We start from the raw sequence: 90,875 nt of genomic DNA, 5'->3' as shown, positions 1-90,875 counted from the left end.
CTCAGAAGTGAAACCTCTTAGCGCTGATGGTAGTGTGGGGTTACCCATGTGAGAGTAAGTCATCGCCAGCTTTTAAATCTAAAACACCCCGATCTCTAGAGAGCGGGGTGATTTTTTATGTGCGGTGCTTATCGGGAAGAAAGTTTAGATACATTCATCAAATTTTAAATAGATAATCAATATAAATAAGTAAATCAATGGTTAGCTTTGCTATATTTTAGGCAGTGGATTTCAGTTAAAATCATTAAAATAAAAAAGTAGAAACATTATGTATAAGAAAACAGCTGTGCCGACAATCTATGAAAATTCTGAAACCAATGCATTTGAAGCAAAAGTTATTTGGTCACCTTCAAAGTCTATTTGGGTAATGATGATGTATCTTTTTGGAATTTATGGTGTTTTATTTTTATCATCCATTGAAAACTTTCTAGTATTTTTAATTAGTTCTGCGATTACACTATGCCTTGGGCATTCATTAGGAATGCATCGTCGCTTGATTCATCAAAGCTATGAATGTCCTAAATGGCTGGAATATTTATTTGTTCATTTTGGTGTCATTGTCGGATTAGCTGGTCCTTTTGGTATGGTGAGGACACATGATACTCGTGATTGGGCACAGCGCCAACCTCAGTGTCATCCATATTTTTCTCATCAAAGCTCTTTTCTAAAAGATGGTTTTTGGCAAATACATTGCGATATCGTTTTAAAACATCCCCCTATATTTAAAGAAGAATCTATTCTCGATACTCAATTTTATCATTTTATGGAAAAAACGTGGATGTTACAGCAATTGCCTTTGGCACTTATTTTATATCTGATAGGCGGCGTAGAATGGGTTATTTGGGGAACTTGTTTGCGTGTTGCAATTTACGTCACAGGGCATTGGCTGATTGGATATTTTGCTCATAATTCAGGCCATCGTTCGTGGCATGTTAACGGTGCAGGCGTACAAGGCTATAACATTAAATTTTGTGGCTTAATCACTATGGGAGAGTGTTGGCATAATAATCACCATGCATTCCCTGGTTCAGCAAAACTAGGATTGGAAATAGGTCAATCTGATCCTGGTTGGTGGGTATTAATAATATTAAGTAAAATTGGATTAGTTAAAAATCTAAAACTAGTCGCTGATTTGGAAGAGCGGCAAGAGCTTGTACCTTATCATCAAAAAGCTGACGAACAATGCTAATCAAAAAAGCACTATCAAACACTTTTTTGATTTAAGCTCTATGCGTAAAATTCCCCATCTACATTATAGGTGGTGATTATCAATCCAATAAACTCATGACATCATCTTCAGACAATTTCACTTCATTTTCATGATCAATACTTAGAATAGATTTGGCAAGATCAGCTTTATTTTTCTGTAAGGCTAAAATCTTTTCTTCAATACTCTGGTTGGTAATCAACTTATAAACAAATACAGGTTTATCTTGACCAATACGCCATGCACGATCAGACGCTTGATCTTCAGCGGCTGGATTCCACCAAGGGTCATAATGAATCACTGTATCAGCAGCAGTGAGATTAAGCCCGACACCGCCTGCTTTTAAACTGATGAGGAAAACAGGAATATCGCCTGCTTGGAATGCCGTGATCACTTCATCACGTTTCTTGGTTTGTCCAGTAAGTTTTACATTTCGAATATTTAAGGCTTTTAAATGCTCTTCAATAAGTTGTAGCATCGTGGTGAATTGAGAGAAGATTAAAATCTTACGTCCTTCCTCAACCATATCTTGAACCATTTCCAATAAATGATCTAATTTTGCTGATTCAACATTTTGATTCTTGACTTGATCAAGTTGTAAAAGGCTTGGATGGCAGCAAACTTGTCGAAGCTTAAGTAATGCACTTAAAATTTGAATCTGACTACGATGGAAGCCTTTAGCTGCAATCAACTCACGAATATTCTTTTGCATTGTTGCACGAACAGCTTCGTAGAGCTTGGATTGCTGTTCATTCATATCAATATTGACTTCAATCGTGGTTTTTTCAGGAAGCTCTTTCGCCACCTCTGTTTTTAAACGACGCAACATAAACGGTTTAATACGAGAAATGAGTTTGGTTTTAACCTGAAGATCTGAATGTTTCTCGATAGGATTACGATATTTTTTATTAAACAATTCCTGACTATATAAAAAACCAGGCATCAAGAAATGGAACAATGACCATAATTCGCCCAAATGGTTTTCCATCGGTGTGCCAGTTAAGCATAGACGATGTTTTGCTTTGATTTGTCGTACAACTTGAGAGGCTTTGGCCCGAGGGTTTTTAATGTTTTGCGCTTCATCTAAAATCAATAAATGATATTGATAGGGCAGTAAAAATTCTTCATCACGGCCCAAAAGCGGGTAGGTGCTGAGCACAATATCTACATTTTTAATCTCTTGAAAATGTTCAACACGATCATGCCCTTGTAAGACCAAAACTTTTAATTCAGGGGTGAATTTCTCAGCTTCTTTACGCCAGTTATGCATTAAAGATGTTGGTGCAATAATCAAGGCAGGGCGTTGATTTAATCGGCCTGCCTGCTTTTCTAATAGAATATGTGCAAGTGTTTGTGCTGTTTTACCGAGTCCCATATCATCGGCAAGGATACCGCCATGTTCAGTTTCGCGTAAAAACTGTAGCCATGCTAAACCTTGTTGTTGATATGGGCGTAGTTCGCCTTGGAAACCTTGTGGTGTACAGATTTGATCTTGATAACTATTTTGAAGCTTTTCAGCAAATATTTTCAGGCGTTCGTTGGTCCGCCAAGGCATGCCCAAATGATGCTGTAAATCTAAGAATTGAGCGGCATCGTATTGATCTAATGTTGCAGATTCAGGATGTCGTAAAATTTCTTTTAAATAGATCAGAATGGGCTTAATTTCTTGATTTCTAAGTGCCAGTTGTGTTTGAGCTTCTTTTAAATGAACAATTAAGAAGCTGTCACTGTCCATTTTTTCAATATAGTCATCTTCTAAAAGATGTGGATTATGCTGTATTGCATAGCCAAGAAGATCAATCAGGTTATAGGTGTTGCCATTCATATCCTGAATCGTCGCACCGACATTAAACCAGTCTTGTTTTTTTTCAGATTCATTTAATGAGAGTTGCAGGTTTTGTGTTGCACTTAAATTGAACTGACTATCTAGGGTATGTTCAACTTTCCAGCCGAGGCCTTCGATTTTATTTTCAGGAACCAATTGCTCAACCCAAGCCATTGGATCTGCATAAACAATTGAGTTTTCACTGATGTCATCAAAAGCAGGGCGTTTGCTTTTTGGTAGCTTGCTAATCCTTTGCATGGATTTAACTGAATGAATTAATTCATCAATATGTTTCTTTTCAGCAACTAAATCGCGTTGTTGGCGAACTGCTTTTTCATCAATATTGATAATGAAACTTTCATCAGGGAAACCCGCTTTAATTCGTCCAGCTGAGTATTCAAATTCAATTTCAGCAATTGCATAATGATGCATATGACCAAGACGATCATATTGCGGATGTGTTCCAAAACGTAAAATAGGTGTGGGTTTGCCTTTTAATATTTCTATACTTTGTGCAAATGGTGCTTGAGGTAAATCTTCAAAAAATGCATAGGGTTGAATCACTTGCTCAAATTCAGCCATTAATTCCACAGGCATTTGTGGCATATTCAGCAATTCTTCGATCATTTCACTAGAATATAAAGACTCAAGTACACCGACTTGGTTTTTAAGAGTATCGAGATAACTTAATGGATGAGAATGAATAATATAAATTTGTTCAGCATGGTCAGGTGAAATTTCTAGATGATTTTCATCAAAAAATTGTGCTTTAAGTTTCTCTGTTTGTTGTTCTGTACGCGTTTGCCAGTTGAATTCAATTTTATAAGATTGATCAGACCATGTTAAAGGTAATCTTTGTACATCTAGTGCGTAACAAGCGCTACTTTGAATAGCCGTTCTTAGATGTTCTTGATAGATTCCTGAAATATCCCATGACGCTGGATAAAAATGAACATCGCTAAAATTTAGCTTAGCGAAAAAGTACAAATGACTAAAGATTTTCTTTTCTTCTTTGCTCACTTTAAGACGTTCATTTAATACATTGTCATAGCTGGTGTAGAGCGCGGTATCTCTAATTTTTCCATCTTTGTTACGACGAACTTTAAAAACACTGAGTTGTAATTTAGCGGTGTTATTTTTTGGTTGGAAAATATAAATAAGTTGGTGCTGTACTGGCATTTCAGTACGTTGAACTTGTGCCAATTGTTGTTTAAATTGAGCGAGCCAAGCTTTTGCCGTAGTGTGGGTAGAGCTATTTGTTGTGGTTTGAGCTTGGTCTAATGGGTTTAGTTTTTGACGTGCAGCTGGGTTGGAAAGTTGTTGATCATAAAAATAACGTGCAAGTGCAGCCGAATGCTTACAATCGTAACCAACAGGGCAACTACAGTCGGTATCCACAATTTTATTTGTTAAAGGATTATAGATAACAGCCGTTTCATAATAATCCGTTCCCTGAATTTGTGCTTCGATGACTAAATTATCCCGATCAGGGTAGACCTCTAAGGATTTTAGATCAATTTTTTTGACATAACTCAAGCTTCTTTGAATGGTTGCAGGGTTAAAACGTGATAAAAATTGATTCAATGTCGCCATTATTTATAGAGCTAAAAATTAAAAGGAAATTACTAACAGTGTAACGGATTTTTGATCATGAATCTGAAATTAATATATGAGTTTTGATCAAAAATGACATGTTCTTAAATACAAATTGATCGTTTCTGCAACTTTAAATTAAATAAAATCTGTCAGTATAAGTTTTTCAAAATAATGCTGGGAAGCAAATCAAGATGAAGCATAATCCAATTTACTATACAGATCAGCATTTTGCATTTGCAGATTCCATTCGAAAGTTTGTTCAAAAAGAATTAATGCCACATATCAATCAATGGGAAGAGGCAGAAACCTTTCCAAAAGAACTTTATAAAAAAGCCGCAGATATCGGCTTATTGGGGATAGGTTTTGACGAAAACTATGGGGGAATTCCAGAAACCGATGCTTTTCATGTGTTGTTGTCTTCGATTGAGTTAGCTAAAACAGGTTCAGGTGGTTTATGTGCTTCCTTATTGTCACACTCGATTGGCGCACCTCCGATCAATCATTTTGCTTCAGATGAGATTAAACAAACTGTACTGACTCAAATTTTAGCAGGGGAAAAAATTTCAGCGTTGGCGATTACTGAACCCACGGGTGGGTCTGATGTGGCAGCACTTAAAACCAAAGCTGTGCGGGATGGTCAAGACTATATTGTCAGTGGCGAAAAAACCTTTATTACATCGGGCATTCGTGCGGATTATTATACCGTTGCAGTACGTACAGATCCTGATGCCAAAGGCCCGAATGGTATCTCGATGTTATTGATGGATGCCCATAGTGACGGCATAAGCAAATCAAAACTCGACAAAATGGGATGGTGGGCTTCGGATACAGCTCATCTCCATTTTAATCAAGTTCGTGTTCCTGCAAGCAATTTGTTGGGGGCAGAAAATATGGGTTTCCTTGTGATTATGAATAACTTCAATATGGAGCGGTTTTTTCTTGCTGCCAGTAGTTATGGTTTTGCATTAGCCTGTTATGAAGAAGCATTGGAATGGGCACAAGAACGAAAAACCTTTGGTAAACGTTTAGTTGATCATCAAGTGGTTCGGCATAAATTAGTCGATATGGCGACTCGCTTAACCACAACACTTGCTTTGTTGGAGGATACTGCTTATCGCTTAGGGAAGCCTGAAATGCAGGGCAATGAGTTGATTGCGCAAATCTGTATGCTTAAAAATGTGGCCACTCAAACTATGCAATTTTGTGCCGATGCAGCTGTACAAACTTTAGGGGGCATGGGCTTTATGCGAGGCACTAAGTCTGAACGGATTTACCGTGATGTTAAAGTCAATATGATTGGTGGTGGGGCGGAAGAAATTATGAAAGACCTCGCGAGTCGTCAATTGGGCTATTAGAATATCGAGAATGGATTAAACTAGAACTGTACACAATAAATCGCAATAAAAATAAACAGGGAACAACAAGATATGGATCATTTAAATAACCCGATTTACTACACCGCTGAGCATCGTGCATTTGCAGACAGTGTGAAGAAATTTGTTGAAAAAGAGATTTCTCCTTTTGTGAATGAATGGGATGAGGCTGAAACTTTTCCTCGTGCGCTTTATCAAAAGGCTGCTGCAATTGGTCTATTGGGTTTAGGCTTTGATGATGAGCATGGGGGAATCTCAGATGCAGATGCATTTCATGTGTTCTTAGCCGCAGTCGAAACAGCCAAAGCAGGCTCTGGTGGCGTACATATTTCTTTGATGATTCATACCATTGGTACACCACCAATTCATCATTTTGCTCAGCCACATATTCGTGACAAGGTGATGCCACAAATTATTTCAGGCGAAAAAATTTCTGCACTTGCGATTACTGAACCAAGCGGCGGTTCTGATGTTGCTGCATTACAAACCAAAGCAATCCGCGAAGGTGATTTTTATCTGGTGAGTGGTGAAAAAACCTTTATTACTTCAGGTATGCGCGCAGATTATTATACGGTAGCGGTGAGAACCGATCCTGAAAATAAAGGTGCGAGTGGTATTTCGATGTTATTGGTCGATGCACACAGTGATGGCATCACTAAATCACCTTTAAAGAAAATGGGTTGGTGGGCATCAGATACTGCTCATTTGCATTTTGACCAAGTGAAAGTTCCTGTAGAAAATCTTCTTGGTGAAGAAAATGCAGGCTTTAAGGTCATTATGAAAAACTTCAATATGGAACGCTTTTGGTTGGCCTCTATGGCCTATGGTTATGCTGTGGTCTGTTATCAAGAGGCTTTAGAGTGGTCTAAAGCGCGGAAGACTTTTGGAAAACGCTTAGTTGATCATCAAGTGGTACGACATAAGTTGGTTGATATGGCGACGCGTTTAACCGCAACACGAGCATTATTGGAAGATACTGCTTATCGTATGGGGCAGGCTGAATTACAGGGCAGTGATTTAATTGCACAAATTTGTATGTCAAAAAATATCGCAACCCAAACCATGCAGTTCTGTGCAGATGCAGCAGTGCAAACCTTGGGTGGCATGGGCTTTATGCGAGGGACTAAATCTGAGCGTATTTATCGTGAGGTCAAAGTAAATATGATCGGTGGTGGTGCTGAAGAAATCATGAAAGATTTGATTAGTAAGCAGTTGGGGTTTTAATGACAAATTTTTAAGTGATAAAAACTTACAATGTTGGTTTTTGCTGAAAAAATAACCATGGTATGATATATACCAATGGTTATTATCAATTTAAGGAGTCCTTATGGAAGTAGCAAAGATTTTTCAATCAGGACGTAGCCAAGCTATTCGTTTACCTAAAGCATTTCGTTTTGAGGGTAAAGAAGTTGTGGTTAAACACTTTGGTAATGGTGTTTTGCTATTACCTTTAAATAATCCTTGGGAAATTATGCAAGAAGCTGTGTTTGAGTTTGAAGATGGTTTTTTGTTTGAGCGGGAAGATCAAGGCATTCAAAGTCGAGAAGAATTATTGTGATTTACTTACTTGATACCAATATCTGTATTTATATTATTAACAACAAACCAGCACATGTATTTGAAAAATTTAAACAATATCAATTAGGCCAGCTGTCAATTTCAAGTATTAGTGCTTCGGAGTTGGCTTTTGGGGTAGAAAAGTCAGGGTCTCTGCGAAATAAAAATGCTTTGGATAAATTTTTAGCTCCTTTAGATGTTCTTCCCTATGATGAAAGTGCAATTTGGCATTATGCAAAATTAAGACAATCATTACAGTCTAAAGGACAAATGATTGGTAGCTTAGATATGTTAATCGCAGCACATGCGCTAGCATTAGATACTGTTTTGGTGACAAATAATATGAAAGAATTTGAACGAATTGATGGATTAAAATTAGAAAATTGGGTTTGAACGTTAATTTTTGAAAGAATTATCTACTTATTAAGTAAGTTGAATCATCTGTTCACCTCAAATTCTTATATTACGTTTGTATTACTTATGAATCGCCATTTCCAAAACGATTTCAGTCAGTTCATCTAAGCTCATTTTACCATTGGGATTATACCAAGTGACGGTCCAAGCAATCGCACCGCCCAACAAACGGCGCCAAATAAAAGCATCATGCTGAATTTTGCCGAGGTCGCGTAATTTCTCAATCACATCCAACCAGATATCCTCATAATCATTTCGCAGTTTAAGAAGTTCATCTTGCCGTTGTTTTGACAACGCAAACCATTCATAAACTAAAACAGCCATGGCTGAACCGGTATCTCCAGTAATCGAAATTAACTCAGCTTTGATCAAGTGTTTTAACTGTTGTTCAGCATCATCCGATTTTTGGATTGCATCAAGCATACGGGCATGATTGTAAATAATGGTTTCATGCATGATATTGGCAAGAATATCATCCTTGCTTTTAAAATGATGAAACAAGCTACCCGATTGAATTCCAATGAAATTTGCTAACTCACGAACTGTAGTTTTGGCATAACCTTGCTTATGAAATAAATAAGCAGCACCAAGTAATAAACGACCTTTAGGGCTGTCATCAAAACATGCGATTGGTTGGATATCATCGATTGAGTGAGCAATCATCGGATCATTTTTTCCATAAAGTTAAGCAAATTATTCATTGTTTAAAACGTGTTTTAGCACATTTGCCAATTCAGGATAACATTTTGCCCTTTACAAACCAAGCGCTTGCTTGGTAGATTGGCGTATAAATTTTATTCAGAACAATGAAAACAAGATAGGTGTGAAAATGGAAGATCAACGTATTGTGAAAATTGGATGTGCTTCAGGTTTCTGGGGAGACACCAATACCGCAGCATTTCAGTTGGTACATTTGTCTGACATCAATTATTTGGTTTTTGATTACCTTTCAGAAATCACCATGTCTATCATGGCAAAAGCGATGATGACCAATCCAGAACATGGTTATGCTTTGGATTTTGTCAGTCGGGTGATGACACCGCTGCTTAAAAAAATCAGTGATAAAAAAATAAAAGTGATTAGCAACGCCGGTGGTGTCAATCCATTGGCATGTCGTGATGCCTTACAGAAAGTGCTTGAAGCACAAGGATTGGATTTAAAAATTGCAGTGGTATTAGGGGATGACCTAATGCCACAACAAGCCGAATTAAAAACACAAAATATTAAAGAGATGTTTAGTGGCGAAGATTTGCCTAGCCAATTAGCCAGTTGTAACGCATATCTAGGAGCTGTTCCAATTCGAGACGCACTTGATCAAGGTGCAGATATTGTCATCACTGGGCGAGTGGTGGATTCAGCTGTGGTGCTTGCACCTTTGTTGCATGAATATCAATGGTCCTTAGAGGATTATGACAAGCTGTCCCAAGGTTCTTTAGCAGGGCATATCATTGAGTGTGGTGCACAATGTACAGGTGGCAATTTCACGGATTGGCGCTTAGTACAAGGCTTTGACAATATGGGGTTTCCAATTGTTGAAGTGAAAGCAGATGCATCATTTATCGTGACTAAACCAAAAGGAACCGGTGGACTGGTTTCGGTTGCAACTGTTGCTGAACAAGTTGTCTATGAAATTGGTAATCCACAAGCGTATTTATTGCCCGATGTTACTGCAGATTTTAGCCAAGTGAAATTAGAACAGGTGGGTGAAGATCGAGTTTTAGTGATTGGCGCAAAAGGTAGAGCACCGACACAACAATATAAAGTCAGTGCAACCTATCCTGATGGTTATCGTGTCTTGGTGAGTTTCCTGATTGCAGGACGCGAAGCCCCTGAAAAAGCCCAAGTAATTGCAGATGCAATATTAACTAAGTGTGAGCGTGTTTTAGCATTACGTTCAGTTCCGCCATTCTTAGAAAAATCAGTTGAAATATTGGGTATTGAAAGTACCTATGGTGCAAATGCACAGCCAATCAATAGTCGAGAAGTGGTTGTCAAAATCGCTGTAAAGCACATGTTTAAAGAAGCATGTATGTTTTTTGCTTCTGAAATTGCCCAAGCATCTACTGGAATGGCACCTGCATTGGCTGGAATTGTTGGGGGGCGTCCCAAAGCTTCCCCTGTGATTAAGTTGTTCTCGTTTTTAGTGGATAAATCAAAACTAAGTGTTGTGATCGACATCAATGGTCAGCGTCAAAATATACAGATTCCATCAGGTTGCTCAGATCAATCTTTTGATGTTGTTGCAGTGGGTGAAGTTGCTCAATTTACGGGTCAGGAGATTGAAGTTCCTTTAGTTGAAATTGCCCATGCTCGGAGTGGCGATAAAGGAAATCACAGCAATATTGGAGTGATCGCACGTCAGCCTGAATATCTACCCTGGATTCGCGCCAATTTGACTGAGGAAAAGGTCAAAGAATATATGCAGCATGTTTTAGACCCTGAAAAGTCTAAAGTGATTCGTTATGAAATCACGGGATTTAATGCCTTAAATTTTATGCTGGAAAATGCCTTAGGTGGTGGAGGAATTGCCAGTTTACGTATTGATCCACAAGGCAAAGCTTTTGCTCAGCAGCTTTTAGATATGCCAGTCAAAATCCCAGCGAGTTTAAAGTCTTTCTAATCCTTGTTTACGAAAGTGGGGGGACTTCCTCGCCTTTAAAAAGGGAGCTTAGAGCGAGATTTAAGCAAGTTAAAAGACAACAATTTGGATATAAAAATGCATTATCACTCAATATTTAGATCGGATGCTTTTCAGGACCAAGTCATCATTGTGACCGGTGGTGGTTCGGGTATAGGACGCTGTACTGCTCATGAACTGGCTGCTTTAGGGGCTCAAGTGGTGATTACAGGGCGGAAAATTGAAAAGCTGGAAAATGTCAGCAAAGAAATCATCGAAGATGGTGGCAAAGTTCATTTTATCGTTTGTGATAATCGCGAAGAACACAACGTGAAAGAGATGATTGCTGAAGTGATTGAAAAATTTGGCAGACTCGATGGCCTTGTCAATAACGCTGGCGGTCAGTTTCCCTCAAATTTAGAAGGCATTTCTGCCAACGGTTTTGATGCTGTGGTACGCAACAACCTACATTCAACTTTCTACTTAATGAAAGAAGCCTATAACCAATGGATGGCAAAACATGGTGGCAGTATTGTCAATATGGCAGCTGATATGTGGGGTGGCATGCCGGGGATGGGACACTCTGGTGCAGCCCGTGCTGGGGTAGATAATTTAACCAAAACAGCAGCGGTGGAATGGGGACGTTCTGGGGTACGTATTAACTGTGTTGCACCTGGTTGGATTGTTTCTTCAGGAATGGACAATTACACCGGTGATTTTGCCAAATTTATTATTCCAAGTTTGGCGGGGAATGTACCCCTGAAACGAATGGGTACCGAATCTGAAATTTCTTCAGCGATCTGCTATTTGCTTTCAGAAGCAGCAGGTTTCATTTCTGGCATGACGATTCGTATTGATGGCGCTGCGTCCTTAGGCACTCGAATGTATCCATTGGCAGATGCTTCGAATAGCGAGTCGTTTAATGGCTTCCATCGTGCCTTTATTCCAGATGTATTAAAACAACAATTGAGTGATCAAACCAATAACCAGCAGACAGGAGAAAATTCATGACTGTTCTCCAATCCGAAATTGCAGTTGGCAGTGAGCAATTTGAACAGAACAAGCAGGCATTACTTGCTCAGATTGCCGAAGTGCGTGCAGTACAAAATAAGAATATTGAAAAATCTTATGCAGCCAAACCCAAATTTGACAAGAAAGGTAAAATTTTACCGCATGAACGTGTCCGTTTAGCTCTTGATGCTGATTCACCATTTGTAGAACTGTGTGGCTTGGTGGGTTATGCCATGCATGATGATAAAGATGGTTCAGATGCAGGTGGTGGGATTATTTCAGGGATCGGTTTTGTCAGCGGTGTTCGTTGTCTGATTTCAGCAAGTAACAGTGCAATCAAAGGCGGAACAATGTCACCGATGGGAGTACAAAAAACCTTACGTTTGCAGGCGATTGCTTTTGAACAAAAATTACCGATGCTGACTCTCACTGAAAGTGGGGGTGCCAACTTAAATTACGCTGCTGAAGTATTTACTTATGGTGGAATGACCTTTGCCAATCAGGCACGGCTGTCTGCCGCAGGTTTACCCCAAGTCTCCGTGGTACATGGTAATGCAACAGCGGGTGGAGCGTATCAACCGGGTTTATCTGATTATGTGATTGCAGTTCGTAAGCAAACTGAGATGTTACTCGCAGGGCCACCTTTACTTTTGGCGGCAACCGGAGAAGTGGCAACAGCAGAGGAACTCGGTGGTGCAGAGATGCATGCACAGGTTGCTGGAACAGCAGAATTTTTAGCCGAGAATGATGCCGATGGAATTCGTATTGCTCGTGAGGTTTTTGAGCATCTTAACTGGAAAGAGCAAACTCAAAAGTTAAATTTAAGCTATAAAGAGCCACGTTATCCTGCCGAGGAGCTGTTAGGGATCATTCCTGCAAGTCCGAAGCAGCCTTTTGACATGAAAGATGTGATTGCACGAATTGTTGATGACTCTGAATTCTTTGAAGTAAAACAAGAATATGATGCATTGACCGTGTGTGGCTGGGCAAAAATTGGTGGATTACATATCGGAATTATCACCAATAATGGACCGATTACCCCACAAGGCGCCACCAAAGCTGCACAGTTCATTCACCTCTGTGAACAGACCAAACGTCCATTACTGTTTTTACATAACACCACAGGCTTTATGGTCGGAACTGATGCTGAACAGAACGGCATTATTAAGCATGGTTCGAAATTGATTCAGGCCGTTGCCAATACCACTGTACCGAAAATTTCTATCGTTGTGGCAGGTTCCTATGGCGCGGGCAATTACGCGATGTGTGGACGTCCATTATCACCGCAATTTATTTTTGCATGGCCAAACTCGCATGTAGCGGTGATGGGTTCAGCTCAGGCTGGCAAGGTATTACGTATCGTAGCGGAAGGAAAGCAAAAAGCTTCAGGGATGGAGCCTAACGAGCAGATGCTAGATTTCTTAGAGCAAAGTACAGCAGCAAAATTAGAACAGCAGTCAACCGCCTTATTTAATACGGCCATGTTGCATGATGATGGAATTATCGACCCGCGTGATACACGCAAAGTCCTGATCTTCTTATTAGAAACAATTTATGAAGCAGAACATCGCAAACTAAATCCAATACGATTTGGTGTATCGAGGCTTTAAAAATCCTCGCCCTTTGCAAAGCTCATCATTCCTCATCTTTTAAAAGTGGGGTGTTCTCCGCTTTATTAAAGCGAGTTAAAGAAGATTAAATTTAAGGAAAAAAACAATGAAATTTACAACAGAGCATGAAGCACTACGCCGTACTACACGTCAGTTTGTTGAGACTGAACTCAATCCTTATATTCCGACATGGGAAGCTGAAGGGCGATTTCCTATTCATGATGTGTTTAAAAAACTGTCGGATTTAGGTTTGCTGGGGATTTGTAAGCCTGAAGAAAATGGCGGATTAGGTTTAGATTATTCTTATAACCTTGTGGTTGCAGAAGAATTAGGGCGAGCCGCCTGTGGTGGCGTACCTTTGGCGATTGGTGTGCAAACGGATATGGCAACGCCTGCTTTGGCTCGCTTTGGTAGTCAAGAATTACGGGATGAATTTTTAACACCTGCAATTGCGGGTGAATATGTCGCTTCGATTGCTGTATCGGAAGTACATGCAGGTTCAGACGTCGCAGCCATCAAAACCACCGCAAAAAAACAGGGTGATGATTATGTGATTAATGGCAGCAAAATGTGGATTACCAACTCCCTACAAGCTGACTTTTTTTGCTTATTGGCCAATACCTCTGATGATAAACCGCATGTCAATAAGTCCATGATTATTGTTCCTGCAAAATCCACAGGTATCTCCTTCTCTGAACCGCTTAATAAACTGGGAATGCGTTCAACCACAACAGCAGAAGTCTATTTTGACAATGTTCGTGTACCACAACGCTACTTGGTGGGTGCAGAAGGTATGGGCTTTATGATGCAAATGATGCAGTTCCAAGAAGAACGAATGTGGGCGGCTGCCAATGCAATTGGTGGTTTGGAAAATGTGATTCAACAAACCATTCAATATACCAAAGAACGAAGCACCTTTGGACAACCGCTGATTAACAACCAATATGTACATTTTCGTTTTGCGGAGTTGATGACTGAAGTAGAAGCTTTACGTGCCTTAACCTATCGTGCCTGTGAAATCCACATTGACGGTGGGAATGCAACAGAAATTGCCTCTATGGCAAAACTTAAAGCAGGTCGTTTGACGCGAGAAGTTGCAGACAGTTGCTTACAGTTCTGGGGTGGAAATGGTTTTATGTGGGATAACCCCGCTTCTCAGCTGTATCGTGATGGCCGTTTAGGTTCGATTGGTGGCGGTGCAGATGAAATTATGCTTGGAATTATTTGTAAGTTGATGGACATCCTTCCATCTAAACGTAAATAACAAGGAGAATAAATATGGCACTTTCGCAATCTCTAACAACACAACAGTTTGATCGCAGTATTGAGCTTGAGCAAGAAGGTAGCATTTTAACCCTATGGCTTAATCGACCTGAGAGTCGCAATGCCATGAGTTTGAATATGGTCAAAGCGATTCAACAGGTGTTTAAAACGATTCAAGATGATATCTCCATTCGTGCAGTCATTTTACGTGGCAAAGATGGACATTTTTGTGCAGGCGGTGACATTAAAGATATGGCCCAACTGCGTGGTGAGGCCACCAGTGTTGGTTCTAATCAGCCTTATGTTGATTTCAATCGTCAATTTGGACATATGCTGGAGCAAGTGGATCAAGCGCCACAAACCGTTGTTGCAGTTTTAGAAGGTGCAGTATTGGGTGGCGGTTTTGGTTTGGCCTGTGTTTCAGATATTGCAATCAGTCTTGCCGATGCCAAATTTGGTTTACCTGAAACAGGATTAGGGGTTATTCCCGCCCAGATTGCCCCATTTGTGGTAAAGCGAATTGGCTTAACTCAAGCGCGTCGTTTGGCTTTACTTGGTGCACGTTTTGAGGGGCATACCGCATTGAAGGTTGGTGTTGTACATGAAGTGGTTGAGAATGAAAAAGCACTGGAAGTTTTATTGATCGAAACCATTCAGCAGATTAAACGTACCGCTCCGCAAGCGTCTCGTGTGACTAAAGCTTTATTGCATCGTACTTTAAATGAAGCTTTGACGCCTTTATTGGATGATGCTGCGCAGCAATTTGCCAATGCTGTGGGTGGTGAAGAAGGTATAGAAGGGACAATGGCCTTTATCCAAAAGCGTCATCCAAATTGGTTTGATGCATAAGTCTGACAATGCGGATCACTGATCTTGATTGAGATCGGTGTGATTCAACCAAGATAATCAAGTGAATATAAAACCAAAAATAGGGAAAACGAGAATGGCATTTTCAAAAATATTGGTGGCGAATCGTGGTGAAATTGCTGTTCGCGTGATGAAAACAGCAAAAGCAATGGGCTATCAGACCGTGGCTGTCTATTCAGATGCAGATCGTCATGCGCGCCATGTACAGCTTGCAGATGAGGCTGTATATATTGGTGCTTCAAAAGTTTCAGCGTCCTATTTATCTATTCAAAATATTATCGACGCATGTAAAAAAACGGGGGCTGATGCTGTTCATCCCGGTTATGGTTTTCTTTCTGAAAATACCGATTTTGCAGCAGCCTGTGAGAAAAATGGAATTACCTTTATTGGCCCACCTGCACCTGCAATTGAATTGATGGGCAGTAAACGTCTGTCAAAAATTGCCATGATTCAGGCGGGTGTACCATGTGTGCCGGGCTATGAAGGTGATCAGCAAGATATAGAGTATTTAGAACAACAAGCCAATAAAATTGGTTATCCACTGATGGTCAAAGCTTCAGCAGGTGGTGGTGGGCGCGGTATGCGTCTGGTACAGCAATCTGCTGATATTGTTGAAGCCTTAAAAACAGCGCGTTCTGAAGCAGAAAATGCCTTTGGTTCAGGTGAGCTGATTCTTGAAAAAGCTGTGATTGCTCCACGCCATGTTGAGATACAGGTATTTGGCGATACCCACGGCAATTATGTGTATTTATTTGAGCGTGATTGTTCGATACAGCGCCGTCATCAAAAAGTGGTTGAGGAAGCTCCATGTCCAGTGATGACCGAAAGCTTACGCCAACAAATGGGTGAGGCTGCTGTTGCAGCAGCGAAATCATGTGATTATGTCGGTGCAGGAACGGTTGAGTTTCTATTGGATCAATCAGGTGAGTTTTATTTCCTCGAAATGAATACACGTTTGCAAGTCGAGCATCCAGTAACAGAGCTGATCACGGGTTTAGATCTGGTGGAATGGCAACTGCGTGTGGCCAATGGTGAAACCTTGCCCTTACAACAATCTGAATTGACCTTATCAGGGCATGCGATAGAAGTTCGCTTATATGCAGAAGACCCACGCCAAGACTTCTTGCCACAGACTGGTCAAATACAGCGCTGGCAAGCTGCTGATTTACCCAATGTTCGAATTGATCATGGTTTGTTGCAACAGGATGAAATTAGTCCGTTTTACGACCCAATGGTGGCAAAAGTCATTGCATATGGTCAAACCCGTCAGGATGCCATTCGGCTCTTGGCGCGTGCTGTAGATGATTGCGTATTGTTGGGGGTGAATAGTAATAAGCAGTTTTTAGTGAATTTGCTTAGACACCCTATTATTGTCAAAGGCGACACCAATACCGCTTTTATTCAGGAACATTTCCAAACAGATGCCAGCTTACATAAACAAGCTTTGGGCTTAGAACACCTAGCTGTTGCTGCGGCACTGTTGACCAATGCTTCTAGTCAAAGCAGTTGGAATACCGGAATTGCGTTATCTTTACCTTTAAAACTCAAGCATGATGATCAGTTATTACAGCTTTTGTTGAAACGTGATCAAAACCAAGTGAGCGTTGAAATTTGTGGGCAGACACTTGGGATCAGCATTATTGGACAGCAAGCAGAAAAATTGATTTATGAGGTGGATGGTGTACGCCGTTCGATTGACTATGTCTTAGATGGAAATCAGCTGTATTTAGATGCGATAAATGGCAATATCAGCATTGAAAATACCACCTATGCAGCACCTGAAACTTCCGATGTCGCAGGCGATGGTCACATTCGCGCACCAATGGATGGTGCGATTATCAATATCTTGGTAAATGCGGGTGATACGGTGACTAAAGGTCAAACTTTGTTGATTTTAGAAGCGATGAAGATTCAGCAACAGATTAAGTCTGATGTGGACGGTGTCGTGAATGAGATTGTTGGGCAAGTTGGACAACAGGTAAAGAAACGTCAGTTGGTATTGAATATTCAGGCTTGATTGATCGGATTAAACGTATTGTATAGAGACTTAAAAACTTCAATATTCTCGTGTATTGGAGTTTTTTTGATTGCTGAAAATAATAAAGCATGTACATGCTTGACAGCTTTTTAGTCTATTGTTATTTTTCGGCAATTCTTCTCAATATGCGATCCACATGCCGATTGATGATGGCTTTGTTTATCAGCCTCCTTTAGATCCACTTGACATTATTTTTGAAGATAATGACTTTGTTGCCATCAATAAACCCGCAGGGTTACTTTCAGTTCCGGGGCGTTTGCCTGAACATCACGACAGCGCTTATTTTCGAGTATTAGCAATATATCCAAATGCCAAGATTACCCATCGTTTGGATATGGCAACCTCGGGCATTCTATTGTTCGCCAAACATCGTGATGCAGAAGTTGCAGCAAGTAAAATGTTTCAAGCGAGAACTGTTAAAAAAAATTATATTGCTTTGGTGCAAGGGCAAATCAATAGCAATGGTCGTGTGGATGTGCCTTTGATTACCGATTGGGAAAATCGTCCACGCCAGATCGTGCATTTTGAGTTAGGCAAACCCGCACAAACTTTATTTGAATCTGTAAGCTATGATGCTGAAAAGGATGTAAGTCGGGTGCTACTTACACCGATTACAGGACGTTCTCATCAATTACGGGTGCATATGCAATATATTGGGCATCCGATTATGCGAGATAAGCTTTATCATCCTACGCCGTTTAACACCGATTTAGCGCGTATGGCATTGCATGCAAGCTATTTGTCTTTTATGCAGCCTTTTAATAATCTACTGGTTGAGATTGTATCTGAGCCTGAATTTTAGCATTTGGCTAAATCAAAAAAGCCTGCAAAATTGCAGGCTTTGATCATTGAGAGGGGGATTAAACTTGGTTGTTAACATCATCATGTTTTGTTTCACGAATGGCCAAGAATGCCAACAGTGAAAGAATGGATGCTGCTGTCAAGTAGTAACCCACCGCTTGTAAGCCATATTTGGTTGCAAGTTCAGTTGCGATCAGAGGTGCAAAAGATGCGCCCAAAATACCTGCCAAGTTAAAGGTTAATGCTGAGCCTGTATAACGTACAGAAATCGGGAAAATTTCAGACAAGACCGTACCAATTGGACCATATGTCATTCCCATCAATGCTAAACCTACACATAAGAACAAGAACACAATTACGGTACTGCCAGACTCAAGCATACTGGCAAATACTAAACCAAAAAGTGCAGAGGCAATACATACCCCAATAGAGGTTGCTTTACGCCCAAACTTCTCAGCAAATACAGCAGAAAGCGGAATAAAAGCAGCAAAACACAGTGTTGCGACCAGTTGCATCTCTAAGAATTCTGCACGTGAGTAACCCAGTTGTTTGGTTCCCCAGTTGAGTGCAAATACTGTTGTGAGATAGAACACCACGAATGTACACACCGCAGCAATTGTGCCGAGGAAGAGCATTTTATAATGTTTGGTCACAACTTCTTTAAATGGAACATTAACTTCTTTTTGTTTGTCTAATACTTTTTGGAACGCTGGGGTTTCATGCAATTTTAAGCGAATATATAAACCCACAATCACCAATGCAGCACTTGCAAGGAATGGAATACGCCAGCCCCATTGCATAAAGTCTGCTTCAGACATCAATGCGCCAAGACCAAGGAATGAACCCGTTGCCAAGATAAAACCGATCGGTGCGCCCAGTTGTGGGAACATCCCATACCAAGCACGTTTGCCTTCAGGTGCATTTTCGGTTGCAAGCAGGACTGCGCCAGACCATTCACCACCAAGACCTAAGCCTTGACCTAAACGACAAAGTGCAAGTAATAGTGGTGCAACGATACCAATCTGTGCATAGGTTGGAAGTAGACCAATACACACTGTTGAAACACCCATGGTCAATAAAGCCGCGACGAGGGTTGCTTTACGACCAATACGATCACCTAAGTGACCAAAGATTGCTGCGCCAATAGGGCGGGCAATAAATGCGATGGCAAATGTTGCGAGTGATTGAATTGTTGCCGTCATCGGATCTGTACTTGCTGGGAAGAACAGATGCGGAAAAATGAGGACTGCAGCAGTTGCATAGATATAAAAATCGAAGAATTCGATTGTTGTACCTACAAGACTTGCGAAAAGAACACGAGCCTTTGAATTTGTTTGAATTTCTGGAGTAGCAGTAGATAATGACGCCATGGTGAACCTTACACTTTTAAAAGTAAAACGAGTCTTTAAAGCGTAATCTTTTTAAAAAAGGCGTAATTTCTTAAAAAAACAACGAGATCAACCCAAATTCACTCCATCAGGGTCACTGAATTTTGAGTGTCTATGAATTAAATGACGTAAAGATAGATTGCAAGGAAATGTGATCCTGCACCGACCAAAACAAATATATGCCAAATAGCATGAGTGTATCTTACTCTTTTTAAGGCATAAAACAATGCGCCTATTGTATATGCTAAACCACCAATGACCAATAATTTTAATGCTTCTGGTTTTAAATACTGTTGCATATCATCCATTACAAGCACGGCAAGCCAACCCATGACCAAATAAGCAATCAGTGAAATTTTTTCAAAACGATGAATGAATATTAACTTGAATAGTGTTCCAATGGCTGCGATGACCCAAAGTGCAATCAATAAATAATGTGCTTTTGCTGTTGGGATGGCAATTGCCAAAAAGGGCGTATAGGTTCCCGCAATTAAATAATAAATCGCGGTATGATCCAGCTTTTTATACCATTGGCGTTTTTTTTCATCGACAGAAAAATGATAAATTGCTGAACTGGAAAACAGTAAAATCATGCTTAGACCATAGACAAGCAATCCAAAAAATTGCCATCCATGCAGATAGTTGCCTTTAATCAGCATCAAAACAGTCGCTAGAGCAGCCAAAATTGCACCGAATGCATGACTCAACGCATTAATACGTTCTTCTTGTGGTGCATAGATGTGAATCAATTTATCTGTCGACATTGGATCTTATTATCCTAAAAATACAACTGTATAGTAATGGAGTTTTACCTTTAAAGTAAGACGTCTTAAAATAGGTAACTTAATTAATACGAGTTTTGATTATGTCCAATGTGGCAAGCTTATCTGTTCAGGAACAACAATTTTTTGATAGCGTACAGCAAGCTATTGATAATCAAAGCTTAGATCGTTTGATTTTAAGTCAGTATAAAGGAGAATTGGTTGATTTAGAGAAAATGACCTTTCGCGTCATTCAGCTACAGAATGAAACGGTTCTAAGCTGTCTATATCGTTACAAAACCAATGATATTACTAAAAACTATCCACTTACCCATGCATTAACCACGATTCAGGGGCTGGCAGAGGATTGTAAACAAGCCAATTTATTTACCCATGAGGCTGAAACGCAGCTGAAGAAAAATAAAAAGAAAGCCTTGCTGACCGTCAGTAAAAATAAGCTGGATAAAACCGCTAAAAACCAACAACAAGGGCATGATCGTACAAAACATCGTTTTGTCGATCAAGAAAGTTATTTCCTCCAACCGCTCGGTATTACCGATGCCAATGCACAGATTATTCCAAGCATGGCACGTAAGTGGAAGCAGATTAACAAATTTGTTGAAATCTTTTCAGGTGCTTTAGTGCATATTCAACAGCCAGAGATTTTAGCGCACGATGGAAAAACCAAAGATCAGGCTTTAAAAATTGTCGATTTTGGTTCAGGAAAAGGCTATTTAACGTTTGCTTTATATGATTATTTGGCAAAACAACATCAAACCCCATTTGTAACAGGTGTTGAGCTGAATGACAAAATGGTGAAATTTTGCCAAGAGGTTGCGCAAAAGTCCGATTTTAATCAATTGGATTTTTTCCAAGGTGATGTGAGAACGTATCATCCATCCCATTTGGATATTATGATCGCCTTACATGCGTGTGATGTTGCAACAGATTTTGCGATACATACAGGTATCCGTTTAAACGCTCAAATGATTATGTGTGCACCTTGTTGCCATAAAGAATTACGCCCACAATTGAATAGTCCACAAGTGTTACAACCGATGTTGCAATTCGGTATTCATGCAGGACAACAAGCTGAAATGCTGACAGATACCATTCGAGCTCTGTTGCTGAAAGCGTATGGTTATGAAACCAAAGTCTTTGAATTTGTGGCATTGGAACATACCAGTAAAAACAAAATGATTTTGGCAACCAAGCGTAAAGATTTCACTGCACCTGATCAAACAGTCTTAGATCAAATTCGTGCTTTAAAAGAGATGTATGGGATTCAAAAGCAATCCTTAGAATTATTATTGAATGATCAGTGGGACCAGCAAGACATTGGCGCTAAGTGCTAGCGCGTTGTGAGGAGAGAAAGCAGGTTTAACTGCTTTCTCTCTTGGTACTATTTAGATAAATTATTTTATTGCTGATTCATTTCATCAAGCTCAGCTTCGCTTGTGCCCGTGGTTTTTCGAGAAATGGTATCTGGAAAATATTGCGGATCATCCATTTCTGGAATCAATTGCTCACCCATTTTATGAATCAAGATACTGGTTTTTAATGTTTCTGTTGGGGCTTTAATCAGTAGTTCTGTCAGAAAGTCTGTTGCTTTAGCTGCAAATTGAGCATCACTTTCTTTGCTACCACGTTCAGGCATTTGAACATTGTCTAAATTAAGCACAGGGACTTTACAGGTTAACGGTACTTGAAAACTTTGACTATTTTCAATAATTTTACCATCCTGTTTACAGCTCTGATATGCAGCACTTTGAGCTTTCATTTGGCGTTCAAATGCTGGCGCAACAATTTTAAAATCGTTGGCATTAAATTGTTCTTTGAGTATTTCCTTCATCTTTTCAGATGCAGTGGCTTGTTTTTCGCCACTTTCATCGCGGTTTTTTTTAGCTTCAGCTTCTGAGATACCTGCAATTGCGGCACTCATTTTTAAATTAAGCTGATCTTGATTTGAGTCTTGAGAAAATAATCCAATCATGCTTTTTGAGATAATGTTCACACGATCTAGCTCGGATGTTTTTGCATAAATACTTTGAGTCGTCAGTAAAATTGCGCTATAAATAAATACTTTAAATTTATGATTTAGAAACATAATTATTCTACAAGTTTAGTTAAGTTGGTGAAAGTGAACGCATTGTCACTGTGCATTACATTAGCATAATTGCAAGAATGAAGGATCAATTTCTCAACCATTAGGATTTAAATAATGAGCCAATTTGTCATTCAATCTGGGCCGTGGAGTCAGCTTCAACATGATGCAAAACTGATTCGAAGCATGGTTTTTATCGAAGAACAAAACATCAGTGAAGCAGATGAATGGGATGAGCAGGATGCCATTTCATTGCATTTTGTTGTATATGCTCAAGATCAACCCATTGCGACAGCGCGGTTATTGGAAAATAACAGTATTGGTCGAGTTGCTGTGTTGCAACAATATCGAGGTGAAGGGATCGGTAAACTGCTCATGCAACAGATTATTCAAGTGGCAAAACAGCAAAATAGAGCATTTCTTCAATTATCCGCTCAAGTTTATGCAACGCGCTTCTATGAAAACTTAGGCTTTCAGGTACAGGGTGAAGAATATTTAGATTGTGAGATTCCACATATCGATATGGGGTTAAGTTTAAAAAATGACTGAATTGAAATAAACCAAGATTGAAATAAACCAAGATTGAAATAAACCCACATTGAAATAAGCCAAGAGAATCGATTTACCTATGCTCAGTATAAAAACCCCGTTAATTCAATCTTTAGTTTTAAGCCAACTGAATCAATGTCAGGTGTGGTTAAAAATGGAAGCCTTACAACCGTCGGCGTCATTTAAACAACGAGGCATTAGCCATGCCTGTCAAAAATATTTTGAGCAGGGTGCTCAGCGTTTTATCAGTTCATCGGGTGGCAATGCAGGCTTAGCTGTTGCTTATACAGGTCGACAACTAGGTGTTCCGGTGACCGTCGTGGTTCCTGAAACCACAGCACAATGTGCGAGAGAATTAATTGCCCAGCAAGGTGCAGAGGTTATTGTACATGGCGCTTCATGGACCGAAGCCAATGCTTTAGCGCAGTCCTTATTAACACAGCATGATGTATTTATTCATCCTTTTGATCATCCATTGTTATGGGAAGGCATTATCCCGATGATTGATGAAGTCATTGCAGATGGCGTTACTCCAGATGCGGTGGTCTTATCTGTGGGTGGCGGAAGTTTACTTTCAGGTGTTGCAGCAGGATTAAAAAAACATGGTTTAGCCCATATTCCAATTTATGCGGTTGAAACCCAAGGTACAGCATCCTTACATGCTTCGATTGTTGCTAAACAACATGTTGAATTGGATCAAGTGAGTGGTATAGCAACAACACTTGCAGCAAAAAAAGTTTGTCAAAATGCATTTGAAGTGAGCCAAGAACTTGAAGTTCGTAGTTTGGTTGTTTCAGATCAAGACACTGTAGATGCTTGTTTAAAATTTGTGGATGATCATCGTATTTTGGTTGAGCCGGCATGTGGTGCAACGTTATCAGTGCTTTATGATCAGGCGATTCAATTTAAACCCGCTGATCAGGTCTTGGTGATTGTATGTGGTGGCGCAGGGATTACCCTAGAAACACTACAAGCATTCAATGGATAGAACGGACTGAATGGACAATCAATGATCATAATCTATTGATCCTTTAGCAAGTCTTTTCGATTTAGAGGATGGAGAGATGATTCAAGTTGTACTTTTTGATTTAGATCAAACCTTACTTGATCGCACCTCCTCCCTAAAGGCTTTTTTAAATTGGCAGGTAAATTTCTTCGAGCTGGTTACGATTCAACAGAAACCACAATTTATTCAGCGTTTTATTGAGTTGGATAACAATGGTTCTGTATGGAAAGATCAGGTATATGCTCAACTTATTCAAGAGTTTCAAATATCTAACTATTCGACACAAGCGCTATTAGAGAATTATATTCTAGACTTTAATAAATTTTGTCGGAGCTTTAGTGATGTTGATCTGGTTATCTATAGCTTGTTTAAGGCAAATTTTTCTCTTGGATTAATCTCTAATGGAAAGACACCTTTTCAGGAAGATAATTTCAAAGCCTTAGGTTTAAGTGAGTATTTTTCGAGTGTGATTGTTTCAGAAGCTGTTGGACTGCGAAAGCCTCATCCAGAAATTTTCCAATTGGCATGTCAGCAGCTCGGTGTTATTCCTCAGCACTGCATTTTTGTTGGCGATCATGAGATAGCAGACATTCGCGGTGCAAAAGCTTTGGGCATGAAAACGATCTTATTTGACCCTCAACAAAAAGTAATATCGACACAGGCCGATCATCGTGTAAAGTATTTTCAAGACATACTTAATATTTTAAAAATAAAATGAAAAGATTATATAAGCACGGTAGGGTAAAGTTTCAGGTTTTATTTTTATTTGGAGTTGTATCTCAATTCAGTGTATTTGCACAAGCCGAAACAGATAAACAACAACCGTTAGCCTATGAGTTGCAGGTAGAAACAAAGCCAAAAACTTATGATCCAGCGACACAGTCACGGATTCGGGTCTATCGAAAGGGTGCGACAAAAACTTTAATTCAACATTCATTTGATTGTGCAGGAAGAAAAGCTGGGATACGGGATTACTTAAGTGGAAATGGTGCATTATCTGCGCTAAAAGCGTATGCCAGAATCACCTTTAATATCGAAGAAGGGATGCCTCGTAGTGCGATTCAGAAAGAAGCTGAAAGCAATGCTATGCGAACTTACCAACTGATTTCTTATAAAGAGTTTATTTTAAATGCCGACCAACCTGTGAATTTATATGGTTTTGTATTTGGAGCGACTGATTCATCTCGGACAAAAGCACAAGTTTTTGATCAATGTGTGGATGCTGTTGCTTCGTTCAGACCACAGGCTGGACACGATTATGAAATTTTAGGTAAATATCAAAATAACCAATGCCAATTTCAAGTATTTGATCTAAAAACCAATCAAGAAGTGACTGTGTCTGACAAGCTTTATGCATGCCCTGAAAAGTCATGGAAATTTTGGAAAAGGGATCAGTAAATGAAAAGTGCAATACTTGGTATTTTTTTGATGATGGGTCTTATTGTACCCAATTTGACTTGGGCATCTTATCTGAACCATTGCCTATTAACGGTTAAAGTCTTAGAAGCGACTTCAACCATGACTATGGCAATCAATGGGCCACAAGGTGAGTTTGAAAAAAGTAAATTGACGATGTATATCAAAATATTAAAAGCTGAAAAGAATGGAAGAGCTGACAGTGGATGCCAATCACTGGTCAATCAACGCATGCGAATTACGATTGAACAGCCACCTTTGATCAGTTTAGTCAAAGGGCAAGTTGTACAAGTAGAAAGCATCACTAAGGATGCTTTTCCACAAGAAGGATATGTCACGCAATACAAGCTAAAAAACTAGTCTGTTGGGAATTTCGCTTTTAGCCTTTGTGTGCGTTACTCCAGTCTTCTATGGCTTTTTGTCCGCTTTCTAAGCCAACTTCATAGGTATATTGCAATTTGCGTTTATCTTTACATAAACGGCCTGCTAACTTTTTATTGTCAGGTGGGCAGATTTCAAAAATGCTTTGTTGAGTATTTTGGCGGATAAAATCGACAGTTTGGTTATAACGAGTACAGCGGTTTTTCAGACTATCTGCAAAGCCAGTATGTTGATTAAGCAAATATTTTGCCAAGAATTGATCTGTTTTACTGCTGGCTTTAAAGTAATTTTGTGTACGCGTACGAATCACCAAGAGATTTTGAATATTTGCTTGTTGCGCTGCCCATTGAACAGGGAGGGCATCTGCGACACCGCCATCAAAATAAGGCTCTCCAAAAATTTCTACAGCCTGTCGTGTCAGATAGGGAATAGAACTAGAAGCACGTAATCCATCGATAATATTGTCTTTCCCAGCACGTAAATATTCAGGATAACCTGTACGAGCATGAGTCAACACCATATAAAAGTCAGGATTTTGACTAAATAAAGCTTGTTGATCTAGAGGATTCTCTTTCTCGACAATATTCCACATCCATTGCATATCCAGTAAATCCCCACCTTTAAAAAAGCGAGCATAACGAATAAATTCAGGTCGAAGTGAGTGGTCTAAATAGAGTTCGATATTACGACCTTGTTGTCGAGCAAGGTAATTGGCGAGGTTTGTTGAACCAGAAGACACTCCCACAAAAAGATCAAAAGGGTTAAAATTTTGTTGTAGGAAAGCGTCAAGTACACCGCAGGTAAAAGCCCCACGCATACCGCCACCTTCTACGACAAGCGCATTACGTGAATCATTGATCATAGATTGTTTAGTTTGCATGTTCTGGCTGAGCTGAGTTGTGTGGCATGTTTTTCATTTCATCATTCGACATTTGCTGCGTGTCATGTGGAGGTGCTGTATCGGTATTCTCCGTCTGAGGCGTCGCTATCTGCTTATTTTGCTGACTCGGCATATAATCTGGTTCATTGGTTACAGCCATATAGAAGAATACAAGGAATAAACAGCTAAAGATTGTTGCGAAAATTACTGCTTTAGATTTCCACAACGGTTTCTTGGGAGAGTTAACATCGTTCATAGGAAAATTCCTAAAAGAATGAAATGTGTAGCTATTTTATAACATAAAGCAGTAGTAAAGTTGGCATTGCTATAGAAGACATAAATTAAATGAGGCTTATGTATATAAACACAACATGGATTGATCAGTATTGAATACATATCAGACATAACAAACAGGCTGAGATTAAAATTGAAATCAAGTATACAAACAAGATTATTTTGAGCTTGATTTTAGGTGTTTATGGAAATGAATAATGTTGATTTATTAGAAATATATGAATATTTAAACTACATTTTTAGTGAGATTATTTATTTAATTTTTCAACAATTAATCAAAAGATCTATTTGAATTTAAGTGTTTTTAGTAATGAAATTGTTTTTTTAAATAGAAAAATTTTAGAATTAATTTATAATAGAGGCAATTAAAACGAATAAATTATTAAAATGAACAGCTTAGTAAATAGCATTTATAAAATATTGGATCAGCTTGGACTAAACGCACAAAAACGAGCCTTGCATATCCAATTTAGCAATACAGACTTAAACAACCAAGTCTTCTTACAACGTATCGATGGACAACATGGTCTAAACCAAGGTGTGTCTGTTGAACTGATTTGCCTTGCCACTTCGGCTGTGATTCCACTTAAACAATTCATTGGTAGCCAAGTGGCGATTGATCAAGTCACAGATCATGGACAACTGTTTCGTAGCACAGGGGTGATTACTGAGGCCGCACAAGGGCAGAGTGATGGCGCACTGACGTTATATAAATTCAAACTCGAAGATGCCACTTCACTGTGGCATAAACGCCGTAACAGCCGAGTGTTTATGAATAAGTCGGTTGTGCAAGTCATAGAAGCCCTCTTTAAAGAATGGCAAGACAAAAGCCCACTCTTTGCATCGAGTCTAAGCCTCGATAAAAGTGGACTGAAAAAAGATTACGATATTCGACCATTCATTATGCAGAGTAACGAAAGCGACTATGTATTTTTAACCCGCTTGATGCGCAGTGAAGGGATCAACTGGTTGATTGATGAAGCGCAATTGATTGTAGCAAGCGCTGCGACCCAAATTCAGCCGCAAAAACTGCGCTTGGTGGATGACAATAGCGAATACAAAGCACTAGAACGAAGAAAGATCCGCTTCCATCGCAGCAGTGCCACAGAACAACAAGACAGCATCACCAGCTTTATCGGACAACGCAGCTTACAACCCACTGCTGTCCATGTACAACGCTGGCAAGCAGATGTGTTAGAGCAAGAAGAGGGTGCAGGCAGTGTTCAAAGTAAACACCAACACAGTCAAAATCAGAACAATGCCAGTCTTGGTTTAGAACAGGCTTGGCATATTAGTCCAGCATGGATTCAAGACCTAAATGGTGAAGACCAAGCAACCGCTTCAAATAACAATCAGATTGAAAAGATTAACCAAAACCTCAGTCATTACTACGATGCCCAATCCAAACAATTTATAGCCAATTCCACTGTACGCGATGCACAAGTGGGGTACTGGTTTGAGTTAAACGAACACCCAGAAATAGACCAACACAGTGGCTCAGACAAAGAGTTTCTGATCACGTCAAAGACATTCTATAACCAGAACAACTTACCCAAAGATCTGAATGAACAAATCAATCGCTTGCTCCAACAGAGCAATTGGGTCAATTCAAATGTAGACTCAAATAACCCAGAGCGCCAAGCCAATCAATTGGTACTACAACGCCGTAATATCACCACTGTTCCTGAATACCACCCACTACAACACCGTCCAAGTACCCATCCACAACGAGCCAAAGTGGTTGGGCCAAGTGGAGAAGAAATTCATGTGGATGAATGGGGACGTATTAAAGTTCGCTTCCTATTTACTCGCAATGAAGATCATAGTCATGATGGTGGTGCAGGGAGCAATGACAACGACACCGATTCCGCTTGGGTGGATGTACTGACCCCGTGGGCAGGTGAAGGCTATGGTGCACGGTTCTTACCGAGGATTGGTGAGATTGTGGTGATAGATTTCTTTGATGGCAATATTGACCGACCATTTGTGGTGGGACGTATCCATGAAGCGCAACGGAGTCCAACTAAATTTGATGACAAAGGCCAATTGCCTGATACCAAAAAATTAGCGGGGATCAAAAGTCGAGAAGTTAAAGGCAGTGGCTATGGCCAGCTTAGATTTGACGATACCACAGACCAAATCAGCAGCCAGCTACAAAGTAGTCACGGTGCGAGTCAACTTAACCTTGGTAATCTGAGTCATCCTAAAGAAACCGATACCAGTGAAGGACGAGGCCAAGGCTTTGAACTAAGAACAGACCAATGGGGAGCAGTGCGTGCAGGACAGGGGCTACTACTGAGTACCTATGCTCAAGATTCAGCTTCAGGCAATCACCTTGATGCAATAGCCGCGAAAAGTCAGTTAGAAAGCAGCCTAAATAATTCCAAAGCCTTAAGTGAAGTTGCTAAGAATCAGCAAACTGATCCACTGGATGTATTGGAAAATCTCAAGCAATTTCTTGATCAAATCGAAAAAGGTGAAAAAGACAAAGCTGATGCATTTAAACAAGCTTTGATGATTTTGGCTGCACCGAATTCAATCGCATTGGCAAGCAATGAAGACTTACATCTTTCTGCGGATAAACAAATCAGTTATACAGCAGGTGATAGTATCAACCTGAGTACGCAAAAGAATTTAGTTGCACATGCACAATCAAAGATTAGTCTTTTTGCGGCACAAGAAGGTGCAAGACTTTTTGCTGGGAAAGGTAAGGTTGAGATCCAAGCACAAGGTGATGGTGCGGATTTGATTGCACGTAAAGGTATTCAAATCATTTCGACTGAGGAGATGATTGAGCTAAAGAGTCTCAAAGAAATTATTATCACCTCTGGTGGCTCTCAATTAAAGATTAATGGTTCAGGTGTATTTGTGACCACGGCTGCTAAGTTCGAAGTGAAGGCAGGGCAACATAGTTTTATTGGTGGAGCAAAAGTCGATTATTCACTTCCATCATTCTATGAAAATATCTGTAAGCCTTGTTTATTGGATGCAGCAAAGTTTGGAATGGCATTTGTTGATAAATAAAATGAAAAGAAAAATTGTTCCATTTAAAAATATAAAAAGCTGTATCGAAGAAGATCAACATGATTTGAACATGTATTTAATCTTGGATGCGGCGCAAGTTTCAGATCAAACTTTGCACTTTATCAATACATGGCGAAATGACGCAAGGCTCGAGTTTTATTCATTATTTTCAGGTACAACGGAGGGCAATGCACCTTTTGAAGTTGCCCCTGTACTTGTCTTAATCAATGATTTAGAGGTGCTCGAAGAAGAAGGGTTTAGCTTTATTCATCAAACATGGAAAGATGAACAGGCTTTAAATCTGGTATGCAGTTCATTGGATTTGACTCAGTTTGTTAAAAAGATGAAACGCTATCTCACAGTAGAATTTCCTGATGGTACACAAAAATTATTTAGATGGTTTGATCCAAGAATTGTTAAAAAAATTCATAAAATACTGACAGATCAACAAGAAGATGAATTTTTTGAGGGTATTACAAAATGGGTCATTTCAATTCGAAATTATCAGGATGTAGATTCTAATCAATTAATGGTATTGGAGAATGCATAATGCTCATACTCAGCCAAGAAAAATTATATGAATTAGATGTTGAGCAAAATAAAGAATTTTTATATGACCTTGTCTATGAAATTATAAAAGAAAACCCAGCCCTTAAACTGAATGGGCAATTTGATCAGCTATTAGAACCTGTCCAAAGCCTGATCAATCTATATATTGAAAAAGGCATCAATCAAATTTATACACTCAAATATATGGTGAAGAGCCATGTTTATTTGGGAATAGATTATGCAAATGATCCGCAATATCTTTGGCTCCAAAATGAAATGCAGCATTACAATATTGCGGAGCAAGTATCTTATGTGGATGCTTTTTATACACTTTTGGAAAGCTATAAAAGTGTGGTTTTAGGGCATAATTTTAAATTTGTTTTTAAAGCAATTGAGCAGTTAAATCAGAGTTTTAGTCATTCCAATCTTCAAGAAAATCTTTCAATTATTTATCCAGAAAAAATAGAGTTTTTAAAACAAAAAGATTTATTGGGTTCACTTCAAGAAAATTATTCCAATGATATCCAATCATATAAAGAGTATGTATTGGGAAAAGAATTTCATCATAACGTTTTTATAAAAAATTTGATTAATTTGGAGGTTTAAGATGGGTGTTGGTGGTGCAAGTCCTACAGCGGGCACTTCATGTGCAACGTGTTTAAGGAAGTTTACGGTTCATTTTAGACGAAATGATAGTTTATATAAAGGAGGATTTGGGTTTGATTGGATCAGAGATGAATATAGGTATGATCAAAGTTACGATGTATATGATGATAATGGTAATAAAAATGTAAAAAAAGGACCTTATTACTTAAATAATTTTAATAACCTTGCAGAAATTTATCATGCTCCAAAAAGTATTTTAAGACCATATGGATTAGTTTACTATCCTGCATGGTTATCTTTATTTGCTATTGCTAAGAAAGGAGTTTCAAGTTCATCCATTATAAATAATGATGGTGTTGACTTAAAACTTGAAATAGAGCAATTATATTTTGATAGTAAAGAACCCTTAAGTGATGATGGAACAATTATTGAGCTTATCTCATCAAATAAAAAAATAAAATTATCGAATGTTGAAATTAAATTAAGTGATTTGATTTTAAAAAGAAATGTGCTTCACTTAAAAAAAGATGGTAATAAAATTAATAAAGCGATTTACACAAATAATACTAGTATTAATATTAAATGTTTAGAGCCATTCTCAAATTATGAATATATCGATATATATGCGAAGAAAAATGGAGTGAGTGAGAATGTTGGTAGATTAGTTCTTTACCCAAATGCTGTAATACCTAAAGCAGAAATAGTACTTATAGATGTACTTTGGGGAAAATTGAAAAAATTCAATAAACCTAAAAATCTAGATTTTCATTTGAAATTTTCAACTTTAAATCAGGCACTTATAAGAGCTGAAGTTGTGGCGGATTTAACTTTTAAATTAGATGATCCTAAAATAATAAAAAATGCAGATGTTATAGATTTCTTAAAAAAATGTGGTTCAATGGATGCTAGCGAAATAAAGAAGAATATTATAGATTTATATGATAAATATGGAGATAGGAAACCAGTTATAAATGGTAAAGTTTTAAATTTGGATGATGATGGGCATCATAGAACTTTTATTTTTTTTATTGGTCTAAATGCGGGAAATATTTTAGGAATAGCTAGTTCTAAGGATAATAGCTTTCAAGAGAAAATTAATTGTTTCTTAAGTAATGATGGAAACTTAGCCAAAAAGTGGGGAAATGCAGCTATAATCTATAACACTGCTATTCAGTATCCGTCAGTAGATAAAAAAGATGGTGATATAAAGTATCTACATACTGTTATACATGAACTATGCCATACTTTAGGGCTGGCTCATACATTTTCAGATAGCTTTGGTATTAATAGACTCTCTTTTCATAAATTTCCACAAGGATATGTAGATAACTTGATGGATTATCCACATAATAAAAGAGAATATACAAATAAATATATTTTAAATAATAAATTTTTAAATCTATTTAAGTGGCAATGGGATATAGTTAGAAAAGATAGATCTGTGAATTGATAGGTGGTTGAAATGAAAATATATATTGGATTCTTATTTTTAATATTTACGGTCGGTTGTGATGGGAAAGTAATATCATCTGGAGATAAAAATGATGAGGTAATAAATAAATTTTGTCTTACTCCTGAGCCTAATGTTAGTTTGGATATAAATAAATATTTACCATTTGAAAGTTCAATGGAGAGTCCTATAGAAAAAAACTTAGGAATAAAGGTTAGTGATTTTTATAATAAAATTCAAAAATCTACTTCCTTGAATAATATGAATGTATATGAAAATCAAGGTTATATCGATATTGTTGATGATAACTACGATGTAGTAGGCAAAATTCTAATTATTTCAGCAGGCACTTATGTTAAATATATTAATTTTGAAGTTAGATCTGATCCCCAAATTTTTAAAGGAAAACTTATAAAAAGTGCACTTATAGATGTGATTTCTGCAGTAAGTGATACCGATTCTGAATTAATCTATGACAAAGTTTTAAGTAATTTAATTAACAATATTAAGGATGGTAAATTTAATCCTCGAACTGGTATATATTCAGGTTCTTTTGATGAGAATGAAGTTGTATATGAAGTATCTACAATTAATAAAAAATTTATTGCAGCTAAAGTTGCTAGCGGGGAAATTAGAGATATCGATTGCAAAACTAAAAAATACAATGAGTATAAAGATTTGGAATTATCACTTTTTTCAATATTCAAACATTAATCTTAATGATTTTAGACATCAGGTATAATTATTTATTAGGTTATTAGCGATGGTGGTGTTATGAAATCTTTCATTTTGGTGATAGCTTTAATACATCTATCAGCTTGTTCATTTGGCTCAAATAAGGATAACTGTAGTTTAAAAAATAGTGAAAATTCAGATATTGGAAATAGTTATGATGTTAAAGTTGGAAAAAATATTTATAGTTTTGTAGATGAAAATAGAATTTTTTTAAATTATGATCAAAAAGAAATAATTAACAGATATAAAAAATTAAATAGCAATTACATGGTTTTAAAGGTTTTAGATAAACTTCCTGCTGAAATAGGGTTTGCAGATGGTACTGTCGGTAATAATGTTGAAGAAAATAAGCATTATATGTCTAATCTAGATACACATATAAACTTTAAGACAAATTACATGTTTTTTAAAAGTACGAATTATGTACCTTACGATGATAAAATTTTCAATACTATTGCTAAAATGTTGGGTGATCAAATTTATGTGATCAATGGAAATAAAGTAGATGATAAAGATTTAGATAAAAATATTAATCTTTTTATTAAAAGGCTCGAGTGCAGCACTTCGTCACAAGAAGAAGTGCTAGAGTGGAATGTAAATGATATTCGTATTATTTTAGAAGCATCAGGAAATAAAAATGAAAAACTAACAAGTCTTTTTTTTACAGTTTATTTTACAAAGAAAACGGATAAAAAATTTGAAACATCAATATATTAGTTTTCTATATCTATGATATTGAAAATTATCTAGAAATTTTATACCTTTGATAAGGCTTAATGAGTTATGAGGAAAATTTTAACTATTTTTATATACTCTTTTTTTCTATTTGCATGTGCTCCTAATGAGCCATTAGATCATCTATGTCAGATAAATAAAAAAACTAAGAAAAGCGATACTCAAAGTGACTTAAAGGACATATCGAGAGATATTAATTTATTTGTTGTTAATCATGATTTGTATTTGGACTATAATTTTAAAAAAATATATAGCAAATATAAGGAAATGAATTCAAATTATTTGAAGTTAAAAGTTATAGATCGATTATCTGCTACTCAAGGTTTTGATAATGGAATAGTTCATAATGAAAATTTTGAAGATAATTATCATCATATGTCTACATTAGAAGTAAGAACTACAGGACAAGGTCCAAATACAAATTATTATGCTAGTGATAATTTCGTTCCATTTGATGAAAATATCCATAAAAATATCTATCAATCAATTTCTGATCAAATTTTTTTAATAAATTCAGCAGCTTTAGATAAAAGTAGTCTTGATAACTTCATAGAAAATTTTTTAACTAAAGGGCGATGTCAAGGTGGGGATCAGTACGGAAAGGTTATTACTGAAAAGAATTTTAATGGTGTACATATTATCTTGGAATCTGAACCTGAATGGTTTGTAGGGAAAGGTCAAGTCAATAGTTTTGCTTATACTGTATACTATACAAAAATGACAGATAAAAATTATGAAAAATCATTATATTATTAAACTTAAGACTGTATTCCTGATAAATTTTTCTATGACATCCTATAGCTTTGGAGCGAATGTAGAAAATCGAATTTTTAATTTTGAAGATAAAGAAATATCGGCTTTATCTTCTGAAATAAATTATTCAAGATTTGCACCAGTAAACCAGCTTAATTTAAAAGCAATGTCTGTAGATTTAGGTGAAATAATAAAGAACCTTGAAAAAAAAGGTTATATCAATAGGGATACAGTCTCGAATAGTAAACGCTATGAAGTGCTATCCTATGGCTTGACGACCAAGAAAATTTATTTTTTTAATAATAGCAGTCAAACACCTGATCTCTTTTCTGAGATTTATGCAGCGAACTCTAAATTTAATCAACTCAAAAGTATTCGTCTAGGGTTAAGTGTTGAATACAATGGGAAAAAATTTAAAAAAATGAATACAGATCCAATTGTTCCCACAAGTTTTATTTCTGCTTTGAATGTGATTGATGAGAGGAAATCAAAAGAGGTGTATGTTTCACTCATGAAGCAACATATTTTAAATATAAAAAATAATGTGAATGAGTATTGTGAATTTTTAGTGACGACGAGAGTAAATGTTAAGGATTATTGGTTAGAATTAAATACTGAACTCACAAAGAATAATACTTATTTCAATATTTACCAAAGTAAAGGAATTCCTCAAAAATGCAATTTGTGAAATTCTTTGTTTGGATTTTTTGCTTAGTCCCTTTTCCGGCATCCTGTGGTGATTATAGAAAAACTAATAGTGATGGTGATTTCGTATCCCCTCAGCAGTAGATGCTTTATGAATATAGTTTCCTAAACGAGATTAAAGCTTTTATAATAATTTAAATTCAATAACTTAAATCTTGATAATTTGAAATTCGAAGCTTTAGGATATCCAATTGAGCACTCAGGTCAATTCCATATCTACCGTGAATAAGCTATATTAATGGCACCAAAAATAGACAATCAACAACATGCAAAATTTACAACAACTCTTTATCAACACCCAAGAAAATTACGAATTGATCCCTGATTTTATCGATCTACTTTTAGCATCGGATATTTATTGTTTGGGAACACAAGATCAGCAAAAAAAAATTCAATTCCGTATTTTAGAAACACCAGAAGGCGATCAAGCAATACCATTCTTCATTGAACTAGAAACCATTCAAAATGATATTGGCGTCGATGCCGAATATATCACTTTAAATACACGGCAGTTTTTTGAAATGACTCAGGGGGCAACATTGGTATTGAATCCAACTTCTGAATTATCAAAAGAATTTCAACCTAAAGAAATTAAAGCAATTTTAGAGATTGATGAAGCAATTTAAAAATGTGCAGGATTCAATTTCTCCAGCACTTCATCAATTTTTTTCAACCGTTTGATTTCATCCCATAAGGCTTTGGCTTCGGGGTAATGCTTAGACATCATCCCAATCCATTGTTTATAACGGCCGACCATGTTCAGCTCTTTTTTATATGGCCCATTTAAAAAACGAATTTGTAAATTTAATAGTTCAGACCATGTGATAAGAGGTTCATCCGTATTTTTACGAATACATTGTGTGAGATCTGGTGTAGTCACAGCACCACGACCAATCATCAAATCTTGGCAACCTGATTCAAGTTGGCATTGTTTCGCATCAGCATTGGTCCAGATTTCACCATTGGCAATCACATTGATCTTGAGTGCTTCACGAATCGGCTGTAGCTGATCCCAAAATGCTGGTGGGGTGTAACCATCAGCTTTGGTCCGAGCATGGACAGTGACCCAAGCTGCGCCAGCATCTTCAATGGCATGCGCATTTTCAAGGGTAAAATTTCGATCCATATAACCTAAACGCATTTTTGCAGATACAGGGATGTGTTTGGGTACTGCATCACGTACAGCCTTGACCAACTCATGTACAACTTCAGGCTCATCGAGAAGTACTGAACCACCTCTATGACGGTTTACTGTTTTAGCAGGACAACCAAAATTCATATCGATTGCAGGAGCACCTAATTCAGCAGCGCGTACCGCATTGGCTGCGAGCATTTCAGGATTATTTCCTAAAAACTGAACGTGTACTGGTGTGCCAGCGGCTGTTTTGCCTTGATTGTTTAATTCTGGACAATAGCTATGATAAACATGGTCAGGTAAGACCGAATCCGTTACACGGATAAACTCAGTCACGCACCAGTCAAAGCTACCGACATGTGTGAGAACGTCACGCATGATAGGGTCGGTTAAGCCTTCCATTGGGGCGAGTATAAGTTTCACAATTGTTACCTGATGAGATGAAAACAGCGTTATACGCATTTTTGTAGGAGATGTCTACCGATGCAAAATATATTCTAGGTCAGTGCTGAAGGGGGGGATTGAAAAGTTGATCCATAAATTTTCATTATCAAAACTTTCTAAGTAAAGTCGAATTTTTTGTTGTGGATACATGTTGTTTGAACCTAAATGCGATTCACAATCTTTGTAATTGGCTAAACCATAAAATCTTTCGCCATATTGAACAATCACCCCTTGAGGATAGAAACACACAATCTCGGTTTCAATGCTTTGCCCAATTTTAAATTTGTTCTTTAATTCATTCCAATCACTTAAATATTTAGAGATCGATTGATTCCAAAAATTTAAAAACTCATCTTTTTCAATGGGAATAATTTCATCTAAAACGTCAGAAAAAATTTCCTTCAGGTAAGAAAAAATGCGCTTGTTCTATGTTTAAATTTGTATTGATGCTGAGTGAAGCTGTCACCAGAATTGATCTGAGACAGTAATATTCCAGATCTAATTCATATAAAACAATTTCTTCTGCTTCTGTATCAATATATTTATAGTAAGAATACAAAATACTGCCCATTTTTGCTCAGCGCTGCGTTTATCAACGATGCAAAATCATTTCCAAAACAAATTTAGAACCAATAAAGCCAACCGCCAATAAAAAGAATCCAATCATGGTAAAGCGAATGGCTTTTTGACCACGCCAGCCAAACTTATAGTGACCAATTAACAACGCACCGTAAACAAACCAAGACACAATACTAAACACAGTCTTATGTGCTAGGTGCTGGGCAAAGAAGTCATCAATGGTAAAGAAACCAAAACATAGGGCGACAGTTAATAAAACAAAACCAGTAATGAGCATATCAAAAAGTAAGGATTCCATGGCTTGATATGACGGTAAGAAGTTGACCCAAATACGTTTTTTTTGTTTCTTTTTGAGTTCACGGTTTTGAAACCAAATCAAAACGGCTTGTATGGTTGCCATGAGTAAAACAGCATAAGCAGATAAAGACAGAATGATATGGATGTCTAAACCGATAGAATGTTGTTCAATAAATTGATCTGGTTTACTAAAACAAAAACCGAGAATCAAACCAAAGGCAGCAACAGGAATTCCAATCAAATTTAGTGAAAGAACAGGACGATAGGTACTGTAAAGCATACTTAGAACTAACATTAACGCAGAGGTAAAAGACATCAAGTTAAAGACGTCGTAATTAATCCCTAGTGGTGTAAGTATGTCGTTATGCAGTACACTTGCATGTAATATCAGCCCTAAACCTGACATGATGCCAATAAACCAAGGGTTTGCGGAACGTTTAGCCATTAAGTGCATGAACAAATACCAAAATGAAGAGGTATAGGCAATTAATGCTAAAATCGTATAAACCAAGGGTAGGCTAATCATGTCAAACCTTTTTCAGGATGATGAATATTCATGTTATAAGATATAAATTCCATGTGAACTACAGTATCCTATAGCATCTTGAGCATAAATTTTCTATTTTAAGAAAGATTTTTTTGCTACTAGCTATTTTAAGCGGATTTTGCAATGTTTGATACCTTAACAGAACGACTCACGCAGAGTCTCAGAAATGTTACTGGCTCTGGGCAGCTAACCGAAGATAATATTAAAGATACCTTACGTGAAGTGCGTATGGCACTTCTTGAAGCCGATGTTGCTTTGCCTGTAACTCGTGAGTTTATTGCGAAAGTTAAGGAAGAAGCATTGGGTCAAGAAGTCATGACTCAGCTTTCACCAGGTCAAGCTTTCGTTAAAATTGTGTATAACGAACTCACCAAAATGATGGGTGAGGCAAACGAAAGCCTAGACTTAGCTGCAAAACCACCTGTTGTGATTCTTCTCGCAGGTTTACAAGGTGCTGGTAAAACCACGACAGCTGCAAAACTTGGACGTTTCTTAAAAGAACGTCAAAAGAAAAAAGTGGCGATGGTTTCTGCCGATGTATACCGTCCAGCTGCGATTAAGCAACTTCAAACAGTTGCTGCTGAAGTGGGTGTTGATTTTATTGAATCGGACGCTTCTGAAGATCCGATTAAAATTGCACAACGTGCAATTGGTCAAGCCAAAATTAACTTTAACGATGTTTTGATTGTCGATACGGCAGGTCGTTTGCATGTCGATGATGACATGATGGACGAAATTAAAGCATTACACGCTGCAATTGGCCCAACAGAAACCTTATTTGTCGTTGATGCAATGACAGGTCAGGATGCGGCAAATACCGCTAAAGCCTTTAATGATGCATTACCATTAACGGGTGTTATCCTCACCAAAACCGATGGTGATGCACGTGGTGGTGCGGCGCTTTCGGTACGTGCGATTACTGGTAAGCCAATTAAATTCTTAGGTATGGGTGAAAAACTCGATGCCTTAGAGCCATTCCATCCTGAGCGTGTTGCACAACGTATCTTAGGTATGGGTGACGTACTTTCTTTAGTCGAAGAAGTTGAACGTAAAATCGACAAAGAAAAAGCCGAAAAAATGGCGAAAAAATTGCAAAAGGGCGGGAGCTTCAACTTTGAAGATATGCTGATGCAATTTGAACAGATGAACAAAATGGGCGGTATGATGGGCTTCTTGGATAAGTTGCCTGGCATGAGCAATTCAGGCATTCAAGATGCGATTGCACAAGCAAATCCTGAAAAGCAAGTGAAAAAGATGGAAGCGATTATTCAATCGATGACCATTAAAGAACGTCGTAACCCAGACTTAATGAATCCGAGCCGTAAAAAGCGTATTGCAGCAGGCTGTGGTATGGATGTGGTTGAAGTCAATAAACTGATCAAACAACATGCACAAATGGCGAAAATGATGAAGAAATTTGCCAATCCATCGGGTATGGCAAAAATGATGCGCTCATTGGGTGGAATGCAAAAACAGTTTGGCGGTGGCGGCGGTATGGGGCCATTGTTTGGTAATAACGATAAAAAATAAGTCTCATTTTTTTTATAAAAAGCGCCTTAGGGCGCTTTTTTGTTAAATAAAAATAACATACTTTTGTTGGCTGTTTAGATATTCTGAGCCCATTATTTGAATATGATTTAAACAATAATTGATAAGAAGTTTATTTATGAAAAAAGTATTTATCGTACACGGTTATAAAGGCTCCCCTGAACATCATTGGTATCCGTGGCTAAAGCAACAAGTATTGTCTACAGGGCATACATGTGAAGTGATTGATCTAGAACATCCAGAGCAACCCCAATATGAGCTGTGGAAGCATAATATTACGCAGCAAATTAAGTCACTCAATGACGATACCATCATTGTGGCACATGGTTTAGGGGGGATTGCCAGTCTTGATTTTCTTTCGAGTGAATTATTGGGGCGAAAATTAGGTGCTTTATTTTTGGTTGCGGGATTCAGTAAGAATTTAGCCGTTTTACCTGAACTTAACTTATTTTTACAACACGCTCGGGTCGATGATGCGCTGCTCAGAATGAATATTCTGAATCGCTTTATCTTTTTCTCCAACAATGATCCTTTTGTGCCAGCGCCTGTCAGTATTCAATTGGGTTATTCGCTGAATTCACAAATGATTGAGGTGAAAGGTGCAGGGCATTTTATGGCAACAGAGGGCTATACCAGCTTAACTGTACTTTGGGAAAAGTTAGCAGTTCTATTACAACCTGAATCCCAAGCTGGTACTCAGGCTGCATATTCGATTTTATCGTGATGTGGTTTTATTGATTGAGCTTTTGATAAAGCTCGTCAAGAATCTCCTGAGCGCGTTGCTCATCTTGAATCAAATTGCCTTGTTGATCCCAAACTTTACTGTCCAGAATCGAATAATCTTCACTTGGGCTTAATTTTAGTTCAGCTGCAGGTTTGCCATCTTCATACCATACCTTTTGAACGATGGGCTGATCATCTGAATATTCTTCCTGTAGCCCAAGTTGGCCATTTGAATAGTACGTTTCAGTTTTTCCAACTAATCTCTGGTCTTGGCTGGTCGATTTAAAGCTGACTTTTCCATTTTCAAAATAGCCCACAACTTCACCGTCGACATATTTACTATCAAAGCTATTTAAGCCTTGAGGGGCTTTAATCCAAAATGGGTCAGATTGTTTTTTACGACTATTTTGATAGAAGTCCTGAACTAAGAAACGGCCATCTTTATCACGACCTAATAATTTTCTGAAATATCCATTTTCTACAGGCGTGAGTGAATAACCCTGATCCATGACTAAGCCGCAGTCACAGGCTTCTTCACCTGCATCTGGAGCAAAGTAAGCAATAACAGGTTCAGTTGTTGCCATGGTTGTTGAAGATGAGTGCGTAGTTTGTAAACTGGTACAACCCACCATTGTGAAGCTCATTAAACAGGCACTAAGCAGTAAGGGTATCGTTTTCATAATGATTGCTCATTTATCGTGTTTATGATTGTGTTTATTTATTAAAAATGGAAGATTGCTGATCTTCTATTAAATTGTATTTAGGTTTAAGCGGTTTGTCGATCTATATAGAACTGTAAGCCTTTGAGTAATAAATCTGATTCAATTCTTGGTTGATATTTCTCTAGAAATTGTGCAAATAGATTGGCATCACCACCTGTTAAAATAAGCTTTCGTGGTTGTTGCTCAAGCACTTTTTCAATGGTGCTTAACAGCCCCAAGAAAATGCCATGATGTACTGCATCTATGGTATTCCGACCAGGACTTAGCTCTGAAAAAGCCGCATCTGGAATTTTAATACCTTTGGTTTTTTGAATTAAAGAATCACGTTGTAAATAGAGGTTAGGCAGAATATAACCGCCTAAATGTTGTAAGCCTTGGGTTAAATCAATCGTTAAAGCTGTGCCACAGCTAATCACACACAAGTCATCATCAGCTTTCGCCACGGCCAAAACTTGTAACCAACGATCGATTCCAAGTTGTTCTATATGGTCATAGCCACAACGTAATCCTGCATATTCAGCATGCACTTTGGCAAAAGTCACCGGAATATCGAGTAATTTTAAAATCTGGACAATGCGTTCGTTGTTCTTTTTATCTTGGACTGAGGAGATTCCAATTTTGTCTAAGCCTAAACCACGAAAATGTTGAATTAAACCCAGTAGCAGATCCGCAGGGGATTGGAGATGTAATTCTGCTGCCTGTTGGATAATTTGATTATTTTCAGTAATCCAATATTTTAGACGGGTATTTCCAATATCTAACCAAAGTGCTTTCATGATTTTGCCTAATTGAAACTGAACACAATCTGCATAATTATTTTATTTGAAAATATTGAACGACTTAGAGAGCATCTCAATCTGATCAATCAAATAGGGCAAATAACCTGCGGTTCATTTTGCTGAACGTTGTTCCGTACTGTTAGTAACTGTTTGCTATGATCTTTGGATCAATACGATTACTGCGCAATATATAGCGAAATGTATAGCGAAAAAAGCCCTGTTTTAAATAATTGCTGATCACTTTTTCACGATACATCTGATTAATCCATCTCATTTTAGACAACGGATCACATCGTTATTTATGCTTCAGCTAAGCGTAAACGCCCTTGATAGACATTGACTAAGCCTTGAGCTGTCAATAAATTCAGTGCGCCATCATCAGAAATTCCTTTGAAAATACCCTCAATTGAATTTTGAATTTGTTCAAAATAAACCTGCTGATCCATAAAGGCAGCATAGTGATTAAATCGTGCTGCAAGGTTATAGCAACCATGATCAAACCATTGTCCAGCTTGTTGAATTGCCAAATACATTTCTGCAATGATTTGGATTCGATTTGGAAATTGTAGGCCTAATTGCATTATCGAGGTGGCTTGTTGAGTCACATTTTCTTTGGGGATCGGAAATAAGTTGATCCCGATTCCAACAATGGCTTGATGTGGTGAAATGGGCTCAACCAAAATTCCCCCCCACTTTCCTTGAGAGCTATATAGGTCATTGGGCCATTTAATTTGTAATGCTGGTAAATTCTTAAGTGTTGGCATTTGTAAGATATTTAAAGCAATTTCCAATGCTAAACGCCCATCTAAGGGTGTTCGAGTTTCAAGCAATGTGCTTAAATAAATGTTACCAATGGGCGAAACCCATTCCCGTTGGTGCTGACCTCGTCCTTGAGTCTGAGTTTCACTACAGACCAAAACTGTCTTGACGCCGCTGAGCGCAATTTCACGCACATCATCATTGGTCGATGCTGTCGTCTGCTTTAAAAGCAGCACTTCAGGGAGTTCATTTGCTTGTGTAAGAAGTTGTCTAAGATGACGAGTCTCTAAATCCATGTTGAATCTGAGAAGAGTGAAGGAACATTTATGGAGTTAATCATATATTTAGGTATTGGTGCAATCGCAGGATTTGCTGCTGGGCTATTTGGTGTTGGTGGTGGCTTAATTATTGTACCAATTCTCTATGTGGTGTTTACTAAAATGGGCTATGATCCTTCGGTCATTATGCACATGGCATTGGGAACTTCACTTGCAACAATTATTGTAACTTCAATTAGTTCCGTAACAGCGCATCATAAAAAAGGTGCAGTACTTTGGAATGTTTTTAAAAACTTAGCCCCAGGTTTGGTGATTGGCTCATTTATTGGTGCTGGCATTGCAGATATTTTATCAGGTCAGCATTTACAGCTGATTATTGGTGCATTTGCGATTTGGGTGGCATTTAAGATGTTTAAAGGGGCCAATGTCAAAGTTGATGAATCTAAACAATTACCGACCGCACCTATGCAAATGCTGGCTGGTGGGGGAATTGGAGTTGCATCGGCAATTTTTGGAATTGGTGGCGGAAGTCTGACCGTTCCCTATCTCAACAAAAATGGTGTGGTGATGCAAAAAGCCGTTGCAACATCAGCAGCTTGTGGTTTACCGATCGCAATTGCGGGTGCGCTCGGTTTTATGTTCTTTGGTGCACAAGAACCAACCGAAATTAAAAATTCAATTGGTTATGTCCATATCTATGCCTTTATTGGGATCAGTGTAATGAGTTTTATCACTGCCAAATTTGGCGCAAAGGTGGCGCATGCACTTTCACCAGCGATGTTGAAAAAATGCTTTGCATGCTTACTTACAGTGGTCGGTCTTTATTTTATTTATCAAGGTATTACTAAGTAGATTCCGATCAATGGTACTTTTTCTAAACACTGAGTTGACTTAAAATACATTAAAATTGTCGGACAATGTCATGGTTTCAATTGAATTAAATCAGGTACAACTAAAATAATGACAATTGACATTGTCCAAGTAAAGAATAATAAACCAAGATAGGAATTATATGCATTCGGAAGAAGTGGATAGCCTTTCAGAACAGATTGCCAAACATATTAGTGAACAAATTATTAGTGGCGAGTTGGTTGAAGGGGAAAGAATACAAGAACTACGTATTGCCAAAGAACTGGATGTCAGTCGTGGCTCGGTACGTGAAGCCCTTTTGCTTTTAGAAAGAACCCATCTGATTGAAATTTATCCTCGTCGTGGTGCAATTGTCTCAGAAATGTCAGCACAACAAGTCCGTGCATTGTTCGATACCAGCGCATTGTTATTAGGTCAAATCGTGCAACGTATGAGTGAAACATGGCGCAATCATGAAGCTGAAGCGATTCAGCAGATGATGAATCATTTGGTTGAGCAGGTGAAGCAAGGCAATACTGAAAAGTTTTATGATGGCATATTTCAATTTTTATCAGGGCAACAGGACATGGTTGGGAATCCCTACCTGATGAAATTTTATAAAGAGTTGTTACCATCCCTACGAAGAAGTTATTTTTTAACCTTAAATACTTCAAGACGCGAGCTTCAAGAAGCTTTAGAATTGCTTAAGTTGGTGATTGACGCAATTTTAATCCGAAAATCACAACAAGCTACTTTATTTATGGAAGATTTTTGTCGACACTTACGTAATCTAGTGTTGGAATCTCTGACACGGATGAAACAAATCGAACTCGCTTGGGCGCGGAGATCGCGTCGGTAATTACTAGGACATTATGCGTTTAAGCAGCTTAAAACTTTCAGGCTTCAAATCTTTTGCCGATAGTACAACACTACAATTCAAAGATAACCGTACAGCGGTGGTTGGTCCTAATGGTTGTGGTAAATCCAATGTGATTGACGCGATCCGTTGGGTGATGGGGGAATCCAGTGCACGCCAGCTCCGTGGTGGCAGTATGCAGGATGTTATTTTTACAGGAACGGCAAAACGTAAACCTGTAGGTATGGCAAGTGTAGAACTGCGCTTTGAAAACACCTATGGCAAATTAGGTGGGGCTTATAACGCGTATACTGAACTTGCTGTTCGCCGTCAGGTGAATCGTGATGGAAAATCTGAATACTTTCTCAATGGGACGAAGTGTCGACGTCGTGATATTACCGACATTTTCTTGGGTACAGGTTTGGGTCCTCGTTCTTACGCAATCATCGAACAGGGGATGATCAACCGCTTGGTTGATGCCAAACCTGAAGAAATGCGTATCTTTCTTGAAGAGGCTGCTGGAGTTTCTCGTTATCAGGCTCGTCGTCGTGAAACACTACAACACTTAGAACATACCACGCAGAACTTAGACCGCCTCGAAGATATTGCTTCAGAACTCAAATCACAGCTTAAAACCTTAAAACGACAGTCTGAAACTGCGGTTCAATATAAGACTTTAGAAACTGAAATTCGTACGTTAAAGATTGAAATTCTATCTTTCCAGTGTGATCGTAGTTCTCGTTTACAAGAACAATATACGGTTGAAATGAACGAATTGGGAGAGCACTTTAAACTGGTGCGCTCTGACATGAGTACTTTGGAACATGATCTGACTTCAACCAATGAGTTGTTCCAACGTTTGATTCAACAGTCCACGCCTTTGCAAAATGAGTGGCAACAAGCTGAGAAAAAACTCTCTGAGTTGAAAATGACTTTGGAACAGAAACAAAGTTTATTTCAACAGAACTCAGAAGCTTTGGGAAATTTTGAACAGCAAAAAGCTCAAACCAAAGAAAAGATTCAGTTGATGGAATTGCAATTGGAAACCTTGCACAGTCAATTGGAGCAGCAGACTGAACATTTACAACATGCTGAGTCTGAAACACAACAACGTAGCCAAGCCTTTACCGATTTAAAAGCGCAGCAATTGCAAGCACAACAACAGTATGAACAGGTCAAAGTTCAAGTTGAAAAGCAACAGCAGCAAAAAGCACAAATGCAGGCGCAAATTGAACAGCTTGCAAAAAATGTTGCGCGTATTGAACAGCAAAAAGACACCTTAAAAACCCAAGCCGTTCAGGTTCAAAGTCAATTTCAAACTGAAGATGTTCAACAACTTGAGCAAGATAAATTAGCAATCCAAGCTGCGATTGTTGAATTAGAACAAAAAATTAATCAAGCAAAGCAGCAGTTTGAACAACTACAGGAAAGCATTAGTCAGCAAAAAACTCAGATTTCAGCTTTAAAATCTGATGTACAAGTGTTGCAATCTGAACAGAAAAACCTCACCCAATTAATGGCGAAAAGTGCTGTAAATAGCAAGGCTGATACTGTGCAATTGATGCAGGTATTAACGCTGAATGCACAAGGCAAAGCACATGCACCGCTGGTTGAAAAGTTTTTAGCCAAATGGTTGTCAGCCCATATTGTTGATCAAGATGCTGATTTTGCTGAAAGTGTGGCACGCCAGCTTAAAGCAACAAGCTCGCAAGATAAAATTCAATTGAATGGATTGGCATGTTTAGCAGATTGGATTGAATCTCCACAGTATTCATTGTGGAATCAAGTCGCTGTAATTGAAAACCTCGCTCAAGCTTTAGCGGTACAAGCACAGTTAAAAGCAGGACAAAGCATATTGACGCTGGATGGTTATCATGTTGGTCAAGATTGGGTGATTGGTCTGTTCTTTGATGAGTCGAGCCAAGCCGCACAGGGTGCACTCAGTCATCGTATTCGCCTTGAAGAAATTGAAACACAACTTGCGCAGCTACAATCACAGTTGATTGAAGCTGAAACTGTATTGCCAAATTTAAATCAGCAATTGCTGGACCTGCAAAAACAGATCCAAACAGAGCAAGACACGCTAAAACATCAGCAAAAACAGCTACAACAGTTTGATCTGCAAATTGCTAAGCAGCAAAGTGCTTCACAAGCATTTGAGTTGCAGAAAGTTCAGCTGAATAGTCAATTGCAACAGTTAGATGAGCAACTTGAAGAAGATTCAATGCAGAAAGATGATCTTGAAATCGATATGCACTCGGTCATCCTCAAGCTTGAACAAAATCTTCCTGAGTTTAAAACCTTGCAATTCAAGTTGGATGAGCTCAATGAGCAGGTTGAAGAACAGCAACAGCAATTACAGCTTAAGCAGCAAGATTCTGAAACTACACGTCGTCTAGCTGAACAAAATAAACAGCAAATTGAATTATTAGACAAAGACCTATCCTTCTCTAAAACGCAATATCAACAAATTATTGCGCAAATGGAGCAAGCCAAGAAGTTTGTAGATCCAATTCAATTGGAATTGCCGAGTCTAGAATCGCAATATGCTGAGCAGGCACAACAAACTGAAAAACTGCAAAAAACTTGGAGTGAGTGGCAAGTTGAATTGAATAATATTCAATCCAAACAGCAACAACTTACAGAAATGCGCCATTTGCATCAGCAAAATGATGAGCAATTGCGTATAAAACTGGAAGAGCGACGTTTGGCTTGGCAATCGGCAAAATCAGATTTACAGCATTATTCCGATCAACTTAAAGAGATGAATGCTGAAGTTAAGCAAGGCGTATTGATTGATTTACCTGTACATCAAGAAAAATTTGAGAAAGCACAGCGTCAGTTTGAAAAATTAGGCGCGGTCAATTTAGCCGCTTCAGCAGAATATGAAGAAGTTTCTAAGCGCTTTGAAGATCTAACCCATCAAATGCAAGACTTAGAAAATACGGTTGGGCAATTGAAAGATGCCATGAAGACCATTGACCAAGAAACCAAAAAATTATTTATGGGTACTTTTGATCAGGTTAATGCTGAATTAAAAGTATTATTTCCAAAAGTCTTTAATGGTGGTGAAGCTAGTTTAAGTCTTGAAGATGACTGGCAGTCTGGCGTGAAGTTGATGGCACGTCCACCCGGCAAGAAAAATAGTTCATTGGCTTTGTTATCTGGTGGTGAAAAAGCATTAACGGCATTGGCTTTGGTATTTGCTATTTTTCGTTTGAATCCTGCACCTTTCTGTGTTTTGGATGAAGTTGATGCACCTTTAGACGATGCTAACGTTGGTCGTTTTTGTAATTTAGTAAAAGAGCTTTCTGATCAAGTCCAATTCATTTACATTACACATAATAAAGTTGCAATGACGATGGCAACCGATTTGCTGGGTGTGACGATGCCTGAACCAGGCACATCAAAGCTCGTCACTGTGAATTTGGAAGAGGCAAGAGAATACGGTTTAGCCGCGGAGTCGTAGTATGGAAGTCACCACAATTATTGGAATTGTTGTTGCAGTAATCATCATTCTGGTGGGTTTAAGGATGGTGCTACGAAAGCCCAATGATGCCGCACCTTCTTTAGAGTCTGAATTGCATATCAATGAAGACTGTAAACAACCGGTAATTCCTCGTCATGTACGAGATCAATTGCGAACAGACCGTGAGTCTCAAGAGCAAGTGCGTGTTGAACCGAATTTAACTGCTTTAGACTCGGTCGAAGTTGCAGATGAAAAACAGCAAAAGATTGAGGATGTAGCAGTGGAGTCGAATGCTATTCAGTCAACTGAGCTTGAGCATGCCACAATTACACAACAAACTGAAAAGACGGAAACAGTGGCAAGCACTGAATCCGCAACAGAATCTGTAAAAGCACTTGATGTGCAGACAGAGCCGACGACTCAAACTCATGATTCTGCCAAAGCTGTAGTCAGTCAGGATAAAGAGGAAGCGTTTCAGTTTAATGCCAATGTTGAAACAGCTGAAATCAAAGAGTTTGATGAGGAAAGTAGTATTTTAGATGTTCATTTAAATGAGCAACAAAAATATGATGATGAAAGTGTATTGTCTACAGCGGAAACCATTATTGCGCTGAATGTTTATCCGAATCCACGTAAAGCATTGTCTGGGGATAAAACCTTAAAAATGTTGCTCAAATATGGTTTACGTTTTGGTGAACTCTCTTGCTTCCATCGTTATGAGAATCCAGAGGAAGAAAGCCATTTACTGTTTTCTGTATTACGTGTCACCGACAATGGTCCAGATGGTTTTGATTTAGAAACCTTATCGACTGAACAAGTTCAAGGTTTGGCTTTTTTCTTGGCACTTCCTCATTCAGATGTGCAAAAAGGCTTTGATACCATGGTCAGTATTGCTGGCTTAATTGCCCGTGAAATAGACGGTACGGTCTATGATGAAAACAATCTTGAATTTACTCCCCAACTGAAAGAGCATTGGCGCCATAAAGCGATCGATTATCGCTCAGGGCATGACGCTTAGCATAACGTCATATTTACTTTATAATTGGTATTCAGAATTTTAGGCGGAGTATTCCGCCTTTTTATGGTGAAAAAATTTATGGAAAATAATCCTGTCGTGACGCAAATGCGTCAATTGATTCAACTCATTGCAAAACATAATCACGCTTACTATGTGATGGATCAGCCGAGTATTGAAGACAGTGAATATGATCAGTTATTTCACCAACTCAAAGCTTTAGAGCAACAATACCCAGAATTGGTTCAGGCAGATAGCCCAATCAATAAAGTGGGTGGAAAACCACTGTCTAAATTTGAAACCATTACCCATACTGTACCGATGCTGTCCTTGGGCAATGTATTTAATCAGGACGAGTTATTTGCTTTTGCCCGCCGTATCGAAGAACGATTGCCCAATCAAAAGATTCAATATGATGTCGAGCTAAAATTTGACGGATTGGCGATTTCGCTCTGGTATGAAAATGGTGTATTGACACGTGGTGTAACCCGTGGTGATGGTGAAACAGGCGAAGTGATTACGCAAAATGTAAAAACTATTCGTAATTTACCGAAAGTATTGTCTTCGGATAAAGTTGCAGTGCCACGCTTGTTGGAAGTTCGTGGTGAAGTATTGATGCCAAAAGCTGGCTTTGAACGACTCAATGCTGAAAATGAAGCGAAAGGTGAAAAGACCTTTGCCAATCCTCGAAATGCTGCGGCAGGTAGTTTACGTCAGCTTGATCCAAGTATTGCAGCATCTCGCCCTTTGGCATTCTATGCTTATGGTATTGCACAATGTGAGCCGCATCATGGCATTGAGTCGATGTCAGCGAGTCTTGAATGGTTGACTAACTTTGGCTTTGCTGTGGGTGAACGTCATTTCATTTGTGAAAGTATTCAAGAAGTACAAGAAAAATATCAGCAAATCAATCAAGAGCGCCCGAATTTAGCGGTTGAAATTGATGGCATGGTCATCAAAGTTGATGATCTTCAACAGCAACAAAAGCTGGGCTTTTTAAGTCGTGAACCGCGTTGGGCAACAGCGTACAAGTTTCCCGCAGTTGCAGCCTTAACAACGGTTGAAAATATTGATTGGCAAGTCGGACGTACCGGGACTTTAACCCCAGTAGCACGCTTGAATCCTGTGGCTGTGGGCGGTGTAACGGTTTCTAATGTGACTTTGCACAATATTGGTGAAATTCACCGTCTGGACGTTCGTATTGGCGATACGGTCAGTGTCTATCGTAGTGGTGATGTGATTCCCAAAGTTGAAAAAGTATGGTTAGAGTTTCGTCCAAATGATGTGACAGAAGTACATTTACCTGAAAATTGTCCAGTATGTTCTTCTCCTGTCGTAATGCCGGAAGGGGAGGCTTTGGCACGTTGTTCGGGTGGTTTATATTGTTCTGCACAACGTATTGAGGCCATTCGTCACTTTGTTTCACGTAAAGCAATGGATATCGAGGGTCTCGGTGATCGCTGGGTAGAGTCACTATTACATCTTGATTTGTTAAAGGATGTCGCCGACATTTACCATTTACATGAGCATCGTGAACAGTTACTAACCATTGAAAAAATGGGTGAAAAATCTGTCCAAAACTTATTGGATGCGATTGAAAACAGTAAGAAAACTACACTTGCTGCATTTATTTATGCCTTGGGTATTCGTGGTGTAGGTGAAACCACGGCACGTATGCTTGCCAACACTTTCCAGACGCTGGATGCGATTCGTCATGCTGATCTTGAAGCATTAAAGAAAACTCCAGATGTTGGTGATATTACGGCTGAGTGGATTGTTGATTTTTTCCAAGCTCCACATAATCTTGAAGTGATTGATCGTTTGCTTGCAGCAGGGATCCATTGGGATGCACCAGTTGCACCCACCCGTCAGCCTTTAAATGGTGAGAGTTGGGTGATCACAGGCACATTGGCAACCATGGGGCGTGATGATGCGACTCAAATGCTACAAGCACTTGGTGCGCGTGTCAGTGGCAGTGTATCGAGCAAAACCAAATGTGTGGTTGCGGGTGAAAAAGCCGGTTCTAAGCTTGAAAAAGCAGAGAAACTGGGTGTCGCTGTACTGAATGAGCAGGAGTTTTTAGCATTAATGGCTGAGTATGGACAGGCATAGATTCGTTTAAATTAACTCTAAAATTACTGCAAAGATACAGTTGTTGTATCTTTGCAGTTTTCAAAAATTAAAATCATCAATTCGAGATTGATGCGATAGCAAATCAACAAGTCATCATTTTTTAATAAAACTTTGAGCACTGTATTTTAGCGATTGTATTTCGCAAGACTGCTTGATCTATCATTAGCACGCTATATGATAATAATTCTTATTTATTAGAATTTTCCATTAAACTTAACTTTAGATGAGAAATTACAATTCTTAACAATAGTGAAAGTATATATAATAATCATTATCATTTGAAAAGTGTCTTATTATTTATATGAAAAATTTTTCTCGAACATTTCTGGTCAATTCTATTTCAATCGTGCTTTTTGGTGGGGGACTTACACAAACAATTTGGGCAAATGATGAAATTACTGCTTTGCCTACGATTAAGGTCGCTGCTGAAAAAGAACAAGAAAAACCAACATTTGCCAATGGTGCTTTGCAAAAAAATACAGATTTGGGGCCATTGGGAAATAAGAAAATTATAGATACGCCGTTTAGTATCACGTCTTATTCGGAACAATTGATTGAAAATCAACAAGCTAAAACTGTGGCTGAAGTGTTGAAAAATGATCCTGCGATTCGGATTACAACCAATCAAGGGCATTTAAACGAGAACTTTAAAATTCGCGGTTTTGATGTCAATCATGAAGATATGAACTATAACGGATTTTTTGGTGTTGCACCTTATGGACGTATTCCAACAGAGTTTTTAGAATCGGTAACCGTACTTAAAGGTCCTAATGCTTTGGTAACTGGTGTTGCACCTACAGGCAGTGTAGGAGCTGTGGTGATTGCCAATTCTAAACGAGCAGATCAAGAACTCACCCAAGTTTCTGCATCGTTTCAAGATGAAGGATATTATCAATCAGGCTTTGATGTATCTCGTCGTTTTGGTGAGAACAAAGAGCTTGGTGTGCGTGTGAATGGTGTGTATGGTCAAGGCGAGCATATTGTTGATGGAATGGATGATCGTCATATTTCAGGAGCGATTGCTGCTGATTACACCACAGATAAACTAAAGATTAATTTTGATTCTTATGCAATTCGTGACAATCGCAAAGGTGGTTCTCCTGCCATGATTGCAATGGGAGTAAAAGACTCAAAAGGGAATGGAATTAGCCAAGTGCTCGCAGCACCTAAAGGGGATTTAAATTATTTTCCGCATTTAGAAGGAAATACTAAAAGCAATTTTGTTGGATTATCGGGAGAATATAAATTTACTCCTGATATCAAAGCATTTGCTGGAATAGGTTATGTTGAGAAAGAGTACGCGGGACATTTATTTGGTACTCGTATGATTGTGACGAATTTAAATGGAAATGCAACCTCACAATATTACCGAGTGGGTTCACAGGAGCATAACACTGCTGCCAATGCAGGCTTTGAAGCAAAATTTGATACAGGTATGATCAAGCATACTTTAGGTTTACGTGCAGATTATCTGAAACGTAAATACAATCAGCATACTGGACAAGGTGCGACGCCTGTACCTTTCGAGACCAATATTTACAATCCATCCGATAATGGAAATATGCCTTTAGCGAATCCTACGATTCTACCTTTGGGTGATAATAAATATGTCAGTTATACCTTAACAGATCAGCTTTCAATGTTAGATGATAAATTACAGTTAATCGTTGGTGCACGTTACCAAGATATAGACACTAAAAATCTTCAGAAAAAGACAGCTTATAGTGATGATAAAGTTTCACCAAGTTTAGGTGTTGTATTGAAACCGTTTGGTGAAAATCTTTCTCTTTATGCAAGTTATGTGGAAGGTTTAGTTGAAGGTTCAACTGTAGATTCAACGTTAAAAGATGTGAATGCAGGAAAGACCTTTGCACCCTTTCAAACCAAACAATATGAAGTTGGAGCGAAGTATCAGGCAGGATCATGGTTAAATACATTTGCACTTTATCAAATTGAAAAACCAAGCACCATGGTGACTACTTTTAATCAAGCTGATGCAAATAAAAATACGCAGATTACCACAGATGATGCAGAAACGCGTTCTCGCGGTGTGGAATGGTCATTTTCAGGTGAAATCATGGATGGCTTAAATCTGCTTGGAAATATTGCCTATACAGATGCAGAGTTAACTAAAGCTGCAGTAACCAAAGGTGTATCAAATGAAGGAAATACGGTTTTTGGTGTACCTGAGTGGACAGCATCATTAGGGCTAGATTATGCAATTCCGATGCTTGAAGGGTTCAATGTCAATGCTCGTGCAAATTATGTTGGTAATCAATATATGAATGATGCCAATACACTTGAATTACCTGATTATACTATTGTTGATCTAGGCGCTCGTTATAAAACAAAATTAGGTGGGGTAAATACTACATTCTTATTCAATGTGGATAATGTCGCCAATAAAAAATATTGGGAAGGGATGTTTAACCAAAACTATGCAGTGGTGGGGGGAGCCCGTACTTATAAAGCTGGCGTAACTTTTGATTTTTAAGCCTTAGCTGATATTGAACGCTATAAGCCAAAAAGCCTTTTTCATGATTGAAAAAGGCTTTTTTGATTTAAAAATCAGTTGAGCTGTTATTAAATATATTTCTTAACCACACCGTCATCAAGGAGCTGCTGGAAATGCTCGACTAAACTGGTTTCAATATTACGATAACTCATCCCCAGTTCCTGTTTGCTTTTATCAGCATTAAAAAAGATAGGGTAGCCCATATTCTTTTCAATAAAATCACGCGAATAGCCAAATGCAGGTCCAATAAATTTAAATGCTTTTTTCGGAACTTGGTTGCGTGGAAAAGGAAATTTTTGTCCAAAATTTTGACGTAAAATTTTACCCATTTCCAAAAGGCTGAGTGAGCCACCACTAATAATGTAACGCCCAGCTGCATTTTCCTTGAATGCTGCCAAAATATGCGCATCAGCAACATCACGAACATCCACAATACCATTCCACATCGGTGGGACACCGAGTAAGGTCATGCCGTTGGCAAATTGCTCTAAGACTTCTACACTCCCTGACTGTGTATTTGCGGTCAGTGATGGGCCAAGTACCAGTGCAGGGTTGACACAGATCAGCGTCCAACGATTTTGTGCTTCCGCCATTTCCCATGCTTTACGCTCTGCCATAACTTTTGAATAAGGGTACGGTTGGTGCGTGGTTGAACTGGTGGTATTCCAATGAGATTCATCAAACTGATTATGCTGCGTTTTTAAAATATCAATTGCATCGCCATAAGTAGACGCGATACTTGAAGTCACAATGACTCGTTTGACAGAATCTGTTTTATTGACACTATTTAAGACATTTTCCGTGCCTAAAATTGCAGGTTCAATAATATCTTTAACGGCATCTTTATAATTGGTCACAACAAATGGTGAAGCCATATGCAACACAACTTCACAGCCTTGCATGGCTTCATCAAAAGAACCATTTTCTAAAAGGTTGGCTTTAAATAGTTTTAGTGTGCCAGAGCTAGCTTGTGCGATTTTCTCTAAATGTACAAAGCTTTGTTTCTTATTGAGATCACGTACAGTGGCATGAACGGTATAACCTTGCTCAAGTAATTTTTGAATAACCCAACTGGCAATATAGCCTGTTGCACCTGTAACTAGAATAGGTGCTGATGTGTTTCCCTGAGACATTATTTTTTTCCTGCTAATTGTTAATATTCAATATCATAAATATTAAAGTTAAAATTGTCTTGAAATATTAGCATTAAAAAAAGCCAATAAGATAAAGTATGGGTTCTGTCATTGAAAATGAACAGAAAATGGAATAATGAGGGTGAATAAGAAGCATTTTTAATGGTTACAAAATAAATCATTTTGAAATTTGATGAAAAATCACCAATAAACCATCTATGAAATATTGTAAGCGGTTATTTTTTATATGAAAAAATACTTATTCAAATTGCAAATGCGTATGTTTATCATTTTAATTTTATAAAAATCATAAACTTACACATTTTGTCTTTTGCAAAACTTGCAAAATTTGTCCATACTATTGCAAAAGAATGTGGAGTAATTGAAATGCGTGGCAATCCAGAAGTCATAGACTATCTAAATATGTTGATCGGTGGCGAACTGGCTGCTCGTGATCAGTATCTTATTCATTCACGTATGTATGAAGATTGGGGCTTAAGCAAAATTTATGAACGTATTGATCATGAAATGCAAGAAGAAGCTTCACATGCAGACGCTTTAATTCGCCGTGTACTTTTCCTTGAAGGTACGCCGAACATGAAGCGTGACGATATTGTCACAGGTGAAGATGTTGTAACCTGTTTAAAAGCCGATTTGGCATTGGAATATCATGTACGTGAAAAATTGGCGCAAGGCGTAAAGCTATGTGAAGAAAAAGGCGATTACGTGACCCGTGATATGCTGCGTCAACAAATGAACGATACTGAAGAAGATCATACTTACTGGCTTGAAAAACAATTAGGTTTGATCGAGTTAATTGGTTTACAGAATTATATTCAATCTCAAATGTAAGACACATTAAGTTTCTTGCTTAAGGTGATACGTTTTAGATTAAAAAAAGCCTTTAGATATTCATCTAAAGGCTTTTTTTAATGCTTCAGTCGTTATTTCTTTGAAAACTTCTGAATATCCGCTAAAACTTGATCGGCATGTGTTTGGGTATTTACACTGCTATAGTGATACACAATCGTTCCTTGTGGATCAATCAAAAAAGTTTCTCGTTTTGCTATTTTGGCAATGCCTAAGTTTCGGATGATTTCAAACTGGTCTGCGAGTTGATGATTGCTATCGGCAAGAATTGGAAAATTTAGTCCCAGCTTTTCGGAGAACTTTTGATGAGATTTCACATCATCCAAACTTACACCGAGCACCACCGCATTATTCTTTATAAATTGTGGGTAGAGTGATTTAAATTGATTGGCCTCTTGTGTACAGCCAGGTGAATCATCTTTTGGGTAAAAATATAATACAACCCATTTACCTTTATATTGACTCAGTTCATGCCATTTTGAATTTTGATCTTGTAGTTTAAAACTTGGTGCAGGCTTACCTACCCATTGCTTTTGGTTGGAATCCAGTTTGGAGAGGATAGAGCTTTCCGCATGGCTGGCCGTGTTCAATATGCATAAAGCTGAAACGGAAAGTAAGCTAATACTGAACAGTCGTGATAGTTTCATGACAAACACTTTCCTAAATTGATTCTGATTTGATCTTAGCAAATTTTAAGGTTTTGGCGGTATGTAAAATGTTTGCAATTGTTCACATGCCATTTATGATGAAAGACCATTTAAAATAAATAGAACCTAACGTTATGGATGTCGGTGCAGTATTGATTCAACTGAAAGTAGCGGTGATGGACGATGTTGTTGCATGGCAAAATCAATTGAATAGGCGTAAGCATGAGGCAATTGAAACACTTCAGGCTGAAGGTGTGCATGTTGAATCATGGTTCCATATGGAACTGGATGGACTAGATTATTTGATTGCTTATACACGTGCAGATGATATTGCAAAAGCACATGAAATTTCGAGAAAAAGTCAGTTTGCAATCGATCAAGTACATCAGGAATTTAAACGCACTTGGCAAAAAGTGATTCCAGCCAGCTTATTGGTCGATTTACAAGATCAGAAATAGTTGTAAGTCCGATTGTCCTTCAATTTTAAGCATGCTCTAATAAAACATCGTTACTGTTTTATAGTGATTTAAATTGAATCGACGTATTTTGCTGATCACAGGTTGGGGCGGTGGAACCAAACTACTTCATGCTTTACAACAGGCTTTACAACAGCAAGGCCATGAGGTTGTATTAATCAATATCTTTAATGCATTGGATGAACGTGTCTTACAACAGCAGGTGGAGCAAGCCAAAGATTTTGATGTGATTTGTGGTTGGTCTTTAGGTGGACAATTGGCGACTTTGTTAGTCGAGCAAATTGAACAGCAATATCAACAGCAAAAAGTCTTGATTACACTGGCTTCAAATCCTTGTTTTGTCGCAAATGCTGAATGGCAAACGGCAATGAGCCAAACAACCTTTCATAACTTTAAACAGTCCTTTGAACATGATGCGATTGCGACATTAAAGAAATTTGGTTTTATGGTTTGTCAGGGCACCGCAACCACGCGAGAAGATTTTGTACATTTGCAAAGTTTGATTCAGCCGCAAAATTTAGCGTTATTAAAACAGGGATTGGCGTGTCTTGAGCAATTAAATAATGTCGCGATCTTAAATAACTATGCCGGCAAACAGTATCATATATTTGCTCAACAGGATTTCTTAGTTAGTGACAAAGTCTATGAGAAATTTAAAAATTTCACAGCAAAGTTTTTAGATGTCGAGCTGGTAAATGGTTCACATGGCGTTCCAGTTTTTGATTTTTTAAGTCTAAGTGACAAAATCTGCCAATATTTACAAAAAATAGAATAAATCTATGGATCAGTGGTGAATCTCGCAATTTATTTTTATTGCGCGCAGGTTTAACATCGCTAAACTGTTTTTTGCTGTAATTGTAATGCACATGGAGTGAACGGATGACCGATTTAAATAATGGGTTTGATGATGTCGATCTTGAACAATCAAAGTTAGATGATCTGGACTTTGATCGGCAACATATTTGGCATCCATATACTTCTATGACCAATCCTTTACCGACCTTTAAGGTTAAAAAAGCCTATGGTGCAACCATTGAACTTGAAGACGGACGCCAATTGATAGATGGGATGTCTTCGTGGTGGTGTGCGATTCATGGTTATAATCATCCTGAGTTGAATCAAGCGGTGACAGATCAGTTACAGGATATGTCACATATCATGTTTGGTGGATTTACCCATGATCCAGCGATCCAGCTTGGAAAATTACTGGTTCAACTTAGCCCACCTAATTTAGATAAGGTGTTCTTTGCCGATTCTGGTTCTGTCGCTGTAGAAGTGGCATTGAAGATGGCTGTACAGTTTTGGTCTTCACAGGGCTATACAGAGAAAACTAATTTTGTTACCCCAAGATCTGGCTATCATGGCGATACGTGGAATGCGATGTCTGTTTGTGACCCTGTAACGGGCATGCATCAAATTTTTGGTTCAAGTTTGCCCAATCGCTTATTTGTTCCAGCCCCTCAAGTCGGATTTTATGAGCAATGGGATCAAAGTGACATTGCTGAACTTGAGAAAACTTTGGCTGAACAGCATGCAACGATTGCAGGTTTAATTCTTGAGCCAATTGTACAAGGTGCGGGAGGGATGCGTTTTTACCATCCTGAATATTTGCGTCAAGCCAAATTGCTTTGCGAAAAATACAATGTTTTGCTGATTTTTGATGAAATCGCTACGGGTTTTGGGCGTACAGGAAAACTATTTGCATGGGAGCATGCACAAGTTGAACCTGACATTATGTGTATCGGTAAAGGTTTAACGGGTGGCTATATGACGCTTTCTGCGACATTAACCACCAAGCATATTGCTGAAACGATAAGTCAGGGCGAAGCGGGTGTGTTTATGCACGGCCCAACCTTTATGGCAAATCCCTTGGCATGCGCCGTTGCTGTCAAAAGTACACAATTATTAATTTCTCAAGATTGGCAGAGCAATATTCAACGAATTGAAGCTCAGCTTAGAGATGCCTTACAGCCCTTACAGTCCCTTAATCATGTTGATGATGTGCGAGTTCTTGGTGCGATTGGTGTGGTTGAATTGACTGTGAATGTCGATATGAAAACCTTACAACAGGAATTTGTACGTCGTGGTATCTGGATACGACCATTTGGTAAATTGGTCTATGTCATGCCTCCATACGTCATCACAGCACAAGAATTAAAAACTTTGCTGGAACAATTGGTCGAGGTGGTCAAAGGTATGGAGCAAAGCACATGAGCTTGATCAATACGCACCTTGAACATTTTTCACAGCAGCTTGATGTGCTTAAACAGCAAGGCAATTTACGCCAATTTCGTTCGAATGTTCAGCAAGGACGTTATATTCGCCTTGATCAGCATCAAATGCTCAATTTGGCTTCAAATGATTATCTAGGATTGGCATCTGATCTCACATTACGTGAACAGTTTTTTGATGAAACACCAAATGATCAACGACGAATGAGTTCTTCGTCTTCACGTTTGTTGACTGGACATTTTCCAGAATATGAACTGCTTGAAAATAGTTTAACTCAGGCTTTTCATGGTCGGGCGGCATTGTTATTTAACAGCGGCTATCATATGAATATTGGTATTTTACCTGCACTTGCAGACAGTAAAACGCTGATTCTGGCAGATAAATTGATTCATGCCAGTATGATTGATGGGATTCGTTTATCCTCTGCCAAATATGTGCGTTATCGTCATAATGATTTAAATCATTTGAATCAGCTTTTACAAAAATATCATGCAGATGAGGCTTTCGAGCGCATTATTGTCGTGACTGAGTCGATTTTTAGTATGGATGGTGATGAAACTGACTTAGCTGCATTGGTGAGTATTAAGCAACAGTTTTGCAAAGTCATGCTCTATGTAGATGAGGCACATGCAATTGGAGTACGTGGTGAGCAGGGCTTAGGTTGTGCTGAACAATATGCGGTGATTGATGAGATTGATCTACTCGTGGGGACTTTTGGTAAGGCAATCGCTTCAGTTGGCGGTTATTTAATTTGTCATGCTGTGATTCGGGATTATTTGATTAATGCTATGCGCTCTTTGATTTTCAGTACAGCACAACCGCCAATATGTATGGCATGGACAAACTTTATTTTTCAGAAAGTTTTAGGCTTAGATCAGCGCCGTCAATATTTGCAGTCTACAAGTCAGTATCTACAACAGGCTGTTCAAAGCAAAGGTTTTGAGTGCCCATCAACATCACATATTGTTCCGGTCATTGTAGGTGACTCGATTAAAACGGTTGAAAAGGCCAAAGCATTACAAGATGTGGGATTTTATATTATGCCTGTACGTCCCCCGACTGTGCCGCAACACAGCTCACGGTTACGTATCTGTTTAACTGCTCAAATCACCCAAGCTGATCTAGATCAGCTAACTCCGTTGCTGTGAGTTGAATGTGAAACATCCAGAAATTGATAAATCACAGGTTGCCTTGCGTTTTGCTCAGGCAGGGCAGAGCTATACTGAACATGCGGTCGTACAAAAAAATATTGCACAACAACTGTTTAATTTAATAAGTGAATATTGCCCAGCACACTATGAAAATGTGTTTGAAATCGGTTGTGGTTCAGGAAATTTAACTGAGCTTTTACTGCAAAATTTGCAAATTAAACATTTGATTTTAAATGATCTATATCCGGAAGTTCAGCAGCATTTTTCTGCGGATAAACCGATTGAATATCGGATTGGTGATATAGAACAGCTTGAATTTCCAAAATATTTAGACTTAATTAGCTCAAGTTCCGTTTTACAATGGATGAGTGATTTAAATGGCATTTTTCAACAAGCCTTTCATCATTTAAATCCTAATGCGTATTTTTGTTTTTCAACTTTTGGACAGCATAACTTACAGGAAATTAAAAGCTTAACAGGGCAAGGTCTGAATTACCTATCCCTTGACGATCTGCAACAACAATTAAAGCGAAATGGTTTTGAAATTCTACATATTTCAGAGCAAATTGAGCATCTCAATTTTTCTCATCCCAAATATATTTTGCAGCATTTAAAAGCCACAGGAGTGACTGCGACAGCATCTGGCTTTAGATGGACAAAGCAGAGTCTCGCCGATTTTTATCATCACTATCAACAGTTTTCACAGGCTGATCAGTCAGGAAATATACGCTACTCACTGACTTATCATCCTATTTATTGTATTTTGCGGAGAATGTCATGACTGGATCAGTTTACTTTATCAGTGGAATAGATACTGGAATTGGCAAAACCTATACCACCGGATATTTAGCCAAATTATGGAATGAGCAAGGTCAAAAAACCATTACGCAGAAATTAATCCAAACGGGTAATACCGATATTTCAGAAGATATCGAACAACATCGTGAGATTATGGGAATGGGCTGGTTTCCAGAGGATGAAACCAAGCTCACCATGCCTGAAATCTTTAGCTATCCTGCATCGCCTCATTTAGCCAGCAAAATTGATGGGCGTGAGATTGATTTTGAAAAAATTGCAGATGCTACTCAACGACTTTCTGAAACGTATGATGTTGTTTTGTTAGAGGGTGCAGGTGGATTGATGGTACCCCTAACCACCAGCTTACTTTCAATTGATTATGTGGCCCAGAAAAAGCTTCCTGTGATTTTAGTCAGCTCAGGCCGATTGGGCAGTATTAATCATACGATTTTAAGTTTAGAGGCTTTAAAAAGTCGTGGGCTTGAGCTTTATGCACTTGCTTATAATTTAAATGATGAATCTCAGGATGAACTGATTTCAAAAGATACCGCAGAATTTTTAAAGCATTATTTGGTGAAACATTTTCCGAACAGTGCATGGATTGATATTCCAGTAATCTGTTAGTTTGTTCATCGAATTGAGTGCTGAAACAGCTGATTCATAGTGTTCCGAGCCTGCTGTTTTCTTGTCGCTTTTCAAAAATCTGAATGCTTTAAATAATCGACGTGTATAAAAGGTAATCCTGATGAGTTTTAAAATTCGAATTGAGTTATTTAAAGAGCTTGAAATAACTTCTCTTGATTTTGAAAGTAATGCAACAACGCAAATTTTAAGTCGTTTTGATCAGATTGATTGGATGCAACAAGTCGTCTGGGGATACATGGAGGAGCACCACGGTGATTTTCCTTTTTTTCAAATTGAGCATATCCAAACTGGGCGTAAGTTCGGCGGACTATTTGTGGTTTATAGTCGCAATCAATATAACTTTAATGCACATGCTGAACTCTATCAAAAACAACAAAAATCGCATTTTTTTGGTTTGTTTAAATCTGAAGAGATGCCCAGTTTTGATAACGATGACCTTCCTTTTGCGGTATTTCGGGATTGTTTGGAAAATTTTTTACGTGGCAATGATTCGGAAATCGAGCGTTTAATGAAAACAGTCTATCCAGGTTATACCAGCACAGGTTTTTTTGATCATTGATCGTTAGTGGCTAAATGCAGAATCTAAATTTAAAGTCATTTTTTTTAAATGGCTTTAAATTTTATTGTGACTTAATAATAAAAGCATTCTTCTGATTTGAACTATGTAACTCTGCATCGTTACATAAACAATAAAGTTATAACAAATTAATCTTTTTTTAACATGAAAAGTCATTTATATTTCATATCAGTAGCGTAATTTATGTCCAATAAGCGCTGTGAAATAAAATAAACCGAAAATAATGAAGAGGTGAACCATGTCAGGATGGTATGAAATTAGTCAAGCTAAAGATGGTCAATATCGCTTTGTATTAAAAGCAGGAAATGGGGAAATTATTCTCACCAGTGAGCTCTATAAAGCAAAAGCTTCTGCACAAAATGGTATTGCATCTGTGCAAAAAAATAGCCCAGATGATGCACGTTATGATCGCCTAGAAGCGAAAAATGGTAAACCTTATTTCAACTTAAAAGCAGCAAATCATCAAATTATCGGAACAAGTCAATTCTATTCAGGCGATGCTGCTCGAGATAATGGAATTGAGTCGGTGAAGAAAAATGGCCCTTCAGAGAAAATAAAAGATTTAACAGAACCAACCTAAATCCGCAATAAATGATCCACATCAATCAGTAAAAGCATGTCATTGCAATGACATGCTTTTTTTGAATCTAAAAAACAAATGATAAAAAATAAGTGTCTATTTATGGTAATAAAATTCTAATATTTGAATGGTTACAATGGGTTTTAAAACATAGAAATTAAACCATAAAAATATATATTATTAAGTTGTATAGAATAATCATTCCAAGCGTAATATATAAACTTGAGTTGGATATCAGTTTAGATCATCTATTTATATTTTTAGTTTTGAGTTTCTTCTTATATTGGAGGGGTAGTATGATTTTTTCTCATAGTCATATATGATTTTTTTAAAGATTTTTTAAAGTTTAAATATGTTAGGCTAACTTCAATATTAAATAAAAGGAGAATGATTATTTAATAACAGCTTCAACATTAATTAAAAAGATTATTAAATTTAGTTAATAAATTATTGAAGAATTATTAACTAAATTAGAAATAAGCTTTTTATGATGAAGTGCGAATTTTTTATATCTATTTGTATTATTGAGTGATTTATTTTTGTGAAAGGTTTTGGTTAATATCTAAGCATAATAGGGTTGGTTTTATAAACTGCTTAAATCAGATTAATGAACAGTGATTATTTTGATTTAAATTGATTAGATATGAAAAAATAAACAAAACACTTCACATAATACTTGTTAAGTGTTAAATTCATCACAAATAAGAATAATGAGGTTTTATGATGAAAATAGCAATCGATGGTAATGTGAAAATTGCCGACGAGATAATATCTCAAATTGAATTATGGGATGCTGCTGTTCTTGGTAATAAAATTGATCATCTATTAGATCAATGTGCGGATGATATCAATATGTTTGATGTGAGTATACAATTAGACGGTATCGATGCGTACAAAAAAGAATGGGAGAAATTCAGTCCATATTTTAGTGAAAATGTGCAAATTGTACGTCGCAATATGAAGATCTATGCGTCAAATGATTTGGCTGTATTGCATTGCCATTCAAAAGTGGAAAATTCTGTGCTTAAAGATAAGTTGCAGATGCCATGGTGTCGAACTACATTGTGTCTGAAAAAGAAAGGTGATCAATGGTTAGTCGTACATCAACATATTTCGATGCCGATTGATATGAGCACTGGTAAAGCGATCGTGATCAAAGACATTGCTAAATTGAAATTAGTGGTTTAGCAAGCTAGATTTGTTTGTTATTAAGCCCTTTGATTGGGCTTTTTATTTATGAATTTTTAAATTTAAGAGATAGATGTTAGATCATTAACAAAATTGTCAAAAGAACTCAGTTTTTTACTTGAATGAAAGCTAGAGTTTTGGAAAAATCATGATAATAATCTCAATAATGTGAAAATAATGCCAAATTCATTATTTGTAAAATATGGGTGGTTAAAGCCACTTGCACCACGAAATCCACACGAACCACATCGCGCTGCAACCTCATTAGAATTGTTATTTGACTTAATTTTTGTGGTCGCCATTGCTACAGCAGGGCAACAATTACACCATAGCATTATCGAAAATCATTTATCACATGGCTTAACACTTTATTTTATGGTGTTCTTTGCGTTGTGGTGGGCATGGATGAACTTTAGCTGGTTTGCATCTGCCTACGACAATGATGATGTATTTTATCGAATCATGACCTTTGTGCAGATTATTGGTTCACTTGTGATTGCAGCAGGGATACCTAGCGCATTTCAGCAACAAGATTTTGATGTGATCATTATTGGTTATGTCATCATGCGTTTGGGCCTCGTTACACAATGGTTTCGTGTTGCCAAAAATGATCCTGAGCGTAAACAAACAGCGTTGAGATATGCGGCTGGTATTATCATCGTACAGATTGGCTGGTTACTTTTTCATTTTACCCCGATAAATTTTACCATTTATTTGTTTCTACTTTTGGTCATTGCTGAACTGAGTGTGCCCATCTTTGCTGAAGTAAATAACATGACACCGTGGCATCCACATCATATTTCTGAGCGTTATGCCTTACTCACCATCATTGTCCTTGGTGAATCGATCATTGGAAGTTTTGCAGCAATTTCTGATGCATTAAATAATCAGTTGTTAAGCCAAGAATTAATCTTTTTGACCATTGGTGGCTTATTGATTATGTTTACCATGTGGTGGGCATATTTCGATCATGATGTGGCTGAACGACTCAATAGTCGTAAACGTGCATTTTCATGGGGCTATGGTCACTTTTTTATTTTCGTGAGTATTGCTGCCCTTGGTGCGGGTTTAGCTGCTGCGGTGGATGTGGTGACGCATAAGGCTGAGATCTCGGCTGACATCGTCAGTTATTTTGTTGCTATCTCTTTGATTGTCTATACTGCGAGCCTTTGGTTGTTACAGGAAATTCACCATCTTTCAGGAATCAAGAAATGGTTTTATCCAATTACAGCCGCCATCGTACTCTGTATTCCGATGATCTTTACCCAAGTGGGTTATGCTGTTTTTGCTATGGCAATTGTTTATGCGCTACGTTTAATTTTTTCAAAATGTTATTTGGCAAGATAATCAATTAAGTGGGTTTTGAGCAATGGGATTTCATGATTTTTATCGTTTGAGTTCGCACGCTGTGATTTTTAATGAAAATCGACAAGTCTTGTTATTGAAAGCAACCTATGCAGATTGTGCATGGGGCTTACCTGGTGGCGGGCTGGATCAGGGAGAAACAGTGCATGATGCGCTGATTCGTGAGTGCCAAGAAGAATTAGGCTGTGATGTTTCGATCGAATATTTATCAGGGGTTTATTATCATGCTGCAGTAAATTCCCATGCATTTATGTTTAGGTGTACATTGCAGAACGATCAGTCAATCAATTTAAGTGATGAGCATTCTGAATATCGATGGTTTGACTTTGACCAGCTTTCAACTGTGCAAAAAATTCGTATTGAAGATTGTTTTCATTTTGATGGTCAGGTAAAGAGTAGGGCATTTTAAGGATTGGCTATCGCATGGCGATATGGATATCGCGATCAAACGGGGGATAGAATGTCTTCCTCACTCAAAAAGTACATTCACTTTTATACAAGTGTATGGATTTAGATAAAGCAATAAAAAACAGGCCATCAAGACCTGTTTTTTATTTACCTCAATTTAAGATTATTTATCTGGTAATGCATAAGCAACGATAGAGTCACCCATTTTGGTACCAAATGAACCATGACCACCCGCCATGATCACAACGTATTGTTTACCATTGCTTTCATAGGTCATCGGTGTTGCTTGCCCACCTGCTGGTAGACGACCTTTCCATAGCTCATCACCATTGCTGACATTGATTGCTCGGATGTAATCATCTTGTGTTGCTCCAATGAACATCACATTACCCGCTGTTGAGATCGAACCACCTAACATTGGCACACCCATTTTAAATGGTGGCAATGGAATACCTGGCATACTGTCACGAATTGTACCAATACGACGTTTCCAAGCTACATCATGCGTTTTCAAATCTACACCAGCAACATAACCCCATGCAGGTTGTTTACACGGTAGGCCAAATGGTGAAAGGAATGCACTGATTTCAACACCGTAAGGGACGCCATACATGGGTTGAACACCCGCTTCTGTACCTGCACCTTTGGCTGTTTGTTTACGGTTAGGATCAGCAGGAATCAATCGACTGACAAAAGGTAGGCCAATTGGATTCATGACTGCGATTTGACGGTCAGGGTTAAGTGATAAGCCACCCCATTCAAATACACCCAAGTTACCAGGGAAAACTAAAGTTCCGTTTTCTGAAGGTGGAGTATAAATACCGTCATAATTTAACTTGTGGAATGACACACGACAAATTAACTGGTCAAACATGGTTGCGCCCCACATTTGTTTATCCGTTAATTTTTCTTGAGGTGCTAAGTTAAAGTCTGAGAACGGTTGCGTTGGAGAATAGAATTCACCCTTAGTTTGCGGACCACGTTTTACACTTTGTGGTACTGGACGTTCGTTAATCGGTACAATTGCTTTACCGTTACGGCGGTCTAAAACAAAGGCATTGCCTGTTTTAGTCAATACATAGATTGCTGGAACAGTTTGTCCAGTTTTGTCTTTGATATCAGCTAAGGTTGGCTGTGATGGTACATCCATATCCCACAAATCATGGTGAGTTGTTTGGAAGTTCCAGATCAATTTACCTGTTGTTGCATTGATTGCTAACATTGAGTTTGCATAGCGTTCATGCAGCTTGGTACGGTTACCACCCCAAATATCTGGCGTACCTACACCTGTTGGTACATAAACGATATCGAGTTTTGCATCATATGCAAGCGGAGCCCATGCATTCGGTGAGTTTTGGACATATTTCTGACCAGGACCCGGAATCTGATTCGGATTTTCAGCACCTGTATCAAATACCCAAAGTAATGCACCAGTATTTACATCATAACCACGGATAACACCAGAAGGCTCTTGAGTCGAATAGTTATCTGTCGTTGAACCACCAATGATAATTGTGGTGCCTGTGACAACAGGTGGTGATGTTGGAATATAACCACCCGGATAAGGGAATGGCATATCCTTTTGTAAATCAACTTCACCGTTATGACCAAAGTCAGAACATGCTTTACCTGTTTCAGCATTTACCGCAACGATACGACCATCATTGACTGGTAAAATAACTTTACGCGGACATTCGGTAGATGAGGATTTTTTTGCTTGTAAACTTGCAGCGAAACCAACGGTATTGTCTGCATCGTAATAAGAAACACCACGACAAGTTAAATGTTGGAAGGTATTATCCGCTTTGAGTTTTGGATCAAATACCCATTTCTCTTTACCTGTAGAAGGATCAAGAGAAACCAATTTTTGATGGGTTGTACACAGGTACATGTTATTCCCGATTTTAATCGGTGTGACCTGATTGGTTGTTTCGCCTGAATCATTTTCAGTTTTGAATTCACCTGTACGGTAGGTCCAAGCAACTTTAAGATCTTTAACATTCTCTGAGTTGATTTGATTCAACGGAGAATAGCGTAAACCAGATTGAGTCCGACCATAAGCTGGCCAGTCTGCATCTGCAATACCATCAATCGCTGCTGGCGTTGGTTGTTTACTGGTTAAAGTCCCACGAATTTCTTGTGGATCATTAAAGATAGAATAAGCCATAACCGCAATGGTGATCGCCAATGTACCTGAAAGTGCAATTTTAGCACCTTTGGCATCGAAACCACGTGTTACTGCTGGAATGAGTAGCCATAAGCCAAACACACCTAAAATATCTAAACGCGGTGCAAGCGCGAAGAAGTCTGAACCGACTTCCCAGAGTCCCCAGACAACTGTGCCGAGTACTAATGCTGCATAGACATATAAAGCAGAACTATTTAATTTGCGTAATAAGATTGCTGTTGCAATGAAAAGTATCCCGGCAATGATGTAGTACCAAGACCCACCCAGTGCTGCCAGCCATACTCCGCCGCCTAATAGAACTACACCGAAAACAATTGCAATCACAACTGTTAGGGTTCTGAGTCCTGAAGATGGAGTTTGCATATTGACCACCTATCTATTTGATTAATTTTTTATGCTTTACCTTTCCATTGAGGATTGATGAAGCACATTGTTTAAATTTTTAGATTTTAAATATTTCGATGCGAGGGGAGAGAAGAGTTAAAATTGCATCGAAATATTTATGATCTATAACACTAGAATGCAGTTTGGAATTTGATACCGCCAACCCATGCATTTTCGCCATCTTTATATGCCCCAACATGACGAATATATTGCACATTTGGACGGATCGTCAGCCAATTTGTTGCATGTACACCGTAGTAAATTTCAGTGTTGTACTCTTCATCTTGTTGACGAATTTGAGTATCGTTCACATCATTGTTGATGCTGATACGAGAAAAACCGATTGCGACATCATCTTGAGGGCGCGCATCGAAAGGACCTTTATAGACCAGTCCAATATTTTGCATATTGTCGACAGTGTTTGTGTCTGAGTCATGAATGGTTAAATTAATGAAACCAGTTAAGCCACGACGTGCATCACCGTGGTGTGCTGTAAATTGTTGCTTGGCAACCAGCCATCCACCTTGTTTATGATCTGTTTCATTTGGATTTTTAATGCGTTGTGCATCGACAGTACTATAGTAATAGCCCAAACGATATTCGCCTGGCAATTTTGCAGCACTGAGTTTTGGTTGCCAAACCACTTCCGCAGGAATAATTGCACCATGTGAACCGTCTGTACTTAAGTTAAACCCCTTGCCACGTTCTAAGTTTTCAGGATTGTATTCATAAGCACCGACTTGAGCATATAAGTCAGGTTGGATGTTATATTTAACTCGCGCAGCCCATTGGCTAACAGGCCAGTTATACCATTGGTCGCCTACCCAGTTACCCACTTGAGAGCCACAAAGTGCAAGGTTTTGAAAATCACAGTCAAAGCTGTTAAAATCCTCGCCTTCGCCAAAACGACCCACTTTAATATCTAATTTTTGCTCAAAGAATTTTTTCTTGATCCAAAAATCAGTTAAGCGCCAAGTTTGACCGCGACCCCAAACTTCTTGGGTTGAGCTGAGTTGTCCTGCAAGGGCATCAGAAGTTTGCGACAATGAACGACCATTACGTTCAGTGATGGTGATTTGGGCTTCAGTGTCTTTCCATCCAAGCACTTTTTCCAAGTCTACATGACTACCAATCGCAAACTGATCTGCATACTCAGTACCATGGCTTGAATGGTTTTTTGAATCTAATAAGGTGGCTAATTCGCCGGTATAGCCGAAGCTGAAGTCATAACCTTTTTGTTGGAGCTCGGTTCTTTTTCCGTTCCAATCACCAAACATCCATGGGCTTTCTGCATTAAATGCTTCAGCTGCATGAGCACTTTGAAAAGAACTACATAAAGATAATAAGCTGATAGCCCAATAAAAGTGACCTTTAGATTTATTCATATTTGGTGACCTTGATAACACTTTGTAACTAATTATTTATAATACTCTCATATTTGTATAAAAATCTATTATTTTTGACTTTTAATTGTAATTAATGTGAGTATTTTATCTCATGGTGATAATTTTTTAATAAATGAATATTGGGTTTTTGGGTGTTTTTGGTCAATTTAATCTATTGTTTTTAAACTACTAAATTTTATTTAAAAATTAATTGAAAAACCATAGATTAAAATTGATCTGAAAAGATCAGCTTACCTGTGTAACGTATTTAGAATTAAGATTACACAGGATGCTGAGGTTACAAATTATACAAATTGTAAGTAAAATGACAGAATTGTAATTTTATTTAACTTGAATTGTGTTGTATTAAATGGGCAATTACCATTTCCCTTCACCCAGTTGTTGGCCAATATAGTGATATTGCATTTGTGATCTTGAAAACTTAATTGGACAGGCTAACTGTGGTTCAGTTTGATCAGAATTAGGCTTCAATGGCACATTGACCACCCAATTGCGTTGTTGAGAAATTTGGGACTGTAGTGCTTCATCTAAACTCAGTACGGGTTCTACGCAAACGTCCAGTTGTTCAAACAGTTGATTCCATTCAGCCAGATTTTTACTTTTAATTTTATCTCGAATCGCTTGCTTGACCATTTGACGATCTTCAGTATCGAAAGAAGCACCTTTTTGTAGAAGGATTGGCAATTCTAACGCGCTTGCCAGTCCAGTCATAAATTGTGGCTCTAAGCTACCAATAGATAAGTAACGAGCATCGGCCGTTTCATAATAATCATAAAAGGTGCCGCCATTAAGTTGTTCAGATTCACGTTGCTGCTGTTGACCACCCGCCAAACTGGCTGCGGCTGCCATATTATTGAGTCCAACCACACAATCGGTCATGGAAATATCAATATATTGTCCCAGACCACTATTTTGGCGTTCAACTACAGCAGCAAGAATACCGATGACAGCATGTAAGGAACCACCTGCTACATCTGCGATTTGAATCCCCATCGGCGGTGGTCCACTGTCTTGGCGACCACAGTGTCCTGCGATACCAGACAGGGCAATATAGTTAATATCATGTCCAGCTTTATCTTTATATGAGCCAGTTTGGCCATAACCCGTAATTGAACAGTAAATTAAACGTGGGTTAATTTCAGCCAAAGTTTGATAATCCAAACCCAAACGTTGCATCACTCCCGGACGAAATTGTTCAACGACAATATCAAACTCAGAAATCTTCTGTTTAACTTGCTCAATGCTGGCAGGATCTTTTAAATCTAAAGTGACGGATTGTTTATTTCGGTTGAGATAACTGTGTGAAGTCGCTTGTCCATTGGCATAAGGCGGGAACAAGCGCACCAGATCTGGACGCGTTGGCGATTCAATATGGATCACTTCTGCACCTAGGTCTGCAAGGTATAAAGTTGCAAATGGACCGGGTAATAAAGTGGAAAAATCGAGTACTTTCAATCCCTTTAAAGCTGTTGTCATAATTGTTTTTACCAATACTGTCTTGATTTTACACCCATAATAGAAATATAAAATTAACAAAACAATGTCATGTTCAGCCATTTACCTTGATCATTTCGGCAATTTATGATGTAAAAAGGTGATCTGCACTGTTGTAAATCGCCAATAAAACATTTTTTAGCGTCATTTAGGTCAATTGTTAGTGAACATCAAAGAGAGTGAAGGATTTACCATGAGTCGTGATACGATCAGTATCCATTTTGTGAATGCCGCCTTAACAGGTGTGAAGCGTCTAGGAATGGACGTTGACACCTTACTTTCACATGTTGGCATAGAAGCAGAATTACTTCGCCAACCTAAAGCACGTATTTCACCAGAGCAATATACACGTTTTGTGAAAATGCTGTGGATGGTGACCCAAGATGAACATGTTGGCTTTGATATCCAACCTCGTCGTTTGGGATCTTTTGCCATCATGTGCCAATTGATTATCCACGCTAAAACTTTGGGTGATGCTTTAGAGTTATCATCACAATTTTATAAATTATTTGGGGATGAATGGTCGGTCGCGGTTGAACGTGATAAACATGAAGCGCGTTTAGTGCCATTGATTCCAAAAACCATGGACCCTGATCATTTTATTACTGAAAGTATGTTGATGATTTGGCATGGTTTAGCTTCATGGTTAATTGAACGTCGTATTCCTTTAGAACGGGTACATTTTGGTTACCCGCGTCCAAATCATGCAGATGAGTATGATGCGCTGTTCTTTGCACCAGTGATGCAATTTGATATGCCACGTACTGAAATTACTTTTGCCGCAGACTATTTGGATTTACCGATTCGTCAGGATGAAGCAAGTTTAGAAGAGTTTTTAAAAGCTGCGCCTGCTCAGCTTTTGGTGAAGTTCAAAAATACCAATTCTTTAACTTCGCGTATTCGTGAAGTCTTAAAGAGTCAAATTGGTGAAGAAATGCCAACCTTAAATGATGTGGCTTCAATGTTGTATTTATCACCACAAACCTTGCGCCGTCGCTTGGCAGCAGAAGGTAAGAGTTACCAAGGTGTTAAAGACGCCTTACGTCGAGATGCTGCGATTCATTTGTTGTTAAATCCGGATTTAACATTGGAAGATGTAGCACAACAAGTGGGCTTTAGTGAAACCAGTACCTTCCATCGCGCATTTAAAAAATGGACAGGGGTTACCCCAGGGCTTTATCGTCAATTGCATGGTTATCATTAATTCGACATAGATGAATTCAAAAGTAATTTTGCTGATCCTAAGCCCAAGTGATACTTGGGCTTTTTTATGCCTGATCATTTCACCTAAAATTTCTTGTAAGATATAAGCGATAAAGTGAAAGAATTTTCAAGAATAGGGTATTAAAAAATGATTAGACTTGCTGAGTTTGATGATGTGCAAGTACAAGATTTACTCAGAATTCATTTACATGGTATGCATGAAGACTCACCGATTGAGCATAGTTTTGCATTAGATCTAACTGCGTTACAACAACCCGAAATTAGCTTTTTACCCTTTGGGAACAAAATGAACTTTTAGCTTGTGGTGCAATTCAAGAGTTGTCATCTACACATGCTGAATTAAAGTCTATGCGGACACATCCCAAACATTTACGTAAAGGTGCTGCAACAGAAATGCTGAAACATCTTTTATTGATTGCACAACAACGTGAATACCAAAAATTGAGTTTGGAAACGGGAACACATTCATCTTTTGAACCCGCAATTTGCTTGTATAAAAAATTTGGCTTTATCAAAGGTGCTTCTTTTTCAGAATATCAAGAGTCTGATTTCAATCAGTTCTATCATTTAGATTTATCCACTCAATAGCGCATTGAATAATCTTCGCTATGATTGTGATGATTATGAAAAAAGAGAATATCGGACCTGCTTATTTTAGGTTTGAGCTAATTAGTTAGATGATATTTAAATATTTTTATACTGGATATATAGATGACATGTTTGATTAGAAAAATTGACCCTTCGGATATAGCGCAACTGATCGAAATAGAAAAGTCTGCTACACAAGCATTTTCAAGTATTCCCGAGTTATCTTGGCTTGCCGAAAGCCCAGTGTTGTCAGCGCAAGATCATTTGCAATTGATTTCTTCTGCTTATGCATTTGTTGCGATTAATCAAAAGAATCAAGCAACAGGCTTTTTATATGCAGAAAGACAAGCACTTGATTTATATATCATCGAGTTAGATGTGAGTGCCGCATTTCAAAAACAAGGGATTGGTCGGCAATTGATTGAATATGTGATTGCTACTGCTCAGGGAGAGGGCTGTGATGCTGTGACATTAACCACCTTTCATGATGTGATTTGGAATCGACCATTTTATGAAAAATTAGGCTTTGAAAAGATCAATGCGCTTGATATGCCTCTCTATCTTGAGCATAAACTTGAGCATGAAGTTGCATATGGTTTTTCTCGTAACAGCAGATGTGCAATGAGATTGGCACTTAATTGAAATACGCGATTTGTTTTCGTTTTCCCATTCAGAACGAACCAGCCAATTGACAAAAAATATCAACTGACTATTTCGTTCTCGTCATTGAACTCTTAACTTTATAACGTACACTCAAAGCAGATAACAACCTAGAAGTCATAAGAAGGAACAGCTATGAGCGAGGCTTACATCATTGATGCCATTCGCACACCACGCGGAAAAGGAAAAAAAGATGGTTCACTGTATGAAGTGAAACCAATTACATTATTAACCACATTGCTCAATGAATTGAAAGATCGTCATCAGCTTGATACTTCAAAAGTAGACGATATCGTACTGGGTTGTGTAACACCAATTGCCGATCAAGGCGGTGATATTGCTAAAACTGCTGCAATTGCGGCAGGCTGGGACAATGATGTTGCTGGTGTGCAAATCAACCGTTTCTGTGCTTCAGGTCTTGAAGCTGTCAATATGGCTGCACAAAAAGTACGTTCAGGCTGGGAAGATATTGTTGTTGCTGGTGGCGTAGAGTCTATGTCACGTATTCCAATGGGTTCTGATGGCGGGCCTTGGGCACTGGATCCTGAAACAAATTTAAAATCACATTTTGTTCCTCAAGGGATTGGCGCGGATTTAATCGCCACACTTGATGGCTATAGCCGTACAGATGTGGATGAGTTTGCTGCCAACTCACAACGTAAAGCTGCTGCTGCACAGGCAGCGGGACGCTTTGATCAGTCTGTGGTTGCGGTTAAAGATAAAGCTGGTGTTACGATTCTTGACAAAGATGAATTCATTAAACCGACCACAACTGCTGAAGGCTTGGCTAAACTCAATCCAAGTTTTGAAATGATGGGTGGAATGGGCTTTGATGCGATTGCATTACAACAATATCCAGAAGCGCAAAAAATTAACCATGTACATCATGCTGGAAACTCATCGGGCATCGTAGATGGCGCAGCTGTGGTGCTGATTGCTTCTGAAAAAGCAGTCAAAGAACAAGGTTTAAAACCTCGTGCAAAAGTGTTGGCAACGGCATTGGTTGGAACAGATCCAACCATCATGCTCACAGGCCCTGCACCTGCTGCGCGTAAGGCGCTGGCAAAAGCAGGTCTCAGCATAGACGATATTGACCTCTTTGAAGTGAATGAAGCCTTTGCATCTGTGGTGATGCGTTTTATGACTGAACTTAAAGTTCCTGCTGAAAAGGTCAATGTAAATGGGGGCGCGATTGCAATGGGGCATCCATTGGGCGCAACAGGGGCAATGATTCTTGGTACGCTGCTTGATGAATTAGAACGTCAGGGTAAAAAACGTGGTCTAGCAACATTGTGTGTAGGTGGTGGCATGGGTATTGCGACCATTATTGAGTTGGTATAAGGAGAATAATAATGAGTGCAATTCAATATGAAAAAAATGCGGATGGCATTGTTATTTTAACGATGGATTCTCCAAACCAGTCTGCAAATACCATGAACGCTGATTTTCGTGTGGCTTTAGAAAATGTTGTGTCTAAACTTAAATCTGAAACAGATTTAAAAGGTGTGATTTATCGTTCTGCGAAAAAAACTTTTTTTGCCGGCGGTGATTTGGACGAGCTGATTGAGGCAACGCCAGAACATGCCACTGAATTCTTTAATATGACTGCCAAGCTAAAAGGTGATCTTCGTACGATTGATACATTAGGTGTTCCTGTGGTTGCGGCGATTAATGGTACAGCGCTAGGTGGTGGTTGGGAAATTGCTTTAAGTTGTCATTATCGTATTGCTTTAAATGATCCAAAAACCAAATTAGGTTTACCTGAAGTAACACTGGGCTTACTTCCCGGTGGCGGTGGTGTGGTGCGTATGGTACGCCTGCTGGGTTTACAGAATGCATTCCCATTCCTTATGGAAGGTAAGCAATTCGGGGTAGATAAAGCCAAGTCTTTAGGTTTGGTCAATGAGCTTGCGGATAGCGAGCAAGACATGCTGGACAAAGCGATTGCTTGGATCAAAGCCAATCCAAAATCTCAACAGCCTTATGATGTGAAAGGCTATAAAATTCCGGGTGGTGATCCTAAAACACCTGCGGTTGCTCAGATTCTGGCAATTGCACCGGCAATGCTACGTGATAAAACCAAGGGCTGTTATCCAGCGCCTGAAGCGATTATGGCTGCCGCAGTGGAAGGCGCCCAAGTTGATGTAGATACAGCTTTCCGAATAGAGGGCCGTTACTTCACTTATCTTGCAACAGGGCAAGTTGCCAAGAATATGATTGGAACATTCTGGCATGGTTTGAATGCAATTAAAGCAGGTGCAAGTCGTCCTAAAAACATTGCCAAGTGGCAAGCGACCAAAGTGGGTGTACTTGGTGCAGGCATGATGGGCGCGGGTATTGCATATTCGACAGCAATCAAAGGCATTCAAGTTGTGCTAAAAGATGTCTCTGTGGAAAATGCTGAAAAGGGTAAAGCCTATAGTCAAAAACTATTGGATAAACGTGTTTCGCAAGGTCGTATGAGCGCGGAAAAACGTGATCAAGTTTTAAGTTTGATTACCGCAACGGCATCTGCAGAAGACTTAAAAGGCTGTGATTTGATTATCGAAGCTGTTTTTGAAAACCAAGAATTAAAAGCCAAAGTGACTCAAGAAGCGGAACAATTTCTTGCCAATAATGGTGTAATGGCCTCAAATACATCAACATTACCGATCACGGGTTTAGCCAAAGCCTCTAAAGATGATACGCATTTTATTGGTCTACATTTCTTTAGTCCTGTCGATAAAATGCAATTGGTTGAAATCATCAAAGGTAAAAATACCTCTGCTGAAACCTTAGCAAAAGCCTATGACTATGTGCAACAAATTGGCAAAACGCCAATTGTGGTCAATGATAGCCGTGGTTTCTTCACCAGCCGTGTGTTTGGTACATTTGTGCAAGAAGGTCTACGTTTACTGCACGAGGGCGTACATCCTGCACGTATTGAGATGGCAGCACTAAAAGCAGGTATGCCAGTGGGCCCATTGGCGATTCAAGATGAAGTGGCATTAACGCTTTCTGAGCATGTGGCCAAAGAAACCCGTAAAGCACTTCAGGCTGAAGGTAAGGATTTACCACTTTCAGGTGCTGATGATGTTATTGAAACCATGATTCACACCTTTGAACGTAAAGGCAAGGCTGCAGGTGCTGGTTTTTATGAGTATCCAGAAGGTGGTAAAAAGCATCTTTGGGATGGCTTAAGCCATTGGACGAAAAATGTTGATATTTCTGAGCAGGAAATGATCGACCGTTTCCTATTTGTTCAAGCTTTAGATACCTTACGTTGCTATGAAGAGCATGTCTTGGAATCTGTGATTGATGCCAATATTGGTTCGATTTTTGGTATTGGCTTTGCGCCGTGGACGGGTGGTGCGATTCAATTCTTAAATCAGTATGGTTTAGAAAAAGCTCTAGTTCGAGCGAACTCGCTTGAAGCAAAATATGGCGAACGTTTTAAAGCACCGCAAAAGTTAATTGATCAAATTCCACATGGAAAGATTATCTGATTTTTATATATTGCTTTAAAAATTGTAGATGAATGTCTCAAGCATAGATTAGACAATGATTTGCACAGAAAGAGGTCAAGTACCTCTTTCTTTTTTCGAATAGATTTTACTTTTTATAGAATAAAAGTGTATGAAAAACATGCAAAACCAGTTAGTATCTGGCTACAGCTTTAGTACAAAAAATGTCAGTAACACTTATAAAATAAAGAGAGAAAAGCAATGTCACAAAATAAAACCGAAGATCAATATAATGCGATTGATTGGTTTAAAAAATGTCTAAGTAATTATGCCAACTTTTCTGGGCGTGCTCGCCGTAAAGAATATTGGTACTTTGTATTGATACAGTTTGTTGTACTGATCATTGCAGTGATTTTAGACTCAATCATTTTTAAAAAACCGTTTGTATTGTATTTGATCACTGTATTAGCACTGATCGTGCCTTCAATTTCAGTTGCAGCTCGCCGTTTACATGATATAGGAAAGACAGGTTGGTGGTATCTGCTTATCTTTGTTCCTTTTGGTGCCTTTGTTTTAATTTACTGGTTTGCTTCAGATACCAACCCTGAAACAAATCAATGGGGTGGTCCTGCAAAGTAATTTTTGCAGATTAAAAAATAGGGCATTTGCCCTATTTTTTATGAATTAAATCAAAGCTAAATTTTATCTATCAAGCGAATATTTTATAGGTTAAATCGTGATAAAAGTGGATTGATTTGGTGTGTGATGGTGTTGCTAAATTTGAAAAAATAGCAATAATCGAAGGACCGACTAAAGTCTGATACTTCCCTTATAAAAGGATTGGGAACTCACATGGATTTAATACAAAGCAATGGTCAACCCCGTTATGGGCGTTTTAAAGATGTGCCAAGTAAGATTAATGTTAATCAATATATCTACAAAACCCCGTATGGCAAAGTATTAACAGGTTGGCGTAAACATTTAAAATATAAAAAGTTTAAATTTTGTGGTATCCAGCATGAACACTATTCTATCGGTATCGCAATAGCAGATATTGGTTGGGCAGGGCATGGCTTTATTTATGTCTATGACCATTCAACGAATGAAGTTTTAGAATGGAATGCCAATACGATTTTAGGGCGAGGGACAAGCTTAGATGAGCAGCCTTTGTATAGCCAAAGTCACTTTAGTAAATCACCTTTTGAATTTGAAATGCAACATGCCAATGGTGTGCGTTATATACGGGCAACTCGAAATGGTGAAGAGCAGTTAAAAGCCCGCATTTTTTGTGCAGGAACAGAGCCTTTAAGCTTATGCAGTCCCAATGGTATTAATGGTTGGACCTATACGCAAAAGAAAACCACCTTGGCTGTAGAAGGCTTTTTTATCAATAAAGATAAGGTACGTATAGATTTTAATGAAAAAACATTGGCATCTCTCGATGACACCTGTGGATTTCTAAGACCCGAAACAGCATGGTTTTGGTTATCGTGTAACTTTTGGGATACGCAAGGAAACCGTATAGGCTTAAACCTCGCTTCGGGTGTAAATGAGAGTTTTGGCAATGAAAATTGTCTGTGGGTCAATGGTGTTCTATATGCAGTTGCCGATGTACTGTTTGAAAAGATAGAAGCGAACCTTTGGTCAATTCGTTCTTTAGACCAGAAATTAAATCTGACAGTAGCAACCGGCTGGCGGAGATTTGAAAACTTAAATTTACGTTTGGTGGGGAGTCAGTTTAGCCAATGGCAATCACGCATTAGTGGTACGGTCGAATCTGAAGTGGGTGAGTGTATTCAGTTAGACCAAGCCTATGGCTTGTTGGAACAGCATTACGCGAAATGGTAAGGCTGTTCTAATTTAAAACTTTTTTAACCTTATAACGCGGCTTTCCAAAACGCTTCACCTGCTTGAATCGGATCATTGGTTTCGGCCAAAACATCGACCCAAACCTGATATTGTCGAATCACAGGGTGTTGGCTCGGATGAAAGTCAGGTTTAAACCAATCTTGGTATTGTTCACGCATTGCTGATAATTTACCGTGTTTGCCAAAAAACCATGGAATACCTTTGAGTGCGAATTTAGCACGTTGCAAACGGCTGAATCCATCGTATTTAAGCATGACATTGGCACGGTAAAAGGTAAATCCAAACATTTGTAAAGTGACAAAGGCAAGCGCAAATTTACGTAAGTTTTCAGGAACTTCTCCAACCTCTTTCATGACATCAAAAGCGACATCTCGATGTTCCATTTCTTCGATTGAATGCCAAGCAAATAGAGCACGAACAAAAGGATGGACCTCCGCTAAAGTCTCTTGTTTACTATAAAAAGTTTCTGCCATTAATGCGGTAAGATGTTCTGCTGCGGCAGTCATGGCAATGTTGTACTGTTTGGAACGATGTTTCAGTATATGCTCGAAATGTGCACCCATAAATTTTACAAACTGATCAACAGGCATGCCTTGGTGCAGCATTTCTTCATTCATTTTGTCATGTGCAATACCATGCTGTGCTTCCTGTCGAATAAAATCCGTGACACGTTGCTGTAAATCTGGATCGGTGATTTTGTCACGCAGTGCACGAACACTTTGAATGAAATATCTTTCCCCTACAGGAAAGGTCAAACTCAGTGCATCAAACATACGGGTACGAAAAGGGTCATTATCAAACCAAAAGCGTGGAACTTCATTCAATCTAAAATCTAAATTGCTGCGAACCACAGGATCAACTTGGTGTTTTACATATGCATTCATTGTTTTATTTCTCGCATTATTCAGTTCAAATCCCTATTCAGGATAGAACTGATCGGTTTATATCAAGACAGCTATAGTCCAGCCTGCCAAAATGCTTCACCTGCTTGAATAGGATCATTGGTTTCAGCCATCGTATCGACCCAAACTTGATATTGTCGAATTACAGGGTGTTGGCTCGGATGAAAATCTTTTTTAAACCAGTCTAAATATTCATTTTTCATTGCAGATAAAATCCCTTTTTTACCGAAGAACCAAGGCAATCCTTGCGTTGCCATTTTTAAACGTTCTATACGGCTGAATCCATCATGTTTAAGCATGATATTGGCACGGTAGAGGGTAAAGTTGAACATCATTATGGTGGTAAAGGCTAAAGCAAATCGACGTAAGTTGTCAGGGACCTCACCGACTTGTTGCATCACATCAAAGGCGACATCTCGATGTTCCATTTCTTCAATAGAATGCCACGCCAGTAAGGCCCGGACATAAGGGTGTGCTTCAGATAAGGTTGCTTTATGGCGGTAAAATGTTTCTGCCATCAAAGCGGTGAGATGTTCAGCAGCAGCTGTCATCGCAATATTGTATTGAGGCGAGCGTTGGCTCAATTCAAATTTAAAAATCTTACTTAAAAGTTGGATAAATTGATCGACAGGCATGCCTTGATCTTTCATAACCTGATTCATTTTGTCATGCGCAATACCATGTTGGGCTTCTTGACGAATAAAATCAGCAACACGTTGTTGTAAATCTGGATCGGTGATTTTGTCACGGAAGAGTCGGACACTTTCTATGAAATAGCGTTCACCATCAGGGAAGGTCAGACTAAGTGCGTCAAATAGTCGCGTGCGAAATGGATCTCCACCAAACCAGAAGCGCGGTACTTCCTCAAGTTTAAAGTTGAGCTTGGTTCGAACCACTGGATCGACCTGATATGTAACTAATGCATTCATTTTATTTTACTTGCATCACTGTTGATGATTTCAGTATGTCGGGATTTTGCAAGTTTGTTTTGACAGATATTGCCATTTTTTATACATTTTACGACAAAATGAAAATTTGCAATGTCAATTTTCTAAGTTAAAGGATTAAAAAGAGTGCAAGACGATGCAGGAATTACAGATCCCAAATGGTTATTTTCATCTCTGGCAGATGTATCTGTCTGAACGAGGGATTGATCTTGCGACGCTTGATTTCTTACAAGCGGATGAAAAAAAACATTTAATTGGAATTTTGTCACAGCCGATTGATACACAATCTTCCTATTTCTTCTTTCATCAACTGATTGAAAAAACCAAACAAGCGCTAGATTGCCCTCAGATCGTTTTTGAAATGGCAGAATATGTGCGACCTGAGCATTTTGGGGTTTTGGGCTATATGGCATCACGAAGTACAACCGTGGCAGAAGCTTTACAAAATATTATGCGCTTTAGCCGTTTGGTGATTGATGGTGATGAAGTTATTCCAATGCAAATGCAGCTCAAGGGAGAATATGTACATTTAATTTGGCCCTTTCATCATGAAAAATATATTCTTATTAATGAATTTACCAATGCGTTAATGATGCATCTCGCGCGTAAAATTGTACCGCCAAATCAATTTCCATTGCATGCGGTGCATTTTGCTCATGCACCACAAATGGCAATCTATCATTATCTAAAGTTCTACGGCTGTGAAGTCTCTTTCCATCAACCGCAATACAGTTTTGTCTTAGCCTCAGCAGGTTTAAATTTAAAAATCCAGCAGGCAGATCCATCCTTAATGCAGCTTTTGGTCAAACAAGCAGAGGAGGCTATTGCGTCTAAACCTCGCTATGAAACCATTGCTCAACGCTTACATTTGATTGTGGCAGAATATTTAAAGTTAAAACAACACGCCCCAAAAATCGAAGAACTTACTCAAGAACTTCATATATCCACACGGACTTTACAACGACAGTTAAGTGACTTACAGACATCGTTTAAAAAAATTGTAGAGATTGAACGGATGAAGCGTTGTGAGTTTTTATTGGAAAGCCACATGCCGTTCAGTGAAATAGCGATGCAGTTAGGTTATTCAGATCAGTCAGCTTTAACCAGAGCATATAAGGCCTTTAGTGGGCAAACCCTGCTCGAGAAAAAACAACAGTTGAAGTCATCGTGAAAAACAGTGTAAAGAAAGTATACTTTAAAAACCAAACACTTAGATAGTGTCGCTGCTATCTAAGTATTTGGTATGATTGTGATTTTTTAATTTATGCTCAAAACACAGGTTGATCTGATTGTTGAATTGGTTTTTTAAAACCATGATTCAGCATGATTTCAAGTTGTCTTTAACTTGGGAAATCTAAATATGATTGCCAAGACTGCAAATATTGCCAATACCCAACAATAGTAAATCGAACCAATCAGCTCAACAGGGGACAGTTTGGCAATTGAGCATGCAAGTAATAGTTGTGCACCGTATGGAATCAAGCCCTGAACCACACAAGAGAAAATATCCATAAATGCGGCTGCACGTTTGGGATCAACAGCATATTCTTTGGCAACTTCTCGTGCCATGTCTCCAGATAAGATGATGGCAACCGTATTATTTGCGACAAACACATTTGAGAAAACCACAAGGAAGCTAATTCCAATTTCTCCCGCACGTTGTTGACCGATTTTAAATCGACGGGTTAAGGCGTAAATACGTTGAATTAACCATTCTAAACCGCCTTCTTTTTGCATAATCGCAGATAAACCACCTAAGAACATAGAAAGTAAGGCAACCTCAAACATACCCACAAAGCCATCATAAATAGCGGTATTGTATTTAAGTAGGGTAAATTCAGGATTTTCAATGATGCCAAGACAACCTGAAAGTACTATTCCGATGGTCAGTACTGCAAGTACATGTAAACGTGTAAATGCTAAAAAGAACACGATTACATAAGGCAAAATAAGCCATAAGTTATAGTTCTTATATTCAATGGTTTGTGCATGATGACTGGTCAAAATGTAAATAAATATGGTGATAATCGCAGCAGGCAGTGCAATCCAGATATTCACTCGAAATTTATCACGCAGTTCTACATTTAGACTTCGAGTTGCTGCAATAGTGGTGTCTGAAATCATGGATAAGTTATCACCAAACATTGCCCCACTGACCACAGCACCAATTGCATAAATGGGCTGAATATCCGTTGCTTGAGAAAAACCAAAAGCAATCGGCGCACATGCTGCAATGGTTCCCATCGATGTTCCCATTGCTGTGGCAATAAAGGCGGAAATGATGAAAAGCATCGGCAGGACAAATTCAGATGGAATAATCGATAAACCAAATTGAACAGTGGAGTCCACACTACCGATTGCACTGGTTACGCTGGCAAAGGCACCTGCAAGCATAAAGACCATAAACATCAAAATTAAATTGGGATGGCTTGCACCATGCAAAAATGTTTCTATAGCGGCATTGATTTTCCCTCTATATAGCAGGATGGCTAAAATAATTGCAGGAAGAGCAGCAATAGGGGCTTTCACTTGATAAAAAGCAAACTCAGTACCAATGATCGTGTGATAAATACCACTGCCTAAAAAAATGGCTAAAAAAACAATAAGCGGCAAGAGCGCAAGCACGCTGGCTTGCACTTTAGCCTGAGAATGTGTGGTCATAAGAGGAGATAAAAAATCAGAATCCTGACTAGTATAAACAGCTTTTGCAATTTCTGAAAAATAATTAAGTGATGTGGGTGATAGGGTGTTTGGCTGTAGGGTAATGATTTAACTTTATTTTTTACTCATAATGATATTTTTTTGTAAGCTTGAAAATAGGTAGCTTTGATCATTGTCCTTAACTTGAAAATAGCGCTAAATGTATCCATGGGTTGTTTTATTATTGGTGATATAAAACAAGATACGCGAGAGCGACTATGTGACTCTATCCTTTGAGTAAAAAATAGCGTTACAATGCAGTGTCTTGTATTTATACATTTGGATGATTAAACCGTAAATAAATCCATTTTGAATTTATTTACTGGTGTTTAATGATCTAAAAACTCCTCAAGTTTGAACAATTCAAGGAATGTACAATCCTATGTCACGTTTAGCCACTCGTTTTGCACAGCTTAAATCTCAACAGCGTAAGGCTTTGGTTTCTTATGTTATGGCGGGTGATCCTCAACCACATGTAACCGTACCATTGTTACATCAAATGGTTGCAGCAGGCGTAGACGTAGTTGAACTTGGATTGCCATTTTCCGATCCTATGGCAGATGGTCCAGTGATTGCACTTGCAGCAGAGCGCGCTTTAGCTGCGGGTACCAATACCTTTGATGCCTTGAATATGGTTAAAGAATTTCGCCAAAAAGACACAACAACGCCAGTTGTTTTAATGGGGTATTTAAACCCTGTTGAAGTGATTGGTTATGAAAAGTTTGTGGCTTATGCGAATGACTGTGGTGTTGATGGCGTACTTCTTGTGGATTTACCACCTGAAGAAGCACAAGATTTAGATGAAGTATTGCAAAAGTACAATATGGATCAAATCTTCTTGCTTGCACCAACCTCTACCGATGAACGTATTCAGCATGTAGTGAAACAAGCAAGTGGCTTTATTTACTATGTGTCTCTAAAAGGCGTAACGGGTGCAGCAACATTGGATACAACGGAAGTTGCAGCACGTATTGAAAAAATCAAAACCTTTACCGATATTCCAGTTGGGGTAGGTTTTGGGATTAGTGATGCCGCTTCTGCAAAAGCCGTAGGTCAAGTTGCTGATGCAGTGATTGTCGGAAGTGCTTTTGTCAAACCATTTGCAAATCTTGCACCAGAACAAGCTGTTGAAGCAGCAGTGAATAAAGTCAAGGAGCTTCGAGCCGCGCTCGATGAGTTAGTATGAATCAAGAAGTGAAATCAGGGAAAATCCTCAGCGCAACAACGCCGTGGACAGATCGTACAGTTCCAGGCATTCATATGCCTGACCAACAACAAACACTCAAAGCGACGTTTACAGAACCAACCATTGAGTGCCCTGAATGTCATGCACTCGTGACTCGTACTGCAATGTCTTTCAATGCCTATGTTTGTCCATCATGCGATGAACATTTGAAAATGAAAGCACGTGATCGTTTAAATTGGTTTTTTGATAATGTGACCACTGAACTTGGTCAAGAATTTGCAGCAAAAGATCCTTTACATTTTGTAGACAGCAAGCCTTATCCAGAGCGTATTAAAGAAGCGCAGGAAAAAACAGGTGAAACTGAAGCCCTTGTGGTGATGCAAGGTCAAGTTAAAAATATTGCAATGGTTGCATGCGCATTTGAATTCGACTTTATGGCTGGATCAATGGGTACTGTGGTCGGTGACCGTTTTGTACAAGCTGCTGAAAAAGCGATTAAAGATAAGCAACCACTGATTTGTTTTGCTGCTTCAGGCGGTGCTCGTATGCAGGAAGGCATGTTGTCTTTGATGCAAATGGCGCGTACCTCTGCGGCGATTCAAAAAATCAAAGATGCACATCTTCCGTATATCGTGGTATTAACCCATCCAGTGTATGGTGGTGTAACAGCATCATTGGCAATGTTAGGTGATGTACATATTGCTGAACCTAAAGCGATGATCGGTTTCGCGGGTAAACGTGTGATTGAACAAACAGTACGTGAGAAGCTGGAAGAACCGTTCCAACGTGCGGAATTTTTGCTTGATCATGGTGTAATCGATCAAATTGTTCATCGTCACGCATTACGTGATACTGTATATCGTATTGTAGCGAAACTGATGAATTTGCCTTGAACAACCAAACAGCACCTTTAAATACTGATGATTTACAAACATGGCTCGATTATTGGAGCCATGTTCACGTTACAGGGATTGATTTAGGCTTAGAGCGCGTGATTCCTGTTGCAGAACAACTCGGGGTGATTAACCCTAAAGGCAAAGTGATTACCGTTGCTGGAACAAATGGCAAAGGTTCAACCACAACAACACTCGCTGCGATTCTGAATGCGCAAGGGCTGAATGTTGGTTTATACCAGTCTCCACATATTTATCGTTTTAATGAACGGGTTAAACTGGCTGGACAAGAAGTTGATGATCAAACTTTGATTGATGCTTTTGTTGCGGTTGATCAAGCCCGCCGTATTTGTGATTTATCTTTATCTTTTTTTGAAGCCACGACTTTGGCTGCATTTGTTATTTTTAAACAAAAACAATGTGATGTTTGGGTACTTGAAGTCGGTCTTGGTGGTCGTTTGGATGTGGTCAATGTAATTGATCCAGATGTGGCTGTGATTACCAATATTGGTTTAGATCATACCGATTGGCTGGGCGATACGATTGAAAAAATTGCTTATGAAAAAGCCGGTATTATCCGAGCAAATATCCCTTTTATTTTTGCCGGCGCACAAGATATACCACAAGCGATACAACATAAAGTACAAGAAACCAATGCCACGCTGTATGCGTTAAACCATGACTATTTTTATGACAACTCAGAAGATGGTCAATCTTGGAATTTTGCAAGTTCAGGAACGACGTTAAAACTTCCTTTGGGACATTTGGCACTGGAAAATATTTCTACGGCTGTCGCTGCAATTTTGGTGAGTGGTTTAACGGTTTCACAACAGGCGATTTCGCAAGGTATTCAGAACGCACAATTGTCAGGGCGCTTTGAAATTAGAAAAATACACGATAAAACAGTAATTTTTGATGCGGGACACAATCCGCATGGTGTAGAATTTTTGTTAAAGCAATTGCGAAAATTCCTAGAATACAATAAACAGTACACAGAAGTTGTCTCTGTTTTTTCAATGTTGTCCGACAAAGATGTAGATTCTGTGGTCAAGTTGTTGAAAAATACTGTATTAAAGTGGAAAATTGCACCGTTAACTGTGCCTCGTGCGGCATCATTGGAACAATTACAAACTGCTTTACAGCATGAGACAGTTGAACAGTTTGATTGTGTACAAGCAGCATTTCAATCAGCGCTTGCAGAAACCAATAATAATCAGCTGATTTTGGTGTGTGGTTCATTCCATACCTTAGAAGCGGTCTGGGAGTATTTAGACGAATGTCAATGAATAACAAACAACGCTGGATGGGTGGTGTTGTTTTATTAAGTGGTGGTGTTCTATTGGCGGCATTGCTTCTAAAAGGTAAAGAAGAAATCCACCAAAGCCAAGCAGAGACACAGCCGACAAGCCAAGCTCAGCAAAATAAAGCGACACCTGCTGGTGAGCCTGTACAATTGCAGCCGTTGACGGTCGATGTTGCGACTGAAAAACGTCTGTTAGAAGAGCAGAAGCGTGCCCGTGAAAAAGCGGTTGCTGAACAAGAAGCAAAAGCAGCAGATTTCTTACGTATGCAACAACAGGCAGAAGCAGATGCTGCACGTAAAGCAGCTGAAGAGTATGCTGCTGCAAATGCAAGACGTGGTGCAGCTGCTGCGGCAGCACAGGAAGGGGCTGATATTCCTCCTGAGCTGGTACAGGATGAAAAAGCCAAAGCACAACAGAAAGCAGCAGAGCAGAAAAAACTTGAACAGCAAAATGCTCAATTAAAGCAAAAAGCCGATGCTGAAAAAAAGTTAGCTGAGCAGAAGCGTCAAGCTACCGCAGAAGCAGATAAAAAAGCCGCTGAAGAAAAGAAACGTAAATTAGAAGAACAACAAAAAGCAGATGAAAAACGTAAGCTAGATGCTGAAAAGAAAGCTGCTGCTGAGAAAAAGCAAGCGGAAGACAAGAAAGCAGAAGCGGATAAAAAACACAAAGCACAAGAAGATGCAAAGAAAAAAGCGGAAGCTGAAAAAGCACGTGATTTGCTTGAAAATGGTGATAAGCAATGGATGGTACAAGTTGCGCTTGCCGCCAACGAAGCCAATGCAGATGCTGTCGCTGCTAAATTACGTGCCAAGGGGTACAAAGTGACCAAAAGTCCAACCTCAAAAGGTATTCGTATTATGGTTGGACCATCGAAAGATCGAGAGACTGCGGATTCAGCACGTAAGAAGATCAATTCTGATGCGAGTCTAGGCATGAAGTCGGCTTGGGTAATCGAGTGGGTACCTCTAGACCGACGTTAAACGCTATGAGTTAGGTATTTTTGGTTGAAGATGGATTCGCGAGCTGCTCACGGATCCATTTTATATTTTCAGGGGTAAAAAGTTTTTCAATATTGCCCCAGATTGGATGAAAGCCATAACCGCCATGCTTCATTTCATTTAAAGCATCATTCACAGACCAGTTCTCAAAAATAATTCGGTACATTGCAACACTTGCCCCAGTACGATCAGAACCGTGATAGCAATGGATTAAAACTTTCTGGTTGTTATCTTTCGCAACTTGAATCGTTTTCATGACATTGAGTAGATCATGACGATCAATTGCCCAAGTATTGATCGGGATATGAACCAACTGAAAGTTTTGCTTTGAAAGTACTGTTTTATCTTTATTGCGACTTCTTAAATTAATCACGACATCAATTTGATTGGTTTTTAACTCAGGGATAAGTTCAGTACTGGGTTGTTCACTACGAAAAACGGTGTCACTGATTCGATAAAAATTATACTGTGGAGCAACGATGCTTCCCCATTGTTGCGGGCGCTCATGATCTGGAAGTGCAGCAGTTGTCATACATGCAGTGAGCTGTAAGCTGAGTGCGAATATAGCGGTATAACGTAATAATTTCGATTTAAGCATGTTTTAAATATCGGTCTAGTTCAACAGGATCATGGGCACAGATAATTTCAATTTTTGCTTCATTCTGTGCAAGCTGTTGCAGTTGTGATAATGTTTTTAAGCGCAATGTATTATCTTCCGCTAGGAGATATTCAATTTTGTCGAGCGCGCGTAATTTATTCTTAGGGTTGAGTTCTAGATGATTAAAATAAGCATCGCCACAGAACAATAACCATCTATCTTGTTGTTTGATCGCTATACCGCAATGTCCTACAGTATGACCGACTAAAGGAATCAATAAAATTTCATCATTGAAAATATTAAAACCTTGAACTTTTTGGAAGTTAAACCATGCTTCGCCTTTTTTAGGTTCAAGAAAATTCCAGTAACGATGATTTTTAAATTGTTGTTGTCGATAACGCAATTTATTCATGACTGAAAGTTTTTGTGCTGCATTAAACTCACTAGATAAGATGTGAACCGTGGCATTGGGAAAGTCTGAAATACCACCAGCATGATCTAAGTCTAAATGACTCACCAAAATATGTTGAACTTCAGATGGTTTAAAACCCAATTGTTGAATTTGAGAAATGGCTGTGAGATTGAAATCAGCTTGTATCCCACTGATTTTAGTAAAAGCTTTACCTAAGCGGGTTTGCGGATGTAGGTAGTCTTGCATCCCAAAACCGGTATCGACCAATACAAGACCTTTGTCTGTTTCAATCAATAGGCAATGACACACCATTTTGCCATACAAACCTTTTTGTCCGTATAGTGGTGCACACATCGGACACATGGTTCCACAATGTAAATGATGTACCTTATAAATCATAATTAAGCATTTGTTTTTAGGATTGTGCTTTGTTTATAAACTGAATTGAGAAAAATACCAATCTAAAAATATAATTGTTGTGTAATTGATAGATCTCAAATCACAGCTCATGGAATGGTGATTTTTAAGCGTTTACGTGTTGAAAAACCAGAGCCGTTGTTTCCCCAGACCGAAACAATATAAGTTTCATTTTTTAATAAACACGGTTTTGCTGTGGGGTGTTGGAATGCACTTCCCCAAATACTCAGTTCATCATTGAACCCTTTTTTGAGCCTGATCTGTTGCTTATTATTTGCTTGATGAATGCTTACTTGATGAGTATTAACCTGTTGCTGATCTTCGGGGTGAGGCATGTGGGAGTGTTCAATTTCACAAATAAGGGTATGATTTTGTATAGATTTAATTTTTAGCTTATTGAAACCTAAATAATATTCATCCAAGAAAATGTTTTCTAAAATGATTTCATGCTGTTCATGATAAATATGAACATTAGGTGATTTAATAAAGTGATAGCTGATAAGTACCCCAAGAATAATGACCAAGACATAAAGAATTTTTTTCATATTTAATCTTAATTTTAAAGATGTTAAATAATTTTATTTTTTTTCAAGGGCATGTTCGATAATTAAATAGCACATCTCTCTTAAACAAACATTTCGAGTTTCAAACTGCAAGACCAAACGTTTTAGTTCATTGACTGCTAAAAAGAACTGAAAGTTTTTTGCTAAGGAATTTTTAACGAAAGAGACATGTAACACACGAACTTGTGATTCCGGTGTCCAAGGCTTTTCAACAAATAAAATTTGATCATTTTGTACATTATTAATATTTAATAATGTGGTGAATAAATCCATCGCATCTTACTTCTATCAAGCCTTGATTCTTTAATCACTTAACAATGATTAAATATATTTCGGTACTTATTCAAAAGCGCTTACATCGCCTACACCACGACGGATAATTTCAGGGTTCGTTCCTGATAAATCAACGATACTGGTGGTGGTTAATGTACCTAAACCACTGTCAATAAACACATCAATACGT

General features: G+C 38.5%; 83 protein-coding genes and 1 pseudogene (1 of these 84 running past the window's edge). 59 read left to right on the top strand and 25 right to left on the bottom strand.

Annotation, left to right across the window (positions count from 1 at the left end):
• The first annotated feature begins 268 nt into the window (after nt 1–268).
• Nucleotides 269–1,189 (top strand): acyl-CoA desaturase, encoded by a 921-nt coding sequence (locus F981_RS18465; RefSeq protein WP_004724127.1) that lies wholly within the window; start codon nt 269–271, stop codon nt 1,187–1,189.
• 79 nt (nt 1,190–1,268) lie between these two features.
• On the opposite strand, the gene F981_RS18460 is transcribed toward F981_RS18465, so the two are convergent.
• Entirely contained in the window at nt 1,269–4,625 is a 3,357-nt protein-coding gene (locus F981_RS18460; protein WP_004724126.1) for a DEAD/DEAH box helicase, read from the bottom strand.
• 194 nt (nt 4,626–4,819) lie between these two features.
• Here F981_RS18460 and F981_RS18455 point away from each other — a divergent pair, with 194 nt between their 5' ends.
• The 4 genes from F981_RS18455 to vapC all read left to right on the top strand — a co-directional run bounded on the left by F981_RS18455 (nt 4,820) and on the right by vapC (nt 7,951).
• Complete coding sequence (locus tag F981_RS18455; protein ID WP_004724124.1) at nt 4,820–5,983, top strand: acyl-CoA dehydrogenase family protein; 1,164 nt, start codon at nt 4,820–4,822, stop codon at nt 5,981–5,983.
• A gap of 72 nt (nt 5,984–6,055) precedes the next feature.
• Nucleotides 6,056–7,225: an acyl-CoA dehydrogenase family protein gene (locus F981_RS18450; protein ID WP_004724122.1), complete on the top strand. Its 1,170-nt coding sequence runs from the start codon at nt 6,056–6,058 to the stop codon at nt 7,223–7,225.
• Between the two features lie 103 nt (nt 7,226–7,328).
• Nucleotides 7,329–7,559, top strand: coding sequence for an antitoxin (locus F981_RS18445; RefSeq protein WP_004724120.1), 231 nt, complete (start codon nt 7,329–7,331; stop codon nt 7,557–7,559).
• Nucleotides 7,556–7,951 carry a type II toxin-antitoxin system tRNA(fMet)-specific endonuclease VapC gene (gene vapC, locus F981_RS18440; RefSeq protein WP_004724118.1) on the top strand — a complete coding sequence of 132 codons (396 nt, stop codon included), beginning with the start codon at nt 7,556–7,558 and terminating at the stop codon, nt 7,949–7,951. Before F981_RS18445 ends, vapC begins: the two co-directional genes overlap by 4 nt.
• Nucleotides 7,952–8,032: 81 nt before the next feature.
• Here the strand turns inward: vapC and F981_RS18435 are convergent, their stop codons facing one another.
• Complete coding sequence (locus F981_RS18435; protein WP_004724116.1) at nt 8,033–8,635, bottom strand: TetR/AcrR family transcriptional regulator; 603 nt, start codon at nt 8,633–8,635, stop codon at nt 8,033–8,035.
• A gap of 166 nt (nt 8,636–8,801) precedes the next feature.
• Between F981_RS18435 and F981_RS18430 the strand changes: the two genes are divergently transcribed.
• The 7 genes from F981_RS18430 (at nt 8,802) to F981_RS18400 (ending at nt 18,180) form a co-directional block, all read left to right on the top strand.
• Nucleotides 8,802–10,592, top strand: coding sequence for an acyclic terpene utilization AtuA family protein (locus F981_RS18430; RefSeq protein WP_004724114.1), 1,791 nt, complete (start codon nt 8,802–8,804; stop codon nt 10,590–10,592).
• Nucleotides 10,593–10,688: 96 nt separating this feature from the next.
• Nucleotides 10,689–11,600 carry an SDR family oxidoreductase gene (locus tag F981_RS18425; protein ID WP_004724112.1) on the top strand — a complete coding sequence of 304 codons (912 nt, stop codon included), beginning with the start codon at nt 10,689–10,691 and terminating at the stop codon, nt 11,598–11,600.
• Nucleotides 11,597–13,210, top strand: coding sequence for an acyl-CoA carboxylase subunit beta (locus F981_RS18420; RefSeq protein ID WP_004724110.1), 1,614 nt, complete (start codon nt 11,597–11,599; stop codon nt 13,208–13,210). The genes F981_RS18425 and F981_RS18420 overlap by 4 nt, the downstream gene beginning before the upstream one ends.
• Nucleotides 13,211–13,316: 106 nt before the next feature.
• On the top strand, nt 13,317–14,474 hold the full coding sequence (locus F981_RS18415; RefSeq protein WP_004724108.1) for an acyl-CoA dehydrogenase family protein: 1,158 nt from the start codon (nt 13,317–13,319) through the stop codon (nt 14,472–14,474).
• A 14-nt stretch (nt 14,475–14,488) separates the two neighbouring features.
• Nucleotides 14,489–15,322: an enoyl-CoA hydratase/isomerase family protein gene (locus F981_RS18410; RefSeq protein ID WP_004724107.1), complete on the top strand. Its 834-nt coding sequence runs from the start codon at nt 14,489–14,491 to the stop codon at nt 15,320–15,322.
• Nucleotides 15,323–15,416: 94 nt separating this feature from the next.
• Nucleotides 15,417–17,357, top strand: a complete 1,941-nt coding sequence (locus F981_RS18405) for an acetyl/propionyl/methylcrotonyl-CoA carboxylase subunit alpha (protein ID WP_004724106.1) — start codon at nt 15,417–15,419, stop codon at nt 17,355–17,357.
• A gap of 157 nt (nt 17,358–17,514) precedes the next feature.
• Nucleotides 17,515–18,180: an RluA family pseudouridine synthase gene (locus F981_RS18400; protein ID WP_004724105.1), complete on the top strand. Its 666-nt coding sequence runs from the start codon at nt 17,515–17,517 to the stop codon at nt 18,178–18,180.
• Nucleotides 18,181–18,238: 58 nt separating this feature from the next.
• On the opposite strand, the gene F981_RS18395 is transcribed toward F981_RS18400, so the two are convergent.
• Both F981_RS18395 and trhA read right to left on the bottom strand, forming a co-directional pair.
• Entirely contained in the window at nt 18,239–19,549 is a 1,311-nt protein-coding gene (locus tag F981_RS18395; protein ID WP_004724104.1) for an MFS transporter, read from the bottom strand.
• Between the two features lie 137 nt (nt 19,550–19,686).
• Complete coding sequence (gene trhA, locus F981_RS18390; protein ID WP_004724103.1) at nt 19,687–20,331, bottom strand: PAQR family membrane homeostasis protein TrhA; 645 nt, start codon at nt 20,329–20,331, stop codon at nt 19,687–19,689.
• A gap of 101 nt (nt 20,332–20,432) precedes the next feature.
• Between trhA and F981_RS18385 the strand changes: the two genes are divergently transcribed.
• On the top strand, nt 20,433–21,683 hold the full coding sequence (locus F981_RS18385; RefSeq protein WP_004724102.1) for a class I SAM-dependent methyltransferase: 1,251 nt from the start codon (nt 20,433–20,435) through the stop codon (nt 21,681–21,683).
• A 65-nt stretch (nt 21,684–21,748) separates the two neighbouring features.
• On the opposite strand, the gene F981_RS18380 is transcribed toward F981_RS18385, so the two are convergent.
• Nucleotides 21,749–22,435, bottom strand: a complete 687-nt coding sequence (locus F981_RS18380; RefSeq protein ID WP_004724101.1) for a hypothetical protein — start codon at nt 22,433–22,435, stop codon at nt 21,749–21,751.
• A gap of 114 nt (nt 22,436–22,549) precedes the next feature.
• On the opposite strand from F981_RS18380, the gene F981_RS18375 reads away from it, so the two are divergent.
• The 5 genes from F981_RS18375 (at nt 22,550) to F981_RS18355 (ending at nt 25,763) form a co-directional block, all read left to right on the top strand.
• Nucleotides 22,550–22,981 carry a GNAT family N-acetyltransferase gene (locus tag F981_RS18375; RefSeq protein ID WP_004724100.1) on the top strand — a complete coding sequence of 144 codons (432 nt, stop codon included), beginning with the start codon at nt 22,550–22,552 and terminating at the stop codon, nt 22,979–22,981.
• Nucleotides 22,982–23,060: 79 nt separating this feature from the next.
• Nucleotides 23,061–23,969: a pyridoxal-phosphate dependent enzyme gene (locus tag F981_RS18370; protein ID WP_004724097.1), complete on the top strand. Its 909-nt coding sequence runs from the start codon at nt 23,061–23,063 to the stop codon at nt 23,967–23,969.
• Between the two features lie 76 nt (nt 23,970–24,045).
• Nucleotides 24,046–24,705 (top strand): HAD family hydrolase, encoded by a 660-nt coding sequence (locus tag F981_RS18365; RefSeq protein WP_004724096.1) that lies wholly within the window; start codon nt 24,046–24,048, stop codon nt 24,703–24,705.
• Nucleotides 24,702–25,385, top strand: a complete 684-nt coding sequence (locus F981_RS18360) for a hypothetical protein (RefSeq protein ID WP_004724094.1) — start codon at nt 24,702–24,704, stop codon at nt 25,383–25,385. The genes F981_RS18365 and F981_RS18360 overlap by 4 nt, the downstream gene beginning before the upstream one ends.
• Nucleotides 25,386–25,763, top strand: a complete 378-nt coding sequence (locus tag F981_RS18355; protein ID WP_004724091.1) for a hypothetical protein — start codon at nt 25,386–25,388, stop codon at nt 25,761–25,763.
• A 19-nt stretch (nt 25,764–25,782) separates the two neighbouring features.
• On the opposite strand, the gene F981_RS18350 is transcribed toward F981_RS18355, so the two are convergent.
• Both F981_RS18350 and F981_RS18345 read right to left on the bottom strand, forming a co-directional pair.
• Nucleotides 25,783–26,646 carry a patatin-like phospholipase family protein gene (locus tag F981_RS18350; protein ID WP_016539475.1) on the bottom strand — a complete coding sequence of 288 codons (864 nt, stop codon included), beginning with the start codon at nt 26,644–26,646 and terminating at the stop codon, nt 25,783–25,785.
• A gap of 7 nt (nt 26,647–26,653) precedes the next feature.
• Nucleotides 26,654–26,920 carry a hypothetical protein gene (locus F981_RS18345; protein ID WP_004724087.1) on the bottom strand — a complete coding sequence of 89 codons (267 nt, stop codon included), beginning with the start codon at nt 26,918–26,920 and terminating at the stop codon, nt 26,654–26,656.
• Nucleotides 26,921–27,345: 425 nt separating this feature from the next.
• Here F981_RS18345 and F981_RS18340 point away from each other — a divergent pair, with 425 nt between their 5' ends.
• The 9 genes from F981_RS18340 to F981_RS18300 all read left to right on the top strand — a co-directional run bounded on the left by F981_RS18340 (nt 27,346) and on the right by F981_RS18300 (nt 36,141).
• A complete protein-coding gene (locus F981_RS18340; protein ID WP_004724082.1) occupies nt 27,346–29,982 on the top strand; it encodes a type VI secretion system Vgr family protein in 2,637 nt (878 codons plus the stop codon).
• A 1-nt stretch (nt 29,983) separates the two neighbouring features.
• Nucleotides 29,984–30,532 carry a DUF4123 domain-containing protein gene (locus F981_RS18335; RefSeq protein WP_016539473.1) on the top strand — a complete coding sequence of 183 codons (549 nt, stop codon included), beginning with the start codon at nt 29,984–29,986 and terminating at the stop codon, nt 30,530–30,532.
• Nucleotides 30,532–31,137 (top strand): hypothetical protein, encoded by a 606-nt coding sequence (locus tag F981_RS18330; protein WP_004724079.1) that lies wholly within the window; start codon nt 30,532–30,534, stop codon nt 31,135–31,137. Before F981_RS18335 ends, F981_RS18330 begins: the two co-directional genes overlap by 1 nt.
• A gap of 1 nt (nt 31,138) precedes the next feature.
• Complete coding sequence (locus F981_RS18325; protein ID WP_004724078.1) at nt 31,139–32,587, top strand: zinc metalloprotease; 1,449 nt, start codon at nt 31,139–31,141, stop codon at nt 32,585–32,587.
• A gap of 12 nt (nt 32,588–32,599) precedes the next feature.
• On the top strand, nt 32,600–33,301 hold the full coding sequence (locus F981_RS18320) for a hypothetical protein (RefSeq protein WP_004724076.1): 702 nt from the start codon (nt 32,600–32,602) through the stop codon (nt 33,299–33,301).
• A 60-nt stretch (nt 33,302–33,361) separates the two neighbouring features.
• Nucleotides 33,362–34,039 (top strand): hypothetical protein, encoded by a 678-nt coding sequence (locus tag F981_RS18315; protein ID WP_004724075.1) that lies wholly within the window; start codon nt 33,362–33,364, stop codon nt 34,037–34,039.
• Nucleotides 34,040–34,105: 66 nt separating this feature from the next.
• The gene (locus tag F981_RS18310; protein WP_004724072.1) at nt 34,106–34,813 is read left to right on the top strand and encodes a hypothetical protein; all 708 of its coding nucleotides are present in this window, start codon (nt 34,106–34,108) and stop codon (nt 34,811–34,813) included.
• Nucleotides 34,791–35,498 carry a hypothetical protein gene (locus tag F981_RS18305; RefSeq protein WP_004724070.1) on the top strand — a complete coding sequence of 236 codons (708 nt, stop codon included), beginning with the start codon at nt 34,791–34,793 and terminating at the stop codon, nt 35,496–35,498. Before F981_RS18310 ends, F981_RS18305 begins: the two co-directional genes overlap by 23 nt.
• Before the next feature lie 283 nt (nt 35,499–35,781).
• On the top strand, nt 35,782–36,141 hold the full coding sequence (locus tag F981_RS18300) for an SseB family protein (protein ID WP_004724069.1): 360 nt from the start codon (nt 35,782–35,784) through the stop codon (nt 36,139–36,141).
• Here the strand turns inward: F981_RS18300 and F981_RS18295 are convergent.
• Together F981_RS18295 and F981_RS18285 are read right to left on the bottom strand one after the other, a co-directional pair.
• Nucleotides 36,138–37,073 (bottom strand): tRNA dihydrouridine synthase, encoded by a 936-nt coding sequence (locus tag F981_RS18295; RefSeq protein WP_178283385.1) that lies wholly within the window; start codon nt 37,071–37,073, stop codon nt 36,138–36,140. The two genes, F981_RS18300 and F981_RS18295, sit on opposite strands and share 4 nt — an antisense overlap.
• Nucleotides 37,074–37,686: 613 nt before the next feature.
• Entirely contained in the window at nt 37,687–38,496 is an 810-nt protein-coding gene (locus F981_RS18285) for a cytochrome C assembly family protein (protein WP_004724062.1), read from the bottom strand.
• Nucleotides 38,497–38,640: 144 nt separating this feature from the next.
• Between F981_RS18285 and ffh the strand changes: the two genes are divergently transcribed.
• Both ffh and F981_RS18275 read left to right on the top strand, forming a co-directional pair.
• Nucleotides 38,641–40,047: a signal recognition particle protein gene (gene ffh / locus F981_RS18280; RefSeq protein WP_004724059.1), complete on the top strand. Its 1,407-nt coding sequence runs from the start codon at nt 38,641–38,643 to the stop codon at nt 40,045–40,047.
• Between the two features lie 136 nt (nt 40,048–40,183).
• Nucleotides 40,184–40,789, top strand: a complete 606-nt coding sequence (locus F981_RS18275; RefSeq protein ID WP_004724058.1) for an RBBP9/YdeN family alpha/beta hydrolase — start codon at nt 40,184–40,186, stop codon at nt 40,787–40,789.
• 7 nt (nt 40,790–40,796) lie between these two features.
• On the opposite strand, the gene F981_RS18270 is transcribed toward F981_RS18275, so the two are convergent.
• The 3 genes from F981_RS18270 to F981_RS18260 form a co-directional block, all read right to left on the bottom strand.
• Entirely contained in the window at nt 40,797–41,468 is a 672-nt protein-coding gene (locus F981_RS18270; RefSeq protein ID WP_004724055.1) for a toxin-antitoxin system YwqK family antitoxin, read from the bottom strand.
• 86 nt (nt 41,469–41,554) lie between these two features.
• Complete coding sequence (locus F981_RS18265) at nt 41,555–42,286, bottom strand: type III pantothenate kinase (protein ID WP_004724053.1); 732 nt, start codon at nt 42,284–42,286, stop codon at nt 41,555–41,557.
• Nucleotides 42,287–42,588: 302 nt separating this feature from the next.
• Nucleotides 42,589–43,344 (bottom strand): biotin--[acetyl-CoA-carboxylase] ligase, encoded by a 756-nt coding sequence (locus tag F981_RS18260; protein ID WP_004724052.1) that lies wholly within the window; start codon nt 43,342–43,344, stop codon nt 42,589–42,591.
• 30 nt (nt 43,345–43,374) lie between these two features.
• Between F981_RS18260 and F981_RS18255 the strand changes: the two genes are divergently transcribed.
• The 6 genes from F981_RS18255 (at nt 43,375) to F981_RS18230 (ending at nt 54,142) form a co-directional block, all read left to right on the top strand.
• A complete protein-coding gene (locus tag F981_RS18255; RefSeq protein WP_004724050.1) occupies nt 43,375–44,178 on the top strand; it encodes a sulfite exporter TauE/SafE family protein in 804 nt (267 codons plus the stop codon).
• Between the two features lie 160 nt (nt 44,179–44,338).
• Entirely contained in the window at nt 44,339–45,034 is a 696-nt protein-coding gene (locus F981_RS18250) for a GntR family transcriptional regulator (RefSeq protein ID WP_004724049.1), read from the top strand.
• Between the two features lie 13 nt (nt 45,035–45,047).
• Nucleotides 45,048–48,500: a chromosome segregation protein SMC gene (gene smc, locus F981_RS18245; RefSeq protein WP_004724047.1), complete on the top strand. Its 3,453-nt coding sequence runs from the start codon at nt 45,048–45,050 to the stop codon at nt 48,498–48,500.
• A 1-nt stretch (nt 48,501) separates the two neighbouring features.
• Complete coding sequence (locus F981_RS18240; protein WP_004724044.1) at nt 48,502–49,518, top strand: cell division protein ZipA C-terminal FtsZ-binding domain-containing protein; 1,017 nt, start codon at nt 48,502–48,504, stop codon at nt 49,516–49,518.
• Nucleotides 49,519–49,596: 78 nt separating this feature from the next.
• On the top strand, nt 49,597–51,627 hold the full coding sequence (ligA, locus tag F981_RS18235) for an NAD-dependent DNA ligase LigA (protein WP_016539469.1): 2,031 nt from the start codon (nt 49,597–49,599) through the stop codon (nt 51,625–51,627).
• A gap of 322 nt (nt 51,628–51,949) precedes the next feature.
• Complete coding sequence (locus F981_RS18230; protein WP_004724040.1) at nt 51,950–54,142, top strand: TonB-dependent receptor; 2,193 nt, start codon at nt 51,950–51,952, stop codon at nt 54,140–54,142.
• Nucleotides 54,143–54,231: 89 nt separating this feature from the next.
• Here the strand turns inward: F981_RS18230 and F981_RS18225 are convergent, their stop codons facing one another.
• On the bottom strand, nt 54,232–55,296 hold the full coding sequence (locus F981_RS18225; RefSeq protein ID WP_004724038.1) for an SDR family oxidoreductase: 1,065 nt from the start codon (nt 55,294–55,296) through the stop codon (nt 54,232–54,234).
• Nucleotides 55,297–55,683: 387 nt separating this feature from the next.
• Between F981_RS18225 and ftn the strand changes: the two genes are divergently transcribed.
• Nucleotides 55,684–56,148: a heteropolymeric bacterioferritin subunit Ftn gene (gene ftn / locus F981_RS18220; RefSeq protein WP_004724037.1), complete on the top strand. Its 465-nt coding sequence runs from the start codon at nt 55,684–55,686 to the stop codon at nt 56,146–56,148.
• A gap of 92 nt (nt 56,149–56,240) precedes the next feature.
• Here the strand turns inward: ftn and F981_RS18215 are convergent, their stop codons facing one another.
• Nucleotides 56,241–56,813 carry a peroxiredoxin gene (locus tag F981_RS18215; RefSeq protein ID WP_004724034.1) on the bottom strand — a complete coding sequence of 191 codons (573 nt, stop codon included), beginning with the start codon at nt 56,811–56,813 and terminating at the stop codon, nt 56,241–56,243.
• A gap of 134 nt (nt 56,814–56,947) precedes the next feature.
• On the opposite strand from F981_RS18215, the gene F981_RS18210 reads away from it, so the two are divergent.
• From F981_RS18210 to F981_RS18160, 11 genes are all read left to right on the top strand, one after another.
• Nucleotides 56,948–57,271, top strand: coding sequence for a DUF6176 family protein (locus tag F981_RS18210; protein WP_004724032.1), 324 nt, complete (start codon nt 56,948–56,950; stop codon nt 57,269–57,271).
• Nucleotides 57,272–57,344: 73 nt separating this feature from the next.
• Nucleotides 57,345–58,064, top strand: a complete 720-nt coding sequence (locus F981_RS18205) for a YqiA/YcfP family alpha/beta fold hydrolase (RefSeq protein WP_004724030.1) — start codon at nt 57,345–57,347, stop codon at nt 58,062–58,064.
• 104 nt (nt 58,065–58,168) lie between these two features.
• Complete coding sequence (gene bioA, locus F981_RS18200; protein WP_004724027.1) at nt 58,169–59,503, top strand: adenosylmethionine--8-amino-7-oxononanoate transaminase; 1,335 nt, start codon at nt 58,169–58,171, stop codon at nt 59,501–59,503.
• The gene (locus F981_RS18195; protein WP_004724024.1) at nt 59,500–60,669 is read left to right on the top strand and encodes an 8-amino-7-oxononanoate synthase; all 1,170 of its coding nucleotides are present in this window, start codon (nt 59,500–59,502) and stop codon (nt 60,667–60,669) included. Before bioA ends, F981_RS18195 begins: the two co-directional genes overlap by 4 nt.
• A 7-nt stretch (nt 60,670–60,676) precedes the next feature.
• Complete coding sequence (gene bioC / locus F981_RS18190; protein ID WP_004724022.1) at nt 60,677–61,453, top strand: malonyl-ACP O-methyltransferase BioC; 777 nt, start codon at nt 60,677–60,679, stop codon at nt 61,451–61,453.
• Nucleotides 61,450–62,094, top strand: coding sequence for a dethiobiotin synthase (gene bioD / locus F981_RS18185; RefSeq protein ID WP_004724021.1), 645 nt, complete (start codon nt 61,450–61,452; stop codon nt 62,092–62,094). The genes bioC and bioD overlap by 4 nt, the downstream gene beginning before the upstream one ends.
• Nucleotides 62,095–62,215: 121 nt before the next feature.
• Nucleotides 62,216–62,674 carry a hypothetical protein gene (locus tag F981_RS18180; protein ID WP_004724019.1) on the top strand — a complete coding sequence of 153 codons (459 nt, stop codon included), beginning with the start codon at nt 62,216–62,218 and terminating at the stop codon, nt 62,672–62,674.
• A gap of 256 nt (nt 62,675–62,930) precedes the next feature.
• Nucleotides 62,931–63,272 (top strand): YegP family protein, encoded by a 342-nt coding sequence (locus F981_RS18175; protein ID WP_004724017.1) that lies wholly within the window; start codon nt 62,931–62,933, stop codon nt 63,270–63,272.
• A 723-nt stretch (nt 63,273–63,995) separates the two neighbouring features.
• The gene (locus F981_RS18170) at nt 63,996–64,460 is read left to right on the top strand and encodes a YybH family protein (RefSeq protein WP_004724016.1); all 465 of its coding nucleotides are present in this window, start codon (nt 63,996–63,998) and stop codon (nt 64,458–64,460) included.
• A 177-nt stretch (nt 64,461–64,637) separates the two neighbouring features.
• Nucleotides 64,638–65,807 (top strand): low temperature requirement protein A, encoded by a 1,170-nt coding sequence (locus F981_RS18165; RefSeq protein WP_004724015.1) that lies wholly within the window; start codon nt 64,638–64,640, stop codon nt 65,805–65,807.
• Nucleotides 65,808–65,829: 22 nt separating this feature from the next.
• Nucleotides 65,830–66,234, top strand: a complete 405-nt coding sequence (locus F981_RS18160; protein ID WP_004724014.1) for an NUDIX hydrolase — start codon at nt 65,830–65,832, stop codon at nt 66,232–66,234.
• Between the two features lie 162 nt (nt 66,235–66,396).
• Here F981_RS18160 and F981_RS18155 read toward each other — a convergent pair whose 3' ends face one another.
• From F981_RS18155 to F981_RS18145, 3 genes are all read right to left on the bottom strand, one after another.
• Nucleotides 66,397–68,784, bottom strand: a complete 2,388-nt coding sequence (locus F981_RS18155; protein ID WP_004724013.1) for a glucose/quinate/shikimate family membrane-bound PQQ-dependent dehydrogenase — start codon at nt 68,782–68,784, stop codon at nt 66,397–66,399.
• Between the two features lie 152 nt (nt 68,785–68,936).
• Nucleotides 68,937–70,190, bottom strand: coding sequence for a carbohydrate porin (locus F981_RS18150; protein WP_004724012.1), 1,254 nt, complete (start codon nt 70,188–70,190; stop codon nt 68,937–68,939).
• Nucleotides 70,191–70,568: 378 nt separating this feature from the next.
• A complete protein-coding gene (locus tag F981_RS18145) occupies nt 70,569–71,687 on the bottom strand; it encodes a CaiB/BaiF CoA transferase family protein (RefSeq protein ID WP_016539467.1) in 1,119 nt (372 codons plus the stop codon).
• A gap of 211 nt (nt 71,688–71,898) precedes the next feature.
• Between F981_RS18145 and F981_RS18140 the strand changes: the two genes are divergently transcribed.
• The 7 genes and pseudogenes from F981_RS18140 to F981_RS18110 all read left to right on the top strand — a co-directional run bounded on the left by F981_RS18140 (nt 71,899) and on the right by F981_RS18110 (nt 79,468).
• Entirely contained in the window at nt 71,899–72,909 is a 1,011-nt protein-coding gene (locus tag F981_RS18140; RefSeq protein WP_004724010.1) for an AraC family transcriptional regulator, read from the top strand.
• A 147-nt stretch (nt 72,910–73,056) separates the two neighbouring features.
• Nucleotides 73,057–73,517 (top strand): annotated as a pseudogene (locus F981_RS23425) (GNAT family N-acetyltransferase).
• Nucleotides 73,518–73,640: 123 nt separating this feature from the next.
• Nucleotides 73,641–74,159, top strand: a complete 519-nt coding sequence (locus F981_RS18130) for a GNAT family N-acetyltransferase (protein ID WP_004724007.1) — start codon at nt 73,641–73,643, stop codon at nt 74,157–74,159.
• A gap of 153 nt (nt 74,160–74,312) precedes the next feature.
• On the top strand, nt 74,313–75,518 hold the full coding sequence (locus tag F981_RS18125; RefSeq protein ID WP_004724005.1) for an acetyl-CoA C-acetyltransferase: 1,206 nt from the start codon (nt 74,313–74,315) through the stop codon (nt 75,516–75,518).
• An 11-nt stretch (nt 75,519–75,529) separates the two neighbouring features.
• Nucleotides 75,530–77,662 carry a 3-hydroxyacyl-CoA dehydrogenase NAD-binding domain-containing protein gene (locus tag F981_RS18120; RefSeq protein WP_004724003.1) on the top strand — a complete coding sequence of 711 codons (2,133 nt, stop codon included), beginning with the start codon at nt 75,530–75,532 and terminating at the stop codon, nt 77,660–77,662.
• Between the two features lie 219 nt (nt 77,663–77,881).
• On the top strand, nt 77,882–78,259 hold the full coding sequence (locus tag F981_RS18115; protein ID WP_004724000.1) for a DUF805 domain-containing protein: 378 nt from the start codon (nt 77,882–77,884) through the stop codon (nt 78,257–78,259).
• A gap of 213 nt (nt 78,260–78,472) precedes the next feature.
• On the top strand, nt 78,473–79,468 hold the full coding sequence (locus tag F981_RS18110; RefSeq protein WP_004723998.1) for a DUF2804 domain-containing protein: 996 nt from the start codon (nt 78,473–78,475) through the stop codon (nt 79,466–79,468).
• Between the two features lie 29 nt (nt 79,469–79,497).
• Here the strand turns inward: F981_RS18110 and F981_RS18105 are convergent, their stop codons facing one another.
• Together F981_RS18105 and F981_RS18100 are read right to left on the bottom strand one after the other, a co-directional pair.
• Nucleotides 79,498–80,373: a metal-dependent hydrolase gene (locus tag F981_RS18105; RefSeq protein ID WP_004723996.1), complete on the bottom strand. Its 876-nt coding sequence runs from the start codon at nt 80,371–80,373 to the stop codon at nt 79,498–79,500.
• A 71-nt stretch (nt 80,374–80,444) separates the two neighbouring features.
• Complete coding sequence (locus tag F981_RS18100; RefSeq protein WP_004723993.1) at nt 80,445–81,320, bottom strand: metal-dependent hydrolase; 876 nt, start codon at nt 81,318–81,320, stop codon at nt 80,445–80,447.
• A gap of 154 nt (nt 81,321–81,474) precedes the next feature.
• On the opposite strand from F981_RS18100, the gene F981_RS18095 reads away from it, so the two are divergent.
• Nucleotides 81,475–82,509: an AraC family transcriptional regulator gene (locus F981_RS18095; RefSeq protein WP_004723991.1), complete on the top strand. Its 1,035-nt coding sequence runs from the start codon at nt 81,475–81,477 to the stop codon at nt 82,507–82,509.
• A 158-nt stretch (nt 82,510–82,667) separates the two neighbouring features.
• On the opposite strand, the gene F981_RS18090 is transcribed toward F981_RS18095, so the two are convergent.
• Entirely contained in the window at nt 82,668–83,999 is a 1,332-nt protein-coding gene (locus tag F981_RS18090) for a Na+/H+ antiporter NhaC family protein (protein ID WP_004723989.1), read from the bottom strand.
• Between the two features lie 421 nt (nt 84,000–84,420).
• Here F981_RS18090 and trpA point away from each other — a divergent pair, with 421 nt between their 5' ends.
• The 4 genes from trpA to F981_RS18070 are packed head-to-tail and all read left to right on the top strand — an operon-like array spanning nt 84,421 to nt 88,404.
• A complete protein-coding gene (trpA, locus tag F981_RS18085; RefSeq protein ID WP_004723986.1) occupies nt 84,421–85,224 on the top strand; it encodes a tryptophan synthase subunit alpha in 804 nt (267 codons plus the stop codon).
• Nucleotides 85,221–86,117 (top strand): acetyl-CoA carboxylase, carboxyltransferase subunit beta, encoded by an 897-nt coding sequence (gene accD / locus F981_RS18080; RefSeq protein ID WP_004723984.1) that lies wholly within the window; start codon nt 85,221–85,223, stop codon nt 86,115–86,117. The genes trpA and accD overlap by 4 nt, the downstream gene beginning before the upstream one ends.
• Nucleotides 86,114–87,403: a bifunctional tetrahydrofolate synthase/dihydrofolate synthase gene (gene folC, locus F981_RS18075; protein WP_004723981.1), complete on the top strand. Its 1,290-nt coding sequence runs from the start codon at nt 86,114–86,116 to the stop codon at nt 87,401–87,403. The genes accD and folC overlap by 4 nt, the downstream gene beginning before the upstream one ends.
• The gene (locus F981_RS18070; protein ID WP_004723979.1) at nt 87,394–88,404 is read left to right on the top strand and encodes an SPOR domain-containing protein; all 1,011 of its coding nucleotides are present in this window, start codon (nt 87,394–87,396) and stop codon (nt 88,402–88,404) included. Before folC ends, F981_RS18070 begins: the two co-directional genes overlap by 10 nt.
• 10 nt (nt 88,405–88,414) lie before the next feature.
• Here F981_RS18070 and F981_RS18065 read toward each other — a convergent pair whose 3' ends face one another.
• The 5 genes from F981_RS18065 to F981_RS18045 form a co-directional block, all read right to left on the bottom strand.
• Nucleotides 88,415–89,020, bottom strand: a complete 606-nt coding sequence (locus F981_RS18065; RefSeq protein WP_004723978.1) for a dual specificity protein phosphatase family protein — start codon at nt 89,018–89,020, stop codon at nt 88,415–88,417.
• A complete protein-coding gene (locus tag F981_RS18060) occupies nt 89,013–89,831 on the bottom strand; it encodes an MBL fold metallo-hydrolase (RefSeq protein ID WP_035372064.1) in 819 nt (272 codons plus the stop codon). Before F981_RS18060 ends, F981_RS18065 begins: the two co-directional genes overlap by 8 nt.
• 107 nt (nt 89,832–89,938) lie before the next feature.
• Nucleotides 89,939–90,394: a hypothetical protein gene (locus tag F981_RS18055; RefSeq protein WP_004723975.1), complete on the bottom strand. Its 456-nt coding sequence runs from the start codon at nt 90,392–90,394 to the stop codon at nt 89,939–89,941.
• A gap of 33 nt (nt 90,395–90,427) precedes the next feature.
• Nucleotides 90,428–90,685, bottom strand: a complete 258-nt coding sequence (locus F981_RS18050) for a hypothetical protein (protein ID WP_004723973.1) — start codon at nt 90,683–90,685, stop codon at nt 90,428–90,430.
• 66 nt (nt 90,686–90,751) lie between these two features.
• Nucleotides 90,752–90,875: the 3' portion of an L-threonylcarbamoyladenylate synthase gene (locus F981_RS18045; RefSeq protein ID WP_004723971.1), read on the bottom strand. 494 nt of this gene lie beyond the right edge of the window; 124 of the gene's 618 nt are visible here — the last part of the coding sequence; its start codon lies off the right edge, out of view — the gene reads right to left on this strand; it ends in the stop codon at nt 90,752–90,754.

It is taken from the genome of Acinetobacter guillouiae CIP 63.46 (genome assembly GCF_000368145.1).
Taxonomy (GTDB): domain Bacteria; phylum Pseudomonadota; class Gammaproteobacteria; order Pseudomonadales; family Moraxellaceae; genus Acinetobacter; species Acinetobacter guillouiae.
Note: the sequence above shows the minus strand (reverse complement) of the source record. Positions and strands in the feature narration are given on the sequence as shown.

Coding starts and splice junctions, on each gene's coding strand:
- F981_RS18465 (WP_004724127.1), top strand. CDS start 269: ATGTATAAGAAAACAGCTGTGCCGACAATCTATGAAAATTCTGAAACC.
- F981_RS18460 (WP_004724126.1), bottom strand. CDS start 4,625: ATGGCGACATTGAATCAATTTTTATCACGTTTTAACCCTGCAACCATT.
- F981_RS18455 (WP_004724124.1), top strand. CDS start 4,820: ATGAAGCATAATCCAATTTACTATACAGATCAGCATTTTGCATTTGCA.
- F981_RS18450 (WP_004724122.1), top strand. CDS start 6,056: ATGGATCATTTAAATAACCCGATTTACTACACCGCTGAGCATCGTGCA.
- F981_RS18445 (WP_004724120.1), top strand. CDS start 7,329: ATGGAAGTAGCAAAGATTTTTCAATCAGGACGTAGCCAAGCTATTCGT.
- F981_RS18435 (WP_004724116.1), bottom strand. CDS start 8,635: ATGATTGCTCACTCAATCGATGATATCCAACCAATCGCATGTTTTGAT.
- F981_RS18430 (WP_004724114.1), top strand. CDS start 8,802: ATGGAAGATCAACGTATTGTGAAAATTGGATGTGCTTCAGGTTTCTGG.
- F981_RS18425 (WP_004724112.1), top strand. CDS start 10,689: ATGCATTATCACTCAATATTTAGATCGGATGCTTTTCAGGACCAAGTC.
- F981_RS18420 (WP_004724110.1), top strand. CDS start 11,597: ATGACTGTTCTCCAATCCGAAATTGCAGTTGGCAGTGAGCAATTTGAA.
- F981_RS18415 (WP_004724108.1), top strand. CDS start 13,317: ATGAAATTTACAACAGAGCATGAAGCACTACGCCGTACTACACGTCAG.
- F981_RS18410 (WP_004724107.1), top strand. CDS start 14,489: ATGGCACTTTCGCAATCTCTAACAACACAACAGTTTGATCGCAGTATT.
- F981_RS18405 (WP_004724106.1), top strand. CDS start 15,417: ATGGCATTTTCAAAAATATTGGTGGCGAATCGTGGTGAAATTGCTGTT.
- F981_RS18400 (WP_004724105.1), top strand. CDS start 17,515: ATGCCGATTGATGATGGCTTTGTTTATCAGCCTCCTTTAGATCCACTT.
- F981_RS18395 (WP_004724104.1), bottom strand. CDS start 19,549: ATGGCGTCATTATCTACTGCTACTCCAGAAATTCAAACAAATTCAAAG.
- trhA (WP_004724103.1), bottom strand. CDS start 20,331: ATGTCGACAGATAAATTGATTCACATCTATGCACCACAAGAAGAACGT.
- F981_RS18385 (WP_004724102.1), top strand. CDS start 20,433: ATGTCCAATGTGGCAAGCTTATCTGTTCAGGAACAACAATTTTTTGAT.
- F981_RS18380 (WP_004724101.1), bottom strand. CDS start 22,435: ATGTTTCTAAATCATAAATTTAAAGTATTTATTTATAGCGCAATTTTA.
- F981_RS18375 (WP_004724100.1), top strand. CDS start 22,550: ATGAGCCAATTTGTCATTCAATCTGGGCCGTGGAGTCAGCTTCAACAT.
- F981_RS18370 (WP_004724097.1), top strand. CDS start 23,061: ATGCTCAGTATAAAAACCCCGTTAATTCAATCTTTAGTTTTAAGCCAA.
- F981_RS18365 (WP_004724096.1), top strand. CDS start 24,046: ATGATTCAAGTTGTACTTTTTGATTTAGATCAAACCTTACTTGATCGC.
- F981_RS18360 (WP_004724094.1), top strand. CDS start 24,702: ATGAAAAGATTATATAAGCACGGTAGGGTAAAGTTTCAGGTTTTATTT.
- F981_RS18355 (WP_004724091.1), top strand. CDS start 25,386: ATGAAAAGTGCAATACTTGGTATTTTTTTGATGATGGGTCTTATTGTA.
- F981_RS18350 (WP_016539475.1), bottom strand. CDS start 26,646: ATGATCAATGATTCACGTAATGCGCTTGTCGTAGAAGGTGGCGGTATG.
- F981_RS18345 (WP_004724087.1), bottom strand. CDS start 26,920: ATGAACGATGTTAACTCTCCCAAGAAACCGTTGTGGAAATCTAAAGCA.
- F981_RS18340 (WP_004724082.1), top strand. CDS start 27,346: ATGAACAGCTTAGTAAATAGCATTTATAAAATATTGGATCAGCTTGGA.
- F981_RS18335 (WP_016539473.1), top strand. CDS start 29,984: ATGAAAAGAAAAATTGTTCCATTTAAAAATATAAAAAGCTGTATCGAA.
- F981_RS18330 (WP_004724079.1), top strand. CDS start 30,532: ATGCTCATACTCAGCCAAGAAAAATTATATGAATTAGATGTTGAGCAA.
- F981_RS18325 (WP_004724078.1), top strand. CDS start 31,139: ATGGGTGTTGGTGGTGCAAGTCCTACAGCGGGCACTTCATGTGCAACG.
- F981_RS18320 (WP_004724076.1), top strand. CDS start 32,600: ATGAAAATATATATTGGATTCTTATTTTTAATATTTACGGTCGGTTGT.
- F981_RS18315 (WP_004724075.1), top strand. CDS start 33,362: ATGAAATCTTTCATTTTGGTGATAGCTTTAATACATCTATCAGCTTGT.
- F981_RS18310 (WP_004724072.1), top strand. CDS start 34,106: ATGAGGAAAATTTTAACTATTTTTATATACTCTTTTTTTCTATTTGCA.
- F981_RS18305 (WP_004724070.1), top strand. CDS start 34,791: ATGAAAAATCATTATATTATTAAACTTAAGACTGTATTCCTGATAAAT.
- F981_RS18300 (WP_004724069.1), top strand. CDS start 35,782: ATGCAAAATTTACAACAACTCTTTATCAACACCCAAGAAAATTACGAA.
- F981_RS18285 (WP_004724062.1), bottom strand. CDS start 38,496: ATGATTAGCCTACCCTTGGTTTATACGATTTTAGCATTAATTGCCTAT.
- ffh (WP_004724059.1), top strand. CDS start 38,641: ATGTTTGATACCTTAACAGAACGACTCACGCAGAGTCTCAGAAATGTT.
- F981_RS18275 (WP_004724058.1), top strand. CDS start 40,184: ATGAAAAAAGTATTTATCGTACACGGTTATAAAGGCTCCCCTGAACAT.
- F981_RS18270 (WP_004724055.1), bottom strand. CDS start 41,468: ATGAAAACGATACCCTTACTGCTTAGTGCCTGTTTAATGAGCTTCACA.
- F981_RS18265 (WP_004724053.1), bottom strand. CDS start 42,286: ATGAAAGCACTTTGGTTAGATATTGGAAATACCCGTCTAAAATATTGG.
- F981_RS18260 (WP_004724052.1), bottom strand. CDS start 43,344: ATGGATTTAGAGACTCGTCATCTTAGACAACTTCTTACACAAGCAAAT.
- F981_RS18255 (WP_004724050.1), top strand. CDS start 43,375: ATGGAGTTAATCATATATTTAGGTATTGGTGCAATCGCAGGATTTGCT.
- F981_RS18250 (WP_004724049.1), top strand. CDS start 44,339: ATGCATTCGGAAGAAGTGGATAGCCTTTCAGAACAGATTGCCAAACAT.
- smc (WP_004724047.1), top strand. CDS start 45,048: ATGCGTTTAAGCAGCTTAAAACTTTCAGGCTTCAAATCTTTTGCCGAT.
- F981_RS18240 (WP_004724044.1), top strand. CDS start 48,502: ATGGAAGTCACCACAATTATTGGAATTGTTGTTGCAGTAATCATCATT.
- ligA (WP_016539469.1), top strand. CDS start 49,597: ATGGAAAATAATCCTGTCGTGACGCAAATGCGTCAATTGATTCAACTC.
- F981_RS18230 (WP_004724040.1), top strand. CDS start 51,950: ATGAAAAATTTTTCTCGAACATTTCTGGTCAATTCTATTTCAATCGTG.
- F981_RS18225 (WP_004724038.1), bottom strand. CDS start 55,296: ATGTCTCAGGGAAACACATCAGCACCTATTCTAGTTACAGGTGCAACA.
- ftn (WP_004724037.1), top strand. CDS start 55,684: ATGCGTGGCAATCCAGAAGTCATAGACTATCTAAATATGTTGATCGGT.
- F981_RS18215 (WP_004724034.1), bottom strand. CDS start 56,813: ATGAAACTATCACGACTGTTCAGTATTAGCTTACTTTCCGTTTCAGCT.
- F981_RS18210 (WP_004724032.1), top strand. CDS start 56,948: ATGGATGTCGGTGCAGTATTGATTCAACTGAAAGTAGCGGTGATGGAC.
- bioA (WP_004724027.1), top strand. CDS start 58,169: ATGACCGATTTAAATAATGGGTTTGATGATGTCGATCTTGAACAATCA.
- F981_RS18195 (WP_004724024.1), top strand. CDS start 59,500: ATGAGCTTGATCAATACGCACCTTGAACATTTTTCACAGCAGCTTGAT.
- bioD (WP_004724021.1), top strand. CDS start 61,450: ATGACTGGATCAGTTTACTTTATCAGTGGAATAGATACTGGAATTGGC.
- F981_RS18180 (WP_004724019.1), top strand. CDS start 62,216: ATGAGTTTTAAAATTCGAATTGAGTTATTTAAAGAGCTTGAAATAACT.
- F981_RS18175 (WP_004724017.1), top strand. CDS start 62,931: ATGTCAGGATGGTATGAAATTAGTCAAGCTAAAGATGGTCAATATCGC.
- F981_RS18170 (WP_004724016.1), top strand. CDS start 63,996: ATGAAAATAGCAATCGATGGTAATGTGAAAATTGCCGACGAGATAATA.
- F981_RS18165 (WP_004724015.1), top strand. CDS start 64,638: ATGCCAAATTCATTATTTGTAAAATATGGGTGGTTAAAGCCACTTGCA.
- F981_RS18160 (WP_004724014.1), top strand. CDS start 65,830: ATGGGATTTCATGATTTTTATCGTTTGAGTTCGCACGCTGTGATTTTT.
- F981_RS18155 (WP_004724013.1), bottom strand. CDS start 68,784: ATGCAAACTCCATCTTCAGGACTCAGAACCCTAACAGTTGTGATTGCA.
- F981_RS18150 (WP_004724012.1), bottom strand. CDS start 70,190: ATGAATAAATCTAAAGGTCACTTTTATTGGGCTATCAGCTTATTATCT.
- F981_RS18145 (WP_016539467.1), bottom strand. CDS start 71,687: ATGACAACAGCTTTAAAGGGATTGAAAGTACTCGATTTTTCCACTTTA.
- F981_RS18140 (WP_004724010.1), top strand. CDS start 71,899: ATGAGTCGTGATACGATCAGTATCCATTTTGTGAATGCCGCCTTAACA.
- F981_RS18130 (WP_004724007.1), top strand. CDS start 73,641: ATGACATGTTTGATTAGAAAAATTGACCCTTCGGATATAGCGCAACTG.
- F981_RS18125 (WP_004724005.1), top strand. CDS start 74,313: ATGAGCGAGGCTTACATCATTGATGCCATTCGCACACCACGCGGAAAA.
- F981_RS18120 (WP_004724003.1), top strand. CDS start 75,530: ATGAGTGCAATTCAATATGAAAAAAATGCGGATGGCATTGTTATTTTA.
- F981_RS18115 (WP_004724000.1), top strand. CDS start 77,882: ATGTCACAAAATAAAACCGAAGATCAATATAATGCGATTGATTGGTTT.
- F981_RS18110 (WP_004723998.1), top strand. CDS start 78,473: ATGGATTTAATACAAAGCAATGGTCAACCCCGTTATGGGCGTTTTAAA.
- F981_RS18105 (WP_004723996.1), bottom strand. CDS start 80,373: ATGAATGCATATGTAAAACACCAAGTTGATCCTGTGGTTCGCAGCAAT.
- F981_RS18100 (WP_004723993.1), bottom strand. CDS start 81,320: ATGAATGCATTAGTTACATATCAGGTCGATCCAGTGGTTCGAACCAAG.
- F981_RS18095 (WP_004723991.1), top strand. CDS start 81,475: ATGCAGGAATTACAGATCCCAAATGGTTATTTTCATCTCTGGCAGATG.
- F981_RS18090 (WP_004723989.1), bottom strand. CDS start 83,999: ATGACCACACATTCTCAGGCTAAAGTGCAAGCCAGCGTGCTTGCGCTC.
- trpA (WP_004723986.1), top strand. CDS start 84,421: ATGTCACGTTTAGCCACTCGTTTTGCACAGCTTAAATCTCAACAGCGT.
- accD (WP_004723984.1), top strand. CDS start 85,221: ATGAATCAAGAAGTGAAATCAGGGAAAATCCTCAGCGCAACAACGCCG.
- F981_RS18070 (WP_004723979.1), top strand. CDS start 87,394: ATGTCAATGAATAACAAACAACGCTGGATGGGTGGTGTTGTTTTATTA.
- F981_RS18065 (WP_004723978.1), bottom strand. CDS start 89,020: ATGCTTAAATCGAAATTATTACGTTATACCGCTATATTCGCACTCAGC.
- F981_RS18060 (WP_035372064.1), bottom strand. CDS start 89,831: ATGATTTATAAGGTACATCATTTACATTGTGGAACCATGTGTCCGATG.
- F981_RS18055 (WP_004723975.1), bottom strand. CDS start 90,394: ATGAAAAAAATTCTTTATGTCTTGGTCATTATTCTTGGGGTACTTATC.
- F981_RS18050 (WP_004723973.1), bottom strand. CDS start 90,685: ATGGATTTATTCACCACATTATTAAATATTAATAATGTACAAAATGAT.